At 40.6% G+C, this 115343-nt stretch carries 119 protein-coding genes (1 of these 119 running past the window's edge); 58 read left to right on the top strand and 61 right to left on the bottom strand.

Annotation, left to right across the window (positions count from 1 at the left end; all coding sequences use genetic code 11):
- The 3 genes from H3302_RS08125 to H3302_RS08115 form a co-directional block, all read left to right on the top strand.
- Positions 1-44 carry the final stretch of a YeiH family protein gene (locus H3302_RS08125; RefSeq protein WP_182396377.1) on the top strand. 889 nt of this gene lie to the left of the window's left edge, so only the last 44 of its 933 coding nucleotides appear in the window; its start codon lies beyond the left edge, outside the window; the stop codon is at positions 42-44.
- Complete coding sequence (locus H3302_RS08120) at positions 41-1204, top strand: endonuclease/exonuclease/phosphatase family protein (protein WP_182396376.1); 1164 nt, start codon at positions 41-43, stop codon at positions 1202-1204. The genes H3302_RS08125 and H3302_RS08120 overlap by 4 nt, the downstream gene beginning before the upstream one ends.
- Before the next feature lie 105 nt (positions 1205-1309).
- Positions 1310-3802: a prolyl oligopeptidase family serine peptidase gene (locus H3302_RS08115; protein WP_180311608.1), complete on the top strand. Its 2493-nt coding sequence runs from the start codon at positions 1310-1312 to the stop codon at positions 3800-3802.
- 72 nt (positions 3803-3874) lie between these two features.
- Here H3302_RS08115 and H3302_RS08110 read toward each other — a convergent pair whose 3' ends face one another.
- Positions 3875-4468 carry a hypothetical protein gene (locus tag H3302_RS08110; RefSeq protein WP_118844321.1) on the bottom strand — a complete coding sequence of 198 codons (594 nt, stop codon included), beginning with the start codon at positions 4466-4468 and terminating at the stop codon, positions 3875-3877.
- A gap of 78 nt (positions 4469-4546) precedes the next feature.
- Entirely contained in the window at positions 4547-5161 is a 615-nt protein-coding gene (gene rrtA, locus H3302_RS08105) for a rhombosortase (protein ID WP_374027194.1), read from the bottom strand.
- 54 nt (positions 5162-5215) lie between these two features.
- On the opposite strand from rrtA, the gene ggt reads away from it, so the two are divergent.
- The 5 genes from ggt (at position 5216) to H3302_RS08080 (ending at position 11393) form a co-directional block, all read left to right on the top strand.
- A complete protein-coding gene (gene ggt / locus H3302_RS08100) occupies positions 5216-6973 on the top strand; it encodes a gamma-glutamyltransferase (RefSeq protein WP_180311607.1) in 1758 nt (585 codons plus the stop codon).
- 175 nt (positions 6974-7148) lie between these two features.
- Complete coding sequence (locus H3302_RS08095; RefSeq protein WP_182396375.1) at positions 7149-8843, top strand: NAD-dependent malic enzyme; 1695 nt, start codon at positions 7149-7151, stop codon at positions 8841-8843.
- Between the two features lie 917 nt (positions 8844-9760).
- Complete coding sequence (locus tag H3302_RS08090; protein WP_180311606.1) at positions 9761-9904, top strand: hypothetical protein; 144 nt, start codon at positions 9761-9763, stop codon at positions 9902-9904.
- A 149-nt stretch (positions 9905-10053) separates the two neighbouring features.
- Complete coding sequence (locus H3302_RS08085) at positions 10054-10548, top strand: nuclear transport factor 2 family protein (RefSeq protein ID WP_182396374.1); 495 nt, start codon at positions 10054-10056, stop codon at positions 10546-10548.
- Between the two features lie 128 nt (positions 10549-10676).
- A complete protein-coding gene (locus H3302_RS08080) occupies positions 10677-11393 on the top strand; it encodes an SIMPL domain-containing protein (protein WP_036968370.1) in 717 nt (238 codons plus the stop codon).
- A 4-nt stretch (positions 11394-11397) separates the two neighbouring features.
- Here H3302_RS08080 and H3302_RS08075 read toward each other — a convergent pair whose 3' ends face one another.
- Positions 11398-12747: a DUF2254 domain-containing protein gene (locus H3302_RS08075; RefSeq protein ID WP_182396373.1), complete on the bottom strand. Its 1350-nt coding sequence runs from the start codon at positions 12745-12747 to the stop codon at positions 11398-11400.
- Positions 12748-12878: 131 nt separating this feature from the next.
- Between H3302_RS08075 and H3302_RS08070 the strand changes: the two genes are divergently transcribed.
- The 4 genes from H3302_RS08070 (at position 12879) to H3302_RS08055 (ending at position 15166) form a co-directional block, all read left to right on the top strand.
- Positions 12879-13253, top strand: a complete 375-nt coding sequence (locus H3302_RS08070; protein WP_182396372.1) for an MAPEG family protein — start codon at positions 12879-12881, stop codon at positions 13251-13253.
- 112 nt (positions 13254-13365) lie between these two features.
- Positions 13366-14004, top strand: a complete 639-nt coding sequence (locus tag H3302_RS08065) for a sulfotransferase (RefSeq protein ID WP_182396371.1) — start codon at positions 13366-13368, stop codon at positions 14002-14004.
- 49 nt (positions 14005-14053) lie between these two features.
- Positions 14054-14626: a tRNA-(ms[2]io[6]A)-hydroxylase gene (locus H3302_RS08060; protein WP_075593564.1), complete on the top strand. Its 573-nt coding sequence runs from the start codon at positions 14054-14056 to the stop codon at positions 14624-14626.
- Between the two features lie 168 nt (positions 14627-14794).
- On the top strand, positions 14795-15166 hold the full coding sequence (locus H3302_RS08055) for a hypothetical protein (protein ID WP_182396370.1): 372 nt from the start codon (positions 14795-14797) through the stop codon (positions 15164-15166).
- On the opposite strand, the gene H3302_RS08050 is transcribed toward H3302_RS08055, so the two are convergent.
- Positions 15155-15874 carry a metallophosphoesterase gene (locus tag H3302_RS08050; protein ID WP_259369894.1) on the bottom strand — a complete coding sequence of 240 codons (720 nt, stop codon included), beginning with the start codon at positions 15872-15874 and terminating at the stop codon, positions 15155-15157. The two genes, H3302_RS08055 and H3302_RS08050, sit on opposite strands and share 12 nt — an antisense overlap.
- A 245-nt stretch (positions 15875-16119) precedes the next feature.
- On the opposite strand from H3302_RS08050, the gene H3302_RS08045 reads away from it, so the two are divergent.
- The 3 genes from H3302_RS08045 to H3302_RS08035 all read left to right on the top strand — a co-directional run bounded on the left by H3302_RS08045 (position 16120) and on the right by H3302_RS08035 (position 18069).
- The gene (locus H3302_RS08045) at positions 16120-17691 is read left to right on the top strand and encodes an ABC-F family ATP-binding cassette domain-containing protein (protein WP_182396369.1); all 1572 of its coding nucleotides are present in this window, start codon (positions 16120-16122) and stop codon (positions 17689-17691) included.
- Positions 17692-17755: 64 nt separating this feature from the next.
- Positions 17756-17917, top strand: a complete 162-nt coding sequence (locus H3302_RS08040; protein ID WP_182396428.1) for a hypothetical protein — start codon at positions 17756-17758, stop codon at positions 17915-17917.
- Positions 17914-18069: a hypothetical protein gene (locus H3302_RS08035; protein WP_182396368.1), complete on the top strand. Its 156-nt coding sequence runs from the start codon at positions 17914-17916 to the stop codon at positions 18067-18069. The genes H3302_RS08040 and H3302_RS08035 overlap by 4 nt, the downstream gene beginning before the upstream one ends.
- Before the next feature lie 24 nt (positions 18070-18093).
- Here H3302_RS08035 and H3302_RS08030 read toward each other — a convergent pair whose 3' ends face one another.
- The 23 genes from H3302_RS08030 to H3302_RS07925 all read right to left on the bottom strand — a co-directional run bounded on the left by H3302_RS08030 (position 18094) and on the right by H3302_RS07925 (position 43261).
- Complete coding sequence (locus tag H3302_RS08030) at positions 18094-18804, bottom strand: hypothetical protein (protein ID WP_182396367.1); 711 nt, start codon at positions 18802-18804, stop codon at positions 18094-18096.
- A 155-nt stretch (positions 18805-18959) separates the two neighbouring features.
- A complete protein-coding gene (locus tag H3302_RS08025; RefSeq protein WP_182396366.1) occupies positions 18960-19133 on the bottom strand; it encodes a hypothetical protein in 174 nt (57 codons plus the stop codon).
- 369 nt (positions 19134-19502) lie between these two features.
- Positions 19503-20156, bottom strand: a complete 654-nt coding sequence (locus tag H3302_RS08020) for a hypothetical protein (RefSeq protein ID WP_182396365.1) — start codon at positions 20154-20156, stop codon at positions 19503-19505.
- Positions 20146-23076 carry a hypothetical protein gene (locus H3302_RS08015; RefSeq protein ID WP_182396364.1) on the bottom strand — a complete coding sequence of 977 codons (2931 nt, stop codon included), beginning with the start codon at positions 23074-23076 and terminating at the stop codon, positions 20146-20148. The genes H3302_RS08020 and H3302_RS08015 overlap by 11 nt, the downstream gene beginning before the upstream one ends.
- 2 nt (positions 23077-23078) lie before the next feature.
- Positions 23079-30275, bottom strand: coding sequence for a hypothetical protein (locus H3302_RS08010; RefSeq protein ID WP_182396363.1), 7197 nt, complete (start codon positions 30273-30275; stop codon positions 23079-23081).
- Positions 30268-30678 carry a DUF6950 family protein gene (locus tag H3302_RS08005; RefSeq protein ID WP_182396362.1) on the bottom strand — a complete coding sequence of 137 codons (411 nt, stop codon included), beginning with the start codon at positions 30676-30678 and terminating at the stop codon, positions 30268-30270. The genes H3302_RS08010 and H3302_RS08005 overlap by 8 nt, the downstream gene beginning before the upstream one ends.
- Positions 30662-31252 (bottom strand): hypothetical protein, encoded by a 591-nt coding sequence (locus tag H3302_RS08000; protein WP_182396361.1) that lies wholly within the window; start codon positions 31250-31252, stop codon positions 30662-30664. The genes H3302_RS08005 and H3302_RS08000 overlap by 17 nt, the downstream gene beginning before the upstream one ends.
- Positions 31252-31860, bottom strand: a complete 609-nt coding sequence (locus H3302_RS07995) for a hypothetical protein (protein WP_259369893.1) — start codon at positions 31858-31860, stop codon at positions 31252-31254. The genes H3302_RS08000 and H3302_RS07995 overlap by 1 nt, the downstream gene beginning before the upstream one ends.
- A gap of 82 nt (positions 31861-31942) precedes the next feature.
- Positions 31943-32824, bottom strand: a complete 882-nt coding sequence (locus H3302_RS07990; protein WP_182396360.1) for a hypothetical protein — start codon at positions 32822-32824, stop codon at positions 31943-31945.
- A 54-nt stretch (positions 32825-32878) separates the two neighbouring features.
- Entirely contained in the window at positions 32879-36277 is a 3399-nt protein-coding gene (locus H3302_RS07985) for a tape measure protein (RefSeq protein WP_259369892.1), read from the bottom strand.
- The gene (locus H3302_RS07980) at positions 36237-36587 is read right to left on the bottom strand and encodes a hypothetical protein (RefSeq protein WP_182396359.1); all 351 of its coding nucleotides are present in this window, start codon (positions 36585-36587) and stop codon (positions 36237-36239) included. Before H3302_RS07980 ends, H3302_RS07985 begins: the two co-directional genes overlap by 41 nt.
- Positions 36588-36607: 20 nt before the next feature.
- A complete protein-coding gene (locus H3302_RS07975) occupies positions 36608-36934 on the bottom strand; it encodes a hypothetical protein (protein WP_182396358.1) in 327 nt (108 codons plus the stop codon).
- Positions 36935-36942: 8 nt separating this feature from the next.
- Positions 36943-37125 (bottom strand): hypothetical protein, encoded by a 183-nt coding sequence (locus H3302_RS07970; RefSeq protein WP_182396357.1) that lies wholly within the window; start codon positions 37123-37125, stop codon positions 36943-36945.
- Positions 37126-37129: 4 nt separating this feature from the next.
- A complete protein-coding gene (locus H3302_RS07965) occupies positions 37130-38026 on the bottom strand; it encodes a hypothetical protein (protein WP_259369891.1) in 897 nt (298 codons plus the stop codon).
- Positions 38023-38226: a hypothetical protein gene (locus tag H3302_RS07960; RefSeq protein ID WP_182396356.1), complete on the bottom strand. Its 204-nt coding sequence runs from the start codon at positions 38224-38226 to the stop codon at positions 38023-38025. The genes H3302_RS07965 and H3302_RS07960 overlap by 4 nt, the downstream gene beginning before the upstream one ends.
- Positions 38223-38666, bottom strand: coding sequence for a hypothetical protein (locus H3302_RS07955; RefSeq protein ID WP_182396355.1), 444 nt, complete (start codon positions 38664-38666; stop codon positions 38223-38225). Before H3302_RS07955 ends, H3302_RS07960 begins: the two co-directional genes overlap by 4 nt.
- A 22-nt stretch (positions 38667-38688) precedes the next feature.
- Complete coding sequence (locus H3302_RS07950; RefSeq protein WP_182396354.1) at positions 38689-39111, bottom strand: phage virion morphogenesis protein; 423 nt, start codon at positions 39109-39111, stop codon at positions 38689-38691.
- 2 nt (positions 39112-39113) lie between these two features.
- Positions 39114-39581, bottom strand: a complete 468-nt coding sequence (locus H3302_RS07945; RefSeq protein WP_182396353.1) for a phage protein Gp36 family protein — start codon at positions 39579-39581, stop codon at positions 39114-39116.
- A 76-nt stretch (positions 39582-39657) separates the two neighbouring features.
- Positions 39658-40593: a capsid protein gene (locus tag H3302_RS07940; protein ID WP_182396352.1), complete on the bottom strand. Its 936-nt coding sequence runs from the start codon at positions 40591-40593 to the stop codon at positions 39658-39660.
- 41 nt (positions 40594-40634) lie between these two features.
- Positions 40635-41030 carry a DUF2190 family protein gene (locus H3302_RS07935; RefSeq protein ID WP_182396351.1) on the bottom strand — a complete coding sequence of 132 codons (396 nt, stop codon included), beginning with the start codon at positions 41028-41030 and terminating at the stop codon, positions 40635-40637.
- Positions 41031-41034: 4 nt separating this feature from the next.
- Complete coding sequence (locus H3302_RS07930; RefSeq protein WP_182396350.1) at positions 41035-42171, bottom strand: hypothetical protein; 1137 nt, start codon at positions 42169-42171, stop codon at positions 41035-41037.
- Positions 42172-42312: 141 nt separating this feature from the next.
- Entirely contained in the window at positions 42313-42447 is a 135-nt protein-coding gene (locus tag H3302_RS19895) for a hypothetical protein (protein WP_259369890.1), read from the bottom strand.
- Positions 42448-42799: 352 nt separating this feature from the next.
- Positions 42800-43261: a hypothetical protein gene (locus H3302_RS07925; protein WP_182396349.1), complete on the bottom strand. Its 462-nt coding sequence runs from the start codon at positions 43259-43261 to the stop codon at positions 42800-42802.
- A 154-nt stretch (positions 43262-43415) separates the two neighbouring features.
- On the opposite strand from H3302_RS07925, the gene H3302_RS07920 reads away from it, so the two are divergent.
- A complete protein-coding gene (locus H3302_RS07920; protein WP_182396348.1) occupies positions 43416-44183 on the top strand; it encodes a hypothetical protein in 768 nt (255 codons plus the stop codon).
- A gap of 11 nt (positions 44184-44194) precedes the next feature.
- Here the strand turns inward: H3302_RS07920 and H3302_RS07915 are convergent, their stop codons facing one another.
- Genes H3302_RS07915 through H3302_RS07905 form a run of 3 tightly spaced genes read right to left on the bottom strand, consistent with a single transcriptional unit; the run spans position 44195 to position 47895 of the window.
- Positions 44195-46864: an ATP-binding protein gene (locus H3302_RS07915; RefSeq protein ID WP_220469624.1), complete on the bottom strand. Its 2670-nt coding sequence runs from the start codon at positions 46862-46864 to the stop codon at positions 44195-44197.
- Positions 46865-46906: 42 nt separating this feature from the next.
- Complete coding sequence (locus H3302_RS07910) at positions 46907-47395, bottom strand: hypothetical protein (RefSeq protein WP_182396346.1); 489 nt, start codon at positions 47393-47395, stop codon at positions 46907-46909.
- Positions 47396-47412: 17 nt separating this feature from the next.
- Positions 47413-47895, bottom strand: a complete 483-nt coding sequence (locus H3302_RS07905) for a hypothetical protein (RefSeq protein WP_063705208.1) — start codon at positions 47893-47895, stop codon at positions 47413-47415.
- 145 nt (positions 47896-48040) lie between these two features.
- On the opposite strand from H3302_RS07905, the gene H3302_RS07900 reads away from it, so the two are divergent.
- The 26 genes from H3302_RS07900 to H3302_RS07775 all read left to right on the top strand — a co-directional run bounded on the left by H3302_RS07900 (position 48041) and on the right by H3302_RS07775 (position 68546).
- A complete protein-coding gene (locus H3302_RS07900; protein ID WP_063705210.1) occupies positions 48041-48352 on the top strand; it encodes a helix-turn-helix transcriptional regulator in 312 nt (103 codons plus the stop codon).
- A gap of 41 nt (positions 48353-48393) precedes the next feature.
- On the top strand, positions 48394-48822 hold the full coding sequence (locus tag H3302_RS07895; RefSeq protein ID WP_180311579.1) for a hypothetical protein: 429 nt from the start codon (positions 48394-48396) through the stop codon (positions 48820-48822).
- A gap of 21 nt (positions 48823-48843) precedes the next feature.
- Entirely contained in the window at positions 48844-49764 is a 921-nt protein-coding gene (locus H3302_RS07890) for a hypothetical protein (protein WP_182396345.1), read from the top strand.
- A 9-nt stretch (positions 49765-49773) separates the two neighbouring features.
- Positions 49774-51438 carry a Mu transposase C-terminal domain-containing protein gene (locus H3302_RS07885; RefSeq protein ID WP_182396344.1) on the top strand — a complete coding sequence of 555 codons (1665 nt, stop codon included), beginning with the start codon at positions 49774-49776 and terminating at the stop codon, positions 51436-51438.
- Complete coding sequence (locus H3302_RS07880; RefSeq protein ID WP_182396343.1) at positions 51428-52687, top strand: AAA family ATPase; 1260 nt, start codon at positions 51428-51430, stop codon at positions 52685-52687. The genes H3302_RS07885 and H3302_RS07880 overlap by 11 nt, the downstream gene beginning before the upstream one ends.
- A 36-nt stretch (positions 52688-52723) precedes the next feature.
- Positions 52724-53083: a hypothetical protein gene (locus H3302_RS07875; RefSeq protein ID WP_063705220.1), complete on the top strand. Its 360-nt coding sequence runs from the start codon at positions 52724-52726 to the stop codon at positions 53081-53083.
- Complete coding sequence (locus H3302_RS07870) at positions 53080-53478, top strand: phage protein GemA/Gp16 family protein (protein ID WP_063705222.1); 399 nt, start codon at positions 53080-53082, stop codon at positions 53476-53478. Before H3302_RS07875 ends, H3302_RS07870 begins: the two co-directional genes overlap by 4 nt.
- Positions 53479-53676: a hypothetical protein gene (locus H3302_RS07865; RefSeq protein WP_182396342.1), complete on the top strand. Its 198-nt coding sequence runs from the start codon at positions 53479-53481 to the stop codon at positions 53674-53676. It abuts the gene before it with no gap.
- Positions 53673-54080 (top strand): Mor transcription activator family protein, encoded by a 408-nt coding sequence (locus tag H3302_RS07860; protein WP_063705226.1) that lies wholly within the window; start codon positions 53673-53675, stop codon positions 54078-54080. Before H3302_RS07865 ends, H3302_RS07860 begins: the two co-directional genes overlap by 4 nt.
- Positions 54081-54089: 9 nt before the next feature.
- Positions 54090-54341, top strand: coding sequence for a hypothetical protein (locus H3302_RS07855; protein ID WP_182396341.1), 252 nt, complete (start codon positions 54090-54092; stop codon positions 54339-54341).
- Positions 54328-54522: a hypothetical protein gene (locus tag H3302_RS07850; protein WP_180311572.1), complete on the top strand. Its 195-nt coding sequence runs from the start codon at positions 54328-54330 to the stop codon at positions 54520-54522. The genes H3302_RS07855 and H3302_RS07850 overlap by 14 nt, the downstream gene beginning before the upstream one ends.
- Positions 54519-54737 (top strand): hypothetical protein, encoded by a 219-nt coding sequence (locus tag H3302_RS07845; protein ID WP_180311571.1) that lies wholly within the window; start codon positions 54519-54521, stop codon positions 54735-54737. Before H3302_RS07850 ends, H3302_RS07845 begins: the two co-directional genes overlap by 4 nt.
- A 397-nt stretch (positions 54738-55134) precedes the next feature.
- Positions 55135-55578 (top strand): hypothetical protein, encoded by a 444-nt coding sequence (locus tag H3302_RS07840; protein ID WP_182396340.1) that lies wholly within the window; start codon positions 55135-55137, stop codon positions 55576-55578.
- 9 nt (positions 55579-55587) lie between these two features.
- On the top strand, positions 55588-55926 hold the full coding sequence (locus H3302_RS07835) for a hypothetical protein (RefSeq protein ID WP_182396339.1): 339 nt from the start codon (positions 55588-55590) through the stop codon (positions 55924-55926).
- Entirely contained in the window at positions 55926-56432 is a 507-nt protein-coding gene (locus H3302_RS07830) for a DUF1804 family protein (protein ID WP_063530259.1), read from the top strand. The genes H3302_RS07835 and H3302_RS07830 overlap by 1 nt, the downstream gene beginning before the upstream one ends.
- On the top strand, positions 56432-58171 hold the full coding sequence (locus tag H3302_RS07825) for a hypothetical protein (protein WP_182396338.1): 1740 nt from the start codon (positions 56432-56434) through the stop codon (positions 58169-58171). The genes H3302_RS07830 and H3302_RS07825 overlap by 1 nt, the downstream gene beginning before the upstream one ends.
- Positions 58164-59669 (top strand): DUF935 family protein, encoded by a 1506-nt coding sequence (locus H3302_RS07820; RefSeq protein WP_182396337.1) that lies wholly within the window; start codon positions 58164-58166, stop codon positions 59667-59669. Before H3302_RS07825 ends, H3302_RS07820 begins: the two co-directional genes overlap by 8 nt.
- Positions 59662-60276 (top strand): DUF3164 family protein, encoded by a 615-nt coding sequence (locus H3302_RS07815; protein WP_138617678.1) that lies wholly within the window; start codon positions 59662-59664, stop codon positions 60274-60276. The genes H3302_RS07820 and H3302_RS07815 overlap by 8 nt, the downstream gene beginning before the upstream one ends.
- 10 nt (positions 60277-60286) lie before the next feature.
- Positions 60287-60727 carry a hypothetical protein gene (locus H3302_RS07810; RefSeq protein WP_182396336.1) on the top strand — a complete coding sequence of 147 codons (441 nt, stop codon included), beginning with the start codon at positions 60287-60289 and terminating at the stop codon, positions 60725-60727.
- Positions 60728-61270, top strand: a complete 543-nt coding sequence (locus tag H3302_RS07805; RefSeq protein ID WP_182396335.1) for a hypothetical protein — start codon at positions 60728-60730, stop codon at positions 61268-61270.
- 1 nt (position 61271) lies between these two features.
- A complete protein-coding gene (locus tag H3302_RS07800) occupies positions 61272-62414 on the top strand; it encodes a phage minor head protein (RefSeq protein WP_180311564.1) in 1143 nt (380 codons plus the stop codon).
- Positions 62415-62997: 583 nt separating this feature from the next.
- Positions 62998-63378: a response regulator gene (locus tag H3302_RS07795; protein ID WP_036968390.1), complete on the top strand. Its 381-nt coding sequence runs from the start codon at positions 62998-63000 to the stop codon at positions 63376-63378.
- Between the two features lie 22 nt (positions 63379-63400).
- Positions 63401-64294, top strand: coding sequence for a MoxR family ATPase (locus H3302_RS07790; RefSeq protein WP_180311563.1), 894 nt, complete (start codon positions 63401-63403; stop codon positions 64292-64294).
- A 150-nt stretch (positions 64295-64444) separates the two neighbouring features.
- A complete protein-coding gene (locus H3302_RS07785; protein ID WP_180311562.1) occupies positions 64445-65257 on the top strand; it encodes a DUF58 domain-containing protein in 813 nt (270 codons plus the stop codon).
- Positions 65258-65259: 2 nt separating this feature from the next.
- Positions 65260-67215: a transglutaminaseTgpA domain-containing protein gene (locus H3302_RS07780; protein ID WP_180311561.1), complete on the top strand. Its 1956-nt coding sequence runs from the start codon at positions 65260-65262 to the stop codon at positions 67213-67215.
- An 8-nt stretch (positions 67216-67223) separates the two neighbouring features.
- Positions 67224-68546 (top strand): Na+/H+ antiporter family protein, encoded by a 1323-nt coding sequence (locus tag H3302_RS07775; RefSeq protein ID WP_182396334.1) that lies wholly within the window; start codon positions 67224-67226, stop codon positions 68544-68546.
- Between the two features lie 278 nt (positions 68547-68824).
- On the opposite strand, the gene H3302_RS07770 is transcribed toward H3302_RS07775, so the two are convergent.
- The 3 genes from H3302_RS07770 to H3302_RS07760 are packed head-to-tail and all read right to left on the bottom strand — an operon-like array spanning position 68825 to position 70936.
- Positions 68825-69262 carry an acyl-CoA thioesterase gene (locus H3302_RS07770; protein WP_036968399.1) on the bottom strand — a complete coding sequence of 146 codons (438 nt, stop codon included), beginning with the start codon at positions 69260-69262 and terminating at the stop codon, positions 68825-68827.
- A gap of 5 nt (positions 69263-69267) precedes the next feature.
- Positions 69268-70086 (bottom strand): M23 family metallopeptidase, encoded by an 819-nt coding sequence (locus tag H3302_RS07765; protein WP_182396333.1) that lies wholly within the window; start codon positions 70084-70086, stop codon positions 69268-69270.
- Positions 70079-70936: a 6-carboxytetrahydropterin synthase gene (locus H3302_RS07760; protein WP_182396332.1), complete on the bottom strand. Its 858-nt coding sequence runs from the start codon at positions 70934-70936 to the stop codon at positions 70079-70081. Before H3302_RS07760 ends, H3302_RS07765 begins: the two co-directional genes overlap by 8 nt.
- A gap of 207 nt (positions 70937-71143) precedes the next feature.
- Between H3302_RS07760 and fabA the strand changes: the two genes are divergently transcribed.
- Positions 71144-71659: a bifunctional 3-hydroxydecanoyl-ACP dehydratase/trans-2-decenoyl-ACP isomerase gene (gene fabA, locus H3302_RS07755; protein WP_036968405.1), complete on the top strand. Its 516-nt coding sequence runs from the start codon at positions 71144-71146 to the stop codon at positions 71657-71659.
- Positions 71660-71725: 66 nt separating this feature from the next.
- Here fabA and rmf read toward each other — a convergent pair whose 3' ends face one another.
- A complete protein-coding gene (gene rmf, locus H3302_RS07750; RefSeq protein WP_036968408.1) occupies positions 71726-71896 on the bottom strand; it encodes a ribosome modulation factor in 171 nt (56 codons plus the stop codon).
- A 360-nt stretch (positions 71897-72256) separates the two neighbouring features.
- On the opposite strand from rmf, the gene H3302_RS07745 reads away from it, so the two are divergent.
- From H3302_RS07745 to gloA, 4 genes are all read left to right on the top strand, one after another.
- Positions 72257-72889 (top strand): TetR/AcrR family transcriptional regulator, encoded by a 633-nt coding sequence (locus H3302_RS07745; protein ID WP_180311557.1) that lies wholly within the window; start codon positions 72257-72259, stop codon positions 72887-72889.
- A 69-nt stretch (positions 72890-72958) separates the two neighbouring features.
- On the top strand, positions 72959-73951 hold the full coding sequence (locus tag H3302_RS07740; RefSeq protein WP_180311556.1) for an MDR family oxidoreductase: 993 nt from the start codon (positions 72959-72961) through the stop codon (positions 73949-73951).
- Positions 73952-74044: 93 nt separating this feature from the next.
- Positions 74045-74461: a VF530 family DNA-binding protein gene (locus H3302_RS07735; protein WP_036968414.1), complete on the top strand. Its 417-nt coding sequence runs from the start codon at positions 74045-74047 to the stop codon at positions 74459-74461.
- 392 nt (positions 74462-74853) lie between these two features.
- On the top strand, positions 74854-75387 hold the full coding sequence (gene gloA / locus H3302_RS07730) for a lactoylglutathione lyase (RefSeq protein ID WP_036968417.1): 534 nt from the start codon (positions 74854-74856) through the stop codon (positions 75385-75387).
- A gap of 82 nt (positions 75388-75469) precedes the next feature.
- Here the strand turns inward: gloA and H3302_RS07725 are convergent, their stop codons facing one another.
- From H3302_RS07725 to H3302_RS07660, 14 genes are all read right to left on the bottom strand, one after another.
- Complete coding sequence (locus H3302_RS07725; RefSeq protein WP_180311555.1) at positions 75470-75682, bottom strand: CPXCG motif-containing cysteine-rich protein; 213 nt, start codon at positions 75680-75682, stop codon at positions 75470-75472.
- A gap of 121 nt (positions 75683-75803) precedes the next feature.
- Positions 75804-76910: a serine hydrolase gene (locus H3302_RS07720; RefSeq protein ID WP_182396331.1), complete on the bottom strand. Its 1107-nt coding sequence runs from the start codon at positions 76908-76910 to the stop codon at positions 75804-75806.
- Between the two features lie 121 nt (positions 76911-77031).
- Entirely contained in the window at positions 77032-77376 is a 345-nt protein-coding gene (locus H3302_RS07715) for a lipoprotein (RefSeq protein ID WP_227006818.1), read from the bottom strand.
- 56 nt (positions 77377-77432) lie between these two features.
- Positions 77433-78029 carry a DUF6624 domain-containing protein gene (locus tag H3302_RS07710; RefSeq protein WP_180311553.1) on the bottom strand — a complete coding sequence of 199 codons (597 nt, stop codon included), beginning with the start codon at positions 78027-78029 and terminating at the stop codon, positions 77433-77435.
- A 185-nt stretch (positions 78030-78214) separates the two neighbouring features.
- Entirely contained in the window at positions 78215-78760 is a 546-nt protein-coding gene (locus tag H3302_RS07705) for a DUF7010 family protein (RefSeq protein ID WP_180311552.1), read from the bottom strand.
- A 513-nt stretch (positions 78761-79273) separates the two neighbouring features.
- Complete coding sequence (locus H3302_RS07700; RefSeq protein WP_036968435.1) at positions 79274-81094, bottom strand: protein kinase domain-containing protein; 1821 nt, start codon at positions 81092-81094, stop codon at positions 79274-79276.
- Between the two features lie 58 nt (positions 81095-81152).
- Positions 81153-81641 (bottom strand): hypothetical protein, encoded by a 489-nt coding sequence (locus H3302_RS07695; RefSeq protein WP_180311551.1) that lies wholly within the window; start codon positions 81639-81641, stop codon positions 81153-81155.
- A 95-nt stretch (positions 81642-81736) separates the two neighbouring features.
- Positions 81737-82498, bottom strand: a complete 762-nt coding sequence (locus tag H3302_RS07690; protein WP_075593579.1) for an SDR family oxidoreductase — start codon at positions 82496-82498, stop codon at positions 81737-81739.
- 9 nt (positions 82499-82507) lie between these two features.
- Entirely contained in the window at positions 82508-83398 is an 891-nt protein-coding gene (gene mmsB / locus H3302_RS07685; RefSeq protein WP_075593580.1) for a 3-hydroxyisobutyrate dehydrogenase, read from the bottom strand.
- A 5-nt stretch (positions 83399-83403) separates the two neighbouring features.
- A complete protein-coding gene (locus H3302_RS07680; protein WP_065979915.1) occupies positions 83404-84546 on the bottom strand; it encodes an enoyl-CoA hydratase/isomerase family protein in 1143 nt (380 codons plus the stop codon).
- Complete coding sequence (locus H3302_RS07675; RefSeq protein ID WP_065979914.1) at positions 84546-85325, bottom strand: enoyl-CoA hydratase; 780 nt, start codon at positions 85323-85325, stop codon at positions 84546-84548. The genes H3302_RS07680 and H3302_RS07675 overlap by 1 nt, the downstream gene beginning before the upstream one ends.
- Positions 85326-85335: 10 nt before the next feature.
- Positions 85336-86493, bottom strand: a complete 1158-nt coding sequence (locus tag H3302_RS07670; protein WP_065979913.1) for an acyl-CoA dehydrogenase family protein — start codon at positions 86491-86493, stop codon at positions 85336-85338.
- Positions 86494-86592: 99 nt separating this feature from the next.
- Complete coding sequence (locus H3302_RS07665; RefSeq protein WP_182396330.1) at positions 86593-88083, bottom strand: CoA-acylating methylmalonate-semialdehyde dehydrogenase; 1491 nt, start codon at positions 88081-88083, stop codon at positions 86593-86595.
- A gap of 85 nt (positions 88084-88168) precedes the next feature.
- Positions 88169-89350, bottom strand: a complete 1182-nt coding sequence (locus H3302_RS07660; protein WP_036968453.1) for an acetyl-CoA C-acyltransferase — start codon at positions 89348-89350, stop codon at positions 88169-88171.
- A 341-nt stretch (positions 89351-89691) separates the two neighbouring features.
- Between H3302_RS07660 and H3302_RS07655 the strand changes: the two genes are divergently transcribed.
- The 9 genes from H3302_RS07655 to H3302_RS07615 all read left to right on the top strand — a co-directional run bounded on the left by H3302_RS07655 (position 89692) and on the right by H3302_RS07615 (position 99275).
- A complete protein-coding gene (locus H3302_RS07655; protein ID WP_036968456.1) occupies positions 89692-90126 on the top strand; it encodes a MerR family DNA-binding transcriptional regulator in 435 nt (144 codons plus the stop codon).
- Positions 90127-90176: 50 nt separating this feature from the next.
- A complete protein-coding gene (locus H3302_RS07650) occupies positions 90177-91352 on the top strand; it encodes an isovaleryl-CoA dehydrogenase (RefSeq protein WP_036968459.1) in 1176 nt (391 codons plus the stop codon).
- An 11-nt stretch (positions 91353-91363) separates the two neighbouring features.
- On the top strand, positions 91364-92971 hold the full coding sequence (locus tag H3302_RS07645) for a carboxyl transferase domain-containing protein (protein WP_036968463.1): 1608 nt from the start codon (positions 91364-91366) through the stop codon (positions 92969-92971).
- A gap of 10 nt (positions 92972-92981) precedes the next feature.
- The gene (locus H3302_RS07640) at positions 92982-93752 is read left to right on the top strand and encodes an enoyl-CoA hydratase/isomerase family protein (protein WP_036968466.1); all 771 of its coding nucleotides are present in this window, start codon (positions 92982-92984) and stop codon (positions 93750-93752) included.
- 8 nt (positions 93753-93760) lie between these two features.
- The gene (locus H3302_RS07635) at positions 93761-95728 is read left to right on the top strand and encodes an acetyl/propionyl/methylcrotonyl-CoA carboxylase subunit alpha (RefSeq protein WP_118844255.1); all 1968 of its coding nucleotides are present in this window, start codon (positions 93761-93763) and stop codon (positions 95726-95728) included.
- Positions 95725-96630: a hydroxymethylglutaryl-CoA lyase gene (locus tag H3302_RS07630; protein ID WP_182396329.1), complete on the top strand. Its 906-nt coding sequence runs from the start codon at positions 95725-95727 to the stop codon at positions 96628-96630. Before H3302_RS07635 ends, H3302_RS07630 begins: the two co-directional genes overlap by 4 nt.
- An 11-nt stretch (positions 96631-96641) precedes the next feature.
- Positions 96642-97340 carry a CoA transferase subunit A gene (locus H3302_RS07625; RefSeq protein ID WP_036968475.1) on the top strand — a complete coding sequence of 233 codons (699 nt, stop codon included), beginning with the start codon at positions 96642-96644 and terminating at the stop codon, positions 97338-97340.
- An 11-nt stretch (positions 97341-97351) separates the two neighbouring features.
- Positions 97352-98008, top strand: a complete 657-nt coding sequence (locus H3302_RS07620) for a 3-oxoacid CoA-transferase subunit B (protein ID WP_065979908.1) — start codon at positions 97352-97354, stop codon at positions 98006-98008.
- A gap of 388 nt (positions 98009-98396) precedes the next feature.
- Positions 98397-99275, top strand: coding sequence for a LysR family transcriptional regulator (locus H3302_RS07615; RefSeq protein ID WP_036968484.1), 879 nt, complete (start codon positions 98397-98399; stop codon positions 99273-99275).
- A gap of 64 nt (positions 99276-99339) precedes the next feature.
- On the opposite strand, the gene H3302_RS07610 is transcribed toward H3302_RS07615, so the two are convergent.
- The 4 genes from H3302_RS07610 to H3302_RS07595 all read right to left on the bottom strand — a co-directional run bounded on the left by H3302_RS07610 (position 99340) and on the right by H3302_RS07595 (position 107313).
- Positions 99340-102807, bottom strand: coding sequence for an ATP-binding protein (locus H3302_RS07610; RefSeq protein ID WP_182396328.1), 3468 nt, complete (start codon positions 102805-102807; stop codon positions 99340-99342).
- Between the two features lie 10 nt (positions 102808-102817).
- Positions 102818-105100 (bottom strand): ATP-binding protein, encoded by a 2283-nt coding sequence (locus H3302_RS07605; protein ID WP_182396327.1) that lies wholly within the window; start codon positions 105098-105100, stop codon positions 102818-102820.
- Between the two features lie 9 nt (positions 105101-105109).
- On the bottom strand, positions 105110-106378 hold the full coding sequence (locus H3302_RS07600; protein WP_182396326.1) for a PotD/PotF family extracellular solute-binding protein: 1269 nt from the start codon (positions 106376-106378) through the stop codon (positions 105110-105112).
- 71 nt (positions 106379-106449) lie between these two features.
- A complete protein-coding gene (locus H3302_RS07595) occupies positions 106450-107313 on the bottom strand; it encodes a diguanylate cyclase (RefSeq protein ID WP_178387083.1) in 864 nt (287 codons plus the stop codon).
- 928 nt (positions 107314-108241) lie between these two features.
- Between H3302_RS07595 and H3302_RS07590 the strand changes: the two genes are divergently transcribed.
- Positions 108242-108661 (top strand): hypothetical protein, encoded by a 420-nt coding sequence (locus H3302_RS07590; protein ID WP_036968496.1) that lies wholly within the window; start codon positions 108242-108244, stop codon positions 108659-108661.
- A 391-nt stretch (positions 108662-109052) separates the two neighbouring features.
- On the opposite strand, the gene H3302_RS07585 is transcribed toward H3302_RS07590, so the two are convergent.
- From H3302_RS07585 to H3302_RS07550, 8 genes are all read right to left on the bottom strand, one after another.
- Complete coding sequence (locus H3302_RS07585) at positions 109053-109358, bottom strand: hypothetical protein (RefSeq protein ID WP_075593589.1); 306 nt, start codon at positions 109356-109358, stop codon at positions 109053-109055.
- Between the two features lie 129 nt (positions 109359-109487).
- Complete coding sequence (locus H3302_RS07580; RefSeq protein ID WP_075593590.1) at positions 109488-109889, bottom strand: hypothetical protein; 402 nt, start codon at positions 109887-109889, stop codon at positions 109488-109490.
- 106 nt (positions 109890-109995) lie between these two features.
- Complete coding sequence (locus tag H3302_RS07575; RefSeq protein WP_075593591.1) at positions 109996-110421, bottom strand: hypothetical protein; 426 nt, start codon at positions 110419-110421, stop codon at positions 109996-109998.
- Positions 110422-110530: 109 nt separating this feature from the next.
- Positions 110531-111379: a DUF4062 domain-containing protein gene (locus tag H3302_RS07570; RefSeq protein ID WP_075593592.1), complete on the bottom strand. Its 849-nt coding sequence runs from the start codon at positions 111377-111379 to the stop codon at positions 110531-110533.
- A 117-nt stretch (positions 111380-111496) separates the two neighbouring features.
- On the bottom strand, positions 111497-111946 hold the full coding sequence (locus H3302_RS07565) for a hypothetical protein (RefSeq protein ID WP_075593593.1): 450 nt from the start codon (positions 111944-111946) through the stop codon (positions 111497-111499).
- 478 nt (positions 111947-112424) lie between these two features.
- Positions 112425-112814 carry a hypothetical protein gene (locus H3302_RS07560; protein ID WP_075593594.1) on the bottom strand — a complete coding sequence of 130 codons (390 nt, stop codon included), beginning with the start codon at positions 112812-112814 and terminating at the stop codon, positions 112425-112427.
- 62 nt (positions 112815-112876) lie between these two features.
- Positions 112877-113173: a hypothetical protein gene (locus tag H3302_RS07555; RefSeq protein ID WP_075593595.1), complete on the bottom strand. Its 297-nt coding sequence runs from the start codon at positions 113171-113173 to the stop codon at positions 112877-112879.
- Between the two features lie 107 nt (positions 113174-113280).
- Positions 113281-113640 (bottom strand): hypothetical protein, encoded by a 360-nt coding sequence (locus tag H3302_RS07550; RefSeq protein WP_256719223.1) that lies wholly within the window; start codon positions 113638-113640, stop codon positions 113281-113283.
- A 423-nt stretch (positions 113641-114063) separates the two neighbouring features.
- Between H3302_RS07550 and H3302_RS07545 the strand changes: the two genes are divergently transcribed.
- On the top strand, positions 114064-114483 hold the full coding sequence (locus tag H3302_RS07545; protein ID WP_036968511.1) for a hypothetical protein: 420 nt from the start codon (positions 114064-114066) through the stop codon (positions 114481-114483).
- A 106-nt stretch (positions 114484-114589) separates the two neighbouring features.
- On the opposite strand, the gene H3302_RS07540 is transcribed toward H3302_RS07545, so the two are convergent.
- A complete protein-coding gene (locus H3302_RS07540) occupies positions 114590-114925 on the bottom strand; it encodes a hypothetical protein (RefSeq protein ID WP_075593597.1) in 336 nt (111 codons plus the stop codon).
- Positions 114926-115343 lie beyond the last annotated feature (418 nt).

The following is a 115343-nucleotide window of genomic DNA, read 5'->3' as shown; positions in this document are numbered from 1 at the left end:
GTAGTATTATTTTACTTTTAATAGTAGATGGATTTATTTCATGAAAAACGCCTTATTAACGTCTTCAATTGCACTTGCAACTGGTTTATTTGCAACTAACCTTGTTGCTGCCGACTTACGCGTTGCGACTTTTAACGTCAGTATGGACGCAACAAACTATGCAAGCAAAGGCGAAACAATCGATAAAGACGCGCTCAGTAAAGCGCTTGCAAGTAACCACCAGCAAATTCGTAATATCGCAGAAATTATTCAACGCGTCAGACCTGATGTTATTTTACTCAATGAATTTGATTACATCGATGCAGATAAAGGCATTAATGTTTTTCGTAAAAATTATCTACAAGTCTCACAAAATAAGCAGGTTGCTATAGATTACCCGTATGCTTTCATTGCGCCGGTTAATACAGGTTTACCCACTAATTTTGACCTAGATAAAGATGGTGTAAAGGGGCATTACAAAGGTGATGCGCACGGTTTTGGCTTCTTTGAGGGGCATTATGCGATGGCTGTACTCTCGCGTTATCCTATTGATTTAGAAAAAGCCCGTACACTGCAAACATTCAAATACAAAGATATGCCAAACGCGCAAATGCCTATAGACCCCAAAACAGGTAAAGATTGGTATTCAAAAGAAGCGTGGCAAGCTATTCATTTAAGCTCAAAATCGTTTTGGGATTTACCCATAAAAGTAAAAGGAAAGACATTCCATTTATTAGCTTCGCATCCTACGCCACCTGTATTTGATGGTGATGAAGACCGTAACGGCAAGCGCAACCATGATGAAGTTAGACTGATTGCTGATTACATTAACAACGAAAACTACCTCTATGATGATAAAGGCCAACAAGGTGGCTTAAAACCGAATAGTCGGTTTGTAATTGTTGGTGATTTAAATGCTGCACCAGAAGGGGATAAAGCACGCCCAACGACAACGGATCAAATATTAAAAAATCCACATGTTAATGCGTTGTTTACACCATCGAGTAAAGGTGCAAAAGAGTCTTATAAAGACAGTTACGCTAAAAATTACACCGCGTATTGGCAAGCACGTGCTGATTATGTACTGCCATCAAATTACGGTATTGAAATTAAAAATGGGGGGGTATTTTGGCCAACCAAAGACAGCGAATTGTACCGTTTAATTAAAGATCGTAATGCGTCTTCTGATCATCGCATGGTGTGGCTCGATATTTCGTTAAAATAAGCTGTTATTAAACGGAAAAGTTTGGCTGTTTATCCTATTAAAATTGCTATTTCATCAGTGCTTCTGCTTAAATAAGGCGAATTATAATTACCTGTAAGAAGCACTATGAAATTCAAAACCACTGCTAACAAAACGTTAGTGGCTCTCGCAGTCGCATCTAGCTTCATGCTAGCTGGTTGTCAAACAACCGCCTCAACTGCAACAGAAGTAAGTCCTACTCAAGTTGCTCCAATGGTTGCTACACCCGTAGACACTGGTTCATCTGAAATTACATTAGAGCAAGCTATGGCTCACCCTGATTGGCTTGGTCGTCAGCCTGAGCGCGCTTTTTGGAATGGTGACTCTAAAAGCATCGTTTATGCTCAAAAGCAACAAGGTAACGAATTACGTGACTTATATGTTCAAGCGGTTAATAGCCAGTCTGCATCTCAAGTTGCGTTAAATAAACTACACACTGTTGGTGCAAAAAATGCTGTTTATTCAACAGATAAAAAGCAACAGGCCTATGCATTTGAAGGCAATATTTTTGTTAAAAACTTGAGCTCAGGTCAAATAACGCAGATCACACACGACAGTGCACAGCAATCAAAACCGCAGTTTTTAACCGACGGCAATCTTGCTTACCGCCAAGGTAATGCATTTTATAAAGTTGATTTAGCGACAGGTCGTCAAGTAGAGCTTGTAAATCTGCACTTAGACGATGCACCAAAAGGTGTTCAAGAGCCTGACACGTATATTGCAAAAGAACAGCATAAATTAATTGATTACATTGCACTTACGCACAAAAATAAAAAAGATCGTGAAGCGCGTGAAGAACAAATCAAAGAGCAAAACGACAGCATTGCAAATTCACAGTTTTATTTAGGTAAAGGTAAGCGTTTAGCCGATGTGCAGCTTTCACCAAATGGCCAAGCATTAGTTGCAGTAACCACCGAAAGCCGTCCATGGCGCGATGAAGGCGATATTATGCCTAATTACATCGCTGATGATGCGCGAGTTAAAGCAGAAAAAGTACGTCGCCGTGTTGCAGATGAAAAACCAATCAGCTCAGATGTTATTTACATTGACCTTAAATCGGGTGAGCAAACAACACTGGCGTTCGACACATTACCAGGCTTTGATGAAGATGTGCTTGCCGCGGTAAAAAAAGAAAACTACGCCCGTGATGGCAAAACTTACAAGTCTGAAAAAGCACCACGTGCAATTAATCTAATGATGGACTGGGGTTGGGATCAAAGTGCAATCCAATGGAACACCGATGGCTCAAAGGTTGCGCTTATGCTTGAAGCATGGGACAACAAAGACCGTTGGTTAGCAACTGTTGATACAAAGAATAACACACTTGTTTCTCAACACCGCTTACACGATGATGCGTGGGTTAACTATGCATACAATGACTTTGGTTGGTTAAATAACTCAGATACGCTTTACTACTTATCAGAAGAGTCTGGTTACAGCCATATCTATAAAAAGCCGCTAAATGGTAAAGCAACACAACTTACTAAAGGTCAGTTTGTTGTTTCAAACCTAACATTAACCGCGGATAACTCAGCGATTTACTACAAAGCAAATGTTGAGCACCCAGGTCTATACGAAATTTACCGTGTAAATCCTGCTAACGGTGAGTCTGAGCAAGTGACTAACCTAGACGGTATGACTGATTACCAGTTAAGTCCAGATGAAAGCAAATTACTGCTAACTCACTCAAAAATTATGTCGCCACCAGAGCTATATGTTGCTGATGCAAAAGCAAATACACAAGTAACTCAGTTAACGCATACGGTGTCTGACGAGTTTTTGGCTAAGAAGTTAATTGCGCCTAAAATTGTTGCTGTGCCTTCAAGCCACACTGATCAACCTATTTACGCAAAAGTGTATTACCCCGCTGACTATAAAGAAGGCGAAACCGGTAAAAATCGTAAAGCAGTTATCTTCAACCACGGTGCAGGTTACTTACAAAACTCCCACATGGGGTGGTCTGGTTACTTCCGCGAGTTTATGTTCCATTCACTATTAGCATCTGAAGGCTATGTAGTCATGGATATGGATTATCGTGCGTCGAAAGGGTATGGCCGTGATTGGCGTACTGCAATTTATCGTCAAATGGGCACACCAGAGATTCAAGATTTAGCCGATGGCGTAAGCTGGATGGCTGAAAACGCGAATGTTGATACACAAGCTGTTGGCACGTATGGCGGTTCTTACGGTGGCTTCATGACGTTTATGGCACTATTTACCCAACCTGATTTATTTAAAGCGGGTGCTGCACTTCGTCCAGTGACCGATTGGGCTCATTACAACGGACCTTATACGTCTAACATCTTAAATCATCCAGATGTTGACCCGATCGCCTACGAAAAGAGTTCACCAATTTACTTTGCTGAAGGCCTGAAAAGTCATTTATTAATTAATGCGCCTATGGTTGATGATAACGTATTCTTCCAAGATTCAGTGCGTTTAGTACAACGTTTAATTGAGCTTGAAAAAGAAAACTTTGAAACAGCCATCTTCCCAGTTGAACCCCATGGTTTTGTACAGCCATCAAGCTGGTTAGATGAATACCGTCGTATTTATAAGCTATTTAAAGAAACGCTTTAATACTATTAAGTAATTTAAAAACAGCCACTTTAAGTGGCTGTTTTTATTTACATTATGATTATTTCAATGGGTCTATTTGCAGTGAAATGTGCTTACATTGAGCACTTTTGTATACTGCTCTGATTCGCCTTTAAAAATTAAATCATCGCTCACTAAGCTCATCTTAAAGTTCTTTATCCACGATAGCTTGGCTATAAACTCTAATTCATAGCGATTAAAGGATGCAGGGCACTTTAAATACACATAATGATGCGCTTTGCCAAAAGCACCGGGGTCCGCTGTATAGACATAGAAAGTACGGTCATTAAGTGTGTGTTCTTGATAAATGTAGTCTTTATGTGAGCCGAAGGTCGCATCCAGAAACATAACTAAGCCTGCCCCAGTAATCATCAAGCAAGCATACAAAAAACTCAATATAAGTGTGATGTTTGCGATTATTCTATTTTTAAAAAGCGCACTTACTTCCTGGTATTTCATGAGTAATAAGGTGAAGCCCAAAATAGCTGAGGCAAATACAATAATATTTTTTACCTGAGAGACATCCCTCATATACCTTGGCGATATAAACTGTAAATTAATAAATGAGCTTAGAAAGCTAAGCAGTAAAGGGCCGTAAAGGCAAAGTGCGATGAGACCAAGATAAAAATAGCCATTATTCTTTATCATTTAAAATTCCTTTTTCGTATTAACAATTTTTCGTGTTAAAAAAGAACACAGCTAAAAAAAGCGAGCAAAGTTATGAAGTTACTCGCGATGTTTAATAACTTTAATCAGTACAGGCAAAGCCAGCACAGTGCCGCCAACTGCACCGATAAAGTGAGCATCAATGGCAACATTTGACGCAATCAATTGGCTTACTGATTCACTAGGGCCTGCAACTTGCTCCCACACTACTTTTGCCCAGGTGCCTATAAATAACAACCAGCCACTTAGCATACCTGCTTGCACATCTTTGACAGCGCCCCAAATAATAACACCGTGCAAGAGTGCACTCAGTCCAGTGTATATTTTTATATCAGGGCAAAATAACCATACGCCTAAACCACACCATAAAGCCAAAACAGCGGTATTAAAAGCATACCGAGCAGGGGAGGTATGTTCTGCATGCAATGCCCATATTAATAAAATTCCGGCGCAATTTAAGGCTAAATGCGGCCAGTTTGCATGTACAAATTGACTCGTGAAAATACGCCAAAATTCACCATCTGCAACTAAATTACGGTTAAATTCTAAATAATCATTTAAGTTAAACGCAGCAAAAAGGGTACTAATCAGCATTAAACACAGTGGCGGCAGTACATATTGTGGTTTCAGAGGAAGGTTGATCATGTTATTTTTGTTGTATCTTAAATTTTGCATATTGTGCACGTTTAATTTTAAGATGCCAATTAAACACCGGGATTAAGTTTATTTATGTTATTCAAAACAAAAGCACTTATTGTGCTCTCTTCGTCATTAATTTATACAACGTCAATTTTTGCAGCTCCAACTAAGGTTGAAACGCGTGAGCCTGAAGCCGCAACAGGCTTTGCGCATAAGCAGGTCGTTGAAGGCACTAAATACATGGTTGCTGCTGCAAATCCGTATGCAGTAAAAGCCGGTCAAAAAATGTTAGAACTGGGCGGCTCAGCGGTAGACGCTGCCATTGCAACTCAACTGATACTTACACTGGTTGAGCCGCAATCATCGGGCATAGGTGGTGGGTCGTTTTTGATGTATTTCGACAACAAAAACAAAAGCCTAACCACTTTCGATGGTCGTGAAACAGCGCCAAGCCATGCTGATGAAACTCTTTTTTTAGACAAACATGGTAAAGCAGTAAAATGGATTGAAGCAGTTGTGGGTGGTCGCTCAGTAGGTGTACCTGGGATTTTACATGCCTTTGCAAGCGCGCATAAACATTATGGTAAATTGCCATGGCACACGCTGTTTCAACCGGCAATTGAGCTGGCAGAGCAGGGGTTTGTTGTATCCCCTCGTTTGCATAAGTTGCTGGCAAAAGAGCTAAACCCTGGCGTTACAACGTTACCCGTCATTCGTGATTACTTTTTCCCTGATGGTAAGCCACTGGCTGTCGGGTCTGTAAAAAAGAACCCTGAATTAGCGGCTCTTTATAAAGACATAGCATCGCAGGGTATTGATGCCTTTTATAAAGGTGAGAATGCCAAACAATTAGTGCATGCAGTACAAAACTCAGTGGTTGCACCAGGCACGTTAACAGAAGCAGACCTTGCTAACTACCAGAGTAAAGAGCGCGCCCCTGTGTGTGTTGATTATCGTCAATACGAAGTATGCTCAATGGCCCCTCCGAGTAGTGGGGGTGTTGCGGTATTACAAATTTTAGCGTTGCTAGAACACAAAGACATGGCCAAGCTTGCACCTAACTCAGTACAAGCATTGCATTACTTTACCCAGGCATCACGTTTAGCGTTTGCAGACCGTAATGTATACATGGGCGATCCAGATTTTATGGCTATTCCAACGGACGGTTTATTAGATAAAAATTACCTAGCAAGCCGTGCTAAGTTGATTACCGAAAAAGATGCCCACGCAGAGGCTGGAACGCCTCCTAACTCATTGGCCTATGCGCAGGATGACGCTTATGAATTACCGTCAACGTCGCATGTATCAATTGTAGACAGCGAAGGCAATGCCGTGTCAATGACCAGTTCAATTGAAATGGCTTTTGGTTCAACCGTTATGGTGAACGGGTATATTTTAAACAACCAGCTTACTGACTTTGCTTTATCGCCAACGAAAGATGGTAAACCACTCGCTAACCGTGTTGAGGCAGGTAAACGTCCGCGTAGTTCTATGTCGCCAGTAATGGTATTTAACAAAGACGGTAGCTTACGATTAGTCGTGGGTTCACCGGGTGGAAGCCGAATTATTGATTATGTAGCGCAGGTTGTTGTGGCTGTTCTTGATTGGGATTTAGATGCACAAGAAGCAATTAATTTGCCACGTATCACAAATCGTAATAATTACACCAGTCTTGAAAAAGGCACCGAACTTGCCAACCACGAAGCCGATTTTGTTAACCGAGGCCACCAAGTTCGCATCTTAGATTTAAACTCTGGTTTACATGCTGTTGAACTAAAAGACGGTAAACTTTATGGTGCTGCAGATCCACGCCGTGAGGGCATCGCTTTAAGTGATAAAAGCCACTAAAAATAGGCTCAGCAGCCTTAAAGCTGCTGAGTTTTCATGTATACTTAGCCTTATGCCTTTTAGAGCATAAAATTCATTTTCTTCAATGGTCTGACAAGGTGGATTGTCATTGCAATTTAACCTTCAACAGTAATAATGTCAGATCATAATTATGACGCCATCAAAGCTTGGAAATATGACTACAAATACCGATCCGAATTATCTTTATATTCCTTATTCAGGCCCAGGTCTGATCGAAACGCCACTATTAAATAAAGGCAGTGCATTTTCACAAAAAGAAAGGGAAAGTTTCAACCTAGCCGGTTTACTGCCACCGCGTTATGAAACAATTGAAGAGCAAGTTGAGCGTTGTTACCAACAATATTCAAGTTTTAGCGACAACTTAAACAAACATATTTACTTACGTGCTATTCAAGATAACAACGAAACACTTTACTACCGTTTAGTGCGTGACCATCTTGAAGAAATGATGCCGATTATTTATACCCCGACAGTGGGAGACGCTTGCGAAAAGTTCTCTGATATTTATCGCAGTGCACGTGGCTTATTCATTTCGTACGAAGATCGTTTCCAAATCGACGATATCTTGCGCAATGCGACGAAAGGCAAAGTAAAGGTTATCGTTGTAACTGATGGTGAGCGTATTCTAGGCCTTGGTGACCAAGGTATTGGGGGCATGGGTATTCCAATTGGTAAGCTGTCGCTTTACACCGCATGTGGTGGTATAAGCCCAGCATACACATTACCTGTTATGCTTGATGTGGGTACCAACAACGAAAAACTACTTAACGATCCTATGTACATGGGTGCTCGCCATAAACGTATTTCGCAAGAAGAATACGACGAGTTCCTTGAGCTATTCATTAAAGCAGTAAAACGTCGCTGGCCAAGTGTGCTACTTCAATTTGAAGATTTCGCACAACCGAATGCAATGCCACTGCTTAAACGTTACCGTGACGAAATTTGTAGTTTTAACGACGACATTCAAGGTACTGCAGCTGTTACAGTTGGTTCATTACTTGCGGCGTGTCGTGTTAAAGGTGCTAAGTTATCAGAACAAAAAGTTGTGTTTGTTGGCGCAGGTTCAGCAGGGTGCGGTATTGCAGAGCAAATCATCAGTACGATGGTTGCTGAAGGCATTTCTGACGAGCAAGCGCGTTCACAAATATACATGGTCGATCGCTTTGGTCTACTAACAGAAGGAATGGAAGGTCTTCGTGATTTCCAAGATGCTTTATCGCAATCAAAAGAAAACTTAAAAGACTGGACTTACAGTGGCGAATTTGCCTCGCTTCTTGATGTAATGCACTGCGCTCAACCAGATATCCTTATTGGTGTATCGGGTCAACCTGGCTTATTCACTGAGCAAGTTATTCGTGCAATGCATGCCTCGTGTGCGCAGCCAATTATTTTCCCACTTAGCAACCCGTCTAAGCAGGTAGAAGCACTGCCAGCAGATGTTATAGAATGGACCGACGGACAAGCCATTGTCGCCTCAGGAAGCCCATTTGAACCGGTTGAATACAACGGCCAGTTATTCCCAATCCCACAATGTAATAACAGTTACATTTTCCCTGGTATTGGTTTAGGTGTAATTGCTGCAAAAGCAACCCGTATCACAGATGCAATGCTTATTGTATCAAGTGAAACGTTAGCAGAGTCTTCACCACGTGCAAACACAGGTCAAGGTAGCTTATTGCCAGCACTAACTGAAATACAAGCATTGAGTAAACGTATTGCGTTTGCCGTTGCTAAAAAAGCGATGGAAGAAGGTGTGGCACTGGAACTAATAGACGACGCGCTGTGGGCTGCTATCGAAAAGAATTATTGGTTACCTGAATACCGCAATTACAAGCGACGTAGTATTTAAACTAAAGCATTTAAACTAAAGCATTTAAACTTAAGTATTTAAACTTAAAATATTAATAGAAACAAAGCCTTCGCGCTTTGGCTAAATGACAAAGGGGACCTAAAATAGTAGGTCCCCTTTTTTTGCATAAAAATACATGCACTCAACACTCACACCAGTAACACCAATACCAGTAACACAATTGTCGAGCTAAGATGAGTCGATACTAGATGAATTGCTATTAAGTAACGCAATTTCATCGGCTTTTATTTTCTGCTAAACAGCTTCGTTAAGAGAGTCATCAAGGATTCAAAGGGATAAAGTGCGCTCTTGTAGAACAATTCTCCCATTGTGAAATGTATAAGTTAGTAAGCTATGCCAACTAAACAACCAGCCTCACAAAACCTAATATTTTTATTAGAGTGAACCATATTCTATTTACTATATTATTAGTTTTTTAAATTTATCGAGTAAAGATCTGACCTGTTTTGTTTATTACAAAAAGATTGATTGGAATTAATGTCTTTTCTTCTGGTATCGCTGTAAGGTGGTTAATTATTACTCGTTCTTATTAAAGTAACGTCGTTTGGGTAACCCCATGTTTAATTCGAACTTTCATCTTACTTATCACAACATGCATCCCTAGCCAAATAACAACGTGTGCATGGTTTCTAGTTTGCTACATCACGATTAGGTAACATACATAGTTATTTTACGGATAACAGTAATACATAGAGTATTTTTAAGTCTTTAATTTTATAGTCATTTTACTGAATTATAAATTAGCCAGACTGTAATTTATTTTTAAATGATACCTAGCAAGAATCCTATTAAGTGGCTGCTGCCAGCCCAAAACACAGGGCGCTTTTTTTTCCTCAGAGCCATGTATTAAGCAACTAGCCGATTTTTTAACTCAGGAGAGTAAAAGGAAGAAGGAAATGATCCAAACTGCAGTCATTGGACTGATAGCGATATTAGCATTCAGTGCAGGTGCAGTAGATAAACCAATTTCGGCTTCGGCGAAAGACAAAGATCTTAAGTGGGACCTTGTCTGGCATTTTTTCCAACAAAGTGCGACGTGAATATAAACTCTAAAGCTTGCACGAATTTAAAGCGCTACGGCAAACAGGGTGCTCTGTTTCTCTCAGCTTCATTTTAGCCACATTTTTTGCCCATATTAAGGGCAAGAAATACATGAACATTCTGGCAACAGCGTGTATAGGAGTAATATATGAGTACAGGGAAAATAGCGATTAGAGTTGTGTTGTTTGCAATTTCCATACTCCTTGTAGGGTGTGAATTTAATGCAAAAGATAGCGCAGAAACTGCTTTAGAGGAATCTAACTTAAAGAAGGCGCTGTATTGCATGGAAATCCTCGAAAATAGACCAGATCTTGAGCCTAAGCATCGAATAGATATTTTGCGTAATGAATGTTACAGCGAACATTTTATTGAGCATTCACCAAACATACCTGATGGCCGTGATGCGCTGTTGAGTTTGTTTGAGAGCCGTTATAAAAAGTACCCTAAACTTTCAATGTCCATTAAGCGCACCGCTTCTGACGGTGATCTTGTTTGGCTTCACCTTCATGTAAAACATACACCTGAATCACTTGGCGGTGCTGCAATCCAAATATTTCGGATGGAAGAAGGTAAAATTGTTGAGCATTGGGGGGTTGGGCAGTCTGTTCCAAAGGAATCTAAAAACAGTAATACAATGTTTTAATCCTTATGTGTAAATGTTGTTCAAAGCCGTGTTGTTTCGAGCGTTAAGCTTCTAGTTTAAGCTTGTTCATTGCTAATTAACCTTATAAGGTATTTAATAGTTCACGTTTATACAAAAGGAACAAGGTTATGAATAAATTTGTTTTTTCATCTATTGCCGCATTTATGAGTTTTAATGTTTTTGCCTTGGCAACGCCAGACGCTCCGCATATTTATATTCAAGGTAATGCGTCTATCACCACAATCCCCGACAACGTAAAACTAACGGTCGCAATTGTAGAAATTGATAAAGACTTAATCGCCGCTAAAAATAAAGCCGACAATACAATGGCAAAAGCTATAAAGCTTGCAAAGTCAAAAGGGGTAGAAGAAAAGGGCATTTATGCGTCTAATATTTCTATTCAACGCGAAACGGAATATAACCGTGAAACAGGCAAACAAAACTTCGTTGGATACCGTGTAACTCGTAATTTATCACTCACGCTCACTGATACAAAACAGTACCCTGTTTTACTTCAACAACTCGTAAACTCAGGTATTAATGAAATAAATCAAACACAGTTTGTATCGAGCCGATATGAAGAGCTACAAAAGCAGGCACAAAAACTGGCAATTAAAGATGCCCGTGCCGCAGCAAAAGAGTTTGCCAATGATTATGGTGTTGAGTTAAAAGGCCTTTATACGGCTTCAAACAGCCCACTCGACACGGGAGTGCAACCCTACATGAGAGCTGAAAAAATGGTTATGGCTGATGCAGCACCGAGTAACTATGTACCCGATGCATACAATGGGGGTGAAATAACCATCACCGCAAGTAGCTATGCGGTCTATTATATCGAAAATTAAACAGTTAGTTGGTGGTAAACTTTGCCACCAACGCCTTTCCTTTGTGTTCTGAAATACGCGCAATAGCCTTGAGCATATTGGTTACTTGCTGACGGTCGTATTCATTTGTTATATGCTTATTAATGTCTTCAACAATGGCCTCTAAATAAACAAATAAGCTTTCTGTCGCTTTACTGCTATCAGCCGATCTAAACAAAATATTTTTAAATGCTTCAAGTACATTGACCATCACATAAGCATCACTTTTTGCATAATTCCTAATGGGTGTGAAGTTATCATGCAGTAATTCATCAAACGATGTCTCGTGCAAGTATAAATAAGGTTGATTATTCGTTGAATGCTTTAGCGAATAATTCACATCGCTTATTTTGAGGCGTTCTATCAGTAAAATGCTTAACATATCAATGGCCTTAACCGCAGTGCCCGGATCATTAATACCTGGGCTCATTGCTTTTACGGCAATTTCAGAAATTTGCGTCATACCATAGCGATAATGGTCACTTATGTATTCTTCAATATAAAAAATAAAACAGTTGAGCAGGGCATCAACAAGTTCAGGCATGTCTGATAAATCTTTATCACACTTTAAGAATGGGTAGCCTTTAACAGTGAAAAAACCTTGTTTAACCGCAATATAAATTTTTATATCGTGCTCTTTACACAGCGCACATAATTTATCACTGTGAGCCCCTTTAAAATAACCTTCTGTTTCACTCTTAATGTTGTGCCATTCATCAAAGTTAGGAAACTCATTTACATCGGTATCTTTTTGCATTGCGACAATGCAGGTGAGTTCATTTTTGGTATTTTTAAATAAATCGTTAAGTACATTATCAACTTGGATAGCCTTTGAGATTGAATGAATAAAGTAAACAAAAAAACCCAACGACACTAAGCCAAACAGCAAAGAAAAGAAAATACCCAAAGAGGGGATCCCCATTTCACCGTTTTCCATCGCGCGTATGTTTATCAACATAATGATGGTGTAAATGATACTGCCTAAGTAAAAACCTAAAACAAGCTGATGCGATTTACGAGTGATCAAACCAGGTAAAACTCGCGGTGACAGGCTCGCACTGGCACTATTAAGTACCACCATTACCATTGAAAAGCTAAACACGGTTAGCGAAATAATACTGCCGGCAAGGGTACTCAATATGGTTCGTGCGTTTTCTTCACTATCGACTAATAGCACAGCAAAAAATTGCTTAACTTCCATTGTGATAGCTGTGTATTCAATTGCAGTTGTGATTAAAGCAAACAAAAGAAATAAAACGGATAGCATCGATGGGTAAAACCCAATACTGCTGATCATCTCGCGGTAATTGTCTGCAATTTTTCTTGGCGTAAACATGCATATCCTTTAAGAACAGTTAGACATTAATCATTATCGAGTCATAATAGTGTGCTAACTTAAATACCTATTTTATAGCCTAGCAACAAATAGTGCTAAGCGTCTAACTTTAAATAAGAATTGGAAATACAGTGATCGTTTCAACCTTTGCCGCCATATTGGCGATTTTATACATTCAGTTAAGTTTTCGTGTTATTAAAATTCGTAAAGCCAAGCAAATTTCACTTGGCGATGGCGGTGATGCATCTTTGCAAGCAGCAATTCGTGCGCATAGAAACTTTATAGAGTATGTGCCATTTACTTTGATCTTATTGTTCTTGGTTGAGTACCAAGGTCTATCAAGTCATTATTGTTATATTTTAGGAAGCATGTTGCTACTAGGTCGATTTTGTCACAGCTACGGGCTTGCTGATAACGTAATGAAATTACGTGCTTTTGGTATGATACTTACCTTTTTAACACTGGTTATCAGTGCTTTCATGTTATTAGTTACACAAGTTATGTAGGTAAAAGCGGGTGTCATTGCTAACGTTAGCAATGACACTAAAATGACTGGTTTAAAACGCCACTCATTAAGCAACCCCAGTGCTCATGCCAACATAATTAATACGAATTAAGATGAAGAATAAAATTTTTATAATAGGTCTGCCGCGCACAGGCACTACCAGTATTTGCCATAGCTTTTTACAATTAGGCTATAAAACGGCCCACACAGCGTATACACAAGCGGCAATTGAAAGTGCAGAGGTTATAGCTGACACTCCCGTCTTTAGTGAGTTTCCGTTACTTGATAAGCATTACCCAAACAGTATTTTTATTAATTTGCAGCGTGATTTATCAAAATGGATCCCCTCAATAAGACAACTGCTTGCGCGCATGCATACTAATTTAATGCGCGAAGATGGCGGCTTTAATAGCCATTTAAAACGCTGTTATTTAGAGGTGTTTGGCCACTACACACTGGCAGATATAGAATCAGATGAGTACCTTATTGCATGTTACAAGCGGCATCAACAGCAAGTGCAAAACTATTTTAGTGATAAAAAACAGCAACTATTAACACTTGATGTTGCAGACGAACATAGCCCTGACGCACTCAAAGCATTTTTACAAATCGAGCAACCAATTGTTTTTAAACAACTGAATATGGCCGGTAAAGTAACGGCTTGGAATGACATAAAACACCCCGACAAAATAGCCTCAACTCGCAATGGAAAAATAGATAAATCCCTTGGTTACAATCACAAGATTTTATAACCAAAATGCGTTAAAATCGCCGCCATTATAAGTTAAGTTGTTCCTTATCATGTTTGAATTAAAATATCACACTCCCTTTGAATGGACAGAAGGTGTCTTAGCGGACTTCAACACCTTTTTACAAGACCATGCTGCCGCTGAAAAAAAAGCATCGGGTATGGCTATGTCAATGCTGTCGCATTACCCAGATCGTCGTAAACTTGTTAAAGCTATGACCGACTTAGCGCTTGAAGAAATGATTCATTTTAAACAAGTACTCAAGCTATTAATGGAACGCGATATTTCATTGGGTAACGATCAAAAAGATCCTTACATTAAGCAAATTCGTGGCTTATTTAGAAATGGCCGCGACGAGTTTTTAATGGACCGTCTACTCGTTGCGGGTGTTATTGAAGCAAGAGGGCATGAACGCTTTTCATTAGTTGCCGAAGCGCTACCTGCTGGCAAAGAAAAAGAGTTTTATGTGGCCATCGCGAAATCTGAAGAAAAGCATAAAAACTTATTTGTCGAACTTGCCTACGAGTATTTCGACAAGCATGAAGTAGATACACGACTAGAAGAAATTCTTATTGCTGAAGCCAAAATCTGTGAAAGCATTCCGTTTACAGCCGCACTTCACTAAATGGTATCACGCGCATAGGGCTCAGTGAGCTCTATGCGCAAAATAGGTACTTAGAAAACAGTAATTAAGCATTTTGAAAATACTTTTTCGAACTGTGATTGATTAAATAAACATCAAACATCTCGCTTTCCTCCTATAGTTAAAGTAATCAATAGTGAGGATAAAAGCATGAAATGGATGATGACTCTCACAACGCTATCGTTAATTGGTATCGTAATTACGGGTAACTCAATTTACTCTGAAGTGAAAATATTTCAAAGCAACGATAAGCCAACCGAAATAACCGCCAGTATGTATCGTTCTCTTATTTGGCACAGTGAAGTGTACAAAGACGTTGAGTTTCTAACTATTTCAAATAGTTACTTTAGCGATGGCAAAATCGATACCCGTGAATATTCTAAACTAACCAGTTTAGCAAAGAAAAATACCGGTCCACTTATTTACCTGCAAGAATCTGATGAACAGCTTTGGCACGCAAGGTATAAGTACAAGCAGTATCTCGAAGAAAAGATTCCCTCTGAACTTGCGTCAGTCCATTGACTGGGCTTGTTTAAAGTCGGTTATTAAAGAACTCAGCTCGACAAGTGTTGGCTCACCGCCTAAATAATTTGTATCGATGTGATAAGTGTTCCCAATCCAATAGGGCCGAGGGGTCGAGTTATGGCCATGAATAGAAAAGTCGACGCCTTGGTTGTGTATAACCTTTCCTTGTTTTGTAATAGCTCTATCCCAAAGTAAGCCGGTAACGGCTTGAGAATGATTGCGAGGAATATTTTGCCAATGCCAATTTTGTGGCACCGTGTGCGACAAACCAATCGTCATGCCTGCATATTCAATAAGGTAAGAAAGAGGGCAATTTAGGAGTTGCAGGCAAACATCCACACGTTCAGCCTCGCTTAATTCGTAATGCCAACGCCCGCCATTTTCAACCCATAACGCGTGATAACCACTATCTTGTGCAAGAACTGATTCGAGCATCATATGTTCATGATTACCCAGAGTCATATAAACACCCAGCTCTTTAAACCTCTGTAATAGGGCAACACTGTGTGCACCTCTATCAATAACATCGCCAAGTGCAAATAATATATCGTTCGCTGCATTAAAATTTACCGATGCTAACGCACGTTCAAACTTGGGTAGGTCGGCATCTAAATCACCAATAACAAAAACACGTTTTTTAGCATCAAGTGTCAGTTTTACTTGCACAGTATTATTGAGAATGGCTTGGCAATTAACTAAATTCAAAATGCATTCCTTTCACGTTCTATGAATATTAGCCTAACATAACTCGTTGCCTTTTTGGCAAGGGCTGGATATTATCTTGTCTCATTATTTAGGAGCACGCGCCAACATGAACAACTAAACCTGTTATCCAATTTCATTTTTTCTTTGGACCAACAGGGTTAGTAGGCGTTACTCACTATCACTTTACACGCGTAAATTATCTTTGCGTTACCAACGCTTTCTGCCCCTGTATTACAGGAGGCACTATGCCACAACTTCACGCTTTTAACCTTTGCTTTCAGCATGCCAATGGCAAATGTCTGTTTAACAATATAACACTGTCATTAACAGCAAAAACAACCGCACTTGTTGGTCGCAATGGCAGTGGAAAATCAATTTTAGCATCGTTACTTTGTAAAGAGCGCTCACCAACGTCAGGAACAGTAAACAGCAGCGGCGTAATGGGTATATATAAACAAGTCGACGACATTAAACGGTTAAATACCCTCACAGTTGCTGAATCTATAGGGCTTGATCATTACTTCAACGCCTTGCAGACAATTAATGAAGGCCAATTCACAGAGCACGACTTAGCAATAGTGGATGGTTATTGGGATTTAGAGCAACACTTTAATTCTGTATTAAATAAATTAGGCCTTAAAAACATAACTGCCACTGCGCGTGCGAATTCCTTAAGTGGCGGGCAACTCAGTCAATTAAAATTATGGGCTTTATTTACCTTAAAGCACGATATTTTGATTCTCGATGAGCCTTCAAATCATTTAGATAATCAGGGTAAATCATGGTTAAAAAATCAAATTGAATCATATCCAGGGCAAATAGTACTGATCAGCCATGATCGAGAGTTACTAGAAATTGTTGATGAAATATGGGAACTATCGTCACTGGGGTTAGTTGTTTATGGTGGCAACTTTACAAATTACACCCGCCAAAAACAGCTACATGTTACAGCATTAGAAAACAAGCTTAATGCAGCGACAAAACAACAAAGTAAGCTTGAAGCTCAACAGCAAGTTAATAAACAAAAAGCAGAAAAACGCGCGAATAAAGGCACAAAGCTTCAAAAATCAGGCAGCCAGCCCAAAGTGCTTCAAGATGCTAAAAAAGACAGAGCCTCAGCAAATCAATCATCGCAAAGTAAAAACGCAGCAAAAAGAGAGGCGCAAATCACTAAAAATAAGCAAGTGCTTATATCTCAACTTGAGCAAATAAAACCCCAACAGTTCTATTTAAATCAAACAGAGTTTAAACGCCAAAAAGCAGTAACACTCGAGAACGTTGTATTGCAGTATGGTTCGCACACCCCCTTAAATTTATCGCTTTTTAATGATGAAAAAATACATTTATCGGGCGCCAATGGCACCGGCAAATCAACACTTTTAAAAACGATGATGGCTAAATTGCCAGTTAGAGCAGGGCAGATACATGTTAATCAACCACTCTATTATTTAGACCAACATTTTTCATTAATAAATAATGACTTAACCCTGCTTGATAACCTAATGTTCTATTGCCGCGAATTAAACCACAATACAGCCCGAACACTGCTTGCTAGTTTAAACTTCAGAAAAGACGACGTTTATAAACAAGCCGCACAGTTAAGTGGTGGCGAAAAAATGAAACTCGCAATGTGTATCGTAAGCCATATTGAAAAGCATGTTTTTTTGTTACTCGACGAGCCCGATAATCACCTAGACCTTGAATCAAAACAGCTTTTAGCCGATGCATTACACGCATTTAATGGCGGGTTTATCATAGTCAGCCATGACCAGTACTTTATAGAGAGAATTGGTTGTCATAAGAAAATTGCATTATAAAACAGATGGATAACCTTGCATTATAAACGCTGAAACCATAACGATAGCGGCCAAGGGGTAGGGTATGGCCATCGGTGCAAACTCAATAAATTTGTTATTCGTAATTATTGTTGAAATTGGTGGCGCGTTCGCCACCATTGCCGCAGTGAAAACAGATATTACTTGGATAAAACAAGTAATTAAAAAACACGGTGAAGATATAACGAAATTGCAGGATAAATTATGATAGCGACATTAGGTAAATATTTAGCAGCTAAATTGCTAACCGAAGCATTTATAAAACGTGTCTGTTTAGCTACAGCTAAGCATTTAGCAAGTAAGTCAGAAAACAAGCTTGATGATGAATTGGTTGAAGCTCTTTTTGACGCTTTAAACTAAGATATGAGCACTATAAGTAGTAACTTATAGTGCTTTAATTTTTTTGATTTTCTCTACTGCTTCATAAAACTCTTTTGGTGGAGCTAACTGTCCTCTATTTGTTTTGTTGCATTGAGAAATAAGAGATAAAATCACATGGTTTACTTCGCCCTCTATTGGCGAATAAATCCCATCGTTATCGTTAGTGCCTGTATAATCAAGCAATTCTTTTGTATCAACTGTCAAGATGTAGTTCAGGGCATTTATATAAGTTTTATATTGATAAAGAATCACTTGAACATCGTTATAAATTTCTCTTGAAAGTATCGGGCAATAAAATTTTATATCTTCATATGAATCAGACATCTTGAAGTAACTTTCAGTATGTGTGTTTGAAATATTAAACAAAGCTTCTGAATTGTAACTTTTTTCACCTGTCAATTTTTGTTTGAAAAAGTAAAACGCTGTGACATACATGTGTTGAAATTCAAACTGAAGGGGGTTTATCTTTCCAGAAACAAACTTTCTAAACTCACTTGAACCTTGCTTAGTTCTTTGAATTAAATACTCCCTATAAGCCATTAAGAATGCTGCTATTGTAAACGTGCAACCAATTAAACTACTTAGTGCAGAAATGGTTTCTAAGGTATTTTTTTTATCATTAACTATTAAATAAGCTGCAAAAGAGCAAATGACAACAGATAGGGCAATAAAAACTGGAATCATATAATTGACAAAGATTCTTCTTAATTTCATAAAACTTCCTTTTTAAAAACAGTTTCAATTATGCATTAAATATTGTTTTTAAAGTAGGTCGCCGTCACGCGGCCTTATAATATTATGCTGTTTTCTTATCTCCGTACTTCAAAACAATATCTTTTAGAGGAAGCTGAAAACTCATTTAGATTAAGTCATAAGTTATTGGTAATAAAGAAGTGACAAAAACCAATGATTTTCAGTGTTTCACTAACTTCAACTAAATCATACACGTGTGCAATTTTAGCTCGCAGGGCATCTACATTGCTTTCGTTATAACGAACAGAGCGTTGTAAAAATTCAATCTTGTTGATGAATTTATAAGGCACATAAGATTCACCGCGTGGTACCTATAAACAACCATCTCTAAAAATTAATAAATAACCAGACCGTGCAAACCGTAACGCTAGTAAAGCAATGTGTATTTAAACAGACAAACAGTGTAATGACAGATTGCCACTTAAATGAGAGTGAGTGTAAATCAGATCGTTTAAATTAAACCGTGATAGAAATGACAAACACAAATTGCTTTTAACTCACAATTGTAAGCCGCCGATTGTTTTTGGAAAAAAAGACGTAAGATTTTAGAATTGCTTAATTATGTTAAATAAGACTAGTTTTAATTAATTCAGAGTAAGGTTAGTGATTTAAAGGCAGTTTAAAACTGATTTAAACTACCTTTAAACTTAAAGAAGGGCTTAGCTGTTTAAAGCCCATGTTTGAGCAAAGTTATCAGTCGCTAGTTGGTGTGCTTCTATAATTTCGGCTTTCGTACAATCAATCATTATTCCAGTTCCAACATCAGCAGTTGACCAAGGAATAATATCTGAATCATTTAACTGCCAATGTTTGATAAGTGCATTAGCTAGTCGCGTAATACTCAACTCGTCGGCATCGAACTTTTTGCCTGTTGATATTTCAACAATCGCATTATCAATTTGGCTTTGGCGCTCAAGTTTAAAAATAGTGACCTTGTACGGTTCAAGTACTTCCTCGACAGTTCTTATCGCTGGCCGCTCTGGTGCCGATGGTAAAGGCTTAGGCTCGACTTCCGTTATGCTGCCATCCTCCTTTGCAACCGGCGCGGGTAAGTTAGCGTTGTATTGTTCAACTTCGTTTAGTTCGACTAAGTAATTGTAATAGGCGCCAGCCCATCCCCATTGTTCCGTTTTACTCTCAAGCTCAGCGAATAGTGCTAAATTTCCAATTTTACCTTTAGCTATAAGTTCAGGGATATTCTTCGCGCCTACGGGCCCTTGTAGCAAAGTTGGCAAACCCTGCTCGTTAAGAACAGGGTTTTGCTCGTCATCGAGAACGATAAAATCTAAAATAGCGTCTAATTTATTTGTCATTTTTAATCCATCCTAAAGGTTCTACACAACGAGCTGTACCAACTAAAACAGTGTTACCATTTTCGTCGGGCATTGTGGTTTGGTTATCTGCGATATGAACTTTGCCATCATCCCCCCAGTCGATGCCGTTGTTCTTAAGTTCTGTATATGCGTAGTTAATAAAGGCTTGCTGGTTTTCAACTACGTTATAGTTAAGAGCTTTGAACGCAGGGGAATCCACTGTATTGATATCAACAGGTGTATGCTTGACAGGATAACTAATAGAATTTGGTAATTTTCTATCAAAACTCAAAGAACCTTGAGAAAGGTTGTAGGTCATTGTTCTAGCAAACGTGTTAGTCCCTACCAATGTTTTACTTATTAAAGAATCTGCCAACAGTTTACCACCGGTGAAAGAACTCCAAGCACTTACAAATACAGAACCTAAACCACCTTTCCTACCATAAATCTCACTATTTATAGAGCGCTTGGTAACCCTCGCCTTTACGGTATAATTTATTGCTGTAACAAAACCTACACCCCATGCCACACCTAAAATACTATTAGTCGTTAAGTCAATGGTTCTGGGTGTAGCTATCCAATTATCTCCATTATCCAAAGTATATGGAGAGGGGTAACTCTGTGAGATTTGTGCGGGCCTTGTTAATTTAAAATTCTTACTCGTACCATCCGGTATATCTTGGCACCATCCCCCAATCCATCCATTTTTCAAATCGTCACACATGAAGATATTAGCGGGATCACCTATTACATCCGCATATGTGTAATCACCAGAAACACTGAACTTTGAAAGGGACTTATCAGATGTCGTTTGTAAAATAAGAGACTCGCCCCCAACTAAACCGTGGTTATCATTTGCTGCTGTGCTACTAGCAAATTCAACTTTAACCGTCCTTAGATACCACCCTATGTTACTTGTAGTTGTATATCCTGATAACCATACAAAAAGTTTTTCCCCTGTAGCTTGATTATATACATACATCTTAGAGGTGCCTAAGTCGGTAACACTCCCAGTCCCTAATATCTTATCATCCCACCAATCAGGCTTAGTTTCCCCAAGAGAAATATATGTTGTAATTGAGTTAGGACCTACAACGAATGGCACACTGAATGGCGGTTTTTCAGTACCACGATAAGTTCCATCTTTAATACTTAAATCCGCTTCTGCAAAATCAACATCGGTTAGTCCAGAAGCCCTATACCGCATATCCCTACAAACTCCGCCTTGGCCGTTGGCATATATTGCATCATAGTAACGGTCATCAGAACGACCGCTCTTGACGCTTGCAATAGATCCTGAGCCAGTTAATAGTTTACTTGGGTCGAAACAGTCAGCTTTATAGGTGACTGTTTGTACTGTCTCATACCACCTTTTATCATCGCTGGCTTTTGCTGCACCGAACGAGTTGAAGCTAGGGTGATATGCTCCTTGATTCAACCTACTAACAGTGCCACAAACTAAGAAATAGCATTCACCATTTACAGCAATCTTAGTATTTGAGGAATCAGAACCTGAGTACTTAGCAATACCAAACAGACCTGTGTCAATTTTGTCAGAAAACAGAATAGAATTTGTAGCCCCAAACCCTACATATTGCGCTCTTTCATCTGTAGGTTTATCAACATCTAAGTATGAAACATCTGTATTTAAGGCACCTTGTGGATTTACATAGGCTTTTAATGTAGAGCCTGAAAAAGTCAATCTAGAGGTATTTAGAATCCCCTCAATAAAACCCCAATCCCCATTACCTAATCCTGCAAAACTGCGACCTCGGATACACCACTGGTAAAACTTACCTGTCTTATCATCAAATCGGATATTATTTTTAGGGTCGCTAGCTATAATAATGCGTTGTGATTCTGTAGCCGTTTGCCAATTAACACCTTTGCCACGGCTAGTTGTATCTCCTTCATACCATGCAAAGTAAGTGATTGGTCTAACAGTGTCACTTACCGTTGCTATACCATTAATACTTGTAGCCAAACTTTGGATCTCACCCTTATTATAAACAAAAGGATCTGCATCATTAATTTCACGTAAGAAGCCTTCAAGGCCCCACATATCAACTCGGTCAGTAACCACTTTATTAGTATCAGTTTCACTGGCAAAAGCGATTGCTGAGGTTGCGTGTGTCACTGAAACACCTGTTGCGCTGTCATATGTACGGGTACCATCTTCCGCAGGAGGTAATTTTACTAGCGAAAGGTCTTTTGAGGGAGCATATCCGATCGAATTTATATCTGTAATTACACCCGCTATATTTACTACAGGGTAATCTGTTTCTGAATCACCAACTTGCCCAGAAGCGGCTCCAGATTTACCCAAAGCAAAGGTATTAGATCCCAAAGAGGTAGCTGTCCATAATCCACTATTTACATTTCCACTTGAATGCCCAATACCAAAATGCACAAACCCACTGGCTGCAAACTTTTCATTATTAGCTGCACGGCGAGCTTCAAACTCGACTTTACGCATGGCCCACGGGTAGGGGTGATAGGCTTCCAGTTGTGCGGCGTTATCGGCTTCAATCTGCTTGAGAGTTTTAACTGTAGTCGTTGTGCCGTCTTTGTTGCTAAACGTTACGGTGCCTGTTTTAGTTTGCCAATCTTGCATCGCTTTATAATTGTTATTTACAAGCATGTTGGCTTCATTTAATGCCGCAACAACGGTTTTAAACTCGGCTGTTGTTGGAATAACAATACATGATTGGTTACTCTGAGTGCTATGTGACCAGGCTTGTACAAGCTCTATAAGCTGCTCGTTTGCTGCGCCCACAAATGCGCGGTTTATTTCAACTATAAAGCCTGCAAGGACTAAAAAGTCACCGCTACGTATATTGGCGACACTCTCGCCACTGTTTATTTGTACGACTTTAGAGCCGTTATTTATACTGGCCTGTTCGGCTGTAAATGCTGGCATGGTTAGTCCTCTTGCGATATTAAGGTTAATTTTTGTGATGGATCGTAACTACCGGATGTTTGAAACCCTGTACGAGCTGTAATTGAAAGTTTGTAGGTCCGGTTGGATGTGTTTAGTTTGTTGTCTGTGTACGTGAAAGAACCTGAGCAACTTTGACTCGTTGACCAAATATACTTTTTAGATTCAAAGTCATATTCACTGGATACACTGCTATTTCCCGTGAATGTTTGTGCCTTACGAGATAGCCAACCGCCATTGATGTATTCATATAAGTTGATGGTGTATGTCGGGGCAGGCGGGGCGGATGGCGATGTATCGCTGTGGCCACTTGCATTTGATGTAGCCAATAAAGAGCACACAATGTCGATAGTGCCGCCATTTGAGCCGAAGGGACCAATTGTAACGCTCGCTGTGGCTGATAAATTCGTTGTAGATAGCGCTGTACTTAGTACACCAGCTGTAATGGCTCCACCAAAATAGGCGTTACCAGCGGTATCTTTCCATTCAATACCATTTGCTTTTGATAGGGCATTGAGATTAGGTAAGCCATTACTCATAATTTTAGGGCCGTACCAATACCACAAATTATCAGGCCCAAAGCCACTGGCAAGTTCAATTTTCATGAACGCACCACCTATCAGGTCTATACGTGGTGATTCCATTCTGGTACCAGCTCTGATAGCCCTGGCATCAAGGGTATCGTCAATTATGGCGCTACCATGCACTTGCAGGGCATAACTTACCCAAGACGAGCCATTAAAGCGTTTTGTTGTTTGAATACTGGGGTCGGATGATTTGTAAATCGTGACACGATCGTGAATAACAGGGGAGCCAGGTACATTTGCATTTGCGACTGAATCAGACCAAGTACCTGTTGAAGTAGCAATATCAACAGCAATAGAGCCTCGACTACCATCAGCGCCGTCTTGTCCATTCTGCCCATTTAAACCATCTTGGCCATCAGCGCCATTTTGCCCATCAGCACCTTTATCACCTTTAATGATGTATTCAACAGGCGAAGACCAACTTGTATTAGTCCAGGTATTATTTAGTAAGTGCCAACGTGTTTTAGACACCCAGGTAATTTGTCCATCGATATAGACAGGCGTATCAGCCCAATAAGTTGGGAAGGTTTCAGATGTGCCATTAAATGTACCGCCTGTTGGGGTAGTGGGTTTGGTTAATGATGATCTAAATATGTAGCTAACAAAGCTGCCATCATTCCCATCAAAGTAATCGGTGCCTTTAACGGGGGAGTAACCGTCTTGACCATCTTTAACAATGACACTATTACCTTCACCATCTGTCACTGTGTAGGTGCCATCCCCGTTATTAGTGACAGTCGGTATGGGAGCATCTTCACCATCGCGTATTGTTATTTGCTCGCTACCATTACTAATTGTGTAAGAGCCATCAGGATTCGTTGAGAATGAAGGGGTAATACCGTCTTTGCCGTTTAGGCCATCTTGACCATCCGACCCGTCTTTACCGTCTTGCGCTTTGATATCGTCAAGGTTGCTAACAGCGTGGCCGTCACCCAGTACTAAACGGCCTTTGAATATATGCACAGGATTAGCTGGGTCTGAGTTGTCAACGTATGAGGTTGGTACAAAGGTCTCACCTACCATCACACCTTGGCGGATCACATCACCAATCAAGTCGAGGTTGCCTACTTCTCCATCGTTATAACCCGCAATCCCCACCACGCGACCGTTGTTATCAAGCGTCCAACCACCACGCGCAACTAGTTTACCGTCTAACGTCGTAAACAATTGGCGTAGTTGTTTAATGCTCGCGCTGTTTTCACCATCACTAATTTGCATATTGGCAATGAACTCAGCAAGCGGACCATTAACCCATGAACCACCATTGGCCACACATTGAACAGCATCATTTTCGCTGGTTATTTGGCCCTCGGCATTTATACAATGTCCAACGGCAGTACGGGTGTACTCTTGTGCGATTGATACTGCTTCGTTTTTTGCCGCTGCGGTGTCTTCATTTATTTTTGCTGTCAGCGTTTGCTGCAGGGTGCTAAAGGCTTGGTCTTGACTGGCAAAGGTTTCGGTTACTTCATCAAATTGCGCGATTGTGTCAGCAACAAACGATTCAAACTCTTCATCACGAACTGTGTTAGCTTCATCAATCGTCGCTATGGCCGTTGTAACATCACTAAAACGGGCGCTAACACTATCAAACGTTGCTTGATAACGTTGGTCGCGTATTACACTCGATTGATATTGGTTTGATACCGCTTGATTTAAGCTCGTAATAATTGCTTGGCTGTCATTGAATAGTGCTGCAAGCTCAAGCTGCTGTTGTGCCAGGCTTTCAAATTCAGTTGTTTGCGCTTGAAGCTTTTCGTTTGCAAAGGCCGCTTTAACATCGAGCTCTGCAAGTTCGTTATCACGGATTAAGGCATTATACGCAGCTATCACTGCGTTTAAGTCGGTTGCTTGTTGCGCCAGGCTCAAACCTTGGATCTGTACAATACTCGTTGATATTGTGCCTTCAGCGGCATCTAAGCGCTCTTGTACGTCTGAAAACTTGGCGTCTACACCGTCTTCTTGTGCGTTATATGCCGTAATGCGCTGCGCAATGTAAGCCTCTGCACCATTAATAAACTGTTGGGCATTGTTGGCTTTTTGAAGTGTGTCATTATCAGCAAACTGCTGCAGGGTCGCGCTGACTTTATACGTAGCATCAAACGTATTAAGTGATTGCTGTACGTTACTTTGAGTTTGGAAACCTTGCAGAGTAACCCACGCTGCGCCAATTTCTACAGCTCTTTGAACTGCAGGACCATCAACCCACGTATGGCCAGCCGCCTCACACGCAACAGCATCGTCTTCATCAACTCGGTTGCCTTGTGCATCAACACAATAGCCTGTTACCGCACGGGTAAACTCATTGGCCGTAGCGAGCATCGCTAAATCTTGGTTTTGAAACTCGATGCGAAGTTGCGATCCCATACTGGCACGGGCTTGCTGTTCAGTGATAATGGCTTCATCTAACGATATTAAGTCAGCTTCAGCTTCGCCCATACGCGCACTTAATTGCTCACGTGCTGTTACTTCAGTCGATAGGTCATCCGCATTAGCGCGAATTTGTTCTTCAGCCAACGCGATTGAATCATTTATACCGTTCGGTCTATTTACGAACTGAGTAATTAAATTAGTAATTGTTCCATCCGCTGCGTTGATCCATTGCTGGGCTTCTTTAGCAGCTTCAATAACACCGTCATCGTTAATTTGCTGGATTGTTGCGGTAATGCCATGCTCACCGTCAAACGTACTAATGAATTGCTGTACGTTAGACGCAGTTTGGAAGCCTTGCGCACCAACAAATACTGCTGTGTAGTTGTTAATTAGCTCAACTAATGGACCTGCTACCCATTCATGGCCAGCGGCAATACAGGCTAGGGCATCAACTTCATCAACGCGGTTTCCATCTGCATCGATACAATAGCCCACAGTCGCCTCAAGCCGTTCGTTTGCTTGGGCAACTGAGCGTTCGCCTTCTCGGGTAATTTCAGCTCTTAATTCACGTTCGGTGCTGCTTCGTGCTGAACGTTCATTAGCAAAGGCTTGATTTAAGCTTATTAAATAGGCTTGGTTTTGAGCAAAAGCACCGGCTAACTCTAATTGCTGCGTCGCTAATGAGCCAACGTCATTCGTAACAGCCGTTAGCTTTTCATTAGCAACAGCTAAGCTATAGCCTTGCTCGGCTAAATCCTTGTCTTGCTGTAACTGGTTATACGCTTGAAGGATATCTGCTAAACCTTGCTCTTTTACATCCAATTCAAGGCCGCTTATTTGCGTTACGCTTTGGCTGATTTCGCCTTTAATCGCATCTAAACTTTGCTCGGCACTCGCTATGCGCTGATTTACGCCATCTTCATTGTTTAGAATACTGGTAACTTGGTCGCGTATAGTGGCGTTTGCGCCATCAATCCATGATTGTGCAGCGTTCGCTTTTAAAATGGTGTTGTTGTCTGAAAACGCCTGTAATACTGCACTAATATTGTATTGGGTGTTAAACGAGTCAATTAAGGTTTGTACATTACTTTGTGTTTGAAACCCAAGCGCATTAACCCAGGCTGTTGTTGCGTACTGCGCCATGATACCGGTGCGGGCATTGATATCATTTTCAAGTGTTGTCGTGCGCGCGGTAATATCAGCAAGGGCTAAGTCATTCGCGCCACGTTTTCCTACTTCAATAAAATCAATGTCACAGGAGCCTAAATCAAACGCGAGGCTGGTAATTGTGCCTACATACCCATTTGTGCCGGTTGCATCAAGGGTCAACGTTTCCCATTCATCCGTTGTTGGCTCTGGTAAATGAAGTGGGGTAGCGCCGCCATTAAACGTGATATTGCCTTTCCATATTGAGCCAGTATGCTTTCGCACACGTAACCTAAACATCGGGTTTTCAGTGGCATCGTAGCTAATTACCGGTGTAGATACAGGGTTGGTGGCCACAATATAACCTTGGGCATGGTGGCTATCTGCACCCGTAAACCCTTCAACCCCCGTGTTAAATTGCCAACTGTACGCAGGTTGTAATGCCGCAAGGGCACCGGCAATTTGCCCTTCGACTTCTGCATACGTAGCACGCTGTGTAATTTGACCCGCTTGAAGCTTTAACGTTGCTTCAGCTTGTGTAATACGGTTTTGTGATTGTGCTAGTTGCTTCGCGTTGAGTGTGATTTTACTTTCAGCGCCTTCAATAAGAAGCTGCGCACTGTTAAAGCTTTCATCTGTGTAGGCAAATGCACGGTTAACGATGGTGCCGGTATCTGGATCAACATACACAGCTGCATCGATTAATCGCTCATTGTTAAAGGCTCTGCGCTCATACTCATTGCGCCAATTGGTATAGGCTGCTGTCACATTTAAAACACTTAAGCCTAAATCCTGTTGCTGTAGGCGCTGGCTTTCAATAGCAATTTGATTGATTTTAATCAGTGCAGGGAGGCTGTTGTTCTTTGATGCATCCAGTACTTCGGTAACACGTTCTAACTCATTTATTTTACTGTTTGATTGTGCAAGCTGGCTTTGTAAGTTGTTCGGGTTCTCTGCATCAATGACCTCTACTTTTTCAGCAAGGCCCGTAATCGCATTAATATTCTTAGCAATGAGCGAAGGTAAGTTATTCTCAGTCTCAGGGCGTAAACGGTCGATTTGCTGATTAATATCGTTAATTAAATTTTGTGCTTCCTGGCTTAAACGCGTAAGGGGAAGCTCATTAATAAACTCGGTTAAGTCGACTGTCGTGGTGGTGGCCGATACATCCACCCACGCGGATGAACCTAAGTGGTTCACACTGCGTACTCTAAAGTTGTATTCCGTTTCGCTCTTCAAACCAATTCGGTTATAAATCTGTGCTAAAACACGTTCACCCGATTGCGGCTGTGCGGTTGTCCCTAAGAACTCCCATTCAAACTGTGTACCAATGCCTGCAGCAGCAAGCTCGGCTGTCAGGGTGATTTGATTGTAATCAGCAAGTACATGTACAACCGGTATCGATGGGGTAAGCACGCTAAACTGCACACCGACCGTATCAGAGCGTTGGCCAAAAATATTTCTAGCGCTAATACGTGCGGTGTATTCACCAAGGGCAAGCTTAGGGGTGGTGACTTGTGTGTACGTTACTGTTGTTTTGAAGACGGGCTCACTGGATGAGGCGTGAATAAACTCAACATCGTATTCATGCACAGCCAGTGGTGTAGGGTGGTTCCACTTTACAATGCCGTTTCCATCGCCATCAATCGTCACCCGTACATCAAAAATAGGCTTCGGACGGCCCACTAAATAATCACTATTTGGGGTTAAATCTTGTGCGCCTGGTATTAAGTTATCACCCCATAAGCCAGGGCCATCTTCGATACACATTAGCGTTACGCCGCCATCTAAACGAAAACGGCGATCTGTCACACGGTAGATTTTGTTGGTAATTGATTCACCAGGTAAGTTTAAGTAGACGGTTCTACCGACTGCAGCGGCCAAGCCTTTGTGCTTAAGGGGTAATTCAATTTCACCTAAGCGTGTTTGTTCAAGGTGTATGGTGGCCAAGCGCTGTGCTGTCGTACTGCTTCTAACAAACGGTAAAGTTATCGACTTTTCTAATATCTGGTTATCATGCGTCTGGTATGCCGAAGATATCACCGGTGGCGCGTCTGTGCGCTCGTAGTTTTGCTCGGGGTCGGTAAATGTAGCGCGAACCACATTGGCGCGGTCGCGTAAATCGGCATGCCATTTAATCTTAATGTTCCCGTGAACATCATCTGCATTAATGGTGTATGTCGGGTTGCCATACCAGGCACCCACACGCACATACCATTGGCCCATTTGTCTAAAAATCTTACCCGCAAAACAGGCTTCAAGTTGGTTTAATACATCAAGGGGTTTCGTGGTAAAGGTAAAGCTGCCGTTTGTTGTATAACGTGGCTCAGTGGTGATATTGCCGTCTTTATCAGTAAATTCGGCTTCTTCATCACACACGTTAATGGCAGCAATCCACCACTCAAGCGGTAAGCGCTCAAAAGGAACTTCATGCGCGCCATAAAAACGTACATAGTGTAGGGCACATAACACCGCGTTTTGTGACCAAAGCCACGTGGTTTCATCGTCAGGGTTTTGATTCGTATCGCGCGGGTCCCACACCCGGGCACCGCGAATTAAAAACTCAGTATCGCTAATACCATCAGGAAACACTTCGCGATTATTTTCAAACTCAACAAAAATGTGTGCTTGGCCATACCCAATGTGTTCAGCAGTCCAACCTGCCATTTTAGCCACCGCTTTACTGTTCGCTGTTGTGTGGCGGCCATCGCTTAATTCGTAGTCCCAACTTTCGCTTGGGTACTCAGTAAGCGGCTTATCAGCAATGTAGATTTCTTCGAGGGCATCAATCGGGGCACCATTAATTAGCACCACCATTTGAACAAATTTCTTTTTATCGCGCTCAACTTCAGCTTGGTGAGCAATAACCCCACCAACACGGTCACGGCCAAAGGTAATGCGGCGCGGTTGGTCTATGCCTTTTTGTAAGCCCTTAGCAAGCGTGGCTAAGTCTTCTTCAGGCACATCAGGGGTAAGTGAGTCCCATAGCGCGCCCACCGTTTTATCAAAGAGACTGCGACCAATACCGAATAAGTCGCCGCCTGTGTCTACAACGGTATCGACAACTTTAGACATTACGCGGCTCCAATGGGTAAACCGCTTTCACATAGCTCATAGGTTTGGTGACTAGGCCATACTCACCCACACACACCACCGCATTAACCGTGACAATCCCGCCAACAAGTTCACCGTTAAATTCAACGATGGCACAATCACCACGCCGTGCATACGCAATGGGAATTTCAGGGTTTAAACGGTCTTTAAACACGCTTTGAACATCGTTTAAACCACGTTTAAAGAGTTGTTTAAACGCACCATTCTCAGAGCGGTATTTACCCCGAAAATCTGCAGCAACGTCTTGGCCTGTCGCAAAGCGAACCCAATCTGCTACGAGTAGGCAGCAATCATTTTTGCCCCACTGAAACGGCATGCAATTACGTTGATTTATAAAGGCGGCTAGTTTAACGGTGGCGTTCACGGCGTTTATTCCCTATGTAGTTACCAGGTTGTGTGTCAGGTAGATTTTGTTTATTGGCAGACGCTTGCTCACTGAAAAAGGCATCATCAGGATAAAGGGCGCGTTGTGTGGCATCATTCCAACGCTGGTTTAAGCGAGATTCTTTCCAGCGTTCACTTTCACCTGCCACACTTAATTGCACTTGTGATACTGCGCCGCGCTCTACATCGCATGCCACAATGTAACCACTTTCAAGCAGCTGGCTTTGGCTTACGCGGTAGTGCTCATCCACGGTAACAAGGTAGATTTCACAAGTGTGGCCAATAGGATCATTTTCAGCGACTTCAGCCAGTACGGCAGTGTCTTGTGTGTGAAGGGTTAAGCGAATACGGGCGCTGTCGTTCTTGTCATTAGCGGGGATTTCACTCACCGTGCCCAGCATACCTAAGCCATGCCAGGTTAAGTTTTTAAAACGGCGCTCTCCTACACCTGTATGCAGTAATACATCACCGCTTTTAAATGCCAGGCGAACAAAGTAACGGGCACGGCCACTAGTGGCTAAATCAGCAAGTAAACCAGCGTTTAACGACTCCATTAAAACGCCTCCCGTCCTTTAATCTTCCAGCTGGTGACAATGCCTTTTTTGTATTCAGCGCTATCGATACCCTGGTTATTATCCGCAAGGCGAAACAAACCACGCGGCTGTTTAAAGGTGATTAAGGTGTTATCAGCAGGGATTTTACGCAGGGGCGATTCAAACACGACAGTGGCACGGCCAAGTGAATCACTGACCAAATCACCGGTTAAAATCTTGAGTTCTGTATTTTGGCCAACGCCCACTTGCATACGTTCGCCAGCAACCAACAAGGTTTGGTTTAGAGGCAAACCATCAATAACCAGCGTATTGCCGTCTTGGTTTTCACCACGCACATACCCAGTAAAGTCTTTATCAAGTTGCTCTCGACGGTAATCGAGCAGGGTAAAGGTACCCACTTGCCCACGAAGGCTTGCAATAAACGCATCAAGCGCCAATGCTTCACGCTCTGGCACATTGGCTAATTCAATCTCAAACTCCCAATAAGCACCTTCAAGGTCATACACCTCAGTGGCGTTATTGGCTTTGTTTAAATGCACTTGGCTATTCGGCACTAACTTAAAGTTAGAGCGTCTAGGGCGTTTGGGTAAGGGGAGTGGAACTGTCATTGTTACCAGGCTTTAAGTAAAACACTGGTAACGAGTATAAAATTTAGGGGAGTAGCTTTCGGCTGGAAAGGGGTTTACATAGTTATATTAGTTTTCGTTTTTGAAGCTCAAAAAGTACTTCATCTGAAAGTGCTTGTATCCAACTAATTTCTTTTAACTGTCTGCATGTTAAACCAGCAATTGCTTCAAAGACAAGTTCTGCGGAATTTTTCTCGTCCTCTTTTGATGTTTTAAACAGATAAAATGCGATCTCAACAAACATTAACCAAGTGAACTTATCTAAACGGTGAAAAATAATGATTTCTAGCGTATCGAAATGAACATTTAATTTTTGTTTGTGAAACAGTAAAGCAATTGTTTTAACTTTCTCTATATAAGGAAAGGTTTCACCTGGTATTAAAAGTCTTTTAAAACTTGCCGTATGAGAGTCTTCTTCTAAAGGTTTTCCACTCATTACCTCAAAGTAATGACGTAAAAAACTTTTAAAAGTCATAATCCTCTCATCATCCGTTAATAACTCCTGATTAGCTTTGTAGCCCCAAGATTTTTCGATAAAAAGTTGTACATCATTCTCTGTTCTTTTTAGTAACACTTTTGTTTCTAGCATTAATGCAACTGAGTCGGTAACTTCAAATAGTGCATCTTTAAATACACCAAAGTTCTGCGTGTCAGTTTGCTCTTTCAGCACATTCTTAGTTTCTTCTAATTCACGCTTCTGTACTTTAAGTGCTTCACGAGAGCCAAGCCAAGTTTGATACAAAAGCACCACTGAAGCTAATAAAAGAAGGGGCGATGTTGCATTGTTGAAATAAACAAAGGAATCAACCCATTTATCCATAGGCCACGAATTTTCAAAATTAAAACGTTTTAGAAAAGCAATTGCTAAAGTTAAACACCCCAATAAAACTACTAGCACTACTAAACTAACTAAATTGTTTCCTAATGATTTTATCAAATACTTCACAAGCATTCCCTCGTATAAAAATTTCTTTTTACACGAATCTCAATTACTTAACAACTAAGCAGCGCCACGAATAGAGCGAATGATTGCACCATTACTTTGAATGTTCGCTACAACAACACCCACCACTTCACGCGCAATATCTTGGCCTATAAGCTGAGCGTTTTGCTCATTTGCTGAACCTTGTACGTTAATTTGGTTTGTAATGCTTAACGTAATACCACGACTAACTGAATCATTAGCTGCGGCAGTTCCTGCGTTATAGCGGCGTGCCATTTGGCTAATTTCAATGTTTTGTTTAGGGCTTAATACACGCTCACCGCGTTGTAATACATAGGTTGATTCATTTGGTACGTAATCTAAACCACCGTGTGCAATACCTGCTGGTTGTTGTGCTTTAATTTGTCTGACTTGCTGCATACCTTGCATAATTGCAGCTGCTGCGGCAATACCACCCAGTACAGGGCCAACAATTGGAATGGATGCAAGTGATGTAAATGCCCCCGTGGCACTTTGATAGGTATTTATCACAGCTTGCGCAATAGCAAAGGCTTTGTAAGCTTTAAATGCCTTTTTGCTTTGGCCTGCCATGCTTTTGAAAGTAGCAGCGCCTAATCCAACAATGGCTTGTGCTTTGTCTGCTTCGGTTTGTTTTTCAAAATTAGCAAAAGCAACAATGCTACTTTGTAGGGCACCAGCATAACGGTTCTTAATCTGAAATAAACGCTCCTGGTGTGCAGCTTCATCTGCTTCACGTTGGCTGAAATAGCCGGCTGCTGCATTTAATTCAGTTTGACGTTCAAGATCACGAATTTGATTATCAGCGTTGTATTGCAGCTCGCCACTGTCATCATTAGCAGCCAAACCTAGAGTAGCGCGGCGTTTTGCATCAACTCGTGCTTGTTGCCTTGCTTGCTCAACACGTAGCTCATTATTATAGGCCGCTAGTTGCTCTCTATCTGCAAACCCTTTAATAATCGCTATACGATTATCTAGATCTCTGCGTAAGTCATTTTTACGTTTTTCTTCAGCTTGGTTTTGAATACGAATTTTTTCAGCTTCACGCTTTTCTACTAACGCTTTTACATCTTCAGAGTACTTTGTGTCTAACTGTTTAAGAATGGCATCGTATTTTGCTTTATTAGCGACATCATTTTCGCGGGCAGTGATCACCATTTGGCGCTGTTTGTTGTAACTGATCTGTAGCCTTGCTTCCTCACCCGCTAAGCGCTCTTGCAACCGCTTAATATTCTCAGGTAATTCAGTTGCAGATTCAGGTTGATCTGACTTAGGTGTGGTCCACTTAATCTCGCTTAAGTTCTTTTCAAAGTTTGCAATCTCTGTAGCCGTGTCCATTAACTTAGCGCGTAACTCGGTTTGCTTATCAATGTACGATTCTAAACTTCTAATTTGACGGCTATAGGCAGAGGCAGCACGCCCAGTTGGTGCTTGGTCTTGTTGCGCTTTTAAATCAGCTATTTTGCTATAGGCATCTTCAATATTTTTACTGTATTTACTGATTTCATTTTGATTGTTGCGTAGCTGTGTAGTGGCTTTTTTATTAGCAAGTGTGTCAAAAGCAGTAGATAGATCATAAAGGTTAGTTTCAAGCTTTTTAGCGGCTACGCTTGATGTGTCGCTTTGACTTGCAAAATAAGCAAGGGCTAGGCCAGCGGTCATGATCACACCGACAGGGCCACCTAAAAAACCCATGGCAACATTTAACCCTCGTGATGCAATCGTTGCTCTAGTCGCCGCTACAGTATATGCATTTGTTGCTGCAGCTAGATTAGCTTCAGAGGCGGCAGCTCTATTGTTCGTTGCTGCTAAACGTGTAATGGCCGCTGCACGTGTCCCTGCAGTTGATGCAGAAACTAACTGACGTTTTGCCGCTGCATTTTCATACAAGGCACGTTCGCGCTCAGCAATCGCATTAATTTTGGCTTGCTTAGCTAGAGCAGCATCAGCAAGTATTGCCTGATTCTTTGCGGCTACATTTGCAATATATCCTTGCGCACTTGCAGCTAGGCTTGACACTAAACGCCCAGCTAGAACCGTTGCTAATGCGCCTGTAGCAAATACTAAGTCGTCTACAACCTCTTCGTTCTCGCGTAAATACGCCATCGTGTCCGTTATACTGTCCACAACACTGGTAACAGCAAAGTTTACTGGCTCTTCATATTTACGAATTAAGCGCTGGTATTCATTACCCATTTCAGCAAAGCTTGCGTTTATCTTGCCTTCGGTCGCTTCAGCTGCACCCGCATAATCTTCAAGTGCTTTGATCAAATAGTTTTTAAACATCTGGCTAGTTACTTGGCCATCGTTCACCATTTGTCTAAAACCGCCAGCGGCTTTACCTGCTGCTTTATCGAGTTTTTGTAATAAGCCAGGCATAGGCTCAGTAACCTGGTTTAACTCTTCAGCGCGTAATACACCTGCTGTCATACCTTGCGTCATACCAAACAAGCTTTGCCCAAGCTGTACATTGCTTGCGCCTGTTTTTGCAGCCGCATTGGCCATGCCTTCAAGTATCGCTATACCTTGCTCTTGGGTAACTACACCCGCATCTTGAAGCGTTAATATTTTACTGTATGAATCGGCTAGGGTGGTGTAACCGGTGTTTAATCTGTCAGCTGTTTCAAATAAATACGCTTGGACTCTTTCATATTCACGGGTTGAACTCGTTAACCCTTTTAATCGCGTATCAAGCATTTGTGCAGCACCGGTATCACGAACAAACATGGTTGCAGTACCAATACTCACAAGAGTGGTAAGCGTGGCACCTAATTGGCCATACGCAGTGTTCATTAAACCAAGCTGGCGATTCATTGCACCTTGTTGGCGCATAACAGTAGCCTGGCTTACGCCTAATTGTTGATTGGCCGCAACTTGGCGTTGAATTGCTGCAGGCACACGATTTAAGTCAGTAACCGTTTTTCGTGTTAATACCTGTTGTTGTCTAGCTGTTTTAGCATACGATAACGCAGCTTTATTTTGAGCTGTAACTTGTCTCTGAATTGACTCAGGAACACGATTTAATTCAGTTACGCTCTGTCTTACACTTGCATTATTTTTTGCCGAAGTTGTTTTTTGAGATACAACTGATTTTTCATTTGCAACAGCTTGTTTATCTATTGCTTTGGGAAGAACATTTAACTCATTAGCGTAATTACGAACAGCGTTACTCTGTTGCTTCATTGCTGCGGCTTGGCTTACACCAACGCGTTGATATGCAGGTATTTGTTCATGTATTGCTATGGGGACTCTGTTTAAAGCAGAAGTTTTTTTACTGAAACTATCAACTTGCTTTGCAGATTCGTCTTTAGCAACCCTTGATTGCTCTTTTGCTGCTTCTTTAATGCGATTGATATCATTTACGTTCTGACGCGCACCAGCAGTAACAGCTTTACCGTCATAACGTAAGCGTAACGCCAAATTCAAGTTGTTGCTCATCAGGTCGCCTTATCAATCCAATTATGGTGCGCTCAAGGGTTTGTACTTTGTCAAAGTCGGGTGGGGTAAGTGTTATGTTTGCATAGCGCCATGCAATATCAGCCCTGGCATAATCAAGGGCAAACTCAATCCCATTATTATCTAACTGCCATTGACTCGATGCGGTGGTTATAGCGATTACTGCAACGTGGTTAGCCGGCAATACAAATAATGTGTCGTCTTTGTCGTTTTTAGGCGCAGCTTTAACAGGTGCGCCAAAATGGGCTTCGTCGTCATCTAATGTTTGGCTTTGTGCTGCTAGGTCGCCCACAAACCACCTAGCAACATCGTTTAGTTTTTTTCCTGTACACGGTATTGCGCGTTAATGCACTCAACACTTAACCGTGCAGTTATGCCTGGATACGCAAGCATTTCTTCAAGTGTGTCAGTTGCAAAGGGTACTTGCTTACCTTCATCAACAAACTCATCCCAGCCAATAAGTAAGTCACGAACAATTTCCTTATCATTCGCGCCTTGTTTGCCAGTAAGTTCTTCGAGCGTTTGTTCATCAACAATTTTAATTTTCGCTGTGAATTTGAACTGCACCCCCGCAAAGGTAAAATTTAAAGGCGCTTCAGCTGATGTGTTTTTCAATTCATCTAAAAGTTTTAATTTCATTTTTAAGTTCACTTATATGCATTAGTCAGTCGTTTAGCCTCATCCTTTGCGGCTTTATGACTACTAAATTCAAGAATGCCACTGCTATCTTTGCAGTAACTTGGCGCTTTTCCCTTTGGCTTTGCAATGACCGTGTAAAATTCAACAATTCCTGTGTCGATATTTGTGACGTTGACGGCTTGAAAACGCATGGTATTACTCAAATACGATGGTTAATTCATCGTAACCCGCACCACTGGGTACCAGCTTTCCATCAAACTCATAGCCCGTTAATTCAGAGTCAAGGCTTGTGTATTTAGGTGGTGGCATTTGATAACGGCCAATAATGGTGACTTTTTTACCCACAGCTGTACCGTGTGTAAATTCAAACATCTGTACTTTGCCAACATCATCGAAGGGGTTGAAGCTGGCCAGTTCTTCAGCTGTAAGCGTAAAGTTGGCACTGCTTTCATGACCTGTGATCATAATTCCTTCTTGGTTAATGGCACGGTCAAATATCACATTATTACCTAAGTCCACGGTCAGCTTGTGTAGGGTTCGCTTCACATCATTTAACTTAAAATCAGAGCTATTACTTACACCAAGTACTTCAGGGCGAACCCATCTCGCCCAATCCACTACAGGCGCAGCTGCACTTGCAATAGGCGCACTAAATAAGCCTTTAAACTGCCAATTCAGCATTGGCTTACCTTTTTCAAGTTGTAAGCTCACATTACCTTTCATTTCGCTTATTTCATGCGTGTTCTTACCAAAGCGAACCAGGCATTTAACTGCAACAGCGGCACCTTTGGTAAACGTCACACTTGTAGCATCAGCTACTTGCACCATGCCACACGCAAGTAATAGGGGCGCAAAGGCAGGCTCATTACCTGCAACGCCACTCATGGCTAAGGGGGTTTTAAAGTTAAGGCTTATGTGCTCACCGTAAAACGTTTCTAGGCTTGCACCGCTGTAGCTTGTTTCAAGCTCGTCTTTTTCGCTTTCGTTCTCGATGGCAAGTTCAACTTCACTTGCATAAATTGCATGCATGCCTGTGAGTGTGGTGCCTAGGGCATCTGCTAAAATTAGTTTATCTTTAAAGCGCCAGCTCATGATTTAACCTCCACTTTAATTAACTCGCCATCTTTCAAGTTAAACGCACCAGCCAGTTCGGTTCGAGCGGCCTTATTACTTGAAAGTACCTTGTTTACATTGTTCGCAATGGCCATAGCACGAGACACTTTAGGCTGTGTAATAACAACGCCTTTTTCTGGTGCTTGTTTTGTCGATTGCGATTCGGTTTGTTTGCTCATGGCATCACCTTCACAGTTACGGTATGAATACCAGTCACGCTGAACTGGCACTGATAAATTAAGTTGTTTGTTTCTTTGTTAAGCTCAATAGTGCGGCCTTTATCTAGCTTAATCGGGTCCCATCCTTGAAACTGGCAACCGGCTAAGGCTTCTTTCACTTGGCCTCTTAACTCTTTAATTTCGGCATTGCTCGTTGCGTTGCCTGTTAGGCAAGGAATAACAATCATCACAGCAAATGTTTCATTTACCTGGTATTCATCAAGCCCTGGTACTTGGTTTGTATTCTGGTTATCTTCAGCAAGGGGCAAAACAAATAGGTGCGAACTATGCACCGCACGTTTCCTCACTTCGTTAAAGTCACTTGAAAACCCAAGCGTTGCTCTAATTGCAGATTGTTTAAGGACGGTTTCGACCTTGTTTAAATCAAAGTTAAATGACATTTAAACCCTCTTTAAACTCACTTTAAATTAACCAGTCTTCAACGATGTCGTTAATTTCTGCTTCTTGTATAGCTGCAATACCGAGTATTGGTCTCGCAGGCAGCTTTACGTTTTTATTGCGTCCTGTTTCACCACCAAAGTGGTGTATGGCGGCATACTTTTCACCAAGGCCATGCACTAACGTGTTGTAGCTTACGTTGTGTGTAACTGAGCCAGCTAAGCTGCGTGTATCGGTTAGTGTTAAACCGCCACGGTCTTTTGCAGCCTGTGACTGTTCCCACTTACGCCCTTCAGGTGTCATTTCACGTAAAAAGCGGGTGGTGACGTCCATGTCTAAAAATGCGCCGATATCGTCCAATACATCGGTAGCTCTTTCACTGGTTGTTGCAATTTGGCTCAGGCGGGGCAGTGCATTACCCGATAAATCGATAAATACCCCAGCCATCGTTAGTACCTGTCCCAGTCAAATTGAGAGCCTGCAGCTTTTGTTCGCATCCCAGTTCTTGAGCCTGCAGGCGCATCTTCCTTAATTTGGATCACACCTTTACTAACCTTATCTAATAGGGCCATGGCCTTTTTATTCAGTTCTTTAAGGTGTTCGTCGGCGATATTGGTTGCCAATTCACAGTGCATTAAGTCAATCGCAATGCCTGGCAAAACCGACGAGTTAATATCGTCTTGTGTTAACTTAAAACGCGCTACAAAGCCCGTAATAGTGGCGTTAACGTCTTTTTGTGCTTCGCTGTACCAAGCAGCAATCTGCTGTTGCAACTCTGTTTCAGGTTCACCCAGTAAGGCCGTTTCTACATCGTCACGGGTAGGGTATGCACCTGGCTCTGCAAATTTTGCAGATACAAATTGCAACAGCACATTAATGCCAATTTTGTCGATAACTGTTTGAGTTGTCGTAAACATGTATGCCTCAGTTAGTAAAAAAAGGCTCTCAGGAAACTTGGAGACTAAGAGCCTTTTACAGGGAACAATGCGTTAATTAATTCGGGTTAAGTACATTCGTTAGTAAGATGCCGCAGTCTTTGGCAATCACCACTTCTTTAACTGCTTCACCAACCATGACTTCTACACCGCCATTTAAGCCTGCAGCCACATCGCGGTTAGAAGAAACACGCGAGCCATAACGTGCAGTCAATGCAAATGTCATGCGTTGATTTTGGAACGACGCCAGCGGGTCGTGATAGGTAAACGATAAGTTGTCAGCAAAGGCGCGTTTTAAATTAACGTCTTTGCCTTTTTTGGCTGTGTTTAAACGTGCTTGCCCAACATTGATATGTTCAAGCTCAAGCTGCTCTAAAATCCATTTCCAAGGCACCAGGCCTTTATCACCACTAGTGCCGTTATAGGCTTTAACAAGGTTTGGGTGAGTGCGAATTTTAGTTGAAACTGCTTGAGACATATTAATGGCGTTAGGGCGCATCAACGGCTCATCAAGAATTTCAAGTAAGAACGGCAAGATATCCAGTTCTGGATCATCTAAGAATTTAAAGCCTTGAGCGGATAAACTTTCATGTTTACCAAAATTCGACGCGGTGTTATACAACTCTGCAACACGAACCTCACGACCAAGTAGCACTAAATCAGTGATACTTTCAGCCGCATGTGTACGCGGGTTGTAATTAGCTGGTGCGTTATCCTCATCATCATTGGGAATAATGTCAGACAAACCATAATCAACCACTGAACTTTCTTTCTCTGTAACAGAGAATTCAACCTGATTCGGGCCCGATTTACGGCCAATTTTCATATCAGGTAAGGTAAACTTGTCGCCTTTATTGTACTCAGTCCATTTAAATGCACGTTTACCAACAGGCGAATAAGGGGCTAATTGGTCAGCAATTAGCTTTTTGTTTTTATAAGCAATGGCAATAGCCGTTTGCTCTGTATCGGGTGTAAATGGCATACCATTACTCATGGCAATTCCTCACTTTATGAAATTAAGTTAACCCAAGCGCCTTACGCGCTTGGAATCGTCGCAATGAGTTGCGGCGCTAAAAAGATGTCACCAATGGTGCCAGCATCGCCGGTTTCCATTGCCCAGCCAGCAACATGAATTTGGGTTTCCCCTACATAGTCGGCCAAATCCAATGCAATGGCTTTACCTTCAGCATCAGCAACAATTAAGTCACCAGCTGCAATATCACCACCAAATTCAACTGGGGCACTTTGTGTCATCACTACATCAACACGTAAATGGTTATCAGTGCCTTGCTCCGTTACGCCAGCAAATACCGCGCTTGCATCTGTTGCAGCAACAACATGAAAATCTTCAAGTGCTGATACAACTACAAGGCGATTCGCTGCAATTGCTGAAACAGCCGAAAAGTTTCTAATAAATCCTGGTTGCGCCATGATTTTATGCCTTCTTAATGTGGTCTAACGCAGACGAGATACTAATCGTAATGCCTTTGTCAGATTGTGATTGCTGATACTCAAGCGCTTTAGCAGCAAGCGTTTCAGCTGTGTCGTTGCCGTCTTCGTCGCTTGTATCATCTTTATTAAACTCGCTTGTTAAGCCAGTTTGCTCGGGTAAGCCTTTTAAAAAGCCTTTAAACCATTCTGCAGGCTTAAGCGTTTGGCTCTCACCATCCGCTGCAGCGAACTCAAACGTTGTGTCACCATCGTCTAGGCTTGCCATAAACTCAGCAACGCCATCTGTGTTAGTTAAGCGCGGTGCATCACCACTGTTAACTTCATCAGTGATAAACGTTTTGGCAGCAGTTACACGCTGGGTGTATTCAAGTTGCTTGTTCTTAGCATTGGCTGCATCAAGTTGGTCTTGAAGTGCTTTCTTTTCTTCTTCGTCCATCGCATTGTCCTCATTGGTCGGGGGCGTGGCGTCATCATCGCCACCTTTACTAAATTCGGCATTACCTTTGGCTCGCTCATGCTCAGCGATAATGGTTTCTTCTTTTAACCACTCTGATTCATACTCAGGCACAACTTTATCTGCCGCTTCACTACCAAAACGGTCAGTAATAAAGTTGCGCAAATTGCCCATAAGGCGTGTGAGGGTGTTTGATGTTCGTAGCGATATACTGTCCATATCACCGGCAGCAAATTCAAAGGTAAGGGTGTCGGCGTTTTCATCCTGGTTAAATTGCCAGGCTAAACCGTCTACAGCAGGGGGCTTACCACCTAAGTAACCAATGTGGGCAAGTTTGTAGCCGTTTTCGACTTTTTCTAATCTAACTGAGCGGTTAGGGTAGCGCTTATCTTCAACAGCTTGCGCAAACTCACTGCTTACTTCATCAGCTTTAGCGTAAAGTACGCCGTCTTCGGCTTTTAGTTCACTGGCCCAACCCCATGCAGGTGAATCCATTTTAGGGTGGCCGATTACAAGCGGTGCGGTTTTAGGTGTGAAGTTAGCAACAACGCTATTTAAATCAGCGTTACTAAAAGTTTGGGTATTGCCTTTGCTGTCTGTTTGGGTACCAGCTTTAAAAACTTCAAACCAATCGAACTGTGTATTTGTGCTTGCTTTCTTTGCCATGATTTAAGTGCCAAAAATGAATTAACTGGCACCTAGTTTATGAATCAAAGAAAGGGGAGACTGCTGGAAAAGACTTTACAGCTAAGGGTATGGGGTAACTAATATAGGCTAAGCGGGTATCAAAAAAGTCGCAAGGAATTTTTATGGCCCACTGTTCAAGTTGTCAAACAGCTCTAACGAATGACGAGCAAACATATCTAGATGATCAATGCTCTGACTGTGAGTATGACAGCCATGCTCAAGCATATGCGTTATGTACGTTTTGTAATTCACCACTCTATACACCTATTAAGTTAAATGGCTATTTTTACTGTTCAAATAAATGCGCTCACAAAAAAGAGTCAAGACGAGGCCGAAAGAGTTAAACGTGACATTTTAAGCGAGAAACTAAAAAGCCACGTTTAAATTATGATTAAACTATGTTTAAACCGTGTTTAAATTCGACTGAGAGCGTTTAAACGATTTAAACACGAGCCATTACAGCCAATCACAAAAACACACGCCTTAAAATCGCTTACAGGCGTTTTCCCCTTTTTTTAAAACTGTGCTAAAAAATAAGCCCCCTTAGTCAAAAAACTAAGAGGGCTTAACCCAACATAAAAAAGGGAAGATAAATAAACCGCTTGATTTATTTGATACTATTTTTTCCCATGTCGAAAGCAAGGTCGCAGGACATTAAGTCGTGCTGGCTTAGGGAGTCACCACCTGCAGCATAAGCAGCAATAAGCAATGGCCGGTTACTGTACTGTATGCCCATTTGCTTGCATTCCTTCTTAACCAATTCTACAACACGCTTGCTAATAACAAGCGACTCATCAACCGTCATTCCATGTAAAGTACTCTTTAGTTCAACCGATTGAATTAAAGTTTCTTCTGGCGAGGCTATTGGTCCTGCAAATTCAAAATTACCGTCAAGCTCAGCAACAGAAATAGTTTTAGGATCTGTGATAAAAAGCGCATCGTCCAATATAACAACTTCTCTTACATGAGGCTTCTGCAAATAGACGTTCTGCTCAGGGAGTAAAATTCTAAACCAGTAGTGCCCTGGTAGTGTGGGCTTAGCTTTTGTCCAGGTTAAGTTAGTCATCATCTTTCTCCGCTCAATTAATAGGGTTCAAAACAAATAGAGTTATTGAGCGTCTAAGATATCGATAGGTGGTAACAAGTGCTGCGGGAAAAACCTTTACATATAAAAATGCTGTCGATAATGTAACCAATAGGATTAAAAACAAAAAAGGAAACACATGAAAAAGCTACTTTTAACCCTCTCAGTTGTGGCAGTTCTCAGTGGTTGTAAGACAACTGAAGATGCTTACAAAGCTAGTGCATCTTTAACATACCCTGCAGAACCTTCTTATGCAGATGTTTTACTCTCATTAAATTCTCCCATTATCCTCGATAGTTTCAAATGCTATGCCAGTAACATGGACATATCTGACAATATTTCACCAAAAGGTGATCAGGGTTATTACTGTTACAAAGTTATAGGACAAAGTGGGACGATGGTCTTTGATGGGAAACAATTCATTGGGCTAGAAAAGTTTAATGAAGTAATGCGTAAACATGACGATGTTTACAAGTTCACTTCCCCTGTTCATAACCGAGTGGCTAACACATCAGTATTTAAACTTAAGTCTTCAACTGATCTAACTAAAGCAGAAAACCAGCAAGCTCAAGTAATTAGCGGTTGTTATAAAAAAACAAATTATCAAAACGACGTATTAGCAAAAGTTATTTCAAGTAAAAAAACCCCATGGAAAGCTAAATTAGTCAATATAGATGAATCAAGCGTTGGCGTTACTGCCTATCTTTTACCTGTATCATTCAATAGCAAATATCATGATAAATTTGAATTCCGCGCTGATATACTTTTAAAAGAGAAATCTGGTTTAGCCAATTACAACATAGGTGACGTAATAGAGTTTGAAGGTGATCTAGTTTTGATCACAAAAGGAACTATTTTGAATGACTATGCGTGTACTGCTAGTTTTAAAAATGGTCGTTTCCTTTAGTTAAAAAGCCCCTAACTAGGGGCTTTTTCATTTCTAAATAGCTTTGAAGTGACACTTAATGGAAATCCAATACAGATGCTAGTACCAGAACTACTACTTTTGAAATTTAATTTGGCTTTATATTTTTTAGCAATGTCTCTCATCACATATAAACCTAGGCCATATTTAAAAGTACGAGCATAGAGACTACACCCTATACCATTATCTAAGATTGACACATGAACTTGGTTTCTAACTTGCTCTACGAATACTTCCACTTGATTTGCCTTGCCATGGTCAACAGAGTTTCTAATTGAATGATAAACTAAAGCATATATATCACGTTCAAGATCACTTTCTAATTTCTTATTGTTACTTATCGATATTGTATATTCGAAATTAAGATTAATTTGCTCGAATTGAAGCGCTGCCTTCAAAGCATCCAACCCTTGTTGAATAGTTCTTTTACCTAATGCTGCATTACCGTGAGCTAAAGGTACAAGCTCATCAATTGCTTTATCCAGCTCAACTAATCCATCGGCAAGTTTATTTAAATCTGGACTACTACACGCACTTTTTGCGCGTATCAGAGTTGTTAGGATCTTATTAAGTTCGCAAGAACCTAGCATGTTATATAGCTTTTTATGTACACCGTAGTTGGCTTTGAGTAATAAGACGACAACTAAAATAATTAAGCTAATGATTAATGCAGGTATAAGAAAAATTAAGACTGTAACAGCTGCTGATTCATACCACTTTCCAAAGAACGTCAATGTAATTGGCTTACCTTTAACCCATTGGCCGCCATTGATTCTACTCTTGTAATTTACTTCATATGTTCCTGGTCTAATGTTATGAAAGTTAATCACGCCACTTTCAACAGTAATCCATTCATTGTTAATTGAATATGCATATTCACTTTTGCCTACAAAACTTCCATTTGAAATATATAAACTTACTTGCTTACTGGCATCATAGCGCTCTAGCTGGTCACTAAGGTATGTATTACCAACTCGAATTGTTTTTATCGATGGTTCAAGTTGTGTGGGTTTGTTAGCTAGCTTAATAGTAGTAAGACCAAATTGGGTACCAAAAGTAAGTTCATTATTATTTTCTAACAACATTGAGTTAGGTGTAACATTTAAACCTGATGTACCTGGCATTAATGAGTACATATAATCGCTGTACCTATAAACACCATCGATGGTGCCTATGAACAAATCATTTTGGTGAACGATTAAATCAATAATACTTTGGGGGCTATCAATTCTTGTTAATTTTGAATCTTGATATTTGAACAGTCCGTTGCCAAAAGTGCCAAAGAAGATAGCGTTTTGATATTTAACAGCATCGACAACAATACCAATTTCACTACCATGATAACCAATTCTGTTAAGCTTATCTTTTGAGTAAAAACCTTCTGCAGACAAAATATAAGTATTATCTTCTATAAACTTAACATCTAAGATCTCATTGTTATGAAGAAGTGAATTAACATCATATAGATCAAGAAAGTGTTCTCCATCATACGTAAAAACACCTTCAAAACTTGAAGACACAAATAATAATTTTGATTTTTTGCTTAAACCAATTACATATCTATCATAAAGTTTTTCTGAAGTATTGTTTTTAAAATTGTACTTTGTAAGCCCTTTATTACTTGCAATATACAAAGTCTCATCAATGACTTCTAAGTCAGTGATGACGTATCCATACTCCTTTGGGTCACCTATCAAAGTAAACTTATCACCAACTTTTTTATATACACCTTGTTCGGTTCCTACAAAGAAACCACCTTCAGAGAGAACTTTAATATTGTAATCAGAAGAAATTGGCAAGCTGATTTGAGTGATTGCGGCTGGTTTTATTTGTACATTATTACTCGAAATAAACCACATATTTTCAGCATCATCTTTGAAAATTCTACGAATAGGGGAGTTAACCACATTTACTTTTTCATTTATTACTGAAAAATCCATTAAGTTAAGATGTACTACAGCTCCATTTTTTTCAATGAACACCGTGTTACCTAAAGCGTAAATTGATTTTGGCATCGTTGGCCATGGTATAGATTTACTCTTACCGAAAGAGTCATAGTAATACAATGCCTGGTCTCTCCATGCTACAAGCCCATATTCATTGTTACTAATTTTTGTATACATTGCAGGTGTTTTGTCTATCAATTTTGCTGTATTACCATCAACCATGAATAAACCTACATCAGTATCAATGTACCCATCGGCTATAGAATGAACTTTTAGATCATCTGGTAATAGCTTCAAAGGTTCTAACTTTTTACCTTCGTATTCATAGCTATTTAATTTATGGCCACGTAAGCAATAAATAACATTTTCAATAATCCCAATTCTCCAACACCCAGAATTCGTAAGTAGACTAGTTTGATTGTTGTTTAGGTCTATTCTGTAAAGACCTAAGTCACCATAGGCCAAAAGTAGTTCATTGTTTTTTTCAAGGTACCTTACGTCTTCGAGCCAATTATTAGGGACTTCAAAAAGATCAGATAACGGAACATAGTTTTCGCCATCAAGTCTAAAACCTCCTTTTTGGCTGGCTTGATAAATAAAACCACTTTTATCTTGAGTGATACCAAAGCTGTATCCTGCTAGCTCAGTTGCAGGGCTAAAATAGGCTATAAATAACAAAGTAAGGTAAAAAACTGATTTCAAAAGCGTGTGTTCCATGCGTAAAACTAGGGCTTTAAGCCCTAGCCTCCATATATTTTATTATTGTAATTCGCTTGGGTTATGACTCCGGGTGCCGCATAACTGTAAGATTGCAGGCCCAGTATTAGCGCTAACCGTTTTAATACTACTAAACTCTTGCAATTCAACAACTTTAGTAGATTCATTGGGCCATTCCAATGCTCCAAAAGCATTAATTAATAGCATGGTGGGTTTTCTTGGGTCATCTGGATTAGCTTTTGTAAGCCAGGCTTGTTTCACTTTTTCTCCAGCTGCTTGGCCATAAAGCTCTGAGTAGGCATGTGCCAAGAACTTAGCTCCTTGTTCGGTAGTTACGATCAAACCAGTTTCAGAGAAGTCAGAGCCGCAATCAAAGCTCATATCAACCGTCATATCACTACCATCAGGCATAAGTAACGTTGAATTAATATGTTTTACTTGCGCTCGATCACTTAAAGGTTCGAGCGCTGAAGTAGGGAGGGTTAGTGCCATTAAGGCTACAATAGCAAAAGTTTTTAAATAGGTTTTCATTTCACATCCTAAAGAAATTAAACCAGTTTGAGACTACTCCTCGCAATAGCTGTAACAATAGCTCGATCACATTCATACTCAAGAGCTGCATCAACAAGTATTGGCCTTAGCGACTTGCGTACTGCAAGTAACCTTTCAACTGGAAGATCATTTTTTGTAACAACCTCATCCATTATTGATTCCACCAAATTATCAATATGAATAACTTCTTCTTTGACAAGATGGTAAGAACTTTCAGGTTTTGGTTCATTCAGTTGAAGATTAGATTTACTGCTCGTGTGCTTTAATCCAAATATGTGATCAAGTGAAATGCCTCTATCAACACAGGCTTTAACAATTCCCTCATATGGTAATGTGCCCCTATTCATTGCATTTAAAAATGCAGACTGAGACAACCCCATAGCAAGTGAAAGTGCTCTTTCACTACCAACACCAAATTCTTTTTTAAGCTTTTGTGCAGCTAGCTCTATATCAACTTTTTTTAAAGTATCAGTAGTCATAATTACTTGTCAATACAAATGTAATGTTAAAAAATACAAAAATAATGTTACGGGTCACTTAACAATACATATGTAATGATACAAATTAAAAAATGAACAAAACATTACAAATGTATGCAACTAACTTTACATAGGATAACTTAGCATGAAATCTAACGGTTTAGTATTTGAAGATATACGCAATAAATTGCATGAAAAAGATATTCTTCTCACCGATATTGCAGAGGCATTAAAAGTTTCTCGCTCTCACGTTTACTCAATTGCAAAGCGATTAAACAAATCTCAGCCTGTAGCAGAGGCTATTTGTTCAGCTTTAGAGCTAACTCTTGAAGAAGTCTTTGGCGACACTTACGTAGGGCACCAGCCTAGAGGTAGAAAAGACCGCGCATCAAGAAAACAGCAAGTTATTAATGCAATTAGAAATAAAAAACCGATTCCTGCACCAACATACAACTAATCGGTTGAATTAATCCAATAAATCTACAGGGAAAAATTACCATGAAAATTACTGATTTAACGCCGATATTCAACCAAGATGATGCACCTAATTGTGATGTATACCATCAGTTTCTATATGCTGTGAACGCAGCTGCCAGAACATGTGGTCTCACAAGACAGGGGATAGTTAACCGCATGAATCAAGCTTTAAAAGTTGATGATGTTGTAATTAATGAAACTCTTTTGAATAAATACCTTGCTCCAGGTACTGAAAAGTATCTACCAGCGCATCAGTTACCAGCCTTGCTATGGGCCATCAAAAGCATAGAACCTCTAAACGTATTACTTGAACCTCTATTGTTCAAAGCCGTAGACCAGCGATCACAACTTTTAGAAAAGCATGCTGAACTTCAAATGGAAATTGAAAAATTTTCTGAACAGCAACGCGAAATTCAAAAAACTTTATTGCCCTCTAGCAGTAATCAATAACCAAAATTTCTAGGTAAAACTATGACTATCAAAGACCAAGATCCGTCTGAAATTCAGGTTTTCAGTGCTGAAGAGCAACAGCAACTTACTGCAAAGATCGAGAAAATGGCAGGGCACATTCAATTGGTAATGCCTGATTCCGTTGATGAAGCATGGCAGCAAGTTGTACGAATGGAAGAACAAGCTTTAGTTGATACAGCTAAACGTGGCTTGCTTTATCTATCGATAAAAATGCATCTAGGTCATGGCGAGTTCGAACAAAAGCTACGAGCTAATGGTATTGCTCCGCGTTCAGCACAAAGCAGTATAGCTGTAGCCAAGATGTTTTTAGCACTACCAGACTCAAAAACGCCGACGTCAGCGCTTTTGAATATGAATAAAAGCAAGTTGATTGAAATGGCGCGTTTACCTGTTGAAACCGTTGAAGCGCTAGACGAAGACGACCTAGAAACACTTAACGAGTTATCTGTACGTGAGTTTAGAAAAGAGATTAAAAAACTCAAAGAGAAGCACACTGAACTTGAAGATCAGACAGCTACGCTAATAAACGCGCTTGAAAATGAGCGATTAACAAAAGCACCTAAACAACGCTACGAGTTACCAATACTTGTTGCACAGGTGCGTCAAAACGCATTTGCACATAGCGCCATTGTTAATGAGTCACTTGAAGAGTTCATAACCATGGTTGAGCAATTATGTACAAGCCGCGACCTAGACCAAAACCACCGCATTGGCGGCGCTCAAACTACATGGCACTTATGGCTAGGTATTCAACAGCGAATTAACCACATGCTTAACCGCTTAACTGAAGAGTTTGGTTCGGAGAACCTAGTTGGCGCTGAGCAAATTCCACACTTCGCCGAAGACGAATGGCAAGACGCACAAGCTAACCGTGAATACATGCTTGCCATGTTTAACGACCGTATTAAAACCCGCGAGTAGGAGAGAGTAATGCATCCTGCAGTTCAAAAATTTAATAACTTACCAAGTACGGGCTTAGAACTAACCTGGCAAAACGCCAGTGAACCAGCACGTAAAAAAGCCCAAAGCAGAGCTGTACTGGTTCGTCACTTATTAACCCAAGAAGGTGGTTTACCAAAAGCATTTGCAAATTTAGTGTCAGAGTACCGTGGCAACACAGCAATTAGCTCTGTAACAACAGCAATTAATGCATTAGGTAAATTGCCAGGGCGCGCAACAATTTATAACTGGTGTAATGCATATAAAGAAAACGGTATTAATGGTTTATTGCCAAACCATAAAGGCAAAGCCCAAACACAATACAGCTGGCTTGCACGTTGTTTAGAACTTTACCACAGCCCAAACAGCCCAAGCTTTGCGCAAGTGTCCGACCAACTTAACAAAGAAGGTTATAAAGCAGAGCACCATCAAGTGCGCCGTTTTATTAATGGCTTACCTCACGAACTAGGCCCACAAAGCCCGTACCGTATGGGTGCTAAGTTGTACCGTGAAAAGCATAAAGATCACTTATTGCGCTCAACAGAAAACATTAAGCCTGGTGTTTTGTATAACGGCGATGGCCATACGCTTGATGTTTATTTAGCACACCCTAAAACTGGTAAGCCTTACCGCGCAGAGCTTACAGCGTTTCAAGATGTGGGTAGCCGCTGCATTGTTGGCTGGGAACTGGGCTATGCAGAAAGCACGTTAGATACGCTTGCAGCAATAAGCCGTGCTATCAAAGTACACAACAATGTACCTGCCATGTTTTATCTAGATAACGGCTCTGGTTACAAAAACAAATTAATGAACGATGAAACAACCGGCTTTTATGCCCAGTTTGAAATCGACGTTATTTTTGCAATACCAGGTAATGCACGTGTTAAGTGGATAGAACGCTTTTTCTTACACATGGAAGACCGCGTTGGTAAACGTTTTAGTACTTACTGTGGGCGTGATCACGATGACCGCCATAAGCAACTTATCTTAAAAGAAGCAAAGCAGGGTAAACGTAAACTTCCGACTGTTGACGAATGGATAGCCGAGTTTAAAGCCTTTTTAAATGATTACCACAACAGCGAGCACCCTGAAATCAAGGGTAAAACACGCCAGCAAGTATGGGACGAAGGCTTAGAACGTGTACCTCCAGTAGAAGACGATTTTGTCATGCTACCGCGTGAAAAAGTAAATGTTCGCCGTGGCCGTTTCCGCCTGCACCAACGTGACTACAGCGCTGATTACTTACATCAGTTTAATGGCCAAGAGCTAATTGCTGCATACGACTTACACGATGACAGCTACACCAAGCTTTATAAGTTAAACGGTGAGTTCTTAATGTTTGCAAACCTTAAAACCAAGTCGCATGCCGTACCTACATCGCGTATCGAACAAGCCGAAAGCAAACGCCGTGAAGGTCGCTTAAAACGCTTAGATACCAAACGCCGTGAGGTTGAAGCACAAGAAGCAAATGATCGCATTATTGATATTAAAGCGGTTGAAGAACTTGCAGCCCCTGCGACACCAGCAATTGCACATAAACAAGAAGTTAACGTGTTTGAGTTCGATGTAACACCAACTAAACCACAACACGAAATTGACTTAGACGAATTACTTGATCAACCAACTACACGCAAGGAACAAAGCTATGAGCTATAAAACCCCTTTTACCTATTCAGACGAGCAAACACTTCGTGTTGAGCTGATCAACCAAGAAATGTCGACGTTAGGTTTAACACCTGAAAAATTAACTTGTGGCTATGCTCTGCAGTCAATTAAAGAAACACTGGCTTTTACATGCACCATCAACCCGCAAAAGATTATAGATGAACTGTGGCAAGAGCTTTTTAACGATGCCAGCATCAATGAAATTCAGAAACGTAATGGCTTTAACAAGTCGTACTCAAAGGCTGACCGTGATTTATGCACACGCATTTGTTTACGCTTGCAATCGCCCGAAATCCGCGACCAAAACATTACCAGTGCGAGTATTGCAGCCAGCATGGGTAAAAGTGCTGCAACTATTAGCCAACTGATTAACGGCAAATATAACGCAAACCCAAGCAAACATTTGCACAACATTTGGGGCATTTTACAACCTGCAGAACTTGAGCAACCAAAGCAATCAGCTGATAAACAAGTAGCAGAACCTGAAGAACGTAAGCAGGTCAGTATTGTTTACGGCAAAGTGCCGTTTATTCCTACTAGTACATCTAAGCTTATTGCGATGGCTTGCGACCAAGCAAGGCAACGCCGCCGCTTTAGTGTGTTTGCTGGCCAAGCTGGTTTAGGTAAAACAAAAGGTATTAGCGAGTATTGCCGCAATAACAAAGAAGCCATTTTAATAGCCGGCAGTGAACAAACCAGCAGTACACAAGTGCTTGATCAATTAATCCTGGCATTAGGCTTGTCACGTTGCCCAAGCGCCTACAAAAACATGCAAAAGATTATTATGGCGCTGCGTGATACAGACCGTCTGATCATCTTAGACGAAGCCGATAAGTGCAAACCTAATGCGCTTGACCCGTTACGAACTATCAGTGACCAAGCCATTGTGGGTGTAACCCTGGTAGGCAATATTCAATTAGTCGACAAACTTCAAACACAAGAGCGCTACGAACTCATTGCAAGCCGTGTGTGCTTTTGGCCAAAACCAATCGGGCAAGTAACGGTTGAAGATATTCAAACCCTGTTCATTGAGCTAACCGAAGGAACAATAAAGCTTGCAAGTGACGATGCAGCTTGGTGGCAATGGCTTCACAAACGTGTTGAAGGTAATGCCCGGGAGTTAGTTGAAAACCTATTACCGCATGTTTTAAACCATGCCGCCAAAAAACCAGATGTTGCGATCGATAAGTTACTTATCAATGGCATTTTCAGTTCAGTACTAAACAAACCAGCAGTTTAAACGTTAGTTAAACACCATTTAAAGAAGGATTAAATCATGGCATTTTCAATCAAATTAAACACACCGCGTTATTCAGCTGAGCTTGCGTTTAGCTCTTTAGTGACTAATGCAGTAATGCTTGCTCTTTTAGCTAAGAAAGACCCACAAGGTGAGCTAATCGACAAATGCAACGGCAACATTAAAGCGGCCTTTGCCACACTGGCTGCAGATAAGCTTTTTAGCATTCACCATGTTCATGAGGTGAATGGCCCTGCGCATACCGCGCGCCGCTTTAACACAATTTGCCGCGAGTTCCCGCTTATTTTTACTGAAGGCATGAAAGACTGGGGAATTAAGATTATCTCGTTAGAGGCATCGCCTCACTTTGAAATTCAAATGTTGGAGGAAAGCGCGTGAGTAATTTGATCCAACAAATCAAAATTGCGCAAAAGGCGGCGGGTATCGATCAAGATACCCACCAACTTAATGTTGCGTATATTTCTAACCAACGCACTAACACGTGTACTGGTTTAACAAAGCTCGAACAACAGCAGTTGCTTGCTCGTTACCGTGCAATGAACCCGAACGCAGGGAAAAAGCAATTACCACCACAGCTTAAAATGATTTATAGCCTGTGGGGGCAATTACACAGAGCCGGTGCAGTTAACGTTGACTCTAAAAGCGCTTGTGAGTCGTTTTGTGAAAACCACTTACAAGGTAAAAAGCTGTATCAAAGCGCACAGCAATGGCCGCACATCATTGAAGTACTTAAACAATGGTTAGCACGCCACAAAGCAAAGCAGGGGGCTTAAATGGCTCATTACCAAGACTATCAAAACTTTACTATCAACCCGCGTAAACAGCCTTATAGCGAGATGGAAAGTAAGCGCCCAGTTAAAGCTGAAGACAAACGTAAGTGCCGTATTCGCCGTGATGTTGAAGCCTACCATCAACAGCGCGCAATCGATCGAGAATACGGCCTTGAATACTTATGGGATGAACAATCATGAACAAACCTGAGTTAGATTTACGCGCATTGCCTTATGGCTTGCGCAAGCTTGTAGAGATATTAGGCGTAGATAAAACGATAGCACTACTTACTGAACACCAGGGCCAAATGTTTTATATACCGCGTAAGCCAACAGCTAACCATGAGGCCGTTAAGATTTTTGGTATTGAGTTAGTACAAGCCCTAGTTGATGAATACGAAAACAAGCATTACCAAATGCCAATGCTGCATAAAGTACTTCAGCAAATACGCAACCAAGAGATTTGCTACGCGCTTGATAATAAAACCTGCAGCATTCAGCAGCTGGTAAAGCGTTTTAAGATCACGCGCCAGCAAGTAAGCAGTATTTACAGCACGTATCAACAAGAACGTGTAGGCGAAACACAGTTAAATTTAAGCTTATAGGGGATCATCATGGAATCTATTTCTGATTTGAAAAATGAAGCTGAGCAGTATTTTAGCGATGCATCGGCTCGTGGTACCCCTGTTATTACTTTTAAATGCCCGTGCTGCAGTAAGGAGCTTAGAACCTTACAACCACCAAAAGGTGTTATATGGGACATATTGTCTACCTGTTGGCATTGTGGTGCTGGTTTTTTCAAGATAGCGACACAGGACGAAGTTCGCGCTCAAGTACCGCCTTCGCTTGGTCATGCAAAACAATAACTTTGTATTGCTCACTGCTTTGCAACTCAGTGGAGGAAAAAAGCCAAAGCAGTGGCAACTTGAATTTGGTTTAAACCTATTAAACCGCTACATAAACCAACGCAAGTTATTTGGCCTAACAACAACAGGGTTAATGGCCGAATATCATGAAGCGTTTAGAGAAATTAAGGGTAAGAAATGAGTGGAGCAAGAGAAATAGCAGAAAAAGCGGTTGATAACATAGAAGAGCTTTTAAGCGATATGTTCGCAGGTGACTATGCAGACAATGAGGTTTCATTAGGGGTATTAGTAAGTGGTAAAGAAGAGATTCAAGTTCAACTTAAAGTAACCCGCTCACCTAGTGATTTTATCGATACGGATTACAGTGACTGGGACGCCAGTATCAAACAACTCTGATTGTATTTAAACCATGTTTAAACCTAATTTAAATTAATTGGCTTGCCCCTATTGTAATGGCAAGCCTTTTCATTTTAACCTAATAAGACAGCCGCAAAATACAACGCTGAAAACAACTTTACAGCGGAATGCCCCCCTCTAAATTGATTTACTTAACGCATGACAAAAACAGTGCATGCGCCATTTATTGAGTTATTAGCTCAGCTTATTGTGTCGGCCAAGTCTAAAAACGAGCAAATCGCTATATCACGCCGTTGCCCGTTAAAAGATTTGCCAGCACTACGCACACGCGTAAAAGAGCTATTAAACCCAGCTAACCAAAAGCCAACGCGGAAAACTCGTTTGCCTGCCTGTTACGTCCTAATTAAACAACGATTAACTAATCTGAGGACTCAACATGGCGGCCAAAATAAGAGTTAAAGTCCCAACTGCACCTAGTTTCTTATTTCAGGAAATAGTGCCTGAAGAAATATTTAATTTATTTAAAGACGATCCCATTTTTCTTATCAATCTCTTTGATGAAAGAGCCTTACGCATGCTGCAAAAGCTGCGTGATATTTTCGGCCCTTGCACAGTAAATAACTGGCTATGGGGTGGTGCTAACCACTTACGTGGTTATAGACCGTTAGATTGCCCAATTGGCGCAAAGCGCAGCCAACACAAACTAGGCAAAGGCTTTGATTGTAGTTTTGAAAACTACAGCGCTCAGCAAGTACGTGATTACGTATTAGCTCACCCTGAAGAATTTCCTTACATCACAGCCATCGAGGGCGATGTGGATTGGTTCCATTTCGACGTTCGCACACCTACGTGGATCGGCATTAAAGTTTTTTACCCGTAAGGACACCTCATGACACCAGAACAAGAGAACCAGCTATTTCAAGCAATCGGTGAAATTCAAGGAAGCCAAACGGCTATTCTAGACGACCTAAGAAGTATCAAGGCGGATATTCACCACAGCATAGAAAAGAGTGAAGCCCGTCAAAAGCAGATCACTGATAGCTTAAAAATAGATATCGAAAAAAGTGAGCAGCGCCAAGCTGATGCGCTTAAGACCCATGCTGAGCGATTAACAAAAGTAGAAGAAAAGCTCACAAACCAACGTGTAAAAGTGGCTGCAATGGGCGGCTCTGCGGGTTTAGCTGTTTCTTTAATTGCTTACGCTGTTAAAAGTGGGATGTTTAACTAATGGCACACCCAGCAGAAAAGAAAAACGCTTTACGTCACAGCTATGTAAACGAACTGCTTGCTTTAAGTGTTGCAGCAGTAAAGCATAGTGTTGCAGATGGCACAGCCCGCCGCTGGAAGATGGAAGCGAAAGACCAGGGCGATGATTGGGATCTTGCTCGTGCCGCAAGCCGTCGTAGTGAGGGTGCTGCAGGTGAGTTTACAACCGACTTTATCGAAGAGTTTACTATTCAAGTAAACGAAACCTTTGAGCTATTAAAATCTGAAGAAGGTTTAGCACTCCCATTAGAGCAGCGCACTAAAGTACTTAGCTCACTCACTGATATGATGAGCAAAGTAATGAAAGTATCTGGCGGCAATAAGCGCTTAGAAAAACGCACTGTCGCAGCTGAAGTCATCAAGATTTTAGCTAAATTTGTTTCAAAACATCACCCTGACTATGCACCGCAATTAGTCGAAATTCTTACTGCATTTGGTCCTCAGCTCGATAAGGAGTTAAGCGACTAATGGCCGATTTAAACACACGTGAGTTTTTAGCAGAGATAGAGCAAGTAACCAGTGCGTTACGCCGTGATATTGAAGCTAAAGAACGTCATATTGATCCAAGTCCTGAAGCTATTTTAGAACGTCGTAAACGTGTTTTAAGCGGTGATTTTGAGTTTTTTGTATATACCTATTTCCCGCACCATATGTGGCTAGATGATGGGCAGAAACCATCTGAGTTCCAAGCTTATTTTAATAGTTGGCTACCAGAAGCACTAAAGCTTAAAAACGGTTGGAAAAACTGGTTTGTTGCTCCACGTGGCGAAGGTAAAAGTACACTTAGCGTAAAAATCGCCCCTGTGTATGTTTCAGTATTGGCACTGCTTCAAGATGCAGAGATACGCCAAGAACTTGGCTTAGAAAAGCCACCTCTCTTTATTGATTTTGTGATCTTGTTTGGTGCTGAAACCAAAATGCCAACCAAGACCCTTGAAGTCGTTAAAACGGAGTTGTTGAACAATAACAACTTAGCCTTAGACTTTCCTGAAATATGCGAAAAATCGCCAGTATGGAAGTTAGGCGAGTTTGTAACGGCCCAAGGTGTGCGATTTGAGAGCCGTGGTGCTGAGCAGGCTGTACGTGGTGCGTTCCACGGTGCAAGCCGACCTAAGCTGTTACTTTCTGACGATATCATTACCGATGCTGAAGCCAAATCACCCACAGAGCGTGAAAACCGCTGGCGATTCCTTGAAGCTTCAGTGCAGTTCTTAGGCCCACCCGATGGTACCGTAAAATTCTTAGGTGTGAACACCGTTCTTAATAACGATGACCCAATAAGCCGTGCAGAAGAAGCTCCTGGGCACATTGTTCACCGCTTTAAAGCAATTAAACAAATGCCTGAGCGCATGGATCTTTGGGAGCAATGTCGCGACCTCATGGTTCATGATGATAAACGCTTTGAAAAGCGCGAAGCGGCTAAAGGTATTGCTGTTGCAACAGAAGATAAGCCTTCGTTTAAGTTTTGGATCAAGAACAAACGCGCAATGCTTAAGGGAGCTAAAACCAGTTGGCCAAGTGTACGTACACTTTACGATTTAATGTGTATGTGGGCTGCTAACAAGCGCGAGTTTAACCGCGAGATGCAAGGTATTGCAAAAAGCGATGAAGAAGCGATTTTTTACCAGTTCGATTTTTGGGTTGACCGTTTACATGATTGGGTACCATATGGTGCATGTGATCCAAGTATGGGTAAAACTGAAAAATCTGACCCAAGTGCAATACTTGTTGGCTTTTATTCGAAAGACTTACAAAAGCTACACGTTGAATACGAAAGCCGTAAAGTGCGCGGTACCAGCCGTTTACTTAACGACATAATACGCGCCCAAAAGGAATACAACTGCTTAGTCTGGGGCTTTGAGAATAACAACGCCTTTGACTTTATGCGCAGCGAGTTTATCACCAAAGGATTAGAGCAGGGCATTGCACTCCCTTTACGTGGTGTTACGGCCACATTACCAGCTGAAGAGCGTATCGGCTCACTCGAAACCTATGTGACCAATACACCAGCACAAATAGCCTTTCATTCACGCTGCCGTTTATTGCTCGACGAACTCGAAAACTGGCCAGAAAAACAAACAACACATCACTACGACTTGAGTTGTGCCTTAGCCATTTTATGGATGATATCCAGCACTGGCGCAGGCGGGATGCCTAGAGTCCGAAGCCGCAAAGTAACCAAACAAATAGGGGGCTATCATGTTTAAGTCTAAGCCACGCATTAATTCACGGGCTTATGGTGCCCTTGTTCGTATGTTTGAACAAAATCAATTGGACCCTGGCTTTTCATCGTTGATCACAGAGCTCCCAAACCCTGACCCGATTTTACGTAAAGCAGGTAAAAACACAGCTATTTATGAAGAAATAGCCCGTGACGCGCACATTATTGGTGAATTGCGCTCATTACGTAGCGGTTTATATAGCTTTAATACTGAGTTAGTACTTGGCGGAACCGATGCGGCCAGTATGAAAAGCTACGAGTTAGCAAAACAGTTTTTTAAGCGTAAACCTTGCAAGCATACAGAGTGGGCCGATATGGATTGGCACAACTACAGTGCTATTTTACATGGCTTCAGTGTGACGCATTTGGGCAAGTTTATTAAACGTGATGGTACGTGGCAGCCTGAATACGTTGAAACATGGCGTAATAGCCGCTTTGCTTTTAATAGTGATCACGAGCTGCTTGTTAAAACAAGAGAAAACCCGCAAGGCGAAGAAGTAGATCCGCGTCGTTGGTCGTGCGTTCGTCATATGCCTAGTGCAACAAACCCGTATGGTATTGCACTGCTAAGCAGCTGCTTTTGGCCGTGGATGTTTAAGCACGGTGGCTTTAAGTTCTTTGTTCAATTCTGTGAACGCTTTGGTGTGCCGTTCCCTGTAGGGAAATACCCTATTGGTGCAAAGGATGCTGATATAGACAGCCTTTTAAATGGACTTGCTAAGTTAGTACAAGACGGAATAGCCGCAATACCTGATGATACCAGTATTGAAGTACTTGAAAGTAAGTTATCCGGTGAACCAATTCCTGAGCGTTTAATTAATTTCTGTAATGCTGAAATGAGTAAGGCGCTCACCAGCCAAACATTGGCCACAGAGCAAAAGAACGGCGGCGCACGTGCTGCAAGTGAAACGCATGCAAAACGCGCTGGCGATAATCAACGCGCAGATAGAGCGCTTGTTGCTTCTTATCGCAATCAGATCATCAATACCCTTCACACTGTGAATTTTGAGGGTGGCGAGCCGCCGCAATTCATCTTTAAAGATAAGCGCGAAATTAATACCGATACGGTAAGCCGCGTTCGCGAGTCTGCACGCTTGGTACCTGTAAGCACTGACTACGTGTACAAAGAATTAGGCATTCCAAAACCTAAACCAGGTGAAGACATTCTTGAAGTACCAGATGACGGCCAAGGCATAGCCTCAACTGCTAAAAGCACTGAATTTGCGAAGTCTGATTCTGCTAGTACTGAAATTAGCGATGAGTTTGATGTGTTCGATCACGCTTCAAACGACACCATTGAAAAGATTTGGCATTTTGCCCAGGCATCAAAAGACCTGGACGAACTTAAGCAAAAAATAACCTCTCAATTCCCAACTATCTCTGAGTCTGCTTTAGCACAAGTGGCTGAGCAAGCTCTGCAGTATGAGTTTATGGCGGGTATGAACGAGGCTAATTCTAAAACTGTGGAGATAGACGATGAATAACATTCCTGAAGGTTACTTAAAAGACGGTAAAGGCAATTTAGTAGCAATTGCTAACGTTAAGCAAACGGATTTGATCAAAGATGAGTTTGTACAAAAAGCCTGTGCGAAAGCACTTGAAATGCAGGAAAAATTAGCTGAGTTCAAACGTTCATTGATGGCTGAAGCTGACGACTTTATAGAGCTTTTAGCGCAAGAACATGGTGTTAGTTTAGGTGGTAAGAAAGGCAATACGCAGTTACGTTCATTCGATAACACTTTGCGCGTGAACATTCAAACACAAGAACGTATCGAGCTTGGCCCAGAGCTATCCCTCGCTAAACAGCTGATTGATGAGTGCCTAGATGAATGGACCGAAGGCGGCAATCAAAACATACGAGCCATTGTCAGTAAAACCTTTAATACCGATAAGCAAGGATCATTAAACCCGCAACGTATCCTTGCGTTACGCAAGCTTGAAATCACTGATGAAAGCGGTAAATGGCAAAAGGCGATGAATATCATTGCAGAGTCAGTAGGTGTTATCGATTCATGCCGTTTTATCCGCTTTTACAAGCAGGACGAGAAAGGCATTGAACAAGCTATTTCACTTGATATAGCAAAGCTGTAGCGGGGCGCTTATGGCTATTTCTAAAGAGCAATGGGAAAAAATTGAAAACGAGCTGGCTGGGTTTTTAGGTAGTGCTTTATTTAAATTGGGCGATCATGAAATCTCGATACAGCGTGTTAGAAAATCAGAGTCTACCACTGTATTAGCTGTTTATATTGATGGCTATATAAAAGGTGAATGGCACACAAAAGAAGAAACGCGTCCTGCCTGTTTAGAACAAGTATGGCGAAAGCGCTATATCTCAATTTATAAACAGGCAGATATCAAACAGATTATTAAAATCTTTGGGAAACGCGAAGCTAAAAAACGCTACCCCAACTTAAATGAGAAAAAGGAATTTCTTGATTGTTATTTTACGACAGCTAAATCATTAGTTCGCCAATTCAAACGGATCAAAGGTATCGAATTAATGCTTATTGGTGGCGTACCTTACGAGTCAATGGAGGCTTAAATGGAACCGATCACAATTGCACTTGGCCTTGCTAAGCTAACTGGCCTAGATAAAAAAATAGGTAACTGGATAGGGGGCACAAATGGTGAAGCAGTTGCTTCAAAAGTCGTTGATATAGCCCAAACCTTAACGGGGTCAGGTTCACCAGAAGAAGCGTTAAACCGTATTAAAGACTCTGAAAAATTTTCGCATGAGTTAAGAACCACATTGCTCAATCGAGAGAAAGAACTTGACGAGCTTGCGTTTAAAAATACCCAGAGTGCCCGCAATATGCAGATCCAAGCACTAAACCAAGATGATAAGTTTTCTAAACGCTTCATCTATTATTATGCGTGGTTTTGGTCAATTACGACGGCTCTATATATAGGTTTTATCACGTTTATGCCTATTCCTGAGAGCTCTACACGCTTTGCAGATACCATTTTAGGGTTTGTTTTAGGCACTGTTATAGCGTCAATATTGAATTTCTTCTTTGGTAATAGCCGTGATAACTCTCGTCGAAATGAAATTCAAGACATTCAACAGTCATTAAAAGAGCATTAAAATGGCTCTATCAGCTCCACAATATGGCGACCTTGTTAAATTCAAGGAAGCCATTTCACACTTTCAAGACAAAATTAAGCTGACAAGTGAGTCATATAAAGACTTACAGGGCTTAATTCATGCCAAAGCATTCACCGTTGCAGGTGCAACAGAAATCGAGATCCTGAATGAGCTATATACAGCAGTAGATAAAGCAATTAGTGATGGCGAGACTATATCGGACTTTAGAAAACGCTTTGATAAAATCGTTGATGATCACGGTTGGTCTTATAAAGGTAAGCGTGGCTGGCGAACCCAAGTAATTTACCAGAACAACAAAAATACAGCGCGAGCAGCAGGGCGCTGGGAACAACAAAACCGATTAAAAGAACGTAGACCTTATTTACTTTACCTGACCGCTGGTGATAGCCGAGTTAGGCCTGATCACAATAAATGGAACTATATATTACTGCCTGTAGACCATCCGTTTTGGGACACACATTATCCGCCAAATGGCTATAACTGCCGTTGTAAGGTGGTTTCACTGAACAAACGTGATATTGCACGTATGGGCTTATCGATCACAAAACCAGAGTCTGTTAATAAGTTTATGCAGTCATTCAAGGTCGTCGATGCATCAACAGGTGAAGAACTAGATAAGTTACCTGGCATAGATCTAGGTTGGGACTATAATCCAGGTAAAGCGTGGTTAGGTTCTGACATAGCAGCTGGTAAGTCAGTAGTGAAGTTATCGAAAGAACTTCAACAACTAGCGGTACCGCAATTTAATGAAGCTGTTTTGAAGTCACAGCAATATTATAAAAAGCAGGTAAATTTAAAAGCAGCTCAGATTGCACTTAAAAAGCCGGTAGTCGATGGCCAAGAATTTACGTTAGGGCACTTGCCTGCATTTTTCTTAAACGAGTTGTCACGTAAAAATGCACCTATATATAGTAGCGCTGTTACGATTAGCAGCTCGCAAATTGAAAAGCTCTTAATCGGCCAACTGTCAGTTGAACAAGTACACCAGTTAATGAGCGCAATACAAAAACCAAATGCATACACTTATATAGATAACAAAATTAGAATGACGTACCAGGGCTTTATGATCACAATCGAACTGGGACCAAACTTTAATACAGTTGTAGCAGCAGAAAAGATTTAAAGATTGCTCGCTGAGAATATTTAAAGAGCGTTTAAAAGGCGTTTAAAGTGTGTTTAAAGAAAAGTTAAACGATCAGGAATGATCTAATTCTAAACGTAAAATGAGCAGGAATGATCGGGTAATGAGTCAGTTTGAACGGTTAGAGTCTAAAAACAAGCGTAATTCAAAAATCATGAATTTTCGGCTTGGGATTGGCAAAGGTCAGTATTTACGGGCGTTTCCAAAACACGAGGGCGAAAATCTCCATACCTCCATAATTCTAGAAATGAACAACCCCTTACAACAATGTAAAAGAGCATCTTTGTACAAAAGCAGGTGAAAACACGTTAAATCTACAAGGCAACGAACTTAATTATATAAATATTTATGCTATTTAACATAATATAAATTATAGGAAGTAATGGTTTGTATCTATCTGAGCGCTGTCTTCAGTGATACTAAGTCCAATACTAGACGGTATCGGACATTAGGTGGTTGTTTTGCTATATAATCCATTTAATTATCGACTGTTTCTTGAGCTTAGGTATTGCATGGCATATATTAAAACTATCAAACTAAGATGTAACGATAAGATGTAAACAATATGGAATTTGTGAAACCGTTAGAACCCATTTTGATAATTGATGATATGCAAGATATCAGAGACTATCTCAATCAGATATTAACAGGCCTTGGCTTTGAAGATATTTTAGAAAGCCGAGATTTTGAATCAGCTAAAACAGTTATTGAAGAAAAATCGCCTAACGTCATCTTTCTCGATATAGAGCTCCCCAACACAGACGGCACAGAGATTTTAGAATACTTAAACGACAACTACCCACACACACATGTTGTTATGTGCTCTGGCCACAACAGTCTCGAAAATGTACAAAACACGTGGGAACTTGGCGCGAAAGGTTTTATTGCTAAACCATTTAACGCAAAAAAAGTCGATACTGTTATGAAACGTCTAGAATTGATGTAAACCATAACAAATTAAGAAGTTTATGAATTCGACTATTGAACGCGTTATAGATGACCTATCGACAGTAATATTTGGTAAACAACAACAAATTAAGTTGGCATTAGCCTGTTTATTCAGCCAAGGTCATTTGTTAATTGAAGACTTACCAGGTATGGGTAAAACCACTTTATCGCATGCACTTGCGGCGGTTTTAGGTTTATCGTATCAACGCATTCAATTTACCAGTGACTTACTTCCGTCAGATATATTAGGAACAAATATATTTGATGCCAAAGCACACACTTTTTCATTTCATCAAGGGCCTGTTTTTAGCCAAGTTGTGCTTGCAGATGAAATAAATCGCGCGGGTCCTAAAACACAAAGCGCTCTGTTAGAAGCAATGGAAGAAAAGCAAGTCACGGTCGACTCTGTTAAACACGCCCTGCCATCGCCTTTTTTTGTGATTGCTACACAAAACCCAGTAAATCAGTCTGGTACATATCCTTTACCTGAGTCACAGTTAGACCGCTTTTTTATGCGAATTAGTTTAGGGTTTCCTGATAAACAGGCTGAAAAAAACTTAATTTTGGGTTTAAATAATCGTAACTACGACGATTTACCCGTGCGTATAACAACTGAGCAACTCTCTATTATTCAAACAGAAATTACTCAGGTCACACTCAGCAATGCCGTTGTTGATTATATTTTAGAGTTAGTTGCATTTACTCGCCAAGACAAGCACTTTGTTAATCCTTTATCGCCAAGAGCATCTATTGCGCTTTCTCGTGCAGCTAAAGCATGGGCCTACATTGAAGGACGTAATTTTGTTTTACCTGAAGACGTTCAAGCGGTGTTTGCAAGTGTGACCGACCATCGTCTTGGGTTGAATAAAGATGACAGTGCTTATGCACTAAAACATGTTCCTGTTAGTTTGTAAAAGATGCTTAAGCGCCCTACTTTTGTAACTCGTTTTACGCACTTTTTTATAAATAAGTTATTAAAAAACAAGCATAAAACAAACGAGATTACACTTCGTCATAATACAATTTACGTTTTGCCATCGCGCTTAGGGGCTAAATTTTTATTTGTGGCACTGTTAAATTTTGTGATGGGTATTAATTATCAAAACAACCTTATTTTAGCGATGGCGTACCTTATGGTTGTTTTATTAGTATTCGCCATTTTAACGGGTTATAAAAATCTACGTGGTCTCATTGTAAAGTTTAATCACGTAATGCCATGCTATGCACCCAATCAACCAAGCGCTCATTTTTCTATAAAAGCTAAGAGCGCGTGTCAAGGTGTTGCGCTTGGATATAAAAATACAAAATCACAGCTCATTGATGTAGGTAATAACGAAGTAGTAAATACGCATATTTCGTTAAACTTAGACAAACGTGGGCGTTATCGCTTCGAAAAAGTCCAAATTTATAGCTCTTTTCCTTTTGGGCTTGTGTCGGTATGGAGTTATATTCAGCCCAGTGATGCAATTTATATATACCCAGAGCCAATCGATGACCCTAGTTTAGTTTTTGACACACTGGAATTAGGCGATAGCGAAGAGCATGAAAGTCAACAAAAGCCGGGATCGGATGATTTTCACCAACTGTCTCCTTTTATCCCAGGTACAGCACTTAATAAAGTATCTTGGAAACACTACGCAAAAACTCAGCAGTTACTCAGCAAGGAGTTTACGAGTCATTCGTCTGCCAAAATGGCACTTAACTTTAATAACTTAAACGGCAATACTGAAACTAGGCTCAGTCAACTATGTTATTTAGTCAATAAGCTCACTGAACAGCACGTTACATTTTCTTTAACGTTGCCAAATAGTGAGGTTGCTTCGGGTTGCGGTTTAAAACATCAAAAATCGTGCCTTCAAGCGCTGGCGGAGTTTTAAATATGCTGAAGATGCATAATGCAGGCTTAATAAATTCGGCACTTTCATTCATATTCATCATTATGAGTGGATTTTTGTTTACTGAGGTCCCTGCTCTTTTTCTCGCCATTTTAATTTCTTTAAGCTGCCTTAATTTATTTATTGGAAAGTTCTATAAAAAGCTCAATGGTAAGGTGGCTAATATTTTAGCTGCGGCTTGTCTAATCGCTTTATTTGTTGTTGTCGGTGTGTCTGACACAGTTAAGTTATTTGTTTCAATGATGCTACTTGCAAGTACATTTAAACTATTGCAAGCGCGAACAACCAAGCAATATCAAACCGTGTGTTTACTCGTGTTTTTTAACTTATCGACCCTGTATCTCTTTCATCAAGGTTTACTCGAAACATTGCTGGTAAGCAGCTTATATATCGTTAATTTTGCAGTCCTTGGCTATTTAGACAGCCCTAATAGCTTTAAAACGGCAAATAAACAGAGTGTTAAGACCATTTTGTTCGCTTTACCTATTGCTGCATTTCTAATTTTATTTTTACCAAGACTTCCTGCTTTTTGGCAATTACCGGGACCAAAGCTTGCTAAAACAGGTTTGTCTGAACAGGTAAACCCGTTTTCTATTGCCAAATTGGCAGAATCAGACGAGCTAGTTTTTAGAGTTGAAGAGCCTAATAATACAGCTCTGCAGCCCCCCTATTATTGGCGAAGCCTTATTCATGATGAGTTTAATGGTAACGAATGGTCAATATCGGACATTTTAAGATCTCAACAGTTTAACCTTACTCGCAAGCCAGTTGCCCCTCAAAACTACGTTCAATATCAAGTTATTGCAGAGCCTTCATCGGCTAATTGGTTATATGGTTTGGGGTATGCAACAAGTGATAATACGGCTGTAGTCTCCACCTATAATGGTTTGCTAAAACGCAAAGGCAATTTAAATAAGAATATAAAATACACCGTTAAAAGCGGCTCATTAAATAATGTTGTTCTGTCTGACTTTGAAAAAAGACTCTATACGCGACTTCCTGGCAACGTGAACCCTAAAACGCGCACACTGTCATTATCTCTCGCTGAAAAAAATACCAACGAAGAAGCCTATTTTAATGCTTTATTGCGCTATTTTAATGAACAAGCATTTAGCTACACACTCACACCAACAGCAATGACTGGCGAGAATACAATTGACCAGTTTGTATTTGATAATAAACGTGGCTTTTGTGGACATTACGCAAGTACAGCAGCCTTTATGTTCAGGGTTGCCAAAATTCCTGCGCGTGTAGTTTCAGGTTATTTAGGCGGCGAACAAAAGCAAGGTTCAACACTCAACGTTTATCAATATGATGCCCATGCCTGGGTAGAAGTACATTTTAATAATGCGTGGCATGTGTTTGATGCAACCGCGGTTGTTGCTCCAGAGCGGTTAAATGGCTCGTTATCACAATTAAGCGAATTAAATGAAAGCTTTAATGAAAATTTAGGATTTGGCCTAAAACGCTGGAGTCACTTTAAAGCAATAAATTGGCTTAGAAATCACCTTGAAGAGTTAGATTATAAATGGACGAATTGGGTGCTGACATTTGATCAGCAATCACAACAAAACTTTTTAAAATCATTATTTGGAAATAAAGCGAACTGGATAACGCCACTTGTAGTTTTGGTTACGCTAGCCTTTATTTTTCTAGGTTACTTTTTCTATTCAAAGCGCACGCCTCTCTCTAATGAGCCACTTATTAACGAAATAGAACAGCTTTACCGTTGGGCGAATAAACAGGGTATTGAAACCGATGTCACTCTTACTCCTTTGCAAAACATTGCAAATATAAAAAAACAAAAGCCCCATTTATCCAGCGTATTGGCTAAATTTGAACAGATAATCATCGAAGTGCGCTATCAACAGCTCGCATTTACTCAAAAACGTAAAACCACTGCTCGAGTTCTGTTAAACTCGCTCAAAACAGCAAAATAGAGAACAATATGAATGCAGTAATTGTTGGCGTTATATTAATGCTGGTACTAACACTTTGCCGTATTAATGTCATTGTCGCGATGACACTAAGTGCCATTGTTGCCGGTTTAACGGCTGGGCTTGGCTTGTCAGATACGCTTAATGCATTTAACGAAGGGTTATCGGGCGGCGCTGAAATAGCACTAAATTACGCAATGCTAGGTGCATTTGCTGTGGCTATTTCTAAGTCAGGGTTAACACGTATTTTAGCAGCCAAATTGCTCAAGCAAGTGAATGATAACAGCCACAAAGGCGAAACAACCCTAAGCTACTTAATTTTAAGCATCATATTATTGTGTGCAATTTCGTCGCAGAACTTAGTCCCGGTACACATCGCGTTTATTCCTATATTAATTCCCCCGTTACTTATTGTATTTAACACGCTGCGATTAGATAGACGTGCCATTGCCTGTATTTTAACTTTTGGTCTTGCAACCTCTTATATGGTTCTTCCGTATGGGTTTGGTGGAATCTATTTATATTCAATTTTACATAAAAACCTCACTGAAAACGGTTTAGAACTTGTGAATACACAAGTCCCTATCGCTATGATAATTCCTGCGCTTGGCATGTTAGTTGGGTTAATTATCGCGGTATTTGTTAGCTACAAAAAGCGACGTCATTATGAGGCTCACGCCCTAACAGAAAAACAGCAAGACGTTGTTATCGAACAACCAAAAAAGGTATTGGCTGTTGGTATTGCTGCCGTACTTTGCTCGTTGCTTGCTCAAAATGTGAGTGGCTCTATGATTCTAGGTGGCCTTGTTGGAGTTATGATATTTAGTCTGTTTGGTATTGTTAAGTGGGAGCAGAATAGCGACGTTTTTAGTAAAGGTGTAGCCATGATGGCAATGATTGGCTTTATTATGATTTCGGCACAAGGCTTTGCTTCCGTTATGAAAGCAACTGGCGACGTTACCTCATTAGTAAGCTCTGCTGTTGGTATGATAGAAGGAAACAAACCGCTTGCCGCTGCACTCATTTTATTAGTTGGCCTATTGATCACCATGGGCATTGGTAGTTCTTTTTCTACGGTGCCAATTATAGCGACCCTTTTTGTACCTCTGTGCTTAGAACTTAACTTTTCTGTTATGGCAACGGCTGCACTTGTTGGTACTGCTGGGGCATTAGGTGATGCGGGCTCCCCTGCTTCTGATTCTACCTTAGGACCAACCTCTGGATTGAACGCCGACGGCCAACATGATCATATTTGGGATTCAGTGGTACCCACATTTATTCACTTTAATATTCCGCTACTGATATCGGGTTGGATAGCAGCAATGGTACTTTAAATTAAAACACTGTACTGCAACTTCAAAAGTTATTCAGCCAGTTAAAAAGACGTTAGCCCTGCATATGTGGGGCTTTTTATTATATTGCTACGGGCAATTTTAAACACTTTTTTGCTTTTCTCTTAAATTACATCTTCTGCTATCCCCTGTTTAATTGAAGGTAAAGGATTCATAAGTGCTGAGTAATACATATTACAATATATAGTATGATGTGTTCTTTCTGGTTAATTAAATAAGTACCCGCAGGTACTTATTTATTTTAGCTATCTTTGAGTGTGTTAGCTGTCGAAACCGTAGATCATTTTATCACACACAACCGGTGTTGGTCTGTGGTTATCATCAACCGCTACAAACGTAAAGCTACCCGAGATAGCAAGATGCTTATCGTCTTTATGCATCCTCTCTAAAAATATCTCTACGTCTACTTTTAGGCTGGTATTACCAACATAGACTACTTTAGAGATAAGTTCTGCAAATGTACCGGCAGGAATCGCTTCTTTAAAGTCAACACGGTCAGACGAAATCGTTACTAAAGGTTTACGACAAAAACGAGTTGCAGCAATAAAAGCAACTTCATCCATCCACGCTAACGCGTCACCACCAAATAAGGTGTTGTGATGGTTAGTGCGGCCAGGAAATACTGTTTTTGTTACCGACGTTGTTGAGTCAGCAATACGCTGGGCAATAATAGCGTCACGATCGATTTGTTGTGTCATAGTCTCTACTTTTCATTAGCTAATGTGTCTTGCATCATTAGCGCAGGGTCAAGGCGTTCATTTTTCCAATTAAAACGCCAGTCTAAATGGGGTCCTGTTACTCGGCCCGTTGCACCTATCTCAGCGATTTTATCGCCTCGGGTAATGGTATCCCCTACTTTTACATCTAATTTGCTTAAATGAATATAAGTCGAAGTCACACCATGGCCATGATCAAGAATCAGCGTGCCACCAGAGTAATATAAATCAGGCTCAGCAAAAACGACGGTACCACTGACAGGCGCATACACAGGGCTGCCAGTTTTATTTGCGATGTCTAAACCAAAGTGTGGTCTACGTGGCTCACCGTTAAAGTAACGCTGGCTGCCATACACACCCGAAATACGGCCTTGTGCTGGCTTATAAACCGGATCTAAAAAATAACGGAGGTCAGAATTAACTTCTCGCGCTTTTCGTACAGCAACCGCTTCACGAGAAATTCGCTCTGATACCTCTTTGGGCGGCGAAACATACTTTTTTGCCACGCCTGTAATTTTGTCAATCTTGTATTCGCGCTTTGTAATAACAATGGCTTGCTCATGCGCGACACCGTCATTATCAACCCACGTTAATGTGTGCTCTGTGTCTGCGTCACGGCCAAAACCAAATACAAATTCACCTTGAGGCGACAATTTTAAGTTTTCACCGTTAAAACTCACACTTTTAACGTTTTCAAGTTGGCCTGTGACTAAACCACCTTGAGTTAAATGTCCTTTTAGTTCAACCGCATTTACATGTATAGACAACAAACTTGCCAACGCGGTTAGCAGTAATCCTTTACGCATAGCTAATTGATCCTTTGCCGACCCCTTCGTACGCGGTGATTTTCACCTCAGACTCTGGGTATTCGTTTTTAACTTGCGTGCTAAGATAGTCAGCTATGCATTCAACCGTAGTATCGCACGGTAAAATGTCGCAACGCGATTTAGCAATGGCCATTTCAAAGTAGCCTTGCTGCGATGTATACGCAAAGCACACATCGTTATCTTCTGCTGTAACATGTTTTAACTCTGCTTTGCTGACTTCGTCTTCAGCTGTCGCTAAATAAATATCTTCCCATTTATCGGCCCACTCTTTTTGCAAACGCGGCATAGCCATGCCATCAAGGCTAATACCAATTTGCGAACGGTGACCATGAATAATGCGCTGACAATTGCCATCATGCTTTTTAAGACCATGGCTGTAGTGGTAGTAAAAACTTTGGCTGCGCTCAGGGTATAAATTAATTTCAATTTTTTCGATGTTGCTAGGCAATTGCGGCATTATCGTTTTAATTAAAAACGCGGTCACTGAGTGCTCATCAATCACGTCGGCATCAATTAAACAAAAGGCTTGGTTTGGTGCGCTCATCGCTAAGTGGTGGTTGTCACCAAAATGACAATCTAATACGCTGTGCTCATCGTGTTGAGTAAGTGAACCGTTTAGTTTCGCAGGCACGGCAAGTTTGTGATCAATACATTCATCAATAATGCCTTTGATTTGTTTTTTAACTAAACCAAAATCAAGCACCATAGACTCATCATTAAGTTGGCCATGCAGGGTTAAATCAACAATCCAGCTCTCGCCAACTGCGCCGCGTTTATTACACAAGTAAGAAAAATCAATCACTGTCAGTGAGTTTACAAAAAGGATCATAAATTTCCTTTAGACTGGTTAAAGAATCACAGCAATTATAATGATTTTTAATACACAATGCGCGGTTTTATCTCCCTTTAACAGCAACAGTTTAATTAAATGGTCATAAAACAAACGAAAAATAGCAAAAAATTAACTGCTCCGAGTTGTTTAGCGTACAAGTGTACGCTAAAGTACGGGGCAATTTCTAAGCGATGAAAAAGAGTTATGGAACCTAAAAACAGCTATACAAAAGAAGAATTGGTCCTTTGTGGTCAAGGTGAAATGTTTGGCGAAGGCAATTGTCGTCTTCCAAGCGATAACATGTTAATGATGGATCGTATCGTTTCTATCACTGCCGATGGTGGTGAACACGGTAAAGGTCAAATCGTTGCTGAACTTGATATCAACCCTGATCTTTGGTTTTTCGACTGCCACTTTAAAGGTGATCCAGTAATGCCGGGTTGTCTTGGTTTAGATGCAATGTGGCAATTAGTTGGCTTTTTCCTTGGCTGGTCAGGTGGCCCTGGTCTTGGTCGTGCACTGGGTGTAGGTGAAGTTAAATTTACTGGTCAAATCTTACCAACGGCTAAAAAAGTAACTTACCGTTTAGATATGAAGCGTGTTATCAAGCGTAAATTGTTCATGGGTATGGCTGACGGTACTGTAGAAGTAGACGGTCGTGTAATCTATGAAGCAAAAGATCTTAAAGTAGGTCTTTTCCAAGATACAACTGCATTCTAATAACCCCATAATGCAGAAACAAAAAAGCCCCTTTTGGGGCTTTTTTGCGTAAATAAGATGCCTATTTTAAGTTTTGAACATATTTCGGTTTTCTATTGCTTCTCGCCATCCACCTAACCATTCTGATTTAGGATCAATTTGTTGATAAGGGCATTGTTCTTTGGAACGGCCTGCCAAGCCTGCTTTATAACCTTGAGAATGAGCTCTTTCTAAACGATCTCTTTTCTGTCTCTTCATAGGTAATATCCTCACCTTTTATATTTATAGATATGTAGCGAAATTGACATCTACATTTAATGAATAGTTAATAAAACTGTTAAATTCAAATGACAAAAGCAATTAAATAAATTGACAATGAGTAACGTGCTGATGATCAACTGAATTAACATTTAAAACCTTTAAGTGGTCATACCTCTATATTTCAAACCACCTATAAATACAGTAAAAACGAGCTATAAATTGCATAGCCATTATTTGTGACACAGGCTATTTCAGTAAAGTTCCCCATTAATTTGTAATTATGACATTTTTATTATGATTACAATTTAAACAACAAATTGCTTGCATGTTAAAAACCGATCGGTCTAATATTGAGCTATGGAAACAAAAATAATACAGCCAAGCCGTCGTGGCAGGCCCCCAAAAATTGAGCGCACAAATGCAGATACCCGCGCACTGCTAATTAATACAGGGTTAGCTGTATTAACTGAAAAAGGCTTTAGCGCCACAGGTATCGATTTAATTTTAAAGTCGGCGCAAGTGCCTAAAGGCTCTTTTTATCATTACTTTAAAAGTAAAAATGATTTTGGTTTAGCCTTAATTGATGCTTACGACAGTTACTTTCAAGCAAAGCTTAAACGCCATCTCACTAATAGCGCCATTAGTCCACTTGAACGCGTTGTTTTATTTGCTAACGATGCCAAACAAGGCATGGCAAAATATGCGTTTAAACGAGGGTGCCTTATTGGCAATCTTAACCAAGAGCTCAGCCACCTTGATGACGCAATGATAGCCCGCATTAAACAAGCGTATACGCATTGGCAGCAATTAGTTGAGCAGTGTTTAATTGAAGCGAAAGAACAAAAACAAATCGCAAAATCAACAGACTGCAAAATGCTTGCTGAATTTTTTTGGATTGGCTGGGAAGGTGCCGTTATGCGCTCAAAGCTTGATAAATCAAGCGAACCCCTTACCCTTTATACAGCACAATTTTTACGTTTAATCTTATAAAGCCGTTATAAATCAATTAACGGTTTTAATTTAACCATTAAAAGACGATCGGTCTAAAAGGAGTCAACCATGACAACATCAGCCAAATCGATAGTTATAAATAAAGATGATCAAGGCTATCACGCCAATTACACAGATTTTCCTGTTGAGAGCATCCACCAGCATAATGTTAATATTGATGTTGACTACAGCACCCTCAATTATAAAGATGCTCTGGCGATAACGGGTGCAGGACCAGTGGTAAGACAATTTCCTATGATCCCAGGTATTGACCTTGCAGGCACGGTTAGCGAGTCCGATTCTGACGAATTTAAACCGGGCGACACCGTATTATTAAATGGCTTTGGTGTTGGCGAAAAGTATTTAGGCGGTCTTAGCGAAAAAGCCTCAATGAAGAGCGATTGGCTTATTCCCCTCCCCGCTAATTTAACCCCTAAACAAGCAATGCAAATTGGCACCGCAGGCTACACCGCAATGCTGAGTATTATTGCGCTAGAAAAGCACGGTATTAGCCCACAAAGCGGCGAAGTATTAGTGACTGGAGCAAATGGCGGAGTGGGAAGTTTTGCCATCTACTTACTCAATAAGCTCGGTTTTGACGTTGTAGCAACAACGGGTCGTATGAACGAGGCCGAACACTTACAAAAACTCGGAGCAAAACATGTTTTATCACGCGATGAGTTCTCCACTGCCGGTAAACCACTTGCCAAAGAGCAATTTGCGGCAGCCATTGATTCGGTAGGTAGTCATACACTGGCAAATGTCTGTGCATCAATTAACTATGGTGGTGTTGTTACAGCCTGTGGTTTAGCACAAGGCATGGATTTCCCAGCAACCGTTGCGCCATTCATTCTTCGGGGTATCAGCTTAATAGGTATAGACAGTGTTATGCGCCCTAAAGCTGACCGTATCGAAGCATGGCAACGTCTGAGCGAGTTAGTTGAGCCTGAGTATCTAGATACAATTTCGCGAGAAATTCCATTATCAGACGCCATTAGCCATGCTGATGCGTTATTAAAAGGCGAAATACGTGGCCGTGTTGTGGTTAACTGTAAAGAATAACCACTCAAAATACAGTTTCTTGCTTCGTTAGGTATAAAACTAGGGTAAAGGCAATTATACTTACCCTAGTTTTGAGAAATACCGGACAGTCAAATGAGTAATAAAGAAATTTTCAGCAATAACCCTCTACAGGGTGTGGGCATTGAGCAGGTTGTCACTGAACTTGTTGACCAGTATGGCTGGGAATTACTCCATGCCTACCTGCGTTTAAACTGCTTTAAAAATAACCCTGATGTAAAATCTGCCGTTAAGTTTTTGCGAAAAACTCAATGGGCGCAAGAAAAGGTCGAGAACTTTTATCTATACCGCCTAAAAAACTTACCGCGCCCTGATGACGTTAACTACGAGCTACCACCACGCGATCGCGTGATCCCAGCAGATCAAAAACCCGGTGAGCCGTGTGAGCTTAGTTTTACTGATGCAAAACGCATTCATGAGAAAAAAGAAGCGAAACAAAAAGCCCGTGCGCGTAAACAGCGTTCAAGCGCAAGTAACCCTTGGGGTAATTAATCTAGCTTCATGTTTTAAGTTTAAATGAGCCGTTTTTAAGAGCGGCTTATTTAGGTTGTTTCTCTGCTTTTTTCACGACTAATCAAAAGTAGTTGTTAAAAAGTATCTGTTAAAAAAGTACTAATCAAAGTTCCAATCAATTTAAGTCAATTTGTTAGACGTTTTCGTAAAACCCACATCGTTATTTCTTCCTTGGTTTATAAATATCTGCTCAGTCTTTAATAGCATCGGCCCGTGTATTAAGTGACATAAACAGATACACCTATTTTAAAGAAAATAGTTCACTTTATTAGATAGCCTTTACGTATCATGGTTTAAATTTCAATGAAGGTTGATTATGATTACTACACTACATTTATGTTTTTTCACCTCTCACTTTTCAAAGGACATGTATGTCTGACTACAATGAATCGCCAGAACAAATCGCAAATGCGACACAAGATTATGTAATGCAACAAACAATGCTGCGTATAAAAGATCCTAAGCCTTCATTAGAGTTTTACCAAAACGTTTTAGGAATGAAACTATTAGGCAAGTACGATTTTCCAGCAATGGAATTTACACTGTACTTTTTAGGCTATGAGCAAGCTATACCAAAAGGGACTGATAAAGAAAAAGCACAGTGGGTATTTCGCCGCCCAGCGCTTATAGAGCTTACACATAATTGGGGCACTGAAAACGACGACAGCTTTGAGGGTTACCATAATGGTAATAACGAACCCAAAGGGTTTGGTCATATAGGTATTAGCGTGCCTGACGTATACGCAGCCTGTGAACGCTTTGCTAAATATGATGTTGAGTTTGTGAAAAAGCCTGATGATGGCTCAATGAAAGGCTTAGCCTTTATTAAAGACCCAGATGGATATTGGATAGAAATACTCTCCGCTGAGGGGATCACTGAGATCATAGAAGCTCAGAAGCCATAAAACTTTAACATTCAAAAACCTGCAATATGCAGGTTTTTGTTTAATGTGGCGTTAAGCATAAAAATAGCTAACAATCCGTAATCTAATAAGACGCAAACCCATAACCAGCATCATCACTGGACACTGTCACTGAAAGCGTTTCATCAGCGCTTTCAAAAACCAAAAAATTAATAGGCTTACAACAAACTTGGCAATCTTCTATGTATTGCTGATCAACATCAGCGGGGTCTAATAATACATCAATGTATTCACCACAATACGGACACGCAATCGTTTTTTCAGTTAATTGATTCATCAGTACGACTCCCTATTATTGAGCTCTATACTAAATAGATTGTTATTCTCTCTATGCTTTTCAACATAACCACCTTATTAAGTATCAAAAATACCTATTAAGTAAGCTTAGTTGCTATAAACTACTCACTTTTAGGCTTGCGCAGTTTAGATAAAATAAGACTATCAATATCATTACTAACGCTTCCTATGCTGCTATTGGTAAGTATTACGTAGCCTCTATTTTGGTCTGTAATCGACCGTGTTAACGCTATCCACCCTTGGTTAAATCCAGCGAACCCTAAACTTTTATTTTCTGAATCGACAACATAACTCATACTCCAGCGACCCCCTGTATTTGCTACAGGTGTAATCATTTCTTTAATTAAAGCTTGTGATATAAGACGAGAGCCATTGTATTTATTTTCCTTATTTTTAAGCACGGCTAAATTAAATCGTGCTAAATCAATAGCAGTTGTTTGTAAACCCGCAGCGGCTTGCTCAGCAAAGTAGATCATGGATGTTTTCTTTGCATTTTCATCATACGGTGTTGCTGATTTACTCATAACAGCACGTGTTACATTAAATGTTGAGTTATTCATTCCGAGCGGCTTAAGTACATTTTTCTGCATATAGTCTTCAAAACTTAAACCCGATACATCTTCTATGAGTAACTGAACAATAGAGTACCCACCACCTGAGTATGACCATTTTGTATTTGGTGTATGTATTAATTTTACATCGCCTGCACCATTATTCTTGCCATTTAATGAATCTACAATCGAAGGAACATCTGTCGGTGAGCCCCAGCCAGAATAAGGACCGAGAGACAAGCCCGATGTATGCGACAGAACATTTCTTAACGTTACATTTTCAGTTCCAAACTCAGACTTAGGTATCTTCCAGCGTTTTAAATAATTATCTATTGGTTTATCAAGTTCAACCTTACCTTGATCCACCAACTGCATAACCCCCCACGAAGTCACTACTTTTGATATTGAGCCTACATTAAACATGGTATTTTCTGTAATGGCTTTTTGACTTTCAATATCTGCAAAGCCATAAGAAAGAAATCCGGTAACCTCTTCGCCTTGAACAAAGGCAACGGCAACACCAGGGGCTTTATGCTTATCTAAAATCTTTGGTACAGCCTGATCAAGCTCGGCTTTTAGTTCTGAGAAATAAGTCGCGTCAGCTGCTTGAGCATTACTAATAACGAAAAAAACAATAAAAAATAATAATTTATTCATAACATCCCTTTTGAAACACTAAATAACGCAAATACACGCTTCTAAAGTAAGAATCTCTTATAATAAAAACAACCTAATATTAATTATTTAAGTAAGTTCCTATAAATATTTACAGCAATATCTAATAACCTTGGTTTTTTGTTAATCTCACGCCATCAACAACCATTACCCATTCGTCACCAACCAAATGTGGTGCTTCTGTCACATCGAAATTAGAGGTTAAAAAAGCCACACCTACTACAAAGTCGTCTCCTATAAACTCTTTTAACGGCGCGTTTATAGATGTTGACCCACCATCTTGGACCCTCTCATATACCACCGTACCGTCTTGATGGATAAGCAAGTACATTTCTTTGCTTTCCCACTCACCTACGTAAGATAACTTATCCGCTGGCAAAGGCTTGCTACAAGAAGTCAAAGTAAGCACAGCTAAAACTAGTAAAATAAACTTTTTCATTTCTACCATTAAGATCCCACCGAAAACCTGTCTTAAAAGAGCTTAATTTTGCTTTTATCGTTGTATTAATTAAGATCTATTTCAGGGTGATCTTTTATACCGTACATTTCTTCCATTAACTTTTTATAAAAATCGAGTGGTGGCATTTTCATTTTTGCTCGACGTTTATCAACATTGGCCTTGTCTTCAATAGGACTAAATACAATTTGACCCTCTATTAAGTCAGCCTGAGTGCCATAGAGTTGCTTGTTGCCCTGAGCAATAAGGACCCTATCAGTTAGTAGGGCAAGTTGCTGTCCCGTTATACCTTCATTATTTAAATATGATGTCTCTAAATACGGAAGCATTTTTGCTTTAAATTCAATATCTGATGAATGCTGAATTATTAAAAAAGCAGCACTCACTCCTTCATCACCGACTAATTCTTTTGTAAGCCATGAATGTTCTTTGATAATAGCTTTTAGCTTAGTTGTATTAGCTTCATCTATTTTCTTTAGCTGGTTTATGAGTTCTTTGGGGGGATTTTGCCAGCCAACTTTTCCTATTTTATTGCGGATACTTTGATCTTGAATTTCCATTTGCATTAATTCCTTTTTTAGTTGTGTATTGCTTTCAGCTAAAGTAAAAAATGGAATAAATAAGATAAGTATTAAATAACGCATAATTTTCTCTTCCTTGTAAAATGAGTTTTATCGCTGTGGCATGAACGACAACCGATTTAACTATAAACAGCGTTGTAATAAGGGTTCAGAGCGACCGCTATTGTAAACGCTATTTCTAGGCAAAGTTCTTCCATGTTTCTCCAATCTGTATAACTGCCAGTTAAAATTCACACTAGCAAGGCGTGTTATGTTGTTTTTAGATGCAATTTTTTTGATTGATTTAAAATAACGACCGCAAACACGATTTCTAATGCAGCCCCTGTAAACGCACCAATTACAAAATGACTTGCGAAAAATATGCACAGCGCGCCAGATATCATAAGCAGAGCCCCTAAAATCCAATACACTTTTGTGCCATATAAAGTATTGAAAATTAAATAACGTACACCAATTATCATTAGCATAATTGGATAAAACCATTCAGGCTTTAACGTTGCTACAGCAAAGGCAATAAACAACCCAACAAATAAAATTATCGTACTTTCTAAAGCAAGTTTTCCGAGCGGATTTTTAGCATTATGTTTTCCTGAACGCTTCAGTGCTTTTGATAAAAATATAGCGATAGGATGTATAAACATGCCACCAAAAAAAAGCGCGAGCATGCTTGATTGATATGAGTATTGAAGTGCAACTATCCCCGCTAAACACCAGATAACCCCAGATGCTAAAACGCCGGTTCCGCCACCACAGTAAGAAGTATTCATATCTTTTTGTGCATCTTCAAATGTCATAATTACTCCTTACATGCCCTTTAATACCCAACCACTTTACTGCTTCATAACGCATTTTATGGCTTGTTTTTTATACACCCATCTTTCTACACATAAACATCTTTGTAAACACATAATTAAAAAGCATATTTAGACTTCGTAAATCCATTTCAAAACAGTGTACTTAATATTATTGGGCACAAGCACTCACAACTGTATATAAACACAGTATCATGTAGATTACCGTGCCTGCACCTAAAACCCATCAATTAAAACTAAGTCTTAAGCCAATTTTGCTCCCTTTAAATTAGTGCATTGCATGTAAGAAAATTGTACCAATTCGCTAAATTAAGTACTCTTGAGGCAATAAAACAGCGTTGATACCAAAATGATTTTCTATTACTTCGGATTGATATTGGTATTAGTAATGGCTAAGTGAGCGGTAAAACAACTTACGCGACGTCTTTATAACGTGGCAGGTAAAAAAGTGAGCTCTGTATTTTGGCTTTGTTTGACTATGTTAAGCCCAGCGCATTAAAGAGCGACTCTTTTTGGATCCCGTGGGTAGAATTCATCGGGTTGTTTGGCACATAAGTCAAATTCACGGGTGTTTTTATACGGGAGTTTCATAAAACCAGCAACGCCTACATCGGTAATGCTAACAGCATATTGCATCAACTTACTAAGTAAGCGCTTAAATTCAGGTTCTTTACTGGCGTCAAGTAAGCGGTAGTAATGGTGAATTTTCATTCTATCTGGCAAAGCTTCAAAAATGATACAGCCTGTGTGATGTATTTGGTTTAGCTCAAATACGCATTTAATCACTTTTTTAGGCAGTTGTAGTTGCTCATCAGGGTCTTTGCCGTCTTCAAAGTACGAGTGTGGTCGCGTTACATCAGAGGCCTGTACATCCATCACTTCGTAATCAAGTTCTGGTAAATGTTCAAACTTAAAGGCCCCTGTGCCGTCACGTTCTAATTGAATAGTTTTACGCGCATCGAATAAGCAACACTTAAACAGGCCTTTTTGTTCAATACCTTGAGCAAGCATCACGGTATTATTTATAGCGTCTGTAAAAGCAGTGCCTAAGCTTTCATCATGCAAAATTAAGGATGACTCAACAAACACAGAGTTTTCTTTCCAGTGAAAACTTAAGCCCCCTACTACCGGGTATTTAGCTAATCGACTGATTGCAGCCAAAAATGCTTTTTCGGTATCGCCGGTATCAAATAAGAACTCTTTATAGTATCTATCAAGCTGTGCATCATTTACATCGAGCAGTTGTTGATTATGATCAGCTTGGCGCAAAAACTGTTTACGCGAGCTGTATACTACGGTATCAGGGTGCTCGTCTATGTCGCTAAACCAGTAGGGAATATAGGGGCGTATCACCTCACGCGGCAGCTCTGGTAAATATGCTTTAGCCATGGTTGGCATATTACGCATAAAGTAATCGCCCGCACCATCTCGCGTTGCTTTATCTTTTGAAAGCATGCCATCAATTACCCGTGCAAGCTCAATGGGTAAGTTAAGACTGGTGGCAGGAATAACTTTTGCGCCAAAGCGGCATGATTGCGCAGATGCTAATGCATACAAGGTTGATGCAACGCCTTGCTCGTCAAATCGTGGCGATGATTGACCGCCCGACATCTGCTCATCACCAATAAAGTACACATCGCCCATACGTGCGTTGGTGGTGCTTATATCTGCCGACATTAAATCCATAAAATTGCTGGCAACCGGATTCCCTTCACTGTCGATTTGGGCATACACAGAACTGCCCCAATCAACCAAAGATAATTTATTACTTTGTTCGTCATACACGATATTAGAAGGCTTAATATCACCATGCACAATGGGTTGTGGGCTAATGCCATTTTTGTGCTCACGCAAATCAACCAGTACATTCCTGAGCTTAAGCGCTAGCGACATAATTTTTGCTGCACTAAAACGCCCTTGCTTGATGGATATTTTTTCTAAATCTTCGCCAAGGGCGCGTTCCATCATTAAGATGCCTTGCTTTTTTATTCTTTCAAAGGCGTAAAACTTCGGCACCAAGGGGTTATTTACTTGAGAAAGCATGTAAGCTTCGTCTTCTAGGCGGTCGCGAACGCTTTGTGCCAGTGTTATCCGCGAAAACTTAAATACCCACGGCACGCCTTCATCATCAATCCCCGCAAAAACAAAGCCAAATGCCCCTGAACCAATTAGCTCAACCTGCGTGTAACCAAGCAAGGTTAATTGCTTAATACATATGTTGAGCCATCGACGGTGCTTTTTTGCATCATGGTGAGACAGTAAGTATACAGACTGTTCTTCGTTGATATAAAAATTGCGGATTTGTTTGGGATTCACTGCATCTCTCAAAATAAAAACGGCATTATTAGCCGTTTAATTATTGAATGTTGGTAAGTTAATTACAAGGATTTTGCTTTTCAATGGTCCAACCATGTTGTTTAAAAAACAGTTCTGAAACAGTTAAAATGATGCCTGCAAGAATAATTAACTCCATCACACTTATTACGTCTCTCATAAACATCCAGCCTAGAGCAAAAAACCCCATAAGTTGAATCGCTTTAAAATACCATGCAACTTTTCGTATTGTACCGTACTTTAGCTGATAGCTTTGTTCTAAAACGCCATCACACATTAATGAAATAACTGCGGTAGATTTTCTAAAGGGCTTTACGATTACATCTAGCTTGCAGGCTTTACCATCAATATCAAATTCATGGCAAGAGGAAGTTTTAAAACTACGGGCTTCTTTTATTAATTCACCATCGACTTTTAAGGTCTCTTTACCGGTATAGGCTGACCCCCAATATTCAATGACATGCTTGCCTAACGTAAATTGTGCTGTTATTCCCTTCATCAGTGAAGCTTTAACGTTCTCTGTTGTCATTGTAATTTCCTTATTAATCAAAAACTCACCCTAATCTAAAAACAAAAAAACGGCAAGCTAAGCTTACCGTTTTGGTATTCAATGGGTAATTGAAATTAAAGTCGAATACCGCCGTCTATTTCAACAACACGGCCTGTAAAGAAATCGTTTTCAACAATGTACTGTGCCGTTTGTGCAATTTCTTCTGCTTCACCAAAGCGACCCACAGGGGTTACAGCCATCATGCGCTGCTTTGCCTCTGGCTTCATTGCATCGGTCATTGCAGTGCGAATAACACCCGGTGCAATTGCACCCACACGAATTCCAAAGCGGCCTAGCTCTTTTGCCCAGCCCGTTGTCATGGCAACAACACCCGCTTTAGAAGCAGCATAGTTTGTTTGGCCAATATTACCTGCTCGTGCAACGCTTGACATATTAACGATAACGCCACCTTTACCAGACTCAATCATGTGGCTTGCTGCTTCACGTCCGGCTAAAAACACGCCCGTCAGGTTTACATCAATAACAGACTGAAATTGGGCAAGCGACATCTTATCAACCACTTTGCCTTCTTTCGCTTTGATAAACATACCATCACGTAAAATACCCGCATTGTTGATAAGCACACCAATATGACCAAAGTCATTATTAATCGTGTTGAATGTTGTAACGACTGCATCTTCATCAGTCACATTTGCAACATAGGCTTGTACTTTTGTGCCGTATTTAGCCAAGGCAGATACCGCGGTATCGAGGATGTCTTGTTGCATATCAATCAGCGAAATATTTGCGCCAAGCGATGCAAACTTTTCGGCCATGGCAAAGCCTAAACCTTGCGCACCACCAGTAATAACGATGTTGTTGTTTTTAATTTCCACAACACACTCCTACTTCGAGAATAATTTAAAAATGGCACTAAAATCATCACTGCCTGCACCTTGGTGTTGCAGCATGGTGTATAAATTTTTAGCCATTGACCCCATTGGGGTTGATGAATTACTTTGCTGGGCTGCTTCCATAGCAAGACCTAAATCTTTTGCCATTAAATCAACCATAAAGCCCGGTTTATAATCATTACTAGCCGGTGCGGTTTCCATCACACCTGGGCACGGGTTATAAAGCTCTAAGGTCCAGTTACGGCCTGAGCTGGCGGTCATAATGTCACTCAATACTTTGGGGTCTAAGCCATTATTAATGCCCATTTGCAGAGCTTCACTTGTCCCTGCCATCAAAATACTAAGCAGCATGTTGTTACATATTTTAGCCACTTGGCCTGCACCAATATCACCCGCATGGAAAATATTTTTGCCCATATCAACCAATGCAAGCTTGGCTTTTTCAAAGTGACGCTGCTCACCACCGACAATAAAGGTCAGCGTACCCGCGGTTGCACCTGCAACACCACCTGATACCGGCGCATCAACAAAATCAATGCCTTTTTGTGCCAATTCGCTGCCTACTTGACGAGCTGATTCAGCATCAATGGTTGAGCAATCAATAACCAGTGTTTTACTATCTAGTAAATTAATTAAGCCCGTTTCACCAAGATAAAGCGACTTAACATGCTTGCTTGCTGGTAGCATACTAATAAAAATATCGGCACCAATAGCACATTCAGCTGCATCGCTTGCGGCCATTGCGCCTTTTGCTTCAAGCTCGCTGACCGCCGCTTTATTTAAATCAAATACGCGTACTGTGTGGCCGGCATTAACTAGGTTAGCCGCCATTGGGCCACCCATATTGCCTAAACCAATAAAACCTATTGTTAATTTAGCCATCTGTATTACCCCTTGGTTAACACATTGAGTGGGTGAGATTGCTCATCCCAGCGTGATGTAAAAAAGCTTTCTAGTAAATCAGGTTCAATGTCTGATAGTGACTTAAATTGCCAATTAGGTGCGCCATCTTTATCAATTAATAAAGCACGCACACCCTCTTGAAATTCACCAACTTCACCGCATCGTACCGACATACCAAGCTCCATTTTAAAACACTCAGCAAGTGTTTTGCCTTTCGATGCAGCAAGTTGGCGCTCTACCAATGCACAACTCAGCGGGCAACCATGTGCCAACGATTTTTGAGCACGTGACAGCCATTTATCTTCTGTGTCGATTGCTTGGATATAGTCAATTTTGTCTTCTAGAGTTTCAAACTCAGCAAGCTTTTGAATAACTGCTAGGTTAGCTTTCACATTCCCCTTTGGTACTCGACCTGAAATGTTATCGATAGAGACTAAAATTTGAGTTAGCTTTTCATGGTTTAATGAGGCTGTTTTACCCCATTTTTCAGCAGTGATAGCAGAAAAAATGGCATCAAATTTATCGGCCGTTGCATAATGATCGGCTAAGTTTACAAATAATGCATCTTCGGCATTAATAGAGGCCGCCGTTAAACCTAAAAATAGGCCCACTTGATCTGGCATTTTATGTAAAAAGTAACTGCCGCCAACATCTGGGTACAAGCCAATAGTAAGTTCAGGCATCGCGATTCGAGAAGTGTCAGTTACGACTCGATGACTTGCCCCCGCCATTAAGCCAAGGCCCCCGCCCATCACAATACCGTTACCCCATAACATAATGGGTTTTTCGTAGCAGTGTATTAGGTAATCAAGCTTGTACTCTAACGTGAAGAAATCTTCAATGTAGCTGGCAGGCTCACCTGTGCTCATCGCTTTGTGTAAACTAACCACATCGCCACCGGCACAAAACGCTTTTTCACCTGCACCTTTTAAAATAACCATCGCTACTGAGTCATCGTCAGCCCACTTTCTAAGCTGTGGCTCAAGTAACTGGATCATGTCGTAATTTAATGCATTTAACGACTTTGGCGCGTTAAGTGTTGCAATTGCAATGAGGCCGCTGGCGGCCTCTGCAGTTTCGAACACCACTGGCGCATCTTGATGATTTAGTAGTGTTAAATTACTCATTAGCCGTTTACCCAGTTTGCTTTACGCTTTTCTAAGAATGCGTTCACACCTTCGCGTTGGTCTTTGCTGTCGAAAAGTTGAACAAACAGTTCACGCTCAAGTGGTAATGCATGAGCCATAGGCTGAGTACGGCCTTTTTGAATGAGTTCTTTACACGCAGTAACAGCAACAGGGCTCTGTTCAGCTACTTGATTAGCCAGCGCCATTGCTGCATTTAAACTTTCGCCTTGTGCAACAACTTCTTCAACAAGTCCAATTTCAAGTGCTTTGTCGGCTTTTAAACGCTCACCACATAAGATCATGCGTTTTGCCCAACCTTCGCCCACTAACCACGCAAGATTTTGCGTCCCGCCAGCACAAGGCAGTAAGCCTACTTTTGCTTCAGGTAGCGCCATTTGTGCTTGTTGCTCTGCAATACGAATATCGCACGCAAGGGCAACTTCAAGACCGCCGCCCATGGCATAGCCATTTATTGCAGCAATTGAAACACCACGGAAGTTTGTTAATGCTTCAAATGCATCACCAAATACTTTAGACATGGTTGCCGCAACGCCTTTATCGCCACTTGCAAACACATTTAAATCGGCACCGGCACTAAAAAACTTCTCGCCTTGACCTGTGATAACCAATGCATACACGTTTTTATTGGCATTTAACTCTGTCACCGTGTCTTTTAAGGCGGTAAGTGTATCGTGTGTCCAGGTATTCGCAGGCGGGTTATTCATTGTTAACACCGCTACGTTGCCTTCAATAACAAGATCGATAGATGGATTAGACATAGTACGCTCCTTATAGAATGTCGTTAGCTGATTCAGCTAAAATACGGCGCGCAATAATCACACGCATAATTTCATTTGTACCTTCAAGTATTTGATGTACTCGCACATCTCTAAAATGACGCTCTAGTGGGTATTCTTTGATATAGCCATAGCCACCGTGAATTTGCAGTGCATCATCACATACTTTAAAGCCAACATCAGTGGCAAAGCGTTTTGCCATTGCACAGTAAGTGGTTTTTTCGCTGTCGCCCGTATCCAGTTTAAACGCCGCTAAACGTACCATTTGACGCGCAGCTACAAGCTCCGTGTTCATGTCAGCAATTTTAAATTGCAACGCTTGGAAAGCGGCTAAAGGCTTGCCAAATTGCTCACGCTCTTTTAAATACTCGCGCGCTGTATTAAGTGCAGCTTGCGCCGTACCTAACGAACACGTTGCAATATTAATACGACCGCCATCTAGGCCCTGCATCGCAAATTTAAAACCTTCGCCTTCTTGACCCAGTAAGTTTGCAGCAGGAATACGCACGTCTTCAAAGCTAATTAAGCGTGTTGGTTGTGCATTCCAGCCCATTTTTTCTTCGGCTTTACCATACTCAACGCCGGCTGCATCTGCAGGAACCACAAATGCCGAAATACCTGCAGCACCTTCACCACCGGTGCGTGCCATAACCACTAATAAGTCAGTTTCACCCGCTCCAGAGATAAACATCTTAGAGCCTGAAATCACATACTCGTCGCCTTCTTTAACGGCTTTTGTTTTAAGTGATGCAGCATCAGAACCTGAACCCGGCTCGGTTAAGCAATACGAGGCAAGTAATTCACCCATGACAAGTTGTTCGCAGTATTTTTCTTTTACTGCATCGGTACCGAAGCTTGCTACCATCCAGGTTGCCATATTATGAATCGTTAGCATGGCGGTGGTTGCTGTACAACCCATCGCAAGCTGTTCAAAAATAATGCTTGAATCAAGGCGAGATAACCCTAAACCACCCGCTTCTTCTGGCGTGTATAAACCACAAAAACCAAGCTGACCCGCTGCCTTAATGGTGTCTTTTGGAAAAATGTGTTCTTGATCCCATTGAGCGGCGTAAGGTGCCAGTTCAGACTCTGCAAACTGACGGGCTGTTTCAGCAAAGGCTTGCTGATCTTCGGTTAAATTAAAGTCCATAGTAGACCTCTTAAATTGTTGTCTTATTCTTTGTATAAATCGGTGTTTAAAGAGCGAGGACAGCCTCGCTCATTCCTTATAAAGCGCGCTTACCGGCGCTTATTTAAGGTTAATACTCATGTTTGGACCCGAGGCAATATCGTCCTCAAACCAACGAGACGTAATGGTTTTCGTTTCAGTGTAAAAACGAATACCTTGTTTGCCATACGTGTGTTGATCACCATAGAAAGAGCCTTTCCAACCAGTGAATGAGAAAAACGGCAGTGGCACCGGAATTGGCACGTTAATGCCTACTTGGCCTACTTCGATTTCGTGTTGGAATTTACGCGCGGCTGCACCGTTTGAGGTAAATAATGACGTACCATTACCGTATGGTGAGTTATTAATTAGCGCGATTGCTTCTTCAAGCGTATCAACAAACATACACGCCAGTACTGGACCAAAGATTTCTTCTTTGTATAAATCCATCTCGGTTGTAACATCAGTGAATAACGTTGGACCAACCCAGTTACCTTGCTCATACCCTTCAACAGTAAAGTCTGAGCCATCAATTAAACAGGTTGCACCTTGTGCTTTACCGCCAGCAATAAGCGATAAAATACGGTCTTTTGCCGCTTTTGATGTTTGCGGACCATATGCTGCATTCGCATCATCCCACACACCTGGGCGCACGTTTTCAAAACCCGCTTTAATTTCATCAACCCAGTCTTTCGCTTGACCAACAAAAACAGCAACCGAAATACCCATACAACGCTGACCCGCAGCACCAACCGAAGCACCTACTAGGTTGTTTACAACATGTGATTTACTCGCATCAGGCATGATAACCATGTGGTTTTTGGCGCCAACACAAGCTTGAACGCGTTTAAGATTCGCAGTGCCTTTTGAGTAAATATACTCACCGACTCCACACGAACCCACAAATGAAATTGCACGTACAGCAGGGTCTTCTAGTAAGCGGTCTACTTGTGGTTTAGTACCATGAACAACTTGTAAAACACCTTTAGGGGCACCCGCTTCAACAAACAGCTCGGCTAAACGCATTGGTGTAAGTGGGTCTTGCTCTGATGGCTTAAGAATAAACGTGTTACCACACACAATAGCCAGTGGGAACATCCACAGTGGGATCATCGCTGGAAAGTTAAACGGCGTAATACCAGCACACACACCAAGCGGTTGCATATACGAATATGTATCGATTTTACGCGCCACGTTTTCCATGGTTTCGCCCATCATTAACGAAGGCGCATTTGCGGCTTGTTCAACAACTTCGATACCACGCCATACATCACCTTTCGCATCTTCGAATGTTTTGCCCAGTTCATGACAAATAATCGTTGCTAGCTCATCGTGATTTTCTTTTAATAGCGCGGCATATTTCATCATAATGCGCGCACGTTCAGAAATAGGCACTTCTTTCCACGTTTTAAACGTTTCTTTAGCCGAAGCAATTGCGGCATCCATTTCGGCATCTGTTGCACAAGGCACTTGTGCTAAAACTTCTTGGTTTGCAGGATTAATAACATCAATAAGCTGCGTTGAACTTGATTGGGTAAATTCGCCGTTGATAAATAAAGGTACTTGGTGCATGAGGCACTCCTCCCCAGTGGGTATTAAGAGGCCGCAACATGATAGTTTTTAAAATACGTTGCGGCTGTGAGAGACTAAAAAATGCTTAAATAGCTTCGACGGCCATCGCAACCGCTTCACCACCACCAATACACAGTGAGGCAACGCCTTTGCTAAGACCACGATTCTTTAATGCATGAATTAGGGTGACTAAAATACGTGCGCCGCTGGCACCAATTGGGTGACCCAATGCACATGCACCGCCGTTAACATTCACTTTGCTTTCGTCGAGTTTAAGCTCGTTGATTGCAAGCATAGTTACCATGGCAAATGCTTCATTGATTTCCCAAAGGTCAACATCTTCTACAGACCAACCTGCTTTATCTAGTAAAGACTTCATTGCACCAACAGGTGCTAATGTAAACTCGCTAGGGGCTTGTGAATGTGTGCTGTGTGCAACAATGCGACAAAGCGGTGTTAAACCTTGTGCGTGTGCGTCAGACTCACGCATTAATACAAGAGCAGCAGCACCATCAGAAATTGACGACGAGTTAGCCGCCGTAATAGTGCCATCTTTTTTGAATGCAGGACGTAAGCCTGGGATCTTATCTGGGCGAGCATTACCTGGTTGCTCATCAATAGAAACCGTTACATCGCCTTTACGCGTTGAAATAGTGTGTGCAGCAACTTCGCTCTCAAACGCACCTGATTCAATGGCGGCATTGGCTTTGGTTAACGAGCTTAATGCAAAGTTATCCATTTGTTCACGGCCAATTGAATATTGATCAGCGGTGTCTTGTGCGAAACAGCCCATTGCTTTGTTGTCATAGGCATCTTCGAGGCCATCACACATCATGTGGTCTTTCACTTCACCGTGACCCATACGCATACCACCACGTGCATTAGGTAGCATGTAAGGCGCATTACTCATGCTTTCCATACCACCAGCAACAGCAACATTAATAGAGCCAGACTTAATTAGATCATGCGCGAACATCGCCGCTTTTAAACCTGAGCCACATACTTTATTGATCGTCGTTGCACCGGTGCCTTGATTTAGGCCCGCTTTTAACATTGCTTGACGCGCTGGTGCTTGACCTAAACCTGCCGGTAATACACAGCCCATAATCACTTCGTCGATTTTATCCGCAGATAATCCCGCGTGCTCTAAACTGCTTTTAATGGCAGTCGCCCCTAAATCAGTTGCGTGTGCGCCACTAAGTGCGCCCATAAACCCACCCATAGGTGTGCGTTTTGCGGCAACAATAACAACAGCTTCAGTAGTCATAATTGGCTCCATGTTAGTGGTTATCATCATGTGTTCAAATCATGTGTAACCAAACAGTTAATTTGTTATAGTTTAATTTCGATTTAATTCAGCATACATAATATTTACGTTTACGCCAACGTAAATCTAAAATCAACTTTTTTGCGGCCGGTAAAACTGTAAACTTATCTGTATTTTGCTGTATTAAAAATCAAACATTTCCTCACAAAGCCATATAAATAAGGCGCTGCAATAAATTTTGAGCGCTAACCTTATAAGTCTAAAGTATAACTTCACAATGACACTTTACCTTTACGTAAACTTCACTTATATTGGTGTTATTCGAATGAGGTAAATAAATCATGAAACAAGACAATCAAACAAACTTTGAAAGTGCAGCAGTCGAGCCTGCCAGCAATGAGCAAACGTTTAGTATCAGCGAACTAGCAAAAGAATTTGATATTACAACGCGCTCTATTCGCTTCTATGAAGACCAAGGCTTGATCTCACCTGAGAGAAACGGTCAAACCCGTATTTACTCGAAACGTGACAAAGTAAGGCTAAAACTGATCCTACGAGGTAAACGCTTAGGCTTTACACTTGCCGAAACCGGCCGTTTGTTTGAACTTTACGACGCAGATAAATCAAGCGCTAAACAGTTAGTGACTATGCTTGACCTTATTGCAGAAAAGAAAGCGGATTTAAGCCAACAAATGGACGACATTAAAGTTGTTCTTATGGAATTAGTCACCGCTGAACGTCGCTGTCGTGAAACCCTCAATAACCTAGACGAATAACCTGACACCCTTTTTATACGCGTCAACAGACTCTCACAGGAACACATATTATGAGCACTATTTCACTTTATAAAGAAATGAACTTCGGACTTGGCGAAACCGCAGACATGATCCGTGATCACGTTAATAGCTTCGCAAGCCAAGAGATTGCCCCTCTTGCTGAACAAACAGATTTAGACAACACGTTCCCAAATCAACTTTGGCCACAACTTGGCGAAATGGGTTTATTAGGGATGACGGTAGCTGAAGAATTTGGCGGTGCGGGTTTAGGCTATTTAGAACATGTTATTGCCATGGAAGAAATTAGCCGTGCAAGTGCCTCAATTGGCCTAAGTTATGGTGCTCATTCAAACTTATGTGTAAACCAAATAAACCGTAATGGAACACAAGCGCAAAAAGAAAAATACTTACCAAAGCTTATCAGCGGTGAACACATTGGTGCGCTTGCTATGAGTGAACCCAATGCAGGTTCTGACGTAGTATCAATGAAATTAAAGGCCGAGAAAAAAGGCAACGTATTTGTTCTTAACGGTAACAAAATGTGGATCACCAATGGTCCCGATGCTGATACGTTCGTTATTTATGCCAAAACAGATTTAAATGCAGGCCCTAAAGGGATTACAGCTTTCATCGTTGAGCGCAACACACCAGGATTTTCTACCGCACAAAAACTAGACAAACTGGGTATGCGCGGTTCGAATACTTGTGAACTTGTATTTGAAAACTGTGAAGTACCAGAAGAAAACATTTTAGGTAACTTAAACGAAGGCGTAAAAGTCTTAATGAGTGGCCTTGATTACGAGCGTGTTGTATTAGCCGCGGGTCCACTTGGTATCATGCAAGCCTGTATGGACATTGTTGTACCGTACATTCATGAACGTAAACAATTCGATAGCCCAATTGGTCAATTCCAATTAATTCAAGGCAAAATTGCCGACATGTACACGCAAATGAATGCAGCGCGTTCATATGTTTACACGGTAGCTCGCGCATGCGATCGCGGTGAAACAACACGTAAAGATGCGGCTGGTGCCATTTTATATGCAGCAGAGCTAGCGACTAAGATGGCATTAGATGCAATTCAGATCTTAGGCGGTAACGGTTATATCAACGAGTACGCGACAGGCCGTTTATTACGTGACGCTAAACTTTATGAAATTGGTGCGGGTACTTCTGAAATCCGCCGTATGCTGATTGGTCGCGAATTATTCACTGAAAGCCGATAAGGATTAAAGTTATGACGATTTTAAAATCGAGTGTTAATCCACACGATCCGCAATTTCTGCAAAATCACGATAACATGGCTGCCCTTGTAAACGACTTACGTGAAAAAGTGGCCGATATCCGCTTAGGCGGTGGCCCTGCTTTAATCGAACGCCATGTTGGCCGTGGTAAGTTATTTGTACGCGATCGTATCGAAACATTATTAGATGAAGGTTCGCCGTTCTTAGAGATTTCTCAATTTGCGGCGTTTGGTGTTTACGAGCAAGCGATTCCATGTGCAGGCGTTGTTGCGGGTATTGGTCGTGTTAAAGGCGTTGAATGTATGATTATCGCCAACGATGCCACTGTTAAAGGAGGGACATATTTCCCACTAACAGTGAAAAAGCATCTGCGCGCACAAGACATTGCAGAGCGTTGCCATTTACCATGTATTTATTTAGTTGATTCGGGCGGTGCAAACCTGCCTGAACAAGACGATGTATTCCCAGATAAACTGCATTTTGGTCGCATTTTCTATAATCAAGCACGTATGTCGGGTAAAGGCATTCCGCAAATTGCGGTGGTAATGGGCTTATGTACTGCTGGCGGCGCGTATGTGCCTGCAATGGCTGATGAAAGCATTATCGTAAAAGAACAAGGCACTATTTTCTTAGCGGGTCCACCGCTTGTAAAAGCCGCAACAGGTGAAGAAGTTAGCGCTGAAGAGCTAGGCGGTGCCGATGTGCACTGTAAAACATCGGGTGTGGCCGATCACTATGCTGAAAACGATGCACATGCACTGTCTATTGCACGTCAATGTATTGAGCGCATTAATTATCAGCGCCCTACTGCACCATTACTTGAAGACGTAAAACCTCCACGTTACGACATTAACGAGATTTACGGCATTGTTGGTACTGATCTTAAAAAGCCATTTGATGTACGTGAAGTCATTGCGCGAGTGGTTGATGACTCATCGTTTGATGAGTTTAAACGTTACTTTGGTGAAACCTTGGTAACAGGCTTTGCGAAAATTTTTGGTCACCCTGTTGGTATCGTTGCTAACAATGGCATTTTATTTAGTGAATCAGCTCAAAAAGGTGCGCACTTTATTCAGTTGTGCGCGCAGCGAAATATCCCTTTAGTCTTCTTACAAAATATCACCGGCTTTATGGTGGGTAAAAAGTACGAGGCAGAAGGTATCGCAAAACACGGTGCCAAAATGGTTACCGCTGTATCGTGTGCTGACGTACCCAAATTCACCGTGTTAATTGGTGGCTCTTATGGTGCGGGTAACTACGGTATGTGTGGCCGAGCGTTTGAACCAACAATGATGTGGATGTGGCCTAATGCCCGTATTTCGGTTATGGGTGGCGAGCAAGCAGCTGGCGTACTTGCTCAAGTGAAGCAAGACGGTTTAGCACGCAAAGGCGAAAGCATGACTGATGCGCAAATTAGCGAATTTAAAAAGCCAATTATCGAGCAATACGAAAAACAAGGTCATCCTTATTATGCCAGTGCACGACTGTGGGATGATGGCATTATCGACCCTGCCGATACACGTAATGTGTTAGGTCTTGCTTTAAGTGCTGCTAAAAACGCCCCAGAGCGTGATTCTCAGTTTGGCGTATTTAGAATGTAATGGAGGCCGTATGTCAGTAACACTACAAATAACAAAATCAAATGTGGCTGTCCTCGTTTTAAACCGCCCAGAAAAACACAATGCATTTAATGAGGACGTGATTAGCGAACTCATTCAGTGCATTGAGCACGCCAATAGCTGTGATGTACGTGCTTTGGTATTAAAAACACAAGGTAAGCATTTTTCTGCAGGCGCTGATTTAAATTGGATGAAATCGATGGCTGGCAATGACTTTGCAGAAAACTTCGCAGATTCAAAGCAACTTGCCAAATTAATGCATGTGCTTGCAACAAGCCCTCATCCAACGCTATGTGCCGTACAAGGGGCTGCATTTGGTGGTGCGTTAGGCTTAATAGCCTGTTGTGATATTGCTATTTGCCAAGACGATGCACAATTTTGTTTAAGCGAAGTGAAGTTAGGTTTAATTCCAGCTGTGATTAGTCCGTATGTGATCAAAGCGATTGGTGAGCGTGCTGCACGCCGTTACTTTTTAACCGCAGAAATCTTTGATGCACACACAGCAAAACAATTAGGTTTAATTCATCAAGTGACCGGTGACTTACAAACAGCATTAGACAAGCACTTGCAAAGCCTTGTTAATAATGGGCCTATTGCAGTGAAAGCAGCCAAACAGCTAATCAATGATGTTGCGGGTAAAGCCATTGATGAAACACTAATCGATTTAACAGCAGAGCGTATTGCGCGTATTCGTGTATCAGACGAAGGACAAGAAGGTCTCAGCGCATTTTTTGAAAAACGCAGCCCAAATTGGCAGAAATAGGATCCATTATGACAACAAAAACGTTGAAAAAAATTCTCGTTGCAAACCGTGGTGAAATTGCCTGCCGTGTTATGCGCACAGCAAAACAAATGGGCCTAACTACGGTTGCTGTATATTCAGATGCAGATAAACACGCGCAACATGTAAAGCTGGCCGATGAGGCTTATCACATTGGTCCTGCACCAAGCAAAGACTCATACCTAGTCGCAGATAAAATTATCGATGTTGCAAAACAAACCTCCGTTGATTGCATTCATCCCGGCTACGGTTTTTTATCTGAAAACAGTGAGTTTGCCCTAGCCTGTGAGCAAAACGACATTGCATTTATTGGTCCTCCAGCATCAAGTATTGAAGCAATGGGTTCTAAAACGCGTGCAAAAGAAATTATGCACGAAGCCAATGTCCCTTTAGTGCCGGGCTATTATGGCGATAACCAAGACACTGAATTTTTAAAAGCCGAAGCAGAAAAAATTGGCTACCCTGTCCTTATCAAAGCAGCCTTTGGCGGTGGCGGTAAAGGAATGCGTGTAGTAGAGCATGCAAAAGATTTTATCAGTGCGCTTGAAGGGGCAAAGCGTGAAGCTAAAGCAGGCTTTGGTAATGATTTAGTGCTTCTAGAGCGTTACGTTACTAAACCCCGTCATGTTGAAGTACAAGTATTTGCAGACAATCATGGCAACTGTGTTTATTTAGGCGATCGTGACTGTTCTTTACAACGTCGCCATCAAAAAGTGATTGAAGAAGCACCGGCGCCGGGTTTATCTGATTCGCTACGAAAAGAAATGGGTGAAGCCGCTGTACGCTGTGCACAAGCAATTAACTATCGTGGTGCGGGTACTGTTGAGTTTTTACTGTGTGGCGATGAGTTCTTCTTCATGGAAATGAACACTCGTTTACAAGTAGAGCACCCGGTAACCGAAATGGTCACTGGCGTTGACTTAGTAAGCTGGCAAATTAATGTGGCTGCAGGTGGAAAACTGCCACTGTCACAAGCGGATATTCAGCTGCAAGGTCATAGCTTTGAAGCACGTATTTATGCAGAAGACCCAAGCAATGACTTTATCCCGTGTTCTGGCCGTATTGATGCCCTATTCACCCCGACTGAATCAGAGTTTGTACGCATAGACACTGGCATTGCCGCTGGCGATGAAATTAGCCCGTTTTACGACCCAATGATTGCTAAGCTCATTGTTCACGATGACAACCGTGAGGCTGCACTTGGTCGTTTATCAAAAGCACTGCAACAATTTCATTTAGCTGGGTTTAGTTGTAACGTTAACTTTTTACACAACCTTGCTAACCACCCTACGTTTCAAGCTGGTGCGCCTGATACACACTTTATTGAAGATCAAGGTGCGCAATTAGTCGCTAAAGACGAGCAACAACATACACTCGCGACAGTAATTGCTGCATTTGCATACATGAGCACACTAAAAGGCAGTAGTGCGAGTCCATGGCAGCAATTAACTGGCTTTATGCTAAACAGCGCTGCGCTAACAAAAATCCCATTTACTGATGTTGCGGTGCAAGCTGAAAAGTGTGCCGATGGTTTTAAAATCAACCTCAACTCAGTTGCCTATACAAGTTCAGGCACTGTTGAAAATGGCCTTGCTCGCTTAGTCATTAATGGTGAAAAAGTTGTCGCGCATGTTATCCAAACAGACACGCATATCACTGTAATGTATAACGCTCAGCAAACAGTGATTGAACTCATCGATAAACACTACATTAGTGAACATGAAAGTGATGCACTTCCTCTTGCGGCCCCATTAAACGGCACAGTCGTTAAACACCTTGTCGCTGTGGGTAGCGAAGTAGTTAAAGGCGATGCGGTTGTAATTATCGAGGCAATGAAAATGGAATACACGCTTAATGCTCCACATGATGGTGTATTAACCAGCTACTGTTTTGGTGAAGGTGAATTAGTTAGCCATGGCGATATGCTCGCCATAGTCGAGGAACAGGAGGCGGTATGACACAGTTCCCTGCGTGTGTACGTATTGTTGAAGTGGGTGCCCGTGATGGACTGCAAAATGAAGCAGCCGTCACCAGCCAAGATAAAATCGAACTAATTAACTCCCTAGCCAACGCGGGTCTTAACGATATTGAAGCGGGTGCATTTGTATCACCTAAATGGGTGCCGCAAATGGCTGACTCACGTGATGTGATCAACGCATTAAACTTACCTAATGTTAATTTAAGTGCGCTAACCCCTAACTTACGTGGTGCAGAAGCCGCTCATCAAGTGGGTATTAAAGAGTTTGCTATATTTACCGCAGCCAGCGAAGCATTTTGTCAAAAGAACATTAACTGCTCGATTGATGAAAGTATTGACCGCTTTAAAGAGGTCATGGACTTTGCGAAAGAAAATAATATTCGTGTTCGTGGCTATGTAAGTTGTGTAATGGGTTGCCCTTACCAAGGTGACGTTGACTACGCTGATGTATTAAAGGTGTCGCAGCGTTTATTAGACTTAGGTTGTTACGAGATTAGCCTTGGTGACACAATTGGTGTAGGAACAGCAAAAAAAGTGGACGAGTTATTAGATTTATTACTGCAACATATTGATAAGTCAAAACTCGCTGTACATTTTCACGACACCTACGGTCAAGCGCTCACAAATATTTACACCGCGCTAATGCGAGGTATTTCAACCGTTGACAGTGCCGTTGCAGGCCTTGGTGGCTGCCCTTATGCCAAAGGAGCGTCAGGAAATGTTGCCACTGAAGATGTAGTTTACTTACTGCAAGGGCTTGGCATAGAGCATGGAATTGATTTAGAAAGACTGGCGAAAGCTGGTTGGGCTATTTGTAGCGCATTAAATAAACAACCTGTCAGCAAGGTTTCACTTGCTCTAAAGAACACGCAGAATAATTAAGGAGTAGGCTCATGGCCGGTTTTGATAAAGTGGTTTCGAGTTACGAAGCTGCGATGGAAGGTTTAAAAGATGGCGATACCATTATCGCTGGTGGCTTTGGCTTGTGTGGTATTCCTGAAGGACTTATCGGCGAAATAAAGCGTAAACAAACAAAAAACTTAACGGTTGTGTCTAACAACTGTGGCGTTGACGACTTTGGTTTAGGTATTTTGCTACACGACAAGCAAATTAAAAAAATCATTGCCTCTTATGTTGGTGAAAATGCCTTATTTGAACAACAGTTACTTAATGGCGAAATTGACGTAGTACTTACGCCACAAGGTACACTTGCTGAGAAAATGCGTGCTGGTGGTGCGGGTATTCCTGCATTTTACACTGCAACTGGTTACGGCACCCCTGTTGCACAAGGCAAAGAAGTTAAAGAATTTGATGGCCGCCCATACATTTTAGAAGAATCAATTACAGGTGAGTTTGCGATTGTTAAAGCATGGAAAGCCGATCGCTATGGCAACCTCGTGTTTCGTCACACAGCCATGAACTTTAATCCAATGGCTGCAACCGCAGGTAAGATTACCGTTGCTGAGGTTGAAGAAATCGTAGAGCCGGGTGAACTGGAGCCGAGCCAAATTCACACCCCAGGCATTTATGTTAATCGTGTGATCAAGGGTAACTTTGAAAAACGCATCGAACGTGTAACGACTCGCGATTAAGGAGCATTAAAATGGCATTATCACGTGAACAAGTAGCTATGCGCGTTGCACAAGAGCTACAAGACGGTTATTACGTTAATTTAGGGATTGGTATCCCTACCCTTGTCGCTAACTATGTACCCGATGGCATAGAAGTCATGCTGCAATCTGAAAATGGTCTGTTAGGAATGGGTGCGTACCCATCTAAAGACCAAGTTGATGCAGATATGATCAACGCGGGTAAAGAAACCGTGACAGCAGCAACAGGTGCAGCAATATTTAATAGTGCAGATAGTTTTGCCATGATACGGGGTGGTCATGTAGACTTAACGGTATTAGGTGCATTTGAAGTTGACCAGAACGGAAACATCGCATCGTGGATGATCCCAAAAAAGCTGATTAAAGGCATGGGTGGCGCGATGGACCTTGTTGCTGGCGCGAAGAATATTATTGTTACGATGACGCATGCAAGTAAGCATGGCGACTCTAAATTATTAGAAAGTTGCACTTTACCGTTAACTGGGGTTAACTGTGTAAAGAAAATCGTAACTGATTTAGCCGTACTCGAAGTCAAAGACGGCGCTTTTCATCTACTAGAGCGCGCACCAGGCGTGTCAGTAGATGAAATCATAAGCAAAACGGCAGGAAAATTGCTTATTGAAGGTGATGTCCCTGAAATGGTTTTCTAACCACTGACATCCCAATGTACCGACCTCATTCCCAGTGCCAATGGCGCTGAGTTACCCAAAATCCCTCGCAAGAGGGATTTTTTTTATCTTTTATATTCCCCTCACTGCACCAATTTGTCACACAATTAGTATAAAATGCCCTAAACTTGTGAGTAACACGTAAGGAGCACTTTACTTGTTACCAATAAATAAAAACTGCTACACTCGCCTTTTTTGCTTTTTGAGGCGAAAAACTAGATTAAACAAGCAATTAACGCTTAATTTTTAGGCGTTATCGCAAAAGTTAGCTATATTCACCCTTTAGTCTGTTGGTTTTTAAATATTGGGATAATAATTGCTTAGCTCTTAACTTCATAAAACGCGCTATTGAGAATTACTGAAATTAACTATGCAAACACCTATTCGTGGCCTACGCTCATTTTGTTTCGCTGCTCGCACACTGAGCTTTAAAGATGCAGCAAACCAACTTTATCTTACGCCATCAGCCGTAAGCCATCAGATCAAGCAATTAGAAGAGCAATTGGGGATTGAGCTATTCGAACGTCAAACTCGCTCTATTCGTTTAACCGCTGCGGGTAAGAACTTTTATGATTCAGTGTCACCTCTGATTAAAGCTCTCGAAAAAACCATTAATGAATTTAGTCAGTTACAAGAAAATATCACTATAAGCATTACTCTGCCTGAGTTTTTTGCCAGTGAATTATTAATGCCAAAGTTGAGTGAGTGGACCGCCGATCATCCAAACACTAACTTACAGCTAAACACCTTAAAAACGCGCAAAGAACTGACCAAGCAAAGTGACTTATCAATTGTATTATCGTCATCTAAGCCACACGAAGGGGTTGTACACGAATTATTTTCGTTGTCGTATACACCAGCATGTAATAAAGAAAACTGGCAAGCATGGCATGAAAACCCTTTTCAAGCCCTTAATGAAGTGCCCCTAATACTGCATAAAGCACGTCCTTGGGCATGGCACCAATGGGCTGAACATGCAGGTATTGAAGACTTCGCACCAAAACAAATTATTCAGGTTGATAGTATGTTCGGGGTTGCGCGTGCTGCACAGCAAGGGATGGGAATTGCACTTATTCCTTTACCAATTAGTCAAACCTGGTTTGAAGAGCAATGGCTATTTAATTTTACTGATATGCCATTAAAAACTAAAGATAAATACTATTTAGTCCAGCACGAACCGAGTGAGACTAACGCACAGCTAGAGTTATTTATAAAGTGGATGATTGATACGTTTAAGCATTTAAAATAATCACTTATCTGGATGCCTGTGCATAACACAGGCATCATTCACACGGGCTCTGTCGTGAGTAATTTCATCTTTCTAGCGATTCTAACCACCCTTTTATCTCAGCCATTAGTTGTGGCAACAGGCGCTCTAGTTGTTGAAGTGTGTCTTTGATTTCGAGGTTTTGCTCGCGTGCTTTTAACTCAATTTCTTCACATAATTTTCTGAGCTTGTCGGCACTCACCTCACCACACATCCCTTTTAAAGCATGCGCAGTTTGATGTACTTCTGCATGATTTTGCACTGCAAATTGCTCTTTTAAATCAGTGAGTTTTTTCGGCGCGTTGATCATAAATATTTGGCATATTCTTTTTAGTAAAGCCTCTTTATTAAGTAACCGTACAAGCGCTTCTTGACGATTCCATAATGACTGTGCTTCATCTACTGTGCTAACGTGTGCTTCTGTTTGCTGTTCATGATCCGATAAAATCCATTTCACAACTTTTGATAGCACATCATCGGCTTTAATTGGTTTGCTAAGATAATCATTCATACCGACTGATAAACATTTTTCTTTTTCGCCAATCATCGCACTCGCAGTCATGGCAATCACAGGTACATTAATAAAAGCGCCACCAGCCTCACCTGAACGTATTTTTTCAGACACTTGATAGCCATTTAAAGTTGGCATCTGACAATCGAGTAGTACACAGTTTACAGGCGCTCCGCTTGCTTCGCTCTGCAATAAATGTTCAATGGCTTCTTGGCCATTGTTGGCCGTGAGTATTTCAATGGGTAGCTCGTCAAGTGCCCCTTTCGCTACTTCTAAGTTAATTTTATTGTCATCGACAATAAGTACCTTACTGCCTTTAATTTGTGATAAACGTTCATTTGAAATTGCGAACTCACCATCACTGTTGTCATGTAATAACGTGTGTGTTTCGTTATCACGCAGCTCAACCCCTGCAACGCGTAATAGGGCTGTTTGTGTAAGGGGTTTACTTATTTTACTCACTTTGCCCGCTTTGCTTTTTGGTATGGAAGTATCAGATTGATGCAATAAGACAACGTGAGTGCTGCTATGTGTTTCATGCAGGTGATCTAAGCTCGTATTATTATTGATTTCTTCGTCGTCTATGATGGCAAAATCAATGTTCTCATCATCGTGTCGGTCTAATTCACTAAGCGATGAAACGCTTACGTGCCCGCCATATAAAACAACCAATTTTTCAATTATTTCTATAATATGTGCATTTTGACTACACACTAAAACATGTTTAGAGGAAAAACATGCCTGCTCTTGCTTTAAGTTTCTTTCACTCGCGCGTGCCTTAATATAAAAGCTAAATGTACTGCCTTGATTTAAAGTTGAATCTAAGTAAATTTCTCCACCCATTGCATGACATAACTGCTTACAGATCGATATTCCTAATCCCGTCCCTCCAAATTTCTCGGTAATTGCACTACTCGCTTGTTGGAATGCACCAAACAGTCGTTTTTGCGAAAGAGGATCAATGCCAATTCCTGTATCTTGTACACTAACCCTTAATTTATATTCATTATTAGCAACATGCTCCGAACTCACTTTAATTTTAATAAACCCTTTTTCAGTAAACTTAATGGCATTACTAATCAGGTTATTAATAATTTGAGTTAGTCTAAGGGGGTCTACTTCTAGCTTATCGCATGAAAGTTCTGTGGTGTCTAAGTACACATCAACCCCTTTATCGAAGGCTCTGACAACACACGAGCTCACCAAACTTTCAATCAGTAGCAGCGGGTTTATCAACTGAATATTTAAGTCGAGTTTTCCTGCCTCTATTTTCGACAAATCAAGAATATCGTTAATTAATAAGTTTAAGCTTGATGCGCTCAACTCCATCATATCAACAAGCTTGCGTGACTTATCTGTTAGCGCTTCTCGTTTCAAAATATTTAGCGTGCCAATGACACCATTTAATGATGTTCGCAGTTCATGGCTCACATTCGATATAAATGCACTTTTAACCTCGCTGTGTTTAATTGCTTCGTCTTTTGCTTCTGCAAGTGCGTGTGTACGTTTACGCACTTTGGCTTCAAGCTCAGAGTTAAGACGTTTAACTTTAATTTCAGCCTGTTTTTCTTTACTAATGTCTCTAATTATTAAAGCCAAACCACTTAGGTTACTGTGCTCAGAAAAAACAGGACTCACTGAAATAGCGTAATGCGCGATATATTCACCTTGCACGAATGAGCACTCGTCCTTTATTTGAGCTCTAGAACTCTGTATTTTTTTTACATATTCATCGATTGGTAAATTAGATAGAAATTCAATTTCCTTACTCGATTTCCCTACTGCCGCTTTACTTGAAATGAGCAATAATCGCTCTGCAGTATGGTTTAAACTGGTCAGATACCCTTTTAAGTTAAGGGCAATAATTGCATCGATAGAACCATCGACAATTGCTGATGCTTCTTGTCTGGTTTCTGCGAGTAATTGGCTTCTAATCGCATTACGATAAAATGTAATTAAAAGAATTGATGTGAAAACAATCACTGCAAATAACAGACTGTAGGTGATCAAGCGTTTTTCATTGATCAAATTATCCACATATTCTTTAGGTGCAAGTAGGTTAAAATTAACAAAACCATATTTATTACCTGATCTGGTATACAACTTTTCTGAACGTACATAGAACTGTTCTTCGGTATTCGCTTTTGACTTTATTAAATAGATACCGTTGTACTTTATGTTTTCGGTGTAAACAGCCTGCCAATTTACACTGGGATTTAAATCTCTAGAAAATTGATAGCTTTCAAGTGGATGAATAATAAAATCTCCATCAGAGCCACTAATAATAAGTTGTGAGGTATCAAACACTGTTTCTTTAAGGTTATTAAGTAATGTACTGGCATTAACATTCATAATTAAAAAAGCAAAACGCTTACCGTTCTCACTGTATATTGGTATCGAAAACCGAATCATCGGTTTAAAAGGAAATTCAATTTCACCAAACTCACGATTTAAAGACAGTGGTGACATATACACTTGCTTTGGTTCAAGCAACGTACTAGGCAAGAAATAAGGCTCGCCACTTTTAGATTGTAATGAATAATCCGCAGAGGCTTCTACAGATGCGCCAACACGCTGAACACGAATAAGTTCGTTACCTTCAGCAGTCACTGCAATAACACGCACCTGTTCAACGGCGAGGTTATTTTCCATATAACCAATAAAAATAGTTTCTAATCGCTCTTTCCATTGCTGATAACTAGTGCCATCGTATGGGTCTATTCCATTGTTAAAATGGGCTCTTGGTAAGCCTGAAATTGGCGGGGTTGAATACAAAAACCGTAAATCTGATTTATATTCTGACAGTGTCGTTGTTACAATTTCTTTTAGCCTTTGATTCGTTTCGACGAACTCTTGGTCTATCGAGTCTAAAACATCTTCTTTTACTTGCCCTTCAAAAAAGCTAACGGCGATTGCTATAAAAACAACAAATACTATCGACACTAAAGCAAAGTATGGGTTCAATGAGGCTGCTTTTTTATTTTCTTTTAGTAAAATATTCACTCAGCTCCCCTTACCGTTCATCAGCTGCTTTTGTGCACCATTTCAACAAAATAGCTTTAACGCACTCATAATTAATTGGTTTTGCAATAAAGTCATTCATCCCGGCATCAATACAGCGTTGTTTGTCGGCACTTAATACATTGGCAGTTAAAGCAATGATGGGAGTGTTTTTATAGGAAGGCATCTCTCTGATCCTTAATGTCGCTTGCGGCCCATCTAAGACAGGCATTTGCATATCCATAAGAATGAGATCAAACGCCCGTGTTTCACACTGAAGAATAGCTTGCTCGCCATTATCGGCCATATTGATAGAGCTGATATTAAACTCACTCAACATCGCTTCAATAACGATTTGATTGATTTCGTTATCTTCGACAATCAGTACATTCAGCCAAGAGAAATCAATTGCTTGCTCATGGGGTTCTTGCATGCGCTGTTGTTCACTATAAACAGACTCATTCGCTCGGATAACATTGAGATCAAAATGAAAGTCTGAGCCAACACCATACTCACTTTCAACGTGCAATGAAGTCCCCATTAATTTTAATAGCTTACTAGAAATGGCTAAACCGAGTCCTGTACCACCAAACCGTCGTGTAATTGAGGCATCTGCTTGTGAAAAGGCCTCAAACAAGCTATTAAGCTGTTCCTTCGCTATGCCAATTCCGGTATCTGAAACGTGGAATGTAATGCTAAATTCATCATTCGATAGCTGATGAATACTCACATTTAACGATACACTGCCTCTTTCTGTAAATTTAATTGCATTGCCAATTAAATTAATAAGCACTTGTTTAAGGCGTGTTTCATCCCCTAAAAATATAAAATTGGGGTCCTCAGGCAACACTGAAATAAACAGTTCGACTTGTTTATTATTAGCTTGCGCTTTAAATAAATGTGTTAGCTCATCGAGTAATAAGTTTAATGCTATTGGCTGTTCTTCCAGTTCAATTTTTGAGGCTTCGATTTTACTTAAATCTAAAATATCATTGATAATTACTAATAAGCTCGCACCTGAAGAGTGTATGATGGCCAACATTTTTTCTTGTTCTGCATTTAATGGTGTACGACTCAATTGACGTGCCATACCCAAAATACCGTTCATAGGCGTTCGTATTTCGTGGCTCATATTCGCCAAAAATTCTGACTTAACTTTAGTGGTATGTTCGGCGGTTTGTTTGGCATCTGATAAATCTTTACTTAAAATTCTGAAGCTATCTGCCGCTTTTGCAAGTACACCTATTTCATCTTTTCTATGTAAGTCATAAATTGGTGCTGATAAATCGCCATTAAGAAAGTGTTTAAAGCTCACCGTAAGGCGTTTAATAGACTTAGAGATCTGCAAATGGAAAAAAGCAGACAAGGCAATAATGTAAATTAACACTCCCCACGCGAGTAGCTTTAAAATACGCTCTGTTTTAGAAACTGTTTTTTCTGCTTCTTCCTTGATACGGCTTAACCTTGTTAATGATTGCTCTCTTAGTTCATTTGCTAAAGTACTAAATTCAATTGCGTCACCGGCCATTACAACATTGACTAAACTTAAATAATTGCGATTTGCTTGAATACTCCTCGCAAATGCCTGACTATAATTATCTGCCATTTTTGAAAGTTGGTTAATTTCAGAGTGGTATTCACTTTTTTGAATATGCACAGAGGCATTTAATTTCGTCGAAATCATTCGTAAAGCATCGTTAACTGACGCTCTTTTTGCATAATCTTTTTTGGTTAAAAACAAATACGCATCTCGATGCAACGAATGCCACAGATTGAGATACTCAGAAATAAATAACTTTTCTTCAACGGTGGTTACTTTTCGCATTAAGTTATCAAGGTGTGTCGTTGCATCAGCGTAAATTCGGGGTAATTCTTTTTCTGTCAACGTTGCTCTTATTTCGTAGCGCTTGGTCAAGACCTGTAAATTCTCGCCGTACCTCTTTACTAGTTCAGACATGGCGTTGAGGTAAATTTGACTCTCATTCTCTTCATTTTTAAGCTCAACATCGCTTAGACGTGTTTTGATACTTTGAAAATTTTCGACGATTTTTTCAAACACAGCACTGCTTCCACTCCCGCCATACACAGAAATATCGCGTTGCATTTCGACTATGTCTTTATTGATCCTAAGAATACTGACAGCGTAATTACTGATTCGGCTTATATCGTTAAAAGCAACCTCTATTGTATTTAGGCGTTTATTCATAACGTAGTAACTGGCGCTCATAGCAAGTAAAATCAGCATCAACGCTAATAACATTTTTGCAGCAACAGAGCGTGATAAAATATTCGACAAGGCAGATCCTTAAGAATTAAGCAGTTCAAACCACTTATCTAAACTGTAGTCATAATTTGGCATGACCGTATTCCAAACCGCGATATTAGAAAAGCGCTTAATGTAGCTGCCTCCATCCCTTACTTGCCCAGCTTGAACAGAGATTTTTCCATCAGTGCCAGTTAAGTCTGTCACCGCTTCTTTACCTTGATACCAGTAATTCCACTCTGGTATAGACATAAGAGGCTGACTTCGTTCTGGGTTAGAAATGTAATAGCCCTGACGCGCTATAAATGCACCGGGATAGCCTGACAACCACCAGTTCATGTAATCGTACGCTGCATCTTTTACATGCCCTTGCGTATTGGCCGATAAACACATAACCCCATGCCAAGCACGATAACCTTCTTTGGGTGAAGCATACACAACAGGGATACCTTGTCCTCTGCATGCACTTACTCCCGGTGAAAACATACTTTGAATAGTCACACGGTTAGTTTTCATAAAATCAATCGACTGTGGAACCGATGTCCAAAATCCAGAGAAGTGACCCTGCCTTTTTTTCTCGAGCAAAATTTTAAACAGCTGATCAATTTCTGTAATACTCATATTTCCTAAGTCATTGAAACTCATCAGCCCTTGGGCCTGAACAGCAAGTGCGGCGTCAAAAATACCTATGGTGGGCGCATTAACTAAGCCTACTTTCCCTTTATTTTTTTCGTCGAGCAACCATGCCCACGATTCGGTTTCATAGGGAATACCTTGCTCAATAAATTGCGTGTTATAGCCAAAGGAATCAACATTGTGAACATACGGCATATAACTGATTTTTTTGCTAGGCGTCGTACCGAGACGACCATCAGGCTGAACATACAAAAGCTTATTGGGTGAATCCCCCGCCCCTATTTTTGCTTCAGGTATTACACGCCCGGTTTTAGTTAGTGGATTAATTTCGTTCCAATAAATAAGCCTATCAATATCTAATGGTTGGATAGCCCGAGCTTGCCACAAAATATTAATTGAATCAGACCACTGTTCGTACAAATCAAAAGAACTTGGATTCGCTGCCGCCTTTTGTAAAACTGCAGCACTGCCCATTGGAGTAAATTCGATATTAATGCCAAGCTCACGCATTGCTCGTTGACGTAACTCTTCTTGCAAGGTGACATGTGTGCCCATCACTCTCAAAGTGACAGTGTTTTTTGCAAAAACATACGGTGCTTTAAATGCCAGTGTTGAAGCAGCGACTCCCACACCCATTTTTTTTAGAAAACATCGACGGTCTTTTAAGTTAGCCATACATATTCACCTAGTAAATAAGCAACTATGAGTATAGATGAAATTTTTAACGTTAAAATCTGATTATTTCATCAGTCAATTGCATGTAATTTAAAGCAATTTCTACCCGCATTTTTTGCTTCATATAATGCTTCGTCAGCTAATGAGACAAGTTCATCAAACTGTTTCATCTCTTGGTGAGAATACACAACTCCCCCGATACTGACTGACACCCTATTTAAAGAAGATTCTTCGTGACGAATATTTTCGCTCGCTAGTTCATGATTAATTCGCTCGCAGACTTGCTTTACTCCATCAAAATCTGTGTAAGGTAAGAGCACAAGGAACTCTTCTCCTCCATATCGTACAACCGTATCTTGCGGGCGTTTAACTGAACGATTTAATACCTCAGCAATCTTTTTAATACATACGTCGCCTTGTGGATGGCCATAATGGTCGTTATAACGCTTGAAATGATCGATATCTAACATCAGTAGGCTAAAAGCTCTTTTATCACGTATAGCTTGTTTAAAAACATTAGAGACTTCTAAGTCTAGGTAATGGCGATTAAATAAACCTGTTAGAGAGTCTTTGTATGTCAATTCAACCAACTTTTCGAGGCGAAGTTTATTCTCAATATGATTCTTCGTGCGGTGTATTAATGTTGAAGCAGTGATGGGTTTTCCAATGAAATCTGTTGCTCCGGCTTCCCAACAGGCATTTTGTGAATCGGTATCGTAGGTCGATGTAATAAAGACAATAGGTACATTTTCAAAGGCAGGATCGTCTTTTATTTGCCTACATACATTTAACCCATTGATATCAGGTAAATTCACATCTAACAAAATTAAATCAGCAGTGTTTTCTTTACAGTATTCTAAGACACTATTTCCAGCGCTAAATGGTAAAACAGTAAAGTGCTCTTCTAATATTGTTTCAAGTGTAAGTCTGATCATTTCATCATCATCAACTACGAGTATTTTACATTCTGACAATGGTTTTAGAGTTAAAGGCATATAAATTCTTCATCTTTATTATTGTTTAGTTTCGCTTTGCAGCAGCTCTTTAAGGCATAATCGCTTACTAACTTACCTTGTAACTTTTGAAAACATACTATTCATGAGAAGGTCACTTTAGTATGTTATTAATTCTGCAACTAACTGTTAGTTCAATAAGTTTTAACAGTAATTATAGTCAAAGCCCTATTTAATGCTTAACTATTTTTCATTATTTGTAGTATAAAAGAATGATGGCTATTTATTGCATGCGCCATGCACTTAAGCATAAGGTCATTACAATGAATGGATAGCTAATCCTGTCATGAAGTGGGTTTATCATATCGTTTTTGTTTTTTACGTTGTTCGTGCTTTGCTTTAGCCACATTTTCAAATACAGGGGGAGGAATATGAAATAGCGAAAGAAGTGGGAATATGGCCATAAATAAATATGCCCCTTTTGGCATCTTTTTAGCCCAGAGTACCAGCTTAAAGAGCAGATTAAACAATATATTTAAACAATACAGTTCTGCCACACAGTTTACTAATAACAACCCGTGCTATCGTGATTAAATCCATTTACCTTTGTATCAATAACCTTTAAAAGAGAAATGAGGAAAATGCTACTTTTTTAAACGTATTTAATTATTAAACATAAAAAGCGAAGACTGCAATTTTCCGATACTACCCTCTCCTGATACAGCTTAAGCCTTGCAGCAACACTATTCTTAGCATGAGAGCCTCAGTTTTTAAGCCTTTTATTCGACTAAAGTCTATAGGTTAAATTTATTCACCTATTGGGTGTTTTTTTATCGTTTGTTCGATTTTCCTCTCTAAACTAAAGTTGGATTGTCGGTAATAAATGCCGACTCTAACAGAGGAAAAAATTATGTTTAGTACACTTATGAAACGCGTTGCACTTAGCTCTTTATTAACTTGCTCAGCGATGGCAGTGGCTGATCAGGGTGACTACAAATTAATGGTGATTGACCAATCTACAACACTTGCAGAACAAAGCAATCAATACGAATTAGCATTTAATCAGTGCGCATTGAGCGTTAAAGAAAAAGACTTTGCGGCAGCCGAAGCACTCTGCTCTAAAGCAATTAACTTGCTAACGACAAGTAAAGTCCCTGGTCATAAACGTCGTGAATTAACATCATTTGCTTTAAGTAATCGTGGCGTTGCACGTATTATGTCTGAAAACGAGACAGCCGCATTATCTGATTTCTATGAAGCCGTGCAGATTTCAAGTAACGATTTGGTAGAGCACAACTTAACTCGCGCCAAACAGAACTTAGCATTATAAGTTCATCCGCATTATTTCATGAAACCCAGCTTAGGCTGGGTTTTGTCGTTTTGGAGTATCTAAATTTAAGCACTTATAATTGAAAACTTAAATTTTAATAAGTCTTTACGTAATCCATCAGACTATCCGGTAAGATTATTAGCGCTTAAGTAAGACAATCTGTTACGAGCTGCAAACCGTTAAAGCAGAAATCAACCTTTTCGCCGTTTTAGAATTAAAACAGACACGAACGTAAGTCATTGTTGGACAATTGTGAGTTAGAATCGACAGTCAGTGCTATGCTATGCTATGGTCAGGCATAGGTAACGCCCTACTAATGTGCAAAAAATTGTTGGCTAAAATGTTAGGAACGAAAACAGCAAACTGTTTTTTGTTCTTATTAATTAACTTGTTATACGTTTTTTAACTGGTTTAGAATTGTATTACATGCACTGATCACATCTGCTCTGTAGAACTCTATAGTTTCAGCTAACTCTTTATCTGATTTAGCGAGGAACTCAGGAGAACAATTGGCTCGTACGTGCTTCAAAGGTAAATGATCAGTATCAGACTCAATTACACCAAATACGTGAAACTCAGTATCCCAACATTGCTCATATTTATTATTGCCAATTCGCCAGAGCCCTATGACATTATCTAAATAATCCTCATCACTCTCTAGTAATTTTGTAGCAAGTTTTATTGCATCATCAGACATTTAATTAACACCAAACTCTAGAAACGTATAACGCCTCAAACACCGGCTTGGTGAAGTTGACGGCTTTTTTTGGGAACGAAAAAGGTGACAGATTTACCAAGTCCGAGTGCTTTGACTTGTTAAACATTGCTACCACCATTTTGCAAAACTCTCTATGTGCTCAATATGCTGGATCACCAATTCACGATCAAAATCACTCTTGAACTCCATATAGCCAGATCCGATTTCACTATGTATTCGGTGAACTGACAATTGAATTTCTTCCTTAGTGAATGAAAGTACTATTTCTCGGTCCATATCATAGAATTCGGCTTTACCGGCTTCTCCGGTTTTCAACCGTTCTAGCTGCACCAGAAACTCGTCAAAAACGGAGCACTCAAACAAAATATCCTTGGCAGAATATGAAAATATTCCTCTGGGCATTTCAAGTTTCAGCTCCACCTCGCAGCCAATTGATGGCAAGCGATCTTCGCTTTCATTGATCTTTATTCCAAACCAAAACGGGTTGGGTAGTTCGATATCGTAGCTCATAATATTTGATGCTAAACGCCAGATTATGGGGCGGAAAATGCTTGGCTAAAATTAGCGACGAAAGAGCACAAGCCAAGCTTTTTGCGTCCCATCCATAAACCGTTTGTTATGTGTTGCTTGCACTTACTAGCAGAAATTCACTAATTTCATTACGTAACTCAAGGTTACTGCACCTACGAGCATTTTCATCAGCCTTATTTGCCCATGATATTGCTTCACATTTATTACCTGTTTCCAAGAAGCGCTCAGCAATGGCAAGTTGTGAAGAAGCAACATATTCACTTAAATTTAAGTTTGTTGCGACCTCTATTGCAATTAAATAGATATTTAAAGCTTGCTTGTTATTTCGGGTGTAATCGGCAAGAGCTTCCCATTGAAGGGGATGATCCTTGCTTGTTCCCTTATGCATTTCACATAATTCATTTAGTTTTTGATAAGCATGCCAATAATTTTGAGTTAACTCAGCACTGGAAGAATTAACCAATTCACACGCTAAATCTAAAACTGAATTATAAATCGATTGATCAACCATAAAAACACATAAACCGCCCGGTTATGGGGCGAGTATTAGCTTGCTAAACTGGTGAGGAACGAACCCGTGCAAGCTGTTACGAGTCCCTTCCATAAACCGCTTGTTATATTTACAATTCGATCATGTCCGCGATTTGATAACCAAGATTGGTAATTCTAAATACTTCACCTTTATGACCACGATCTTCAATTAAATATTCATTCTCTAGTTCTTGGATAGCTGATTTCCAGCGAGCTACCTCTCTAGGCTCTTGTGATGAAATCAAATTTTTCCCATTTGTTTGAACGTCATCACCACCAATATAACTTAGCGACATAATTGTGCCACCGCTATCGAGGCTAGCTTCTTTAAGTAATATACGAGCTTCGTTTGATAGTTTTGGAATTGAAGTATTTGATTCTACAATTTCGCTTTGAGTTGAGAATGAATCACTTACCTCAAATTGAAATAAAGAGTGTTCATTAACTTTAAGTTGAAGGTGACGATAAAATTTTTCTTTAAAATCAGAATGACTATCATAACCTTCATATAAGCCACGAGATTGACAAGATTTTTTAAACTTACTTAATTCTGAATATTGGTCGGGGTCAACGGTATCCATTACGACAGGCTGACTGGAAAAATAGAGCATTGCGGGCTTGTCAGCCGCGATATGTTTTTCAATTTCCTCAACAGTCCCACTAGCGTACTCAGTAGTGGCTGTTCCAATACGAGTCCAGAAAACACCGACGAGGAAATCACATTTATCTAAAATTTGATTGTTTATAATTTCCTGAGGAGATGCCCCCATTTCTGGAGATGAATGAGATTCCCATCCAACAGGTAACAAAACAATATTTCGTGACTTTGAATGAACAGCATTCCATTCATATATTACATCACGAATGATCGTTCTTTCAGATGCTACATCCCCTGGTGAAGCAATCATTACATTGAATACTTTGGCTTCGTAACTCATAACCTGAACTCTCCTTGTAAATATAACGCCGCAAATATGGGGCGTATTAAGCTTGGCTAAAATTAGCGAAGAATGAGCGTCAGCCAAGCTTAATACATCCCACGCATAATTGCCTTGTTAGGCTACCTTTCTGATAAAGAATGTTTGTTCATCTTCACTTTGGAAAACACCAATTTGGTGTGTATCTAAGTTAACAATACTTTCTAATTCTTTATTCTCAGTATCCCAAGTTACACCTTCATATTTATATGGAAACTCTGATGAATTTGGATTTTCACTGTGAATATAAATTGAGTTATCTATTGTGTCTTCTTTTATGATAGCGAAGCACTGGATTTCATTGCTTCTATGGTTAGTTAAAGTCTCTGCCTTGACTAAAAAACGAAAAGTTAATTCAATGGCTCGTTTCCTGTTTTCAGGTCTCGAATTTCCTTTGCCATCCCAATCAGGATGAGTATGCCAAAGATCAAACCAATCATTAGGGTCGATTCTTGATAAGGCATCCTCACATTGTTTTTCCATTTTTGACCAGTAGCGATCAATTCTTTTTTTATAACGCCTATCCATGATGTTTCCGTGGTAGCCTAACATTTTAGTATTTATGCAACACGCAGTTTGTGATGCATAATCGCTTGTTGGACTGAGCCGCTACCTGCTCGGTGTGTCAGAGTTGGTGTTGTTTATGCTATGGACTTACTTAGAAAAATAGGCTTTTTAGTGGCTCTCACTTTCCTAGCTAATTTAATCAGCTTAGCTGTGTTATGTAAGCTTTCCCTGCATTGCTCAGCGCTTATTATGTATTCATTAAATCTAAATTTTTCTTAATACGCAATTATATTTTTACGCATACAGAGGCTGCTACCTAACTTCTCAGTCGTTCTGTTTTGGGTAACTTCCGTAGTTCGTTCAAATTCGACTCTAGAGCATCTGCTCTGAATTGTTTTAAGACAATAATGAGTTAGAGCCAAAGGACGGTTATGTGCCACTTGCAACATAATTAACACCTGTTTGTATCTCAGCAAGCCCGAGGGCGCATAACTTTTTGTTAGCTGCCAACCCAAATATTACTTAAGTTTGCAGCATTAATAAAAAGCCCAATCGCAATAGGAGCAGTAAACAAAACCATTAAACTGTAGACAAATAATAGCTGGCCTTTACTAAGTTGGTGTAACTGCTGACTTGTAGTTTCACTTCGTAGACGTAACACGGTTGATAGTAAAATGAGAAAAAGTACAAACCACCAAAAGCCTTGATTTAATATAGGGACATTATAGGCAACAACGAAAATGCCAACGCAGCTTATAGCAGCAATGAACCATTCAGCTATCCAGCTTAATTGAAAGTATCCATCTTTAAAATACCAATATAACCTAATGCTTAAAGTAACAATTAGATATATGACTAGAACTATAAAAATATATTTGAATACTTCCATTTTCCATCAATGCCTTACGAAGGAGAGCAAACCAAGCGTTCTGAGTGCTTTTGAGTAACTTGTTATAAGCCGTATGCAACAATTAGATATATGAATAAGCTAAAAAACGATGCTAATGCTACAAACAATGAAATGCGTACCTTTTTAATATGACAGTCTAACCCTTTATGGTACATGGAAAAATTTTTAGGGTTACCAAATAACATGCCCCAATACTGATCTTGGTAACCTAAGTATTCAACCAGCTTATTTTTACGCTCATTTGTGTATTTATGCGCTGCTTCTTTGTATGCTGCCATCTGCATGTTAAACACAATAAAGGTAATCGCTACGACTCCAAACAGGATGATAAATACCATTGCTTCCCTTAGGCTTATAACGCCCACTTAAGCAGACGAAAATTGTTGATTAAAATGTGAAGCGAAGCGGAGCCTACCAACTGTTTTTGTTCCGTTTGAAGTGCATATTATACAGCCTTACGCTTATTTTTATGTAAAGAAAACATTAGTAGTGCAGCAAGTAATGTTGCAATAATATCACCAAGGTCAAAAAACATTGAAGTCCAGTATTGTTCAATTTCATATGTTAATGCACCGGCAGTAAACATTAAAACTGACTTTTTAAATGTTTTTATGTCAATCTTTGGCTTAACTATTGGAATGAGAGACAAGATTCCGAATAAATAGAAAAAGCTTGGGGAAGATCCTAAAAAGGTATCTAAAAAACTATTGATACCAAATATGTTAGATCTCGTTAGCTTCACAATAATTGCGAAAGCACCACATATAATGAAGCTAGCTATATAAAACTTTTGTTCTCGAAACAACAAACCAACTCCTTGGCAATTTAACAGGTTATAGCGAGCGAATAGCACGTTTTCTTACCACACAAGCCGCACTTCTCTCAAAGTTTATTAGTAACAAAGTTATTAACTGATTGCCACATATATTAAAAGTTGGCAGTAACCATTACCTAAACTTAATAAAAGCGAGTCTTTAGGTCGTGTTATTGATTATGTAAGCGCCCACACAATAACTGTATATAAAAACAGCATTTAGGTATTGCTCAAAAAAATAATTAAAAAGACACAGTCCCCTACTTTTCAGCCAACCACTAATTTTGAGTAATTACTCTATAGATTAAATTTCTTCATCTATCAGGTTTAATTTAATCGTTTGTTTAGCTTTGGGGAATATTTTAAAGTTCACTCGTTGGCAAGAAACACCAACTTAACCAAAGGAAATCTATCATGTTTAAAACACTTGTAACCACTATTGCACTTAGCTCTTTATTAACTTGCTCAGCGATGGCAGTAGCCAACCAAGCTGATTATAAACTGATGGTTATCGAGCAAGCTCACTCTTCAAACGACGTAAACAGCACATACGAAAATGCTTTCAACCGTTGTGCATTGAGCGTAAAAGAAAAGAATTTTTCAGAAGCTGAAAGCCTGTGTACCGAGGCAATTTCACTTCTTAGTACAAGTAAAGTACCTGGATACAAACGTCGCGAATTAACTTCGTTTGCATTAAGTAATCGTGGTGTTGCACGCATCATGTCAGAAAACGATACTGCAGCTCTTTCTGATTTTTATGAAGCAGTTCAAATTTCTAAAAACGAACTTGTAAATCATAACTTAACTCGCGCAAAGCAAAACTTAGCGTTGTAAAGTTACCCCACCAAATTGTTGTCGAAAGCCCGGTTCTTGTGTGTTCTGACCGGGCTTTTTTTCGCGCCTGATTTACATGATAAACCAATAAGCAAACTGTAACCCCCTATTGGCCTATACTAAATTTCTCTTTCAGTTCTTGAATTTCTTCACTATACGTAGCTAAAAATTGGTTAAACTGAGTAATAATCTCTGGATGATTAATCGTCGATACATGAAAGTCTTGTACATCTACACCGAGCAATTCATGGAAGTAGACATCGGTCGTTACATTTAACTTTTTCCGTAATTTATAGTTAAGAACATCCCGCGAGATATAAATACAATTTATTCGGTTCAATAAAAGCAAAGAAATAAGCTCCGTTGTATCCGCAGTTTCGATAACGGCAATTCCCTCTTTTTCAAAATATGCTTTAAAACGTTGTGAGGTGAAACCACGCACTTTACCAAACCTGGTGCAATCAGATAATTGTGTATCAGGATTAAGACTCGCAATACCGGTTACAGTTGTAAGAACAGGCTTTGAATAGACTATTTGCTTGGTTTTTGTGTAGATATCTTTAAAACTTTTTTGCCATTGCGGGTTATCTGGGTATTTAAAATCAAGGTAACTTTGCGTAATAAAATCTTTATAAAGGCGGTTTAGAGGCGTTGGGTAAACACTATATTATAGTCGTATTTACGACCGAATAATTTTAATAACTGTGCGCTGTATCCAGTGAACCGTGAGTTATTGTTATCGCTCCCTTCGTAATAAGGTAGATATTCAATGTTCTCTACGCCTACTACATACGAGGCTCTTTCTGCGCATAATAACTGCAACGAAAATAAGCTTACTACAACAGCACTCAAACCACTTA

Source organism: Pseudoalteromonas sp. MT33b (genome assembly GCF_014117385.1).
GTDB lineage: Bacteria > Pseudomonadota > Gammaproteobacteria > Enterobacterales > Alteromonadaceae > Pseudoalteromonas > Pseudoalteromonas lipolytica.
Note: the sequence above shows the minus strand (reverse complement) of the source record. Positions and strands in the feature narration are given on the sequence as shown.

Excerpts from the sequence above, each read along its gene's own strand:
- H3302_RS08120 (WP_182396376.1), top strand. The coding sequence starts at position 41 with ATGAAAAACGCCTTATTAACGTCTTCAATTGCACTTGCAACTGGTTTA.
- H3302_RS08115 (WP_180311608.1), top strand. The coding sequence starts at position 1,310 with ATGAAATTCAAAACCACTGCTAACAAAACGTTAGTGGCTCTCGCAGTC.
- H3302_RS08110 (WP_118844321.1), bottom strand. The coding sequence starts at position 4,468 with ATGATAAAGAATAATGGCTATTTTTATCTTGGTCTCATCGCACTTTGC.
- rrtA (WP_374027194.1), bottom strand. The coding sequence starts at position 5,161 with ATGCAAAATTTAAGATACAACAAAAATAACATGATCAACCTTCCTCTG.
- ggt (WP_180311607.1), top strand. The coding sequence starts at position 5,216 with ATGTTATTCAAAACAAAAGCACTTATTGTGCTCTCTTCGTCATTAATT.
- H3302_RS08095 (WP_182396375.1), top strand. The coding sequence starts at position 7,149 with ATGACTACAAATACCGATCCGAATTATCTTTATATTCCTTATTCAGGC.
- H3302_RS08090 (WP_180311606.1), top strand. The coding sequence starts at position 9,761 with ATGATCCAAACTGCAGTCATTGGACTGATAGCGATATTAGCATTCAGT.
- H3302_RS08085 (WP_182396374.1), top strand. The coding sequence starts at position 10,054 with ATGAGTACAGGGAAAATAGCGATTAGAGTTGTGTTGTTTGCAATTTCC.
- H3302_RS08080 (WP_036968370.1), top strand. The coding sequence starts at position 10,677 with ATGAATAAATTTGTTTTTTCATCTATTGCCGCATTTATGAGTTTTAAT.
- H3302_RS08075 (WP_182396373.1), bottom strand. The coding sequence starts at position 12,747 with ATGTTTACGCCAAGAAAAATTGCAGACAATTACCGCGAGATGATCAGC.
- H3302_RS08065 (WP_182396371.1), top strand. The coding sequence starts at position 13,366 with ATGAAGAATAAAATTTTTATAATAGGTCTGCCGCGCACAGGCACTACC.
- H3302_RS08060 (WP_075593564.1), top strand. The coding sequence starts at position 14,054 with ATGTTTGAATTAAAATATCACACTCCCTTTGAATGGACAGAAGGTGTC.
- H3302_RS08055 (WP_182396370.1), top strand. The coding sequence starts at position 14,795 with ATGAAATGGATGATGACTCTCACAACGCTATCGTTAATTGGTATCGTA.
- H3302_RS08045 (WP_182396369.1), top strand. The coding sequence starts at position 16,120 with ATGCCACAACTTCACGCTTTTAACCTTTGCTTTCAGCATGCCAATGGC.
- H3302_RS08040 (WP_182396428.1), top strand. The coding sequence starts at position 17,756 with ATGGCCATCGGTGCAAACTCAATAAATTTGTTATTCGTAATTATTGTT.
- H3302_RS08035 (WP_182396368.1), top strand. The coding sequence starts at position 17,914 with ATGATAGCGACATTAGGTAAATATTTAGCAGCTAAATTGCTAACCGAA.
- H3302_RS08030 (WP_182396367.1), bottom strand. The coding sequence starts at position 18,804 with ATGAAATTAAGAAGAATCTTTGTCAATTATATGATTCCAGTTTTTATT.
- H3302_RS08020 (WP_182396365.1), bottom strand. The coding sequence starts at position 20,156 with ATGACAAATAAATTAGACGCTATTTTAGATTTTATCGTTCTCGATGAC.
- H3302_RS08015 (WP_182396364.1), bottom strand. The coding sequence starts at position 23,076 with ATGCCAGCATTTACAGCCGAACAGGCCAGTATAAATAACGGCTCTAAA.
- H3302_RS08010 (WP_182396363.1), bottom strand. The coding sequence starts at position 30,275 with ATGTCTAAAGTTGTCGATACCGTTGTAGACACAGGCGGCGACTTATTC.
- H3302_RS08000 (WP_182396361.1), bottom strand. The coding sequence starts at position 31,252 with ATGGAGTCGTTAAACGCTGGTTTACTTGCTGATTTAGCCACTAGTGGC.
- H3302_RS07995 (WP_259369893.1), bottom strand. The coding sequence starts at position 31,860 with ATGACAGTTCCACTCCCCTTACCCAAACGCCCTAGACGCTCTAACTTT.
- H3302_RS07985 (WP_259369892.1), bottom strand. The coding sequence starts at position 36,277 with ATGAGCAACAACTTGAATTTGGCGTTACGCTTACGTTATGACGGTAAA.
- H3302_RS07975 (WP_182396358.1), bottom strand. The coding sequence starts at position 36,934 with ATGAAATTAAAACTTTTAGATGAATTGAAAAACACATCAGCTGAAGCG.
- H3302_RS07970 (WP_182396357.1), bottom strand. The coding sequence starts at position 37,125 with ATGCGTTTTCAAGCCGTCAACGTCACAAATATCGACACAGGAATTGTT.
- H3302_RS07965 (WP_259369891.1), bottom strand. The coding sequence starts at position 38,026 with ATGAGCTGGCGCTTTAAAGATAAACTAATTTTAGCAGATGCCCTAGGC.
- H3302_RS07960 (WP_182396356.1), bottom strand. The coding sequence starts at position 38,226 with ATGAGCAAACAAACCGAATCGCAATCGACAAAACAAGCACCAGAAAAA.
- H3302_RS07955 (WP_182396355.1), bottom strand. The coding sequence starts at position 38,666 with ATGTCATTTAACTTTGATTTAAACAAGGTCGAAACCGTCCTTAAACAA.
- H3302_RS07950 (WP_182396354.1), bottom strand. The coding sequence starts at position 39,111 with ATGGCTGGGGTATTTATCGATTTATCGGGTAATGCACTGCCCCGCCTG.
- H3302_RS07945 (WP_182396353.1), bottom strand. The coding sequence starts at position 39,581 with ATGTTTACGACAACTCAAACAGTTATCGACAAAATTGGCATTAATGTG.
- H3302_RS07940 (WP_182396352.1), bottom strand. The coding sequence starts at position 40,593 with ATGAGTAATGGTATGCCATTTACACCCGATACAGAGCAAACGGCTATT.
- H3302_RS07935 (WP_182396351.1), bottom strand. The coding sequence starts at position 41,030 with ATGGCGCAACCAGGATTTATTAGAAACTTTTCGGCTGTTTCAGCAATT.
- H3302_RS07930 (WP_182396350.1), bottom strand. The coding sequence starts at position 42,171 with ATGGCAAAGAAAGCAAGCACAAATACACAGTTCGATTGGTTTGAAGTT.
- H3302_RS07925 (WP_182396349.1), bottom strand. The coding sequence starts at position 43,261 with ATGATGACTAACTTAACCTGGACAAAAGCTAAGCCCACACTACCAGGG.
- H3302_RS07920 (WP_182396348.1), top strand. The coding sequence starts at position 43,416 with ATGAAAAAGCTACTTTTAACCCTCTCAGTTGTGGCAGTTCTCAGTGGT.
- H3302_RS07915 (WP_220469624.1), bottom strand. The coding sequence starts at position 46,864 with ATGGAACACACGCTTTTGAAATCAGTTTTTTACCTTACTTTGTTATTT.
- H3302_RS07910 (WP_182396346.1), bottom strand. The coding sequence starts at position 47,395 with ATGAAAACCTATTTAAAAACTTTTGCTATTGTAGCCTTAATGGCACTA.
- H3302_RS07905 (WP_063705208.1), bottom strand. The coding sequence starts at position 47,895 with ATGACTACTGATACTTTAAAAAAAGTTGATATAGAGCTAGCTGCACAA.
- H3302_RS07900 (WP_063705210.1), top strand. The coding sequence starts at position 48,041 with ATGAAATCTAACGGTTTAGTATTTGAAGATATACGCAATAAATTGCAT.
- H3302_RS07895 (WP_180311579.1), top strand. The coding sequence starts at position 48,394 with ATGAAAATTACTGATTTAACGCCGATATTCAACCAAGATGATGCACCT.
- H3302_RS07890 (WP_182396345.1), top strand. The coding sequence starts at position 48,844 with ATGACTATCAAAGACCAAGATCCGTCTGAAATTCAGGTTTTCAGTGCT.
- H3302_RS07885 (WP_182396344.1), top strand. The coding sequence starts at position 49,774 with ATGCATCCTGCAGTTCAAAAATTTAATAACTTACCAAGTACGGGCTTA.
- H3302_RS07880 (WP_182396343.1), top strand. The coding sequence starts at position 51,428 with ATGAGCTATAAAACCCCTTTTACCTATTCAGACGAGCAAACACTTCGT.
- H3302_RS07875 (WP_063705220.1), top strand. The coding sequence starts at position 52,724 with ATGGCATTTTCAATCAAATTAAACACACCGCGTTATTCAGCTGAGCTT.
- H3302_RS07865 (WP_182396342.1), top strand. The coding sequence starts at position 53,479 with ATGGCTCATTACCAAGACTATCAAAACTTTACTATCAACCCGCGTAAA.
- H3302_RS07860 (WP_063705226.1), top strand. The coding sequence starts at position 53,673 with ATGAACAAACCTGAGTTAGATTTACGCGCATTGCCTTATGGCTTGCGC.
- H3302_RS07855 (WP_182396341.1), top strand. The coding sequence starts at position 54,090 with ATGGAATCTATTTCTGATTTGAAAAATGAAGCTGAGCAGTATTTTAGC.
- H3302_RS07850 (WP_180311572.1), top strand. The coding sequence starts at position 54,328 with ATGCAAAACAATAACTTTGTATTGCTCACTGCTTTGCAACTCAGTGGA.
- H3302_RS07845 (WP_180311571.1), top strand. The coding sequence starts at position 54,519 with ATGAGTGGAGCAAGAGAAATAGCAGAAAAAGCGGTTGATAACATAGAA.
- H3302_RS07840 (WP_182396340.1), top strand. The coding sequence starts at position 55,135 with ATGGCGGCCAAAATAAGAGTTAAAGTCCCAACTGCACCTAGTTTCTTA.
- H3302_RS07835 (WP_182396339.1), top strand. The coding sequence starts at position 55,588 with ATGACACCAGAACAAGAGAACCAGCTATTTCAAGCAATCGGTGAAATT.
- H3302_RS07830 (WP_063530259.1), top strand. The coding sequence starts at position 55,926 with ATGGCACACCCAGCAGAAAAGAAAAACGCTTTACGTCACAGCTATGTA.
- H3302_RS07825 (WP_182396338.1), top strand. The coding sequence starts at position 56,432 with ATGGCCGATTTAAACACACGTGAGTTTTTAGCAGAGATAGAGCAAGTA.
- H3302_RS07820 (WP_182396337.1), top strand. The coding sequence starts at position 58,164 with ATGTTTAAGTCTAAGCCACGCATTAATTCACGGGCTTATGGTGCCCTT.
- H3302_RS07815 (WP_138617678.1), top strand. The coding sequence starts at position 59,662 with ATGAATAACATTCCTGAAGGTTACTTAAAAGACGGTAAAGGCAATTTA.
- H3302_RS07810 (WP_182396336.1), top strand. The coding sequence starts at position 60,287 with ATGGCTATTTCTAAAGAGCAATGGGAAAAAATTGAAAACGAGCTGGCT.
- H3302_RS07805 (WP_182396335.1), top strand. The coding sequence starts at position 60,728 with ATGGAACCGATCACAATTGCACTTGGCCTTGCTAAGCTAACTGGCCTA.
- H3302_RS07800 (WP_180311564.1), top strand. The coding sequence starts at position 61,272 with ATGGCTCTATCAGCTCCACAATATGGCGACCTTGTTAAATTCAAGGAA.
- H3302_RS07795 (WP_036968390.1), top strand. The coding sequence starts at position 62,998 with ATGGAATTTGTGAAACCGTTAGAACCCATTTTGATAATTGATGATATG.
- H3302_RS07790 (WP_180311563.1), top strand. The coding sequence starts at position 63,401 with ATGAATTCGACTATTGAACGCGTTATAGATGACCTATCGACAGTAATA.
- H3302_RS07780 (WP_180311561.1), top strand. The coding sequence starts at position 65,260 with ATGCTGAAGATGCATAATGCAGGCTTAATAAATTCGGCACTTTCATTC.
- H3302_RS07775 (WP_182396334.1), top strand. The coding sequence starts at position 67,224 with ATGAATGCAGTAATTGTTGGCGTTATATTAATGCTGGTACTAACACTT.
- H3302_RS07770 (WP_036968399.1), bottom strand. The coding sequence starts at position 69,262 with ATGACACAACAAATCGATCGTGACGCTATTATTGCCCAGCGTATTGCT.
- H3302_RS07765 (WP_182396333.1), bottom strand. The coding sequence starts at position 70,086 with ATGCGTAAAGGATTACTGCTAACCGCGTTGGCAAGTTTGTTGTCTATA.
- H3302_RS07760 (WP_182396332.1), bottom strand. The coding sequence starts at position 70,936 with ATGATCCTTTTTGTAAACTCACTGACAGTGATTGATTTTTCTTACTTG.
- fabA (WP_036968405.1), top strand. The coding sequence starts at position 71,144 with ATGGAACCTAAAAACAGCTATACAAAAGAAGAATTGGTCCTTTGTGGT.
- rmf (WP_036968408.1), bottom strand. The coding sequence starts at position 71,896 with ATGAAGAGACAGAAAAGAGATCGTTTAGAAAGAGCTCATTCTCAAGGT.
- H3302_RS07745 (WP_180311557.1), top strand. The coding sequence starts at position 72,257 with ATGGAAACAAAAATAATACAGCCAAGCCGTCGTGGCAGGCCCCCAAAA.
- H3302_RS07740 (WP_180311556.1), top strand. The coding sequence starts at position 72,959 with ATGACAACATCAGCCAAATCGATAGTTATAAATAAAGATGATCAAGGC.
- H3302_RS07735 (WP_036968414.1), top strand. The coding sequence starts at position 74,045 with ATGAGTAATAAAGAAATTTTCAGCAATAACCCTCTACAGGGTGTGGGC.
- gloA (WP_036968417.1), top strand. The coding sequence starts at position 74,854 with ATGTCTGACTACAATGAATCGCCAGAACAAATCGCAAATGCGACACAA.
- H3302_RS07725 (WP_180311555.1), bottom strand. The coding sequence starts at position 75,682 with ATGAATCAATTAACTGAAAAAACGATTGCGTGTCCGTATTGTGGTGAA.
- H3302_RS07720 (WP_182396331.1), bottom strand. The coding sequence starts at position 76,910 with ATGAATAAATTATTATTTTTTATTGTTTTTTTCGTTATTAGTAATGCT.
- H3302_RS07715 (WP_227006818.1), bottom strand. The coding sequence starts at position 77,376 with ATGGTAGAAATGAAAAAGTTTATTTTACTAGTTTTAGCTGTGCTTACT.
- H3302_RS07710 (WP_180311553.1), bottom strand. The coding sequence starts at position 78,029 with ATGCGTTATTTAATACTTATCTTATTTATTCCATTTTTTACTTTAGCT.
- H3302_RS07705 (WP_180311552.1), bottom strand. The coding sequence starts at position 78,760 with ATGACATTTGAAGATGCACAAAAAGATATGAATACTTCTTACTGTGGT.
- H3302_RS07695 (WP_180311551.1), bottom strand. The coding sequence starts at position 81,641 with ATGACAACAGAGAACGTTAAAGCTTCACTGATGAAGGGAATAACAGCA.
- mmsB (WP_075593580.1), bottom strand. The coding sequence starts at position 83,398 with ATGGCTAAATTAACAATAGGTTTTATTGGTTTAGGCAATATGGGTGGC.
- H3302_RS07680 (WP_065979915.1), bottom strand. The coding sequence starts at position 84,546 with ATGAGTAATTTAACACTACTAAATCATCAAGATGCGCCAGTGGTGTTC.
- H3302_RS07675 (WP_065979914.1), bottom strand. The coding sequence starts at position 85,325 with ATGTCTAATCCATCTATCGATCTTGTTATTGAAGGCAACGTAGCGGTG.
- H3302_RS07670 (WP_065979913.1), bottom strand. The coding sequence starts at position 86,493 with ATGGACTTTAATTTAACCGAAGATCAGCAAGCCTTTGCTGAAACAGCC.
- H3302_RS07665 (WP_182396330.1), bottom strand. The coding sequence starts at position 88,083 with ATGCACCAAGTACCTTTATTTATCAACGGCGAATTTACCCAATCAAGT.
- H3302_RS07660 (WP_036968453.1), bottom strand. The coding sequence starts at position 89,350 with ATGACTACTGAAGCTGTTGTTATTGTTGCCGCAAAACGCACACCTATG.
- H3302_RS07655 (WP_036968456.1), top strand. The coding sequence starts at position 89,692 with ATGAAACAAGACAATCAAACAAACTTTGAAAGTGCAGCAGTCGAGCCT.
- H3302_RS07650 (WP_036968459.1), top strand. The coding sequence starts at position 90,177 with ATGAGCACTATTTCACTTTATAAAGAAATGAACTTCGGACTTGGCGAA.
- H3302_RS07645 (WP_036968463.1), top strand. The coding sequence starts at position 91,364 with ATGACGATTTTAAAATCGAGTGTTAATCCACACGATCCGCAATTTCTG.
- H3302_RS07640 (WP_036968466.1), top strand. The coding sequence starts at position 92,982 with ATGTCAGTAACACTACAAATAACAAAATCAAATGTGGCTGTCCTCGTT.
- H3302_RS07635 (WP_118844255.1), top strand. The coding sequence starts at position 93,761 with ATGACAACAAAAACGTTGAAAAAAATTCTCGTTGCAAACCGTGGTGAA.
- H3302_RS07630 (WP_182396329.1), top strand. The coding sequence starts at position 95,725 with ATGACACAGTTCCCTGCGTGTGTACGTATTGTTGAAGTGGGTGCCCGT.
- H3302_RS07625 (WP_036968475.1), top strand. The coding sequence starts at position 96,642 with ATGGCCGGTTTTGATAAAGTGGTTTCGAGTTACGAAGCTGCGATGGAA.
- H3302_RS07620 (WP_065979908.1), top strand. The coding sequence starts at position 97,352 with ATGGCATTATCACGTGAACAAGTAGCTATGCGCGTTGCACAAGAGCTA.
- H3302_RS07615 (WP_036968484.1), top strand. The coding sequence starts at position 98,397 with ATGCAAACACCTATTCGTGGCCTACGCTCATTTTGTTTCGCTGCTCGC.
- H3302_RS07600 (WP_182396326.1), bottom strand. The coding sequence starts at position 106,378 with ATGGCTAACTTAAAAGACCGTCGATGTTTTCTAAAAAAAATGGGTGTG.
- H3302_RS07595 (WP_178387083.1), bottom strand. The coding sequence starts at position 107,313 with ATGATCAGACTTACACTTGAAACAATATTAGAAGAGCACTTTACTGTT.
- H3302_RS07590 (WP_036968496.1), top strand. The coding sequence starts at position 108,242 with ATGTTTAGTACACTTATGAAACGCGTTGCACTTAGCTCTTTATTAACT.
- H3302_RS07585 (WP_075593589.1), bottom strand. The coding sequence starts at position 109,358 with ATGTCTGATGATGCAATAAAACTTGCTACAAAATTACTAGAGAGTGAT.
- H3302_RS07580 (WP_075593590.1), bottom strand. The coding sequence starts at position 109,889 with ATGAGCTACGATATCGAACTACCCAACCCGTTTTGGTTTGGAATAAAG.
- H3302_RS07575 (WP_075593591.1), bottom strand. The coding sequence starts at position 110,421 with ATGGTTGATCAATCGATTTATAATTCAGTTTTAGATTTAGCGTGTGAA.
- H3302_RS07570 (WP_075593592.1), bottom strand. The coding sequence starts at position 111,379 with ATGAGTTACGAAGCCAAAGTATTCAATGTAATGATTGCTTCACCAGGG.
- H3302_RS07565 (WP_075593593.1), bottom strand. The coding sequence starts at position 111,946 with ATGGATAGGCGTTATAAAAAAAGAATTGATCGCTACTGGTCAAAAATG.
- H3302_RS07560 (WP_075593594.1), bottom strand. The coding sequence starts at position 112,814 with ATGGAAGTATTCAAATATATTTTTATAGTTCTAGTCATATATCTAATT.
- H3302_RS07555 (WP_075593595.1), bottom strand. The coding sequence starts at position 113,173 with ATGGTATTTATCATCCTGTTTGGAGTCGTAGCGATTACCTTTATTGTG.
- H3302_RS07545 (WP_036968511.1), top strand. The coding sequence starts at position 114,064 with ATGTTTAAAACACTTGTAACCACTATTGCACTTAGCTCTTTATTAACT.